At 71.2% G+C, this 115,343-nt stretch carries 91 protein-coding genes, 2 tRNA genes and 1 pseudogene (2 of these 94 running past the window's edge); 48 read left to right on the top strand and 46 right to left on the bottom strand.

All coding sequences use genetic code 11. The features are described from left to right. Positions 1 to 1,002, top strand: partial view of an alpha/beta fold hydrolase gene (locus QBL25_RS19175; RefSeq protein ID WP_409058259.1) — the 3' portion only. The gene continues 66 nt to the left of window position 1, outside the view; only the last 1,002 of its 1,068 coding nucleotides appear in the window; the start codon falls outside the window, past its left edge; it ends in the stop codon at positions 1,000 to 1,002. Positions 1,003 to 1,076: 74 nt separating this feature from the next. Here QBL25_RS19175 and QBL25_RS19170 read toward each other — a convergent pair whose 3' ends face one another. Both QBL25_RS19170 and QBL25_RS19165 read right to left on the bottom strand, forming a co-directional pair. Then, positions 1,077 to 1,685: a hypothetical protein gene (locus QBL25_RS19170; protein WP_409058258.1), complete on the bottom strand. Its 609-nt coding sequence runs from the start codon at positions 1,683 to 1,685 to the stop codon at positions 1,077 to 1,079. A gap of 196 nt (positions 1,686 to 1,881) precedes the next feature. After that, positions 1,882 to 2,508 (bottom strand): DJ-1/PfpI family protein, encoded by a 627-nt coding sequence (locus tag QBL25_RS19165; protein WP_409058257.1) that lies wholly within the window; start codon positions 2,506 to 2,508, stop codon positions 1,882 to 1,884. Between the two features lie 433 nt (positions 2,509 to 2,941). On the opposite strand from QBL25_RS19165, the gene QBL25_RS19160 reads away from it, so the two are divergent. Continuing rightward, positions 2,942 to 3,859, top strand: a complete 918-nt coding sequence (locus tag QBL25_RS19160) for an endonuclease domain-containing protein (protein WP_409058256.1) — start codon at positions 2,942 to 2,944, stop codon at positions 3,857 to 3,859. Positions 3,860 to 4,966: 1,107 nt separating this feature from the next. Here the strand turns inward: QBL25_RS19160 and QBL25_RS19155 are convergent. Both QBL25_RS19155 and QBL25_RS19150 read right to left on the bottom strand, forming a co-directional pair. After that, the gene (locus QBL25_RS19155; protein ID WP_409058255.1) at positions 4,967 to 5,149 is read right to left on the bottom strand and encodes a sigma-like protein; all 183 of its coding nucleotides are present in this window, start codon (positions 5,147 to 5,149) and stop codon (positions 4,967 to 4,969) included. 427 nt (positions 5,150 to 5,576) lie between these two features. After that, positions 5,577 to 8,525, bottom strand: coding sequence for an AfsR/SARP family transcriptional regulator (locus tag QBL25_RS19150; RefSeq protein ID WP_409058254.1), 2,949 nt, complete (start codon positions 8,523 to 8,525; stop codon positions 5,577 to 5,579). A 443-nt stretch (positions 8,526 to 8,968) separates the two neighbouring features. Between QBL25_RS19150 and QBL25_RS19145 the strand changes: the two genes are divergently transcribed. The 7 genes from QBL25_RS19145 to QBL25_RS19115 all read left to right on the top strand — a co-directional run bounded on the left by QBL25_RS19145 (position 8,969) and on the right by QBL25_RS19115 (position 18,883). After that, positions 8,969 to 10,195, top strand: coding sequence for an amidohydrolase family protein (locus tag QBL25_RS19145; RefSeq protein ID WP_409062707.1), 1,227 nt, complete (start codon positions 8,969 to 8,971; stop codon positions 10,193 to 10,195). 254 nt (positions 10,196 to 10,449) lie between these two features. Next, positions 10,450 to 11,409, top strand: coding sequence for an LLM class F420-dependent oxidoreductase (locus QBL25_RS19140; RefSeq protein ID WP_409058253.1), 960 nt, complete (start codon positions 10,450 to 10,452; stop codon positions 11,407 to 11,409). 224 nt (positions 11,410 to 11,633) lie between these two features. Beyond that, on the top strand, positions 11,634 to 12,416 hold the full coding sequence (locus tag QBL25_RS19135; RefSeq protein WP_409058252.1) for an SDR family NAD(P)-dependent oxidoreductase: 783 nt from the start codon (positions 11,634 to 11,636) through the stop codon (positions 12,414 to 12,416). Positions 12,417 to 12,573: 157 nt separating this feature from the next. Continuing rightward, the gene (locus tag QBL25_RS19130) at positions 12,574 to 13,701 is read left to right on the top strand and encodes an LLM class flavin-dependent oxidoreductase (RefSeq protein ID WP_409058251.1); all 1,128 of its coding nucleotides are present in this window, start codon (positions 12,574 to 12,576) and stop codon (positions 13,699 to 13,701) included. A gap of 121 nt (positions 13,702 to 13,822) precedes the next feature. Further along, on the top strand, positions 13,823 to 15,562 hold the full coding sequence (locus tag QBL25_RS19125; RefSeq protein WP_409058250.1) for an N-acyl-D-amino-acid deacylase family protein: 1,740 nt from the start codon (positions 13,823 to 13,825) through the stop codon (positions 15,560 to 15,562). Positions 15,563 to 15,624: 62 nt separating this feature from the next. Further along, a complete protein-coding gene (locus QBL25_RS19120; RefSeq protein ID WP_409062706.1) occupies positions 15,625 to 17,073 on the top strand; it encodes an aldehyde dehydrogenase family protein in 1,449 nt (482 codons plus the stop codon). Positions 17,074 to 17,323: 250 nt separating this feature from the next. Continuing rightward, positions 17,324 to 18,883 (top strand): APC family permease, encoded by a 1,560-nt coding sequence (locus tag QBL25_RS19115; protein WP_409058249.1) that lies wholly within the window; start codon positions 17,324 to 17,326, stop codon positions 18,881 to 18,883. Positions 18,884 to 18,901: 18 nt separating this feature from the next. On the opposite strand, the gene iscB is transcribed toward QBL25_RS19115, so the two are convergent. The 3 genes from iscB to QBL25_RS19100 all read right to left on the bottom strand — a co-directional run bounded on the left by iscB (position 18,902) and on the right by QBL25_RS19100 (position 22,223). Then, complete coding sequence (iscB, locus tag QBL25_RS19110; protein ID WP_409062705.1) at positions 18,902 to 20,242, bottom strand: RNA-guided endonuclease IscB; 1,341 nt, start codon at positions 20,240 to 20,242, stop codon at positions 18,902 to 18,904. Between the two features lie 509 nt (positions 20,243 to 20,751). Next, entirely contained in the window at positions 20,752 to 21,588 is an 837-nt protein-coding gene (locus QBL25_RS19105; RefSeq protein WP_409058248.1) for a hypothetical protein, read from the bottom strand. A 38-nt stretch (positions 21,589 to 21,626) separates the two neighbouring features. Continuing rightward, complete coding sequence (locus tag QBL25_RS19100) at positions 21,627 to 22,223, bottom strand: TetR family transcriptional regulator (protein WP_409058247.1); 597 nt, start codon at positions 22,221 to 22,223, stop codon at positions 21,627 to 21,629. A gap of 100 nt (positions 22,224 to 22,323) precedes the next feature. On the opposite strand from QBL25_RS19100, the gene QBL25_RS19095 reads away from it, so the two are divergent. Continuing rightward, the gene (locus tag QBL25_RS19095) at positions 22,324 to 22,905 is read left to right on the top strand and encodes a GNAT family N-acetyltransferase (protein ID WP_409058246.1); all 582 of its coding nucleotides are present in this window, start codon (positions 22,324 to 22,326) and stop codon (positions 22,903 to 22,905) included. Positions 22,906 to 22,959: 54 nt separating this feature from the next. Here QBL25_RS19095 and QBL25_RS19090 read toward each other — a convergent pair whose 3' ends face one another. The 3 genes from QBL25_RS19090 to QBL25_RS19080 all read right to left on the bottom strand — a co-directional run bounded on the left by QBL25_RS19090 (position 22,960) and on the right by QBL25_RS19080 (position 25,496). Further along, positions 22,960 to 24,501, bottom strand: coding sequence for a CehA/McbA family metallohydrolase (locus QBL25_RS19090; protein WP_409058245.1), 1,542 nt, complete (start codon positions 24,499 to 24,501; stop codon positions 22,960 to 22,962). Between the two features lie 188 nt (positions 24,502 to 24,689). Beyond that, on the bottom strand, positions 24,690 to 25,013 hold the full coding sequence (locus tag QBL25_RS19085; protein ID WP_409058244.1) for a hypothetical protein: 324 nt from the start codon (positions 25,011 to 25,013) through the stop codon (positions 24,690 to 24,692). A gap of 66 nt (positions 25,014 to 25,079) precedes the next feature. Beyond that, positions 25,080 to 25,496, bottom strand: a complete 417-nt coding sequence (locus QBL25_RS19080; protein WP_409058243.1) for an ankyrin repeat domain-containing protein — start codon at positions 25,494 to 25,496, stop codon at positions 25,080 to 25,082. A gap of 228 nt (positions 25,497 to 25,724) precedes the next feature. Here QBL25_RS19080 and QBL25_RS19075 point away from each other — a divergent pair, with 228 nt between their 5' ends. Together QBL25_RS19075 and QBL25_RS19070 are read left to right on the top strand one after the other, a co-directional pair. Beyond that, positions 25,725 to 26,609, top strand: coding sequence for an LLM class F420-dependent oxidoreductase (locus QBL25_RS19075; protein WP_409058242.1), 885 nt, complete (start codon positions 25,725 to 25,727; stop codon positions 26,607 to 26,609). A 118-nt stretch (positions 26,610 to 26,727) separates the two neighbouring features. After that, positions 26,728 to 29,286, top strand: coding sequence for a bifunctional FO biosynthesis protein CofGH (locus QBL25_RS19070; protein WP_409062704.1), 2,559 nt, complete (start codon positions 26,728 to 26,730; stop codon positions 29,284 to 29,286). Positions 29,287 to 29,341: 55 nt separating this feature from the next. On the opposite strand, the gene QBL25_RS19065 is transcribed toward QBL25_RS19070, so the two are convergent. Then, complete coding sequence (locus QBL25_RS19065) at positions 29,342 to 30,742, bottom strand: FG-GAP-like repeat-containing protein (protein WP_409058241.1); 1,401 nt, start codon at positions 30,740 to 30,742, stop codon at positions 29,342 to 29,344. Positions 30,743 to 31,090: 348 nt separating this feature from the next. On the opposite strand from QBL25_RS19065, the gene QBL25_RS19060 reads away from it, so the two are divergent. Then, positions 31,091 to 32,209 (top strand): ADP-ribosylglycohydrolase family protein, encoded by a 1,119-nt coding sequence (locus tag QBL25_RS19060; RefSeq protein ID WP_409058240.1) that lies wholly within the window; start codon positions 31,091 to 31,093, stop codon positions 32,207 to 32,209. 74 nt (positions 32,210 to 32,283) lie between these two features. Here QBL25_RS19060 and QBL25_RS19055 read toward each other — a convergent pair whose 3' ends face one another. Then, positions 32,284 to 33,855 carry a sodium:solute symporter family protein gene (locus QBL25_RS19055; RefSeq protein WP_409058239.1) on the bottom strand — a complete coding sequence of 524 codons (1,572 nt, stop codon included), beginning with the start codon at positions 33,853 to 33,855 and terminating at the stop codon, positions 32,284 to 32,286. A 323-nt stretch (positions 33,856 to 34,178) separates the two neighbouring features. Then, positions 34,179 to 34,967 (bottom strand): SDR family oxidoreductase, encoded by a 789-nt coding sequence (locus tag QBL25_RS19050; RefSeq protein WP_409058238.1) that lies wholly within the window; start codon positions 34,965 to 34,967, stop codon positions 34,179 to 34,181. A gap of 90 nt (positions 34,968 to 35,057) precedes the next feature. Between QBL25_RS19050 and QBL25_RS19045 the strand changes: the two genes are divergently transcribed. Continuing rightward, entirely contained in the window at positions 35,058 to 35,993 is a 936-nt protein-coding gene (locus QBL25_RS19045; RefSeq protein WP_409058237.1) for a hypothetical protein, read from the top strand. 119 nt (positions 35,994 to 36,112) lie between these two features. On the opposite strand, the gene QBL25_RS19040 is transcribed toward QBL25_RS19045, so the two are convergent. The 3 genes from QBL25_RS19040 to QBL25_RS19030 all read right to left on the bottom strand — a co-directional run bounded on the left by QBL25_RS19040 (position 36,113) and on the right by QBL25_RS19030 (position 38,637). After that, positions 36,113 to 36,322 (bottom strand): DUF397 domain-containing protein, encoded by a 210-nt coding sequence (locus QBL25_RS19040; RefSeq protein WP_409058236.1) that lies wholly within the window; start codon positions 36,320 to 36,322, stop codon positions 36,113 to 36,115. A 227-nt stretch (positions 36,323 to 36,549) separates the two neighbouring features. Continuing rightward, on the bottom strand, positions 36,550 to 37,407 hold the full coding sequence (locus QBL25_RS19035; protein ID WP_363211805.1) for a helix-turn-helix transcriptional regulator: 858 nt from the start codon (positions 37,405 to 37,407) through the stop codon (positions 36,550 to 36,552). 447 nt (positions 37,408 to 37,854) lie between these two features. Then, entirely contained in the window at positions 37,855 to 38,637 is a 783-nt protein-coding gene (locus QBL25_RS19030; RefSeq protein WP_160505604.1) for a GPP34 family phosphoprotein, read from the bottom strand. Between the two features lie 199 nt (positions 38,638 to 38,836). On the opposite strand from QBL25_RS19030, the gene QBL25_RS19025 reads away from it, so the two are divergent. Both QBL25_RS19025 and QBL25_RS19020 read left to right on the top strand, forming a co-directional pair. After that, a complete protein-coding gene (locus QBL25_RS19025; protein WP_409058235.1) occupies positions 38,837 to 41,680 on the top strand; it encodes a D-alanyl-D-alanine carboxypeptidase in 2,844 nt (947 codons plus the stop codon). Between the two features lie 249 nt (positions 41,681 to 41,929). Further along, positions 41,930 to 43,792 (top strand): MFS transporter, encoded by a 1,863-nt coding sequence (locus QBL25_RS19020; protein ID WP_409058234.1) that lies wholly within the window; start codon positions 41,930 to 41,932, stop codon positions 43,790 to 43,792. Positions 43,793 to 43,908: 116 nt separating this feature from the next. Here QBL25_RS19020 and QBL25_RS19015 read toward each other — a convergent pair whose 3' ends face one another. Beyond that, on the bottom strand, positions 43,909 to 44,547 hold the full coding sequence (locus QBL25_RS19015) for a hypothetical protein (protein WP_409058233.1): 639 nt from the start codon (positions 44,545 to 44,547) through the stop codon (positions 43,909 to 43,911). Between the two features lie 306 nt (positions 44,548 to 44,853). After that, entirely contained in the window at positions 44,854 to 46,935 is a 2,082-nt protein-coding gene (locus QBL25_RS19010; protein ID WP_409058232.1) for a transglycosylase domain-containing protein, read from the bottom strand. Between the two features lie 510 nt (positions 46,936 to 47,445). On the opposite strand from QBL25_RS19010, the gene QBL25_RS19005 reads away from it, so the two are divergent. After that, positions 47,446 to 48,645, top strand: coding sequence for a hypothetical protein (locus QBL25_RS19005; protein WP_409058231.1), 1,200 nt, complete (start codon positions 47,446 to 47,448; stop codon positions 48,643 to 48,645). A 90-nt stretch (positions 48,646 to 48,735) separates the two neighbouring features. Here QBL25_RS19005 and QBL25_RS19000 read toward each other — a convergent pair. From QBL25_RS19000 to QBL25_RS18980, 5 genes and pseudogenes are all read right to left on the bottom strand, one after another. After that, positions 48,736 to 48,811: transfer RNA gene (locus QBL25_RS19000), tRNA-Arg, on the bottom strand. Between the two features lie 98 nt (positions 48,812 to 48,909). Beyond that, positions 48,910 to 50,133 (bottom strand): glycosyltransferase family 2 protein, encoded by a 1,224-nt coding sequence (locus QBL25_RS18995; RefSeq protein WP_409058230.1) that lies wholly within the window; start codon positions 50,131 to 50,133, stop codon positions 48,910 to 48,912. Beyond that, positions 50,120 to 50,458, bottom strand: a complete 339-nt coding sequence (locus QBL25_RS18990) for a hypothetical protein (protein WP_409058229.1) — start codon at positions 50,456 to 50,458, stop codon at positions 50,120 to 50,122. Before QBL25_RS18990 ends, QBL25_RS18995 begins: the two co-directional genes overlap by 14 nt. A gap of 211 nt (positions 50,459 to 50,669) precedes the next feature. Beyond that, positions 50,670 to 51,641: pseudogene (locus QBL25_RS18985) on the bottom strand (pectinesterase family protein); the annotation flags it as partial. 475 nt (positions 51,642 to 52,116) lie between these two features. Next, entirely contained in the window at positions 52,117 to 52,548 is a 432-nt protein-coding gene (locus tag QBL25_RS18980) for a MarR family winged helix-turn-helix transcriptional regulator (RefSeq protein ID WP_409062703.1), read from the bottom strand. A 420-nt stretch (positions 52,549 to 52,968) separates the two neighbouring features. On the opposite strand from QBL25_RS18980, the gene QBL25_RS18975 reads away from it, so the two are divergent. Continuing rightward, the gene (locus tag QBL25_RS18975; RefSeq protein ID WP_409058228.1) at positions 52,969 to 54,600 is read left to right on the top strand and encodes a DHA2 family efflux MFS transporter permease subunit; all 1,632 of its coding nucleotides are present in this window, start codon (positions 52,969 to 52,971) and stop codon (positions 54,598 to 54,600) included. On the opposite strand, the gene QBL25_RS18970 is transcribed toward QBL25_RS18975, so the two are convergent. The 3 genes from QBL25_RS18970 to QBL25_RS18960 form a co-directional block, all read right to left on the bottom strand. Then, positions 54,582 to 56,519, bottom strand: a complete 1,938-nt coding sequence (locus QBL25_RS18970; RefSeq protein ID WP_409058227.1) for a helix-turn-helix domain-containing protein — start codon at positions 56,517 to 56,519, stop codon at positions 54,582 to 54,584. The genes QBL25_RS18975 and QBL25_RS18970 overlap by 19 nt on opposite strands. Before the next feature lie 60 nt (positions 56,520 to 56,579). Further along, positions 56,580 to 57,977, bottom strand: coding sequence for an MFS transporter (locus QBL25_RS18965; RefSeq protein WP_409058226.1), 1,398 nt, complete (start codon positions 57,975 to 57,977; stop codon positions 56,580 to 56,582). A 133-nt stretch (positions 57,978 to 58,110) separates the two neighbouring features. Beyond that, positions 58,111 to 58,905: a 3-hydroxybutyrate dehydrogenase gene (locus QBL25_RS18960; RefSeq protein ID WP_409058225.1), complete on the bottom strand. Its 795-nt coding sequence runs from the start codon at positions 58,903 to 58,905 to the stop codon at positions 58,111 to 58,113. A 368-nt stretch (positions 58,906 to 59,273) separates the two neighbouring features. Between QBL25_RS18960 and rho the strand changes: the two genes are divergently transcribed. Further along, positions 59,274 to 60,524 (top strand): transcription termination factor Rho, encoded by a 1,251-nt coding sequence (gene rho, locus QBL25_RS18955; RefSeq protein WP_409058224.1) that lies wholly within the window; start codon positions 59,274 to 59,276, stop codon positions 60,522 to 60,524. A 9-nt stretch (positions 60,525 to 60,533) separates the two neighbouring features. Here the strand turns inward: rho and QBL25_RS18950 are convergent, their stop codons facing one another. Continuing rightward, on the bottom strand, positions 60,534 to 61,817 hold the full coding sequence (locus tag QBL25_RS18950) for a M6 family metalloprotease domain-containing protein (RefSeq protein ID WP_409058223.1): 1,284 nt from the start codon (positions 61,815 to 61,817) through the stop codon (positions 60,534 to 60,536). Positions 61,818 to 62,102: 285 nt separating this feature from the next. Here QBL25_RS18950 and QBL25_RS18945 point away from each other — a divergent pair, with 285 nt between their 5' ends. Continuing rightward, positions 62,103 to 62,759 (top strand): TetR/AcrR family transcriptional regulator, encoded by a 657-nt coding sequence (locus QBL25_RS18945; protein ID WP_409058222.1) that lies wholly within the window; start codon positions 62,103 to 62,105, stop codon positions 62,757 to 62,759. 159 nt (positions 62,760 to 62,918) lie between these two features. Further along, entirely contained in the window at positions 62,919 to 64,427 is a 1,509-nt protein-coding gene (locus tag QBL25_RS18940) for an MFS transporter (protein WP_409058221.1), read from the top strand. A 31-nt stretch (positions 64,428 to 64,458) separates the two neighbouring features. On the opposite strand, the gene QBL25_RS18935 is transcribed toward QBL25_RS18940, so the two are convergent. Next, positions 64,459 to 64,974: a MarR family winged helix-turn-helix transcriptional regulator gene (locus tag QBL25_RS18935; RefSeq protein ID WP_409058220.1), complete on the bottom strand. Its 516-nt coding sequence runs from the start codon at positions 64,972 to 64,974 to the stop codon at positions 64,459 to 64,461. A gap of 143 nt (positions 64,975 to 65,117) precedes the next feature. Here QBL25_RS18935 and QBL25_RS18930 point away from each other — a divergent pair, with 143 nt between their 5' ends. Then, a complete protein-coding gene (locus tag QBL25_RS18930) occupies positions 65,118 to 65,900 on the top strand; it encodes a dioxygenase (RefSeq protein WP_409058219.1) in 783 nt (260 codons plus the stop codon). Between the two features lie 8 nt (positions 65,901 to 65,908). Here QBL25_RS18930 and QBL25_RS18925 read toward each other — a convergent pair whose 3' ends face one another. Both QBL25_RS18925 and QBL25_RS18920 read right to left on the bottom strand, forming a co-directional pair. Continuing rightward, a complete protein-coding gene (locus QBL25_RS18925) occupies positions 65,909 to 66,940 on the bottom strand; it encodes a questin oxidase family protein (RefSeq protein ID WP_409058218.1) in 1,032 nt (343 codons plus the stop codon). A gap of 115 nt (positions 66,941 to 67,055) precedes the next feature. After that, on the bottom strand, positions 67,056 to 67,598 hold the full coding sequence (locus QBL25_RS18920) for a GNAT family N-acetyltransferase (protein ID WP_409058217.1): 543 nt from the start codon (positions 67,596 to 67,598) through the stop codon (positions 67,056 to 67,058). A 184-nt stretch (positions 67,599 to 67,782) separates the two neighbouring features. Between QBL25_RS18920 and QBL25_RS18915 the strand changes: the two genes are divergently transcribed. Next, positions 67,783 to 68,790, top strand: a complete 1,008-nt coding sequence (locus QBL25_RS18915; RefSeq protein ID WP_409058216.1) for an RNA polymerase sigma factor RpoD/SigA — start codon at positions 67,783 to 67,785, stop codon at positions 68,788 to 68,790. A gap of 404 nt (positions 68,791 to 69,194) precedes the next feature. Here the strand turns inward: QBL25_RS18915 and QBL25_RS18910 are convergent, their stop codons facing one another. Further along, positions 69,195 to 70,202 (bottom strand): helix-turn-helix transcriptional regulator, encoded by a 1,008-nt coding sequence (locus tag QBL25_RS18910; protein ID WP_409058215.1) that lies wholly within the window; start codon positions 70,200 to 70,202, stop codon positions 69,195 to 69,197. 62 nt (positions 70,203 to 70,264) lie between these two features. Between QBL25_RS18910 and QBL25_RS18905 the strand changes: the two genes are divergently transcribed. Beyond that, positions 70,265 to 71,890, top strand: a complete 1,626-nt coding sequence (locus QBL25_RS18905) for an MFS transporter (protein WP_409058214.1) — start codon at positions 70,265 to 70,267, stop codon at positions 71,888 to 71,890. Positions 71,891 to 71,937: 47 nt separating this feature from the next. Here QBL25_RS18905 and QBL25_RS18900 read toward each other — a convergent pair whose 3' ends face one another. Beyond that, positions 71,938 to 73,197, bottom strand: coding sequence for an extracellular solute-binding protein (locus QBL25_RS18900; protein ID WP_409058213.1), 1,260 nt, complete (start codon positions 73,195 to 73,197; stop codon positions 71,938 to 71,940). A 137-nt stretch (positions 73,198 to 73,334) separates the two neighbouring features. On the opposite strand from QBL25_RS18900, the gene QBL25_RS18895 reads away from it, so the two are divergent. The 5 genes from QBL25_RS18895 (at position 73,335) to QBL25_RS18875 (ending at position 78,834) form a co-directional block, all read left to right on the top strand. Next, positions 73,335 to 74,063 carry a TetR/AcrR family transcriptional regulator gene (locus QBL25_RS18895; RefSeq protein WP_409058212.1) on the top strand — a complete coding sequence of 243 codons (729 nt, stop codon included), beginning with the start codon at positions 73,335 to 73,337 and terminating at the stop codon, positions 74,061 to 74,063. A gap of 266 nt (positions 74,064 to 74,329) precedes the next feature. Further along, entirely contained in the window at positions 74,330 to 75,091 is a 762-nt protein-coding gene (locus tag QBL25_RS18890) for a DeoR/GlpR family DNA-binding transcription regulator (protein WP_409058211.1), read from the top strand. Between the two features lie 95 nt (positions 75,092 to 75,186). Beyond that, the gene (pfkB, locus tag QBL25_RS18885) at positions 75,187 to 76,134 is read left to right on the top strand and encodes a 1-phosphofructokinase (RefSeq protein WP_409062702.1); all 948 of its coding nucleotides are present in this window, start codon (positions 75,187 to 75,189) and stop codon (positions 76,132 to 76,134) included. A gap of 187 nt (positions 76,135 to 76,321) precedes the next feature. After that, positions 76,322 to 78,403 (top strand): fructose-specific PTS transporter subunit EIIC, encoded by a 2,082-nt coding sequence (locus QBL25_RS18880; protein WP_409058210.1) that lies wholly within the window; start codon positions 76,322 to 76,324, stop codon positions 78,401 to 78,403. A 176-nt stretch (positions 78,404 to 78,579) separates the two neighbouring features. After that, positions 78,580 to 78,834 (top strand): hypothetical protein, encoded by a 255-nt coding sequence (locus tag QBL25_RS18875; RefSeq protein ID WP_409058209.1) that lies wholly within the window; start codon positions 78,580 to 78,582, stop codon positions 78,832 to 78,834. Positions 78,835 to 78,896: 62 nt separating this feature from the next. Here the strand turns inward: QBL25_RS18875 and QBL25_RS18870 are convergent, their stop codons facing one another. From QBL25_RS18870 to QBL25_RS18860, 3 genes are all read right to left on the bottom strand, one after another. Beyond that, positions 78,897 to 79,688, bottom strand: coding sequence for a DUF6227 family protein (locus QBL25_RS18870; protein WP_409058208.1), 792 nt, complete (start codon positions 79,686 to 79,688; stop codon positions 78,897 to 78,899). A 161-nt stretch (positions 79,689 to 79,849) separates the two neighbouring features. Next, on the bottom strand, positions 79,850 to 81,082 hold the full coding sequence (locus tag QBL25_RS18865; protein ID WP_409058207.1) for an Ig-like domain-containing protein: 1,233 nt from the start codon (positions 81,080 to 81,082) through the stop codon (positions 79,850 to 79,852). A gap of 169 nt (positions 81,083 to 81,251) precedes the next feature. Then, complete coding sequence (locus tag QBL25_RS18860; RefSeq protein ID WP_409058206.1) at positions 81,252 to 82,358, bottom strand: P1 family peptidase; 1,107 nt, start codon at positions 82,356 to 82,358, stop codon at positions 81,252 to 81,254. 183 nt (positions 82,359 to 82,541) lie between these two features. Here QBL25_RS18860 and QBL25_RS18855 point away from each other — a divergent pair, with 183 nt between their 5' ends. The 4 genes from QBL25_RS18855 to QBL25_RS18840 all read left to right on the top strand — a co-directional run bounded on the left by QBL25_RS18855 (position 82,542) and on the right by QBL25_RS18840 (position 87,804). Then, entirely contained in the window at positions 82,542 to 83,975 is a 1,434-nt protein-coding gene (locus QBL25_RS18855) for a NarK family nitrate/nitrite MFS transporter (RefSeq protein ID WP_409058205.1), read from the top strand. Between the two features lie 339 nt (positions 83,976 to 84,314). Beyond that, positions 84,315 to 86,573: a formate C-acetyltransferase gene (gene pflB / locus QBL25_RS18850; protein ID WP_409058204.1), complete on the top strand. Its 2,259-nt coding sequence runs from the start codon at positions 84,315 to 84,317 to the stop codon at positions 86,571 to 86,573. Between the two features lie 111 nt (positions 86,574 to 86,684). Further along, on the top strand, positions 86,685 to 87,476 hold the full coding sequence (gene pflA / locus QBL25_RS18845; RefSeq protein WP_409058203.1) for a pyruvate formate-lyase-activating protein: 792 nt from the start codon (positions 86,685 to 86,687) through the stop codon (positions 87,474 to 87,476). A 37-nt stretch (positions 87,477 to 87,513) separates the two neighbouring features. Then, a complete protein-coding gene (locus QBL25_RS18840; RefSeq protein WP_409058202.1) occupies positions 87,514 to 87,804 on the top strand; it encodes a hypothetical protein in 291 nt (96 codons plus the stop codon). Between the two features lie 7 nt (positions 87,805 to 87,811). Here QBL25_RS18840 and mscL read toward each other — a convergent pair whose 3' ends face one another. The 6 genes from mscL to QBL25_RS18810 all read right to left on the bottom strand — a co-directional run bounded on the left by mscL (position 87,812) and on the right by QBL25_RS18810 (position 93,669). Continuing rightward, positions 87,812 to 88,288 carry a large conductance mechanosensitive channel protein MscL gene (gene mscL / locus QBL25_RS18835; RefSeq protein WP_409058201.1) on the bottom strand — a complete coding sequence of 159 codons (477 nt, stop codon included), beginning with the start codon at positions 88,286 to 88,288 and terminating at the stop codon, positions 87,812 to 87,814. Between the two features lie 138 nt (positions 88,289 to 88,426). Continuing rightward, on the bottom strand, positions 88,427 to 88,987 hold the full coding sequence (locus QBL25_RS18830) for a hypothetical protein (protein ID WP_409058200.1): 561 nt from the start codon (positions 88,985 to 88,987) through the stop codon (positions 88,427 to 88,429). Positions 88,988 to 89,211: 224 nt separating this feature from the next. Continuing rightward, complete coding sequence (locus QBL25_RS18825; RefSeq protein ID WP_409058199.1) at positions 89,212 to 90,063, bottom strand: S-methyl-5'-thioadenosine phosphorylase; 852 nt, start codon at positions 90,061 to 90,063, stop codon at positions 89,212 to 89,214. A gap of 127 nt (positions 90,064 to 90,190) precedes the next feature. After that, the gene (locus tag QBL25_RS18820) at positions 90,191 to 90,559 is read right to left on the bottom strand and encodes an FmdB family zinc ribbon protein (protein WP_409058198.1); all 369 of its coding nucleotides are present in this window, start codon (positions 90,557 to 90,559) and stop codon (positions 90,191 to 90,193) included. 67 nt (positions 90,560 to 90,626) lie between these two features. Next, positions 90,627 to 91,892: an MFS transporter gene (locus QBL25_RS18815; protein WP_409058197.1), complete on the bottom strand. Its 1,266-nt coding sequence runs from the start codon at positions 91,890 to 91,892 to the stop codon at positions 90,627 to 90,629. Between the two features lie 247 nt (positions 91,893 to 92,139). Continuing rightward, entirely contained in the window at positions 92,140 to 93,669 is a 1,530-nt protein-coding gene (locus QBL25_RS18810; RefSeq protein ID WP_409062701.1) for a potassium/proton antiporter, read from the bottom strand. 213 nt (positions 93,670 to 93,882) lie between these two features. On the opposite strand from QBL25_RS18810, the gene QBL25_RS18805 reads away from it, so the two are divergent. Continuing rightward, a complete protein-coding gene (locus QBL25_RS18805) occupies positions 93,883 to 96,648 on the top strand; it encodes a penicillin acylase family protein (RefSeq protein WP_409058196.1) in 2,766 nt (921 codons plus the stop codon). 104 nt (positions 96,649 to 96,752) lie between these two features. Here QBL25_RS18805 and QBL25_RS18800 read toward each other — a convergent pair whose 3' ends face one another. After that, positions 96,753 to 97,364, bottom strand: a complete 612-nt coding sequence (locus tag QBL25_RS18800) for a 5-formyltetrahydrofolate cyclo-ligase (protein ID WP_409058195.1) — start codon at positions 97,362 to 97,364, stop codon at positions 96,753 to 96,755. 94 nt (positions 97,365 to 97,458) lie between these two features. Between QBL25_RS18800 and galU the strand changes: the two genes are divergently transcribed. The 7 genes from galU (at position 97,459) to QBL25_RS18765 (ending at position 103,018) form a co-directional block, all read left to right on the top strand. Next, positions 97,459 to 98,364: a UTP--glucose-1-phosphate uridylyltransferase GalU gene (gene galU / locus QBL25_RS18795; RefSeq protein ID WP_351162871.1), complete on the top strand. Its 906-nt coding sequence runs from the start codon at positions 97,459 to 97,461 to the stop codon at positions 98,362 to 98,364. Positions 98,365 to 98,368: 4 nt separating this feature from the next. Then, positions 98,369 to 99,709 (top strand): gephyrin-like molybdotransferase Glp, encoded by a 1,341-nt coding sequence (glp, locus tag QBL25_RS18790; RefSeq protein ID WP_409058194.1) that lies wholly within the window; start codon positions 98,369 to 98,371, stop codon positions 99,707 to 99,709. Between the two features lie 87 nt (positions 99,710 to 99,796). Next, positions 99,797 to 100,288: a cyclic pyranopterin monophosphate synthase MoaC gene (moaC, locus tag QBL25_RS18785; RefSeq protein WP_409058193.1), complete on the top strand. Its 492-nt coding sequence runs from the start codon at positions 99,797 to 99,799 to the stop codon at positions 100,286 to 100,288. Next, positions 100,285 to 100,785: a molybdenum cofactor biosynthesis protein B gene (locus tag QBL25_RS18780; RefSeq protein WP_409058192.1), complete on the top strand. Its 501-nt coding sequence runs from the start codon at positions 100,285 to 100,287 to the stop codon at positions 100,783 to 100,785. The genes moaC and QBL25_RS18780 overlap by 4 nt, the downstream gene beginning before the upstream one ends. Continuing rightward, positions 100,782 to 101,405 carry a GNAT family N-acetyltransferase gene (locus tag QBL25_RS18775; RefSeq protein ID WP_409062700.1) on the top strand — a complete coding sequence of 208 codons (624 nt, stop codon included), beginning with the start codon at positions 100,782 to 100,784 and terminating at the stop codon, positions 101,403 to 101,405. The genes QBL25_RS18780 and QBL25_RS18775 overlap by 4 nt, the downstream gene beginning before the upstream one ends. 197 nt (positions 101,406 to 101,602) lie before the next feature. Next, a complete protein-coding gene (gene glpR / locus QBL25_RS18770) occupies positions 101,603 to 102,877 on the top strand; it encodes a gephyrin-like molybdotransferase receptor GlpR (protein WP_409058191.1) in 1,275 nt (424 codons plus the stop codon). Between the two features lie 67 nt (positions 102,878 to 102,944). Beyond that, a tRNA-Ala gene (locus QBL25_RS18765) sits at positions 102,945 to 103,018 on the top strand. A gap of 88 nt (positions 103,019 to 103,106) precedes the next feature. On the opposite strand, the gene QBL25_RS18760 is transcribed toward QBL25_RS18765, so the two are convergent. Then, a complete protein-coding gene (locus QBL25_RS18760; RefSeq protein ID WP_409058190.1) occupies positions 103,107 to 103,619 on the bottom strand; it encodes a GNAT family N-acetyltransferase in 513 nt (170 codons plus the stop codon). Positions 103,620 to 103,699: 80 nt separating this feature from the next. Between QBL25_RS18760 and QBL25_RS18755 the strand changes: the two genes are divergently transcribed. Together QBL25_RS18755 and QBL25_RS18750 are read left to right on the top strand one after the other, a co-directional pair. Further along, on the top strand, positions 103,700 to 104,500 hold the full coding sequence (locus QBL25_RS18755; protein WP_409058189.1) for an exodeoxyribonuclease III: 801 nt from the start codon (positions 103,700 to 103,702) through the stop codon (positions 104,498 to 104,500). A gap of 118 nt (positions 104,501 to 104,618) precedes the next feature. Then, positions 104,619 to 105,656 (top strand): DUF6528 family protein, encoded by a 1,038-nt coding sequence (locus tag QBL25_RS18750; protein ID WP_409058188.1) that lies wholly within the window; start codon positions 104,619 to 104,621, stop codon positions 105,654 to 105,656. A 19-nt stretch (positions 105,657 to 105,675) separates the two neighbouring features. Here QBL25_RS18750 and QBL25_RS18745 read toward each other — a convergent pair whose 3' ends face one another. Beyond that, complete coding sequence (locus QBL25_RS18745; protein WP_409058187.1) at positions 105,676 to 106,344, bottom strand: MerR family transcriptional regulator; 669 nt, start codon at positions 106,342 to 106,344, stop codon at positions 105,676 to 105,678. A gap of 166 nt (positions 106,345 to 106,510) precedes the next feature. Here QBL25_RS18745 and QBL25_RS18740 point away from each other — a divergent pair, with 166 nt between their 5' ends. The 3 genes from QBL25_RS18740 to QBL25_RS18730 are packed head-to-tail and all read left to right on the top strand — an operon-like array spanning position 106,511 to position 109,934. After that, the gene (locus QBL25_RS18740; protein ID WP_409062699.1) at positions 106,511 to 108,109 is read left to right on the top strand and encodes a flavin-containing monooxygenase; all 1,599 of its coding nucleotides are present in this window, start codon (positions 106,511 to 106,513) and stop codon (positions 108,107 to 108,109) included. Beyond that, positions 108,106 to 109,059 (top strand): alpha/beta fold hydrolase, encoded by a 954-nt coding sequence (locus tag QBL25_RS18735; protein ID WP_409058186.1) that lies wholly within the window; start codon positions 108,106 to 108,108, stop codon positions 109,057 to 109,059. The genes QBL25_RS18740 and QBL25_RS18735 overlap by 4 nt, the downstream gene beginning before the upstream one ends. After that, complete coding sequence (locus tag QBL25_RS18730) at positions 109,056 to 109,934, top strand: SDR family oxidoreductase (protein ID WP_409058185.1); 879 nt, start codon at positions 109,056 to 109,058, stop codon at positions 109,932 to 109,934. Before QBL25_RS18735 ends, QBL25_RS18730 begins: the two co-directional genes overlap by 4 nt. Positions 109,935 to 110,019: 85 nt before the next feature. Here the strand turns inward: QBL25_RS18730 and QBL25_RS18725 are convergent, their stop codons facing one another. Both QBL25_RS18725 and QBL25_RS18720 read right to left on the bottom strand, forming a co-directional pair. Next, complete coding sequence (locus QBL25_RS18725; RefSeq protein ID WP_409058184.1) at positions 110,020 to 110,226, bottom strand: hypothetical protein; 207 nt, start codon at positions 110,224 to 110,226, stop codon at positions 110,020 to 110,022. 115 nt (positions 110,227 to 110,341) lie between these two features. Beyond that, entirely contained in the window at positions 110,342 to 113,620 is a 3,279-nt protein-coding gene (locus tag QBL25_RS18720; RefSeq protein ID WP_409058183.1) for a S41 family peptidase, read from the bottom strand. 206 nt (positions 113,621 to 113,826) lie between these two features. On the opposite strand from QBL25_RS18720, the gene QBL25_RS18715 reads away from it, so the two are divergent. Both QBL25_RS18715 and QBL25_RS18710 read left to right on the top strand, forming a co-directional pair. Beyond that, positions 113,827 to 114,417, top strand: coding sequence for a TetR/AcrR family transcriptional regulator (locus QBL25_RS18715; protein WP_409058182.1), 591 nt, complete (start codon positions 113,827 to 113,829; stop codon positions 114,415 to 114,417). Between the two features lie 109 nt (positions 114,418 to 114,526). After that, positions 114,527 to 115,343, top strand: the start of a protein-coding gene (locus QBL25_RS18710; protein ID WP_409058181.1) for an MMPL family transporter. It continues 1,427 nt past the right edge of the window; 817 of the gene's 2,244 nt are visible here — the first part of the coding sequence; its start codon is at positions 114,527 to 114,529; the stop codon falls past the right edge of the window.

Here is a 115,343-nt window from a genome sequence, read left to right as displayed (position 1 = left end):
GAGCAGGGAACGGGCCCCTTGGTCCTCCTGGTCCACGGCTTCCCCGAGTCCTGGTACTCCTGGCGCCACCAGCTCCCGGTCCTCGCCGAGGCCGGCTTCCGGGCCGTGGCGATCGACGTACGCGGCTACGGGCGCTCGTCCAAGCCGCGCGAGGTGGACGCGTACCGGATGCTGGCACACGTGGCCGACAACGTCGGAGTCGTCCGCGCGCTGGGCGCGGAGACCGCGACGGTCGTGGGCCACGACTGGGGCTCGCCCATCGCCGCCAACTCGGCGCTGCTCAGGCCGGATGTCTTCACCGCGGTGGGCTTGCTGAGCGTTCCCTACGCCCCGAGGAACGGCTTCCGGCCGACCGACGCTTTCGCGCGCATCGAGGGGGCGGGAGGGCGGGGAGGGCCTGGAGAGGCTGGAGGGTCCGGAGAAGCAGGAGGGGAGGGGGCGGGCGAGGAGTTCTACGTCAGCTACTTCCAGGAGGAAGGCAGGGCGGAGGCGGAGATCGAACCGGATGTGCGGGGCTGGCTCGCGGGGTTCTACGCGGGGCTTTCGGCCGACACGTCATGGCAGAAGGCGCGGTCATCGCTGGGGGCGGCGGAGGGCCGGAGCCTGCACTTCGTGACGAGAGGCGGAAGGATGTCGGACCGCTTCCCGAAGGGGGAGGCACTGCCGCCGTGGCTGACGGAAGCCGATCTCGACGTCTACGCCGCCGAGTTCGAGCGCACGGGACTCGCCGGCGCCCTCAACCGCTACCGCAACGTCGACCGCGACTGGGAGGACCTGGCGGCGTGGGACGGAATGCCGATCCCCCAGCCGTCACTGTTCATCGGCGGCGACCAGGACGCGTCGACGACATGGATGGCCGACGCGATCAAGGCGTACCCGCAGACCCTGCCCGGTCTGGTCTCCTCACACATCCTCGAGGGCTGCGGGCACTGGGTGCAGCAGGAGCGTGCGTACGAGGTGAACCGGATCCTGGTGGAGTGGCTGAGGGCGGTGAAGGGGTGACGCGGTGAAGGGGTGACGCGGTGAAGGGGCGAAGGGGCGAAGGGTTGGACGTGGTGACTCAGTGACTCCGTGACTCAGTGTCCGACGGGGGGCTCCATGCAGCCGGTTTCCATGAAGGGGCCGTTGGCCTTCGCTTCGTAGTTGGTCGGCTGGACGAAGGCGGTGACGCAGGCGTCGACGCGCACGCGCAGGCCGATCATGGTGCCCTCCGGGACGACGTACTCGCCGTTCTTGTAGCGGGAGCGCATGTTCTGGACGATGAGTTCACCGCCGAGGATCTTGCCCTTGCTGTCCGACTTCAGGATCTTGTAGTGGAGCTCGCCGGTGAGAGCCGCCCGAACGCTCTCCAAGTCCCACTTGCCCTTGCTGTGCAGCCGCTTGAGGACGGGTTGCATACGGGCGGCCTCGGCCTGGGCGGCTTCCTCGCTCGCCGGGGACATGTCGCCGGGGCGGCGGTAGGCGTTGTTCTCCCCGTTGTGGGGCGCACCGTCCACGACGCCGGGTTCCACGTAGGGGGAAGCCCCGGGACCCGACGGCGAAGCATCAGGACCCGACGGGGACGCGCCAGGGCTTGATGGGGACGCGGTCGGGGGCGAGGTGGTGGCGGAGCCGGCGGTGGCGCCGTGCCGCTGCTCGCCGCAGCCGGTGAGGGAGGCCATGGTGGCGGCCGTGGCGGTGGCCATGAGGAGAGCGGACACCGCGCGGAGGCGCCTCCGCCGAGTTGAGGTGCCCATGCAGACCGTGTGGACCATGCCGAAGACTCTGCCACGCCCGCGTGACGCGCACGGCCCGTACGGGACACGGCTAGGACACGTTCTGCCTGTACTGCCTGTCCTGGTCGCCCTGCATGTCGTAGGGGTTCTGAACGCTCTGAACGGCCTAAACAGTCTGGACGTTCTGTGCCTTGAACTTCTCCACCAGTGCGGCGGGAGCTTTTTCCGGGGAGCCGGCGTCGTACGGGGGCTGAGGGTCGTACTCGATGAGCAGTTGGACGGTCTGCGCGTGCTCGTCGCCCGCGATCTTGCCGGCGAGCGTGAGGCCCATGTCGATCCCGGCGGAGACGCCCGCGCCGGTGACGTACTTCCCGTCGAAGACGACGCGCTGGCCCGTCGAGTCGACACCGAACTGCTTGATCTGTTCGAGCGCCAGCCAGTGGGACGTGGCACGACGGCCCTTGAGGAGGCCCGCGGCCGCGAGGATGAGGGAGCCGGTGCAGACGGAGGTCGTCCAGGTGGTGGTGGCGTCGACGGCACGCAGCCACCCGAGGAGGGCCTCGCTCTTGAGGTCCGGCTCGGGGCTGCCGGGTACGACGACGATGTCCGGGCTGGTGACCTCGGCGAGGGACTTCGTGGCGACGAGGGAGAGGTTCCGGGCGTCGTCGAGGACGGGGCCCGCCTCCTCGGCGACGAAGACGACTTCGGCGCCGGGAAGCCCGGAGAGGGTCTGGTAGGGACCTATCGCGTCGAGGACGGTGAACTTGTCGTAGAGGACGATGGCGATCTGCATGGGGTGCCTTTCGGGGTGAGGTGCGATGGGGTGCCCTGCAGGGTCGTGCGGTGAGGTGTCGTTCCGACCCGGTCCGGTCCGTTCGGTTCCGCTCTGTTTGGGTCCGTGCTGTGGCTCAAGTCTTGTGAAGGCTGCGGGTGTCGGCAATGACGAGCACCCCTCCTTTCCTGCCATGTGCGTTGGGCCGGTGTCGGGTTGGGCCGGTGTCGGGTTGGAGTGGGAGGCCGGTTGGGGTGGAGGAAGAACCCGCGGTTATCCACAGAGGCGGGGATATCCACAGGCTGATTCGTCGTCGGCCGATGTGCGGCAGCCTTGAGTCATGGGTCGTTCGAGGGAGCGGAAGGGCAAGGGAGGTGGGGCTGGTGAAGGTGGAGGTGGACGGGCCGGACTGAGAGATCTGAGGGATCGCCGGGGCCTGCGGGGCCTGCGGGACGTGAGGGACCTGCGGGAGTTGGCCGTAGAGGGGGTGCTGCTCACGGGATGGGCCAAGGAGGCGGGTTGGGCGGCGAGCACGCTGTCCAGAAGCCTTGCCGCTGAGGGGTGGACGCGCATCCCGGGCGGCGGCTGGGCGGAGCCGGGGCGGGCGCTCGATCTGCCGGTGCGGCTCTGGGCCGGGCAGTTGACGACACCGGGCCTGGTCGCGAGCCACCGGTCGGCGGCGGTGCTGTGGCGTATCGAAGTACTGCGGGAGGAGCTGGAGTTCACGGACCCGCTGGGTACGCGCCGCAAGGTCGGTGCCCGCGTCCACCGGCTTCCGTTGCCGCCCGCCGAGATCACCGTGGTGGGGGACCTCAGGGTCACGACGGTCGTGCGTACGTTGGTGGACTTGCTGCGCGGCGGCCCCAGGGAAGACGCCCTGGTGGCCCTCGACTCCGCACTGAGCAGCCGCCGGTACGGCGGACGTCACTGGCGGGGCCCGCTGATCGGCGGCATCGAGGCCGTGGCCGAGGCGTTGGACACACCACCGGTGGCGGGAGCGCCGGGAGTGGCAAGGGCGCACCGGTGGCTGACGCTGGCCGACCCGGGGGCGGGTTCACCGGCGGAGACGGTCGCGCGGCTTCGGATGCGTGACGCGGGGCTGCGCCCAGAGACGCAGGCCGAGTTGCTGACCCCGTCGGGCCGGCTACTACGCCCTGACTTCCTCTTCCGGGGGGTGGGCGTGGTCGTGGAGATCGAGGGCTACGCGTATCACGGCACGCGCGAGGCCCACCGCCGGGACATGGCCCGCTACAACGACCTCGCCTCTTGCCCTGAGGTGCGGGTGGTACTGCGCTTCGGCGCCGACGAGGTCTTCGGCGCACCGGAGGCGTTCGTGAGGAGGGTCAGGGCAGCGGTGGCGGGGGGTGGGTGAGGGGGGAGGGAGGGGAGGGGGAGGGGCCCCCGAGGCTTTGGTTGGCCTGTGGGGGGTGGTGGCCGGGGCCGCCCGGTGCTCCGGAGTGTGGCGGTTCCGGCGGGTCAGTCAAGGGCGCTCCTGCGTCGCGTCGGCTGCGCCGATTCCGCTGCGCTCCACCCTTGACTGCCCCACCTCCACCGCAGGAGCTTCTGTTGACCGGGCGGCCGGGGAGGGGGCGTAGGGCTGGGGTGGAGGGGTGGTTCCGTTTTCCTGCCGGGTGCGGGCTGGTTCTTCTGGTGTGGGCGTCAGGGGGAGGGGTGCTGTCTGGGGGCGGGCTCGCTCCGGTGGGTGGGGAGGCGTCCTGCCGGGTGCGGATTTGTTCTTCTGGTGTGGGCGCTACGGGGGACGGTGGGCGGTTGGCTTTCGGTGGGTGGGGGATTGGGTTTGGGGCTTGGGTGGGGGTGGGGGTGGGGCTGTGGGAGCGGGGGAGGGGTGTGGCAGGGGGCGGGGTGCAAGAAAGTCCCGCGACGTGCCGTTGGTCGGGCGGGAGGTTGGGAGTTTCTTGCAGTTGGGGGTCGGGTGGTGCCTCATGTGGGTGATATGGGCGGTATGTGCGTCGCTTGGGTGGCCCGGGGAGACGCTTCAGTCGCGCTCGGCGCTTCAGTCACACGTGTCTCGGGCCAGCACCAGCCCACGTTCGTCAGCTCTCGCCGGGTGGGGGATTTCGTGCACCGGCGGTCTCGTTGGCCCCCGGCCCCCCGGGACCCCTCGCCCACGGCGCCTATCGACTTGGGTTGTTCCTGCGTCGGCCGGTTTGTGGTGATCCCTCGCCGCGCCTCTTGGCCCCGGGTCCGTTCCGGGGCCGGGCAGCGGGCCCTGGCGTTGGCTGAGCGTTGGTCGGTGCAGCCGCCCGGTCGGTCTCGATGCCGGTGGGTCGTCTGGTCCGTCTCAGACGGACCAGACGACCCCTGCCCCCGTACCGGTGGCCGCCTGAGCCGGCCACCGGCCCCCCCGTGCGGGGGTTTCGCCTGAGCCGAGCCCCCGCACGGCTCCAGGCATGCATCGGCCGCGGTGGCTTCCCCTCCGCGCCACCGCGGCCGATCCCCCCCGTCAGGATGGAAGTCTTCAGTCCTTCGCCGGCGGGGCGGGGCTGTGGTGGTCGCCCTGCGTGGTGACGGTGCCGTCGGCGGGAGGTGTGGGGCTGTGGTGGTCGCCGAGCGTCGTGATGGCGCCGTCGGCCGGCGGGGCGGGGCTGTGGTGGTCGCCCTGCGTGGTGATGGCGTCCTTCTTCTTCGCTGCGTCGCTCATTGCTGTCAACTCCTGAGATGTCGGCGGCGGGCAACTATATAGAACGCCCCTGTCCGGCGACTCCCCCGAGGACCGCCGGACAGGGGGCGGGTGGAACGCTCACCCGAGAGGTAAGGCTCCCGGCGACCCGTCTGCCCCCCGACGCGACGGATCGACTGCTTTCAGCATGCATGGTGGGCATAAACAATCGATGAACGCCGCCGATGCATCGGCTCGGGTCGGGGGGTGGGATGGCTCAGGCCGGCGAGTGGGATGGCTCAGGTCGGCGGGTGGGGCCGACGGGTGGGATGGCTCGGGCCGGTGGGCGGGCCGGCTTGGGCCGACGAGCAGGGTGGCTCGGGCCATGGGCGTGGGCGGCTCGGGCCCCGGGAGTGGGGTGGCTCGGGCCCCGGGGAGCTGGGTGGTTTCCGGCGTGGAGGGGCTTGGGTCAGGCTGCTGTGAGGGGGGTGAGCAGGCCGCGTACCGTGTCCGCTTCTGCTGCTCCGCACTGTTCGTACAGCGAGAGAGACTCCAGCCAGCATGCCCGGGCGCGGTCCGTCTGCCCGAGTCGGTCCAGTGCCTTGCCCAGGGTCGTCAGGACGTGGGCCCGTGTCCTGTCGCCGCCGATGCAGCCGATGGCCAGGGCCTGTTCCGCGTGCTGGGCTGCCTGGGTCGAACGCGCGGCTTCCAGGTGGGCCTGAGCGATGCGGAAGTGGGCCGTGCCCTCCCAGAGCCGCTGCCGGTTCGTCTCGAACTTGTGCAGGGCTTCGAAGAGTTGCCCCAGCGCCTCCGAGTGGCGGCCGGCCTGGGTCAGCGCGATGCCGAGGGCGTACTGGGCGTTGGCGAGGCGCAGAGTGTGCCCGATGCGGTCGTAGATATCGATGCCCTGCTGGGCGAGCTCTATGGCGCGTGAGGTGTGCCCCATGAAGAGGTGCATGCGGGAGAGGTTGCACAGGGCGCTGGCTTCGTTGGGACGGCTCTCGTCCGCCCGGGCGCCGTCGATCGCCCGCAGCAGGTGCTCTTCCGCGTCCGCGTAGCGCCCTTGGTTCAGGGCGATGATGCCGCGGTCGTTCGAGGCCCAGTAGACCGGCGTGCGGTCTCCGGCCGCCGATGCGAGCAGCGCGGCCAGGCGGGCCTCTTCGTCCGCGTCGTCGTAGCGGCCTGAGACGAGGTGGACGTTGGTGATCGTCGTCCGTGCCCGGCCTTCCGTACGGGCGTCGCCGGAGGCCTGGGCCGCGTCCCGTGCGGACAGGGCGACGGTCTCGTACTGCTTGGAGTTGGCGCCGGATTCCGCGAGGTCCTGTGAGGCCCACAGGAGGTCGACCGCCCGCTGGAGGCTGGCGCCCTTCGCGGCTTGTTGTGCGCAGGCCAGCAGGCAGTTCGCCTCGGTGTAGAGCCAGCCCAGAGCCTTGTGCCGGTCGTCGAACGACAGGCCCGCGTACTTGGTCGGGGCGAGGTGATCCACGAGTCGGTCGCCCGGGCGTTCCAGGGCGTAGACCCCTGCCGCCGTCGCCAAGTAGAAGTCCAAGAGGCGGGACATCGCTGTTTCTCGGTCTGTTGGCGGGAGTTCGCGTTCTGCGCAGGCACGCGCGTAGAGCCGGACGAGGTCGTGGTAGCGGTAGCGGCCCGGGGCCGCTGATTCGACCAGGGAGGTGTCGACCAGGGATTCCAGGAGGTCTTCTGTTTCCTCCGTGGGGCGGTCGAGGATCGCGGCGGCCGCGGCGAGGGAGAGGTCGGGGCCGTCGGCGAGGCCCAGGAGGCGGAACGCGCGTGCCTGGGCGGGTTCCAGTTGGCCGTAGCCCAGTTCGAAGGTGGCTTTGACCGCGAGGTCGCCCGCCTGGAGTTCGTCCAGGCGGCGCCGCTCGTCGGCGAGCTTCGCGGCGAGCGTGGAGACGGTCCAGGTACGGCGGGCCGCGAGGCGCGAGGCGGCGATGCGGATCGCCAGGGGGAGGAAGCCGCAGGCCGCGACCACGTCGAGGGCGGCTTCGCGTTCGGACGTCACCCTCTCTTCGCCGACGATCCGGGTGAAGAGGAGGAGGGCTTCCTCGGGGGACATGACGTCCAGGTCCACCAGGTGTGCCCCGGCCAGGTCGACCATCCGGATGCGGCTGGTGACGAGGGCGGCGCAGCCTTCCATGCCCGGCAGCAGCGGGCGTACTTGGGCGGCGTCGCGCGCGTTGTCCAGGACCACTAGGACCCGGCGGCCGTCGAGCACGGACCGGTAGAGCGCGGCGCGTTCCTCCAGGGAGTCCGGGATGGCGGAGTCGGCGGTGCCGAGGGCCCGCAGGAACGCGCCGAGCACGGTTTCGGGTTCGGCGGCGCGGGCGCCGGCGCCTTGGAGGTCCACGTACAGCTGGCCGTCGGGGAAGGATGCGCGTGCCACGTGGGCGACGTGGACGGCGAGGGTCGTCTTGCCGACGCCGCCGATGCCCGCGAGGGCGGAGACCGCCATGACGCGGCCTTCGGCGGCGGAGAGGATCTCGCTCAGTTCGGTGACGAAGGAGGCGCGGCCGGTGAAGTCGGGCACGGTGGCGGGGAGCTGTGCGGGGCGCACGACGGCGGCGGCGGGTTCGGGGGCGGCCGCGGAGGGTTCGGCGAGTGCCGGGTCGGCGCGCAGGATCCGCTGCTGGAGTTCTTTGAGGCCGGGGCGCGGGTCCACGCCGAGTTCGTCGGCCAGGAGGCGGCGGGTGTCCGCGTAGACGGCGAGGGCTTCGGCCTGCCGTCCGCTGCGGTAGAGCGCCAGCATGAGGAGTTCGCGGAGGCGTTCGCGCAGGGGGTGGGCGGCGGTGAGGGCGGTGAGTTCGGAGACGGCCTCGGCGTGGCAGCCGACTTCCAGGTCCATGTCGAGGCGGGATTCGAGGAGCTGGAGGCGCCATTCCTCCAGGCGCGTACGTTCCGTTTCGGCGTACGGCCCGGGGACGTTGGCCAGGGGTTCGCCGTCCCAGAGGCCGAGTGCTTTGTTGACCAGGGAACGGGCTTGGCAGAGGTCGGCGACGCCGCGTGCTTTCTCCGCTTCCGCCCAGAGGTCTTCGGCGAGTGCCAGGTCCAGTGCGCCGTCGGCGACCGCGATCGCGTAGCCGCCGGATTCGCTGACCAGGACTCCGGCGGGCAGGACCTTGCGCAGCCGTGAGGCGTAGGTGCGGACGGCGGCCAGTGCCTGGGAGGGCGGTTCGTCGCCCCAGAGGGCGTCGATCAGTTCGTGTGCGGTGGCGGTGCGGCCGTCGCGCAGGAGGAGCGCCGCGAGCAGCGCGCGCTGCTGCGGAGAGCCCATGGAGAGCTGTTCGGTGCCGTGCCATGCGCGTACGGGCCCGAGCACGCTGAAGTGCGGTCTCAGTTCCTCGGGGGCGTTCCCCGGGGCCGGACGTCGCTGGTCCGGTACTCGCGGTACACCGTCCATCGCTCCCCCTGCTGCCCTGACGTACCCGGCCGTCGCCGTGCCTGGTCGTGCGCCGCGGGTCTGCCCTGCCCGCGATTGTCGCTCTTTGTCTGGTTCCGTTTTTACCTGGTCCTTGTTCCCCGCCAGTTTGCCTTGTTCATGGCGGATGCGTCAGCTGTGCGAGACGGCTCTCACAGGGTCCACGCACTCGCCGTCCGGTGGGGGCCGGGCGGGTGGAGGGCGGGCGGAGGGCGGATGGGCGGCGGGGTGACGGCCGGGTGGTGGCCGGGTGGCGGTGGGGGGACGACCGGAGATCGGATGGCCGGCGGGCGGCCGACGGGCGGCAAGCGGGCGGCCGGCGGACGGCCTGAGATCGGATGCGCGGTGGCCGACGGATCCCCGACAGGGAGCTGACGGATCGTCAGATTAGCGCTACCGTCGAGCACATGGAGACTACTGAGACCTTGCCGACGTTCCCGAGGATCATCTCGGTGGACGACCACACCGTTGAGCCCGCCCACGTGTGGCGGGACCGGCTTCCGTCGAAGTACCAGGACAGCGGGCCGCGCGTCGTCCGTGCACCGCTGAAGGAAATGACCTTTATGGGCGGGAAGTTCGCTCCCGTCATGGGCGCGAAGGGGGATGACGGCCCGATCGGCGACTGGTGGGTCTACGAAGACCTGCACCGCCCCCTCACCCGCCTCGACACCGCCGTCGGGTACGACAGGGACGAGATCAAACTGGAGGTCATCACCTACGAGCAGATGCGCCCGGGCTCCTTCAGCGTGCCCGACCGCCTCGCCGACATGGACGTGAACCACGTCCAGTCCGCCCTCTGCTTCCCCACCTTCCCCCGCTTCTGCGGGCAGACGTTCACCGAGGCCAAGGACCGCGAGCTGGGCCTGCTCGGGGTGCGCGCTTACAACGACTGGATGGTGGAGGAGTGGTGCGGCCCGGACGCGCGGGGCCGGCTCATCCCGCTCACCCTCATTCCGCTCTGGGACGCCGAGCTCGCCGCCGCCGAGGTCCGCCGCAACGCCGCCCGCGGCGTGCGGGCCGTCGCCTTCTCCGAGATACCGCCCCACCTGGGCCTGCCCTCCATCCACACGGACGAGTGGGACCCCTTCCTGCGGGCCTGCGACGAGACCGGCACCGTCATCGCCATGCACATCGGGTCGAGCAGCAAGATGCCGAGCACGTCCGCGGACGCGCCGCCCGCCGTGGGGTCCACGATCACGTTCGCCAACTGCTGCTTCTCGATGGTCGACTGGCTGATGAGCGGCAAGTTCGAGCGCTTTCCGAACCTGCGGATCATGTACGCCGAGGGGCAGATCGGGTGGATCCCGTACATCCTGGAGCGCGCGGACGTGGTCTGGGAGGAGAACCGCGGCTGGGGCGGGGTCGCCGACAAGGTGCACCGGCCGCCGTCCGAGCTCTTCACCGAGCACGTCTACGGCTGCTTCTTCGACGACGCCTTCGGGCTGAAGAACCTCGACGCGATCGGTGTGGGGAACGTCTTGTACGAGACCGACTACCCGCACTCCGACTCGACGTGGCCGAAGTCCCGGGAGGTCGGCGAGTCCCAGATGGGGCACCTGGCGCCGGACGTCGTGGACCGCATCGTGCGGGGCAACGCGATCGACCTGCTGGGGCTCACGGACGACGGGCTGTGGGCGGGGCCCGGGGCGTAGGGACGCGTACCCGCAGGCGGGGCCCGGGGCGTACGGGCGCGTACCCGGGGCTCGCGGCGCCACACGTGCACCGCCACGCGGCGAAAGGGGCCGCAGCGGCGCACGTGCCCCGCCGGGTGGCGGAGAGGGTCCGCGTGCGCCCCGCGCCCAGTCCTTCCCCTCCCACCCCTTGCCTGACGGACCGTCAGCTACGACGATGAGTTCCGTCGCCGTATATGACAGACCGTCAGATCAAGGTGAGGGGTCGGGTTCCCATGGCTGCCAACGCGCTGGCGCACATTTTCCCGCAGGGGCGACTGGTCTACGGGATGCAGCTCCCGATCCAGTCGCAGAGCGTCATGTACGCCGAGGCGTGGGAGGCGGACGCCGGCGTCGGCGATCTCGCCGAGATCGCCCGCGCCGCCGACCGCGGCGGCTTCGCGTACATCGCGAGCTGTGACCACGTGGCCATTCCGCGGCGGCTCGCCGACGCCATGAGCACCGTCTGGTACGACCCGGTGGCCACGCTCTCCTTCCTCGCCGGGATCACCGAGAACGTACGGCTGATGAGCCACGTCGCCGTCGTCGGGCTGCGGCATCCGCTCGTCGGCGCCAAGCAGTACGCCACCGTGGACCGGCTCAGCGGCGGGCGGCTGATCCTCGGGGTGGGGGCCGGTCACGTGCGGGAGGAGTTCGACGCCGTCGGCGCGGACTTCGCGGGCCGCGGGCCCGTCCTCGACGAGAGCATCGACGCGCTGAGGGCCGCGCTGGGGCCCGAGGAGTACCCCGAACACCACGGCGAGCGCTTCGACTTCAGCGATCTGGGCCAGCAGCCGCGCCCCGCGCAGGAGCGCGTGCCCATCTGGGTGGGCGGCTCGTCGCCCGCCGCCGTCCGCCGGGCCGCCGTGCGCGGTGACGGCTGGCTGCCGCAGGGCGATCCGCGCGACGAGCTGCCCGCGCAGATCGCCCGGCTCAAGCGGCTGCGCGAGGAGGCGGGGGTCGCGGAGCCCATCGTCGTGGGCGCGATCGCCGAGCCCCTGTACGTGGGGGAGCCCGGCTGGTCCGTGGGCCGGCGCACCCTGAGCGGGAAGCCGGACGTCCTCGCGGAGTCGCTGCGCGCGTACGGGGCCATGGGGGTGCAGCAGATCCAGGTGCGGTTCCGCAGCCGTGGCCGCACCGAACTCACCGACCAGATGGCTGCCTTCGCCGCCGAGGTCGCCCCGCATCTCAACTGAGAAACCGGGCACGGAACCTCCGTTCACCGGAACCTCCGTGCCCGGAACCTCCGTGCCCGGAACCTCCGTGCCCGGAACCTCCCTGAGCGGAACCTCCGTGCCCGGCCGACCCCCACCCCGGGTGCCCGCCGCGCCCCGGGCACCCCTGACGCCATCACTGGCCAATCACTCGCCATCACTCGCCAATCACTCGCCATCACTCGCCATCATTCAAGGAGACTCGTATGGGCAAGCTGGACGGACGCGTCGTCATCGTCACCGGTGCGGCGCGCGGGCAGGGTGAGCAGGAGGCGCGGCTCTTCGCCGCCGAGGGGGCGCGGGTCGTCGTCGGTGACGTGCTCGACGAGCAGGGTGAGGCCCTCGCCAAGGAGCTCGGCGCGGACGTCGCCAAGTACGTGCACCTCGACGTCAGCCAGGAGGCCGACTGGATCGCGGCGGTCGGCGCGGCCAAGGATGCCTTCGGGAAGATCGACGGTCTGGTCAACAACGCCGGGATCCTGCGCTTCAACGAACTGGTCAACACTCCGCTGGAGGAGTTCCAGCAGATTGTCCAGGTCAACCAGGTCGGCTGTTTCCTCGGCATCCGCAACGTGGCGCCCGAGATCGCGGCCGCCGGCGGCGGGACCATCGTGAACACGGCCTCGTACACGGCGCTGACGGGGCTGGCGTACGTCGGCGCGTACGCCGCGAGCAAGCACGCGATCCTCGGCCTCACCCGGGTCGCCGCGCTGGAGCTTGCGGCCAAGAACATCCGCGTCAACGCCGTCTGCCCGGGGGCGGTGGACACCCCGATGACCAACCCGGCGCAGCTCGACCCGGCCGCCGGTCCCGCGGACTCCGGGGCCGTCGACGAGTTCTACAAGAAGCTCGTGCCGCTCGGCCGGATCGGCAGGCCCGAGGAGGTGGCCGCGCTCGCGCTCTTCCTGACCGGGGGCGACTCGGCGTACATCACCGGGCAGCCGTTCGTCATCGACGGGGGATGGCTCGCGGGGGTCAGCATCGGCTGACGGGCCCGAGGGCGGGTCCACGGGCGGGTCCAATGACAGGCCTGACGGTTCGTCAGTAAGCGTGGCCCCGGGTATTGACGGTCCCCGCGGCCGGTGGAACAGTCGACGCATCACAATCTGACGGTTCGTCAGATACTCACGAGGATGGTGAACCTCCTTGGAATTCGGTCTCTTTGTACAGGGATACGTGCCCGCCAAGCGGGCCAAGGTCGACCCCGAAGCAGAGCACAAGGCGCTCATCGAGGAGACCGAGTACGTCATCCAGGCGGACAAGTCCGGCTTCAAGTACGCCTGGGCCTCCGAACACCACTTCCTGGAGGAGTACTCGCACCTCTCCGCCAACGACGTCTTCCTCGGCTATCTCGCCCACGCGACCGACCGCATCCACCTCGGCTCCGGGATCTTCAACCCGCTCGCCCCGGTGAACCACCCGGTCAAGGTCGCCGAGAAGGTCGCCATGCTCGACCATCTCTCCGAAGGCCGCTTCGAGTTCGGGTCGGGCCGCGGCGCCGGGTCACACGAGATACTCGGCTTCATGCCGGGCATCACCGACATGAACCACACCAAGGAACTCTGGGAAGAGACCATCGCCGAGTTCCCCAAGATGTGGCTCCAGGACGAGTACGTCGGCTTCCAGGGCAAGCACTGGTCGCTGCCGCCCCGCAAGATCCTGCCCAAGCCGTACGGGAAGTCGCACCCGGCCATGTGGTACGCCGCCGGGTCCCCGCCCTCGTACGCGATGGCCGGGAAGAAGGGGCTCGGGGTCCTGGGCTTCAGCGTGCAGAAGGTCTCCGACATGGAGTGGGTCCTCGACTCGTACAAGACGGCCGTCAAACAGGCCGAACCCGTCGGTGACTTCGTCAACGACAACGTCATGGTCACCTCGACGGCCATCTGCGCCGAGACCCACAAGAAGGCCGTCGAGATCGCGGTCAGCGGCGGGCTGAACTACCTCCAGTCCCTGCTCTTCCGCTACCACGACACCTTCCCGCGCCCCGAGGGCATCCCCGAGTGGCCCGAGCTGCTCCCCGAGTACAGCGAGGAGATCATCGAGCTGCTCATCGCCGAGGAGCTGATGATCTGCGGCGACCCGGACGAGGTGCTCACCCAGTGCAAGCGGTGGGAGCAGGCCGGTGCCGACCAGCTCAGCTTCGGGCTTCCGATCGGGATCTCGCCCGAGGACACGAAGAACACGATCAAGCTGATCGGTGAGCACGTGATCCCGAAGATCGACACGGATCCCGTGCACCGGACCTCCCGCATGCGGGGTGCCTCCGGCGGTTGAGCCGCCGGCCCTGACCGCCCCGGCTTCCCCTTCCCGGACGGGAGCCGGGGCCCCCGCACGCCCTTCGGGCGTGTCCGCTCCCTCTCACCCACCCGTTCTCCGAAGGGGGACCTTCCCCGCCATGCTTGATCACCTCATCAAGGGCGCGACCGTAGTAGACGGGACCGGCGCCCCCGCGTACACCGCCGACGTCGGCATCCGCGACGGCCGCATCGCCGTCATCGCCGAGCCGGGGACCGTCGCCGAGGAGAGCCGGACCAGCGAGGACGCCCGCGGGCGCATCCTCGCGCCCGGATTCGTCGACCCGCACACGCACTACGACGCCCAGCTCTTCTGGGACCCCTACGCGACCCCCTCCCTGAACCACGGTGTCACCACCGTCGCCGGGGGCAACTGCGGCTTCACCCTCGCGCCCCTGAACCCCGCGCGCCCCGAGGACGCCGACTACACGCGGCGCATGATGTCCAAGGTCGAGGGCATGTCGCTGGTGGCCCTCGAAGAAGGCGCGCCCTGGACGTGGAGCTCCTTCGGCGAGTACCTCGACGCCCTGGAGGGCCGGGTCGCCGTCAACGCCGGTTTCATGGTGGGACACTGCGCGCTGCGCCGGTACGTCATGGGCGCGGACGCGGTCGGCGGGCAGCCCACCCCCGAGCAGCTGGACGAGATGCTGCGGCTCTTCCACGACGCCATGGACGCCGGAGCCTGGGGCCTGTCCACCACCCAGTCCTCCACGCACTCCGACGGCGACGGACGGCCCGTGGCCTCCCGGCACGCGAAGCCCGGCGAACTGCTCGCGCTCAGCCGGGCCGTCGGCGAACACGAGGGCACCCAGCTCGAAGCGATCGTCGCGGGCTGCCTCGACCAGTTCAGCGACGACGAGATCGACCTGTTCGTCGAGATGAGCGCCGCCGCGGGCCGGCCCCTCAACTGGAACGTCCTCACCATCGACGCCGCCGTCCCCGAACGCGTCCCGCGCCAGCTGATCCCCAGCGAGCGCGCCCGCGAGGCAGGCGGCCGGATCGTCGCCCTCACCATGCCGATCCTCACCCCCATGAACATGTCGCTCGGCACGTTCTGCGCCCTGAACCTCATCCCCGGCTGGGGCGACGTCCTCGGCCTGCCCGTCCCCGAGCGCATCGCCAAGCTGCGCGACCCGGACGTCAGGGGCGAGATGCTGCGCCGCGCCGACAGCAAGGAAGCCGGCGTCTTCCGGCGGCTCGCGCACTTCGACCGGTACGTCATCGGGGACACCTACTCCAAGGAGAACGAGGGCCTCACCGGCCGCGTCGTCGCCGACATCGCCGCCGAGCGCGGCCAGGAGGCCTTCCAGTGCCTCGTCGAGATCTGCGCCAACGACGACCTGCGTACGGTCCTGTGGCCCATGCCCTCCGACAACGACCCCGACTCGTGGGCCCTGCGCCAGGAGACCTGGCAGCACGAGGACGTCCTGCTGGGCGGCTCCGACGCGGGCGCGCACCTGGACCGCATGTGCGGCGCCCCGTACACGACCCGGTTCATCGGTGACTGTCTGCGCGGGCGCAAGCTCGTCGGTCTCGAAGCGGCGGTCAAGATGCTCACCGACGACCCCGCCCAGCTCTTCGGGCTGCGCGAGCGGGGCCGGATCGAGGAGGGCTTCCACGCCGACCTCGTCCTCTTCGACCCCGAGCGCATCGACGCGGGCAAGGCCACGCTCGTGCACGACCTGCCCGGCGACAGCCCGCGCCTGGACTCCAAGGCCCTCGGCGTCAACGCCGTCTGGGTCAACGGCGTCGAGGCGATCCGCGAGGACCGGGTGACCGGCGCGACGCCCGGCACGGTGCTGCGCTCGGGCCGGGACACCAGGACGGTGAGCACCAAGTGAGCGCCGGGCCGACGCAGGGCGCCGAACCGACGCAAGGCACCGAACCGACACAAGGCCGGCGGCTGTTCATCGGCGGCGAGTGGACCGAGCCCGACGGCGGGCACTACGAGGTGATCAACCCGGCGACGGAAGAGGTCGTGGGCCTGGCGCCCGAGGCGACCCGCGCGCAGGTGCACGAAGCCGCCCGCGCCGCCCGCGATGCCTTCGCCACCTGGTCGCGCACCACCCCCGAGGAGCGGGCCGCCGTCCTGGACCGCGCCGCAGCGATCATGCAGCGTGACCTCGCCGCGTACGCGGACCTCGCCCAGGCCGAGAGCGGCGCGACGACCGGCACGGCACGGGGCATGCAGGTGGCGGTGGCGGTGGCCCGCTTCAAGCGGTACGCGAAGGGCGCCCTGGAACCGGTCGAGGAGGGCCTGCCCCCGCAGATCAACGAGGCGGGGCCGATGGGCAAGGCGGGCGTCGTGGGGGCGCTCACCGTGCGCCAGCCGGTGGGTGTCGTCACCTGCATCACCTCGTACAACAACCCGTGGGCCAACCCGGCGGGCAAGGTGGCGCCCGCCCTGGCCATGGGCAACACCGTGGTCGTGAAGCCCGCCCCGCAGGACCCGCTGTCGGTGTACCGGATGGCGGCGGCCCTTCAGGAGGCCGGGGCGCCCCCGGGCGTGGTGAACGTGGTGAGCGGCGCGCGCCCCGGTGTGGGCGAGGCGGCCGTCGACGCACCGGACGTCGACATGGTCAGCTTCACCGGCTCGACGGCGGTGGGGCAGCGGATCGCCGAGGTGTGCGGCCGGGACATGAAACGCCAGCTGATGGAGCTGGGCGGCAAGGGCGCGGCGCTCGTCTTCGAGGACGCGGACCTGGACTCGGCGGTCGCGGGCATCGGGACGACGTTCTCCTTCTACAGCGGCCAGATCTGCACGGCCCCGACGCGGGTGATCGCCCACCGGTCCGTCTGCGACGCCCTGATCGAGAAGCTGACGGGCTACATCGCCTTCATGAAGGTCGGCGACCCCCGGGAGAAGGGGACGATCGTCGGCCCGGTGATCTCGGCGGCCCACCGCGACCGCATCGAGTCGTACGTGGAGCTGGGCCGCAAGGAGGGTGCGCGGCTGGTGGCGGGCGGCGAGCGCCCGGCGGGACCGGGCCTTGAGCGCGGCTTCTACGTCGCGCCGACGCTGCTCGCGGACTGCACGAACGACATGCGGGTGGTCCGGGAGGAGATCTTCGGGCCGGTCGTGGTGGTGGTCCCCTTCGACGACGAGGAGGAGGGCATCGCCCTGGCCAACGACAGCGACTACGGCCTCCTGGACTACGTCTGGTCCGGTGACGTGGCGCGCGCCTTCCGGGTCGCGCGGCGGCTGCGGGCGGGCGGGGTCGGCGTCAACACGATCGCCCGGAACATGGAGGCGCCGTTCGGCGGGTTCAAGAAGAGCGGGGTGGGCCGGGACGTGGGGTCGTACGCGCTGCACGCGTACAGCGAGCTCCAGTCGATCGTGTGGCCCGGCTGAGAGGCGGGGAGAAGTCCGGTATGTGAAATGCGGGGAGAGGCACGGGAAAATTTAGAAACGGGTCAAAACGGACAGTGCTGCGGTTCCCGCATACCGGACAGTCTGGCTTTTGCCTGGCAATGAATAAGGGTTTCCGGAGACAGCTCGGCCAATCAATGGCGACTGCCCCATTTTCTCCGTCGATTACAAGCCGAGAGATGCGGATGCTGTCCCTCCGCATGTGGAAACCGCAGGACTTAACGTCCTGTTCATGACCCAGCTGGACGTACGGCCCCAGGCCGGAGACACGGTAAGCGGCGCCCCCGACGGGGGCGTACGCGCCAAAGGCCTCGGCGGGAACTCCGTCGGCCTCATGGGTAGCGCCGTCATCGGTATCTCCACCGTCGCTCCCGTCTACTGCCTGACGTCGACCCTCGGCTCCACGGCCGGCGAGGTCGGCCTGGCCATGCCCGCGGTCTTCCTCGCGGGCTTCCTGCCGATGCTCCTGGTGGCCTTCGCCTACCGCGAGCTCAACAAGGCCATGCCGGACTGCGGCACGTCCTTCACCTGGACCGTCAAGGCCTTCGGCCCGCGGATCGGGTGGATGTGCGGCTGGGGCCTGGTCATCGCCACGATCATCGTCCTGTCCAACCTGGCGGGCGTGGCGACCTCGTACTTCTGGCTCCTGGCCGGCGAGATCACGGGCAGCGACTCGGTGGCGGCCCTCGACGACAACAAGGCCGTGCACATCCTGACGTGCCTGACCCTGATCGCCGCGGCGACGGCGATCAGCTATCGGGGGATGACGGCCACGAAGGGGGTGCAGTACGCGCTGGTGGGGCTTCAGCTGGTCGTGCTGGCGGTCTTCGTGGTGATGGCCTTCCAGAAGGCGGGCAGCGCCCAGTTCCCCCTCTCGCAGGACTTCTCCTGGTCGTGGCTGAACCCGTTCGCGGTGAAGTCGTTCTCCTCCTTCACCGCGGGTCTCTCGCTCGCGATCTTCATCTACTGGGGCTGGGACGCCTGCCTGGCCGCCAACGAGGAGACGACCGGCAGCGACAAGACCCCCGGCCGCGCCGCGCTCATCGCGATGGTGGTCCTCGTCGGCTCCTACCTCGCGACGGCCGTGGCCGCGCAGATGGTGGTGGGTGCGGGCACCAAGGGCCTCGGCCTCGCCAACCCCGACACCTCCGACAACGTCTTCGCCGTCCTCGCGGGTCCCGTGATGGGCCCGACCCTCGGCATCCTGCTCTTCGTCGCGGTTCTCGCCTCGGCGGCCGCGAGCCTCCAGACGACGTTCATCCCGGTGGCCCGCACGGTCCTCGCGATGTCCTCCTACGAGGCGCTTCCGCCGTCGTTCGCCCGCGTCCACCCGCGCTTCAAGACGCCGGGCCGCGCGACGGTCACGGCGGGCGTCGCGACCGCCGTCTTCTACACGGTCATGACGCTGGTCTCCGAGCACGTCCTGGTCGACACGATCTACGCGCTCGGCCTCATGATCTGCTTCTACTACGCGCTGACGGCCTTCGCCTGCACCTGGTACTTCCGCCGTGAGCTCTTCAACTCCGCGAGGGACTTCGTCTTCAAGGCCCTGCTCCCGGTCCTCGGAGGCATCCTCCTGACCGGCGTCTTCGCCAAGACCCTCATCGACATGTGGAACCCCGCCTACGGCAGCGGCTCCTCCGTCTTCGGTGTGGGCTCGGTCTTCGTGATCGGCGTGGGCCTGCTGCTGCTCGGCGTGGTGATCATGCTGGTGATGGGCCGCAAGAGCCCCGCGTTCTTCCGCGGCGAGATCCTGAAGAGGGACACCCCGGCCCTGGTGGTCGCGGACTGACCCGTCGCGCGGTCGAGATCAGGGCCGAGGGCGCGGCTCGGGTGCGCCCCGGACGTATCCGTATCCGTCGCCGCGCTGAAGCAGCCGGATGTGTCGGTGGTGGATGCCGTCGACCAGCTTGGCTTCGGTCCGGATGTTCATGTATCCATCGCTTCGGACGGCGAGTCTTCCTGTGTGGTGCCCGGCCTTCTTTCCCTTGGGGACACGGGCGGCGACGAGATCGCCGGTGCTGAACCCGAAGTGGCTCTTGGTGCGTGGGCGATGGAGCCGGGGAAAGCCGTATGCGTCCGTCAGTGTGCGCTGGTAAGTGCCACGGCCGTGACAGCTGACGACGAGCGGACGGACGGGGTGACGGACGATGTGGGTGGCGTCGTCCAGCTCACCCACACAGAGCGCGTCCAGGGTGTGGCTCTTCGGCAGACCTGCCCGGCTTCGGTTGAACTTGGTGCGGCCCCCGGACCAGCCGGTGACCGGAGGACCCAGCGCGGCGAGCCGCCCCCGCAGGAGCCATCGGGTGGCGTTCATGGCGGCGGCGTCCGTCAGAGGAGTGCGCGCCTGGCGTGCGATTGCGGCGGCGCGCTCCGGTCGATCCGCGAGGAAGTCGGCCACCGGGGTGGTGTTCTTGCGCCGGTTGCAAGGGCGGCAGGAAAGGGTGAGGTTGCTGATGCGGTCCGTCCCGCCTCGGGCGACGGCGCGGATGTGCTCGACCTCCAGGGGCACGCCGGTCGCGCCGCAGTATGCGCAGGAGCGCTGCCATTTCTCCAGGAGATACGCGCGGACCTCGTGTCCTGCCAGGGTCCCTCGTTGGTAGTCGGCTCCCTCCAGCGGTCCGTCCGCACTGAGGGCATGGACATCGAAGGCGGACTGCTCGACGTGGATCTCGGTGACCGGCGCGAGCCGCATCAGCCGGTTCGCCTGGGCCACGGTGGTGTCGATGCGATGGCCGAGCGAGGGTGGTAGCCAGCCAGGAGCCCGGCCTCGATGGCGAAATCGGGGCTTACGGTGGCGCAGGTTCGCTGTCCGCCGCCGATGCCGCAGGGTCGCACGCCTCTGCATCTTGGCCCTGATCTGTGCGCCGCGGTGCCGCAGTTCGACGGAGACCAGTCCGCGCCGCACTGAAGCGGAAGGACTCCCGGTCCCGACATCCTGCTTGTCGTCCGTCAGCGTGATTCCCGTGGCCTTGCTGCCGGGATCGATCCGGAGTTGTACCCCTTCCACCTCGCTCTTCGCCAGCTCGCGGTCGACCAGACGGATGGTGAAGGGGATGAGGCGAGCGACACGAGCGCGCCCGCGCCCCAGCAACTGCCGAGCTCTCGCCGGATGACACGGCATGAGTGGTCTGCCGTGCCGGTCGAGCACAAAGACGCGCTGCTCGCCCACACCGATGGTGACCCCCGCGTGAGCGGAGGCGGTGAGGACCTCACGGTCCTCGAACACTCCCTGACCGGATGTCCCGGTTGCAGGGTGACGCCTCCGGTGGCGGGTGCCGCCACCGGAGATCTCCCCTCGCCGTTGGACCGCACCAGTGCCTCGTGAGGACACGAGGAGTCCATGGCCCGTTTCGGCCTCTCCCGAAGGGGTGTCTGCTGCCACGGATTCCAGAGCCTGCTGCTGAGGAAGCACAGCGGGGTGGGTCTGCTCACTCGTACGGAACGGAGTCGTCAAGGGCACCTCCCTGGATGACGACTGGGCTGGCCACCCTCAAGGCGTGAACTGCTTGCCTGAAGCCTTCGGCGAGAGCCGGGGAGTGGGTGGCGTTCTGGGGCTGGGATGTGCCACTGACATTCCCAGACCGGGCGCGTGAACGAGTAAGGAAAGGCTTTATTGCCAATTTTTATTCGTATTCAACGCTTATGTAGCGAAATTTCTCAGTCCGCGAGCAGTCTGCGCAGCGACGTCTTCAGGTGGGTGATGAAGGCGTCGCGGTGGTGTTCGGGGGCGAGGGCCAGGGACAGGTAGGGGTTGAGGTCTTCCAGTTCGACCAGGAGCAGGTCTCCTGAGCGGGTGCGGCAGGCGTCGACGCGCTGGATGCCGTGGTCGATCGTGTTCCAGTCGATGAAGTGCTGGGCGAAGGTCAGGTCGGCGGGGGTCGGGGCGTAGGGCTCCAGGACCCAGCGGTGGTCGGGGTGAGGGGCGTGCAGGGCGTACTGGAAGGTGTCGTCGACGAAGTAGAACGACACCTCGTACGTGAAGTCGATGCGGGGCTGGATCAGGACCGTGCCGTCCGGTGTGGCGTGGTCCGCCAGTGCGGCGCGGGGCAGGAAGCGCAGGCCTATCGAGTCCGCGCCCTGCTTCGGCTTGACCACGTACTCGGGGGCGTCCGGGAGCTTCGCGAGGTCCGCCGGGCTGTCGACGGTCGGGATCACTGGGTGGCCCGCTGCCGTCAGGTCGACGAGGTACTGCTTGCCCGCCATGTCCGCGCTGCCGGTGAGCTGGTTGTGGACGCGGGTGCCCGAGGCCAGCGCGCGGGCGCGGAAGGCGTCGAACTCCGCCTGGTGGTGCAGGACCGGGCCGCTGTTGCGGATCAGGACGGCGTCGAAGGCGTCCATCAGCGCGGCCGCGTCCAGCGGGTGGCACAGCGCCGTGGCGAAGTCCTCGCGGAGGCGGGAGGCGAGCGCGATGTCCTCGTCGCCGTAGCGGCGGCCCCTGGCCTCGTAGGCGAGGTCGGTGACGAGCAGGAGGCGGGGCGTGGCGGACGACGGCATGGGGCGGCTCTCCCGGGGGTGCTGGTGGTCGCCCGAGCCTAGGTCCTGTCCGGCGCGGGGGCCCGCAGCAGGGTGAGCTGGTGGGTGACGGCCTCGGTGAGGCGTTGCTCGTCGTCCGTGGCGAGGAGGTCGAGCAGGGCGCCCCGCAGCACGGCCAGGGCCAGGGTGCGGCGGGTGGCGCCGTCCGCGCTGTCGCGTTCGGCCGGCGGCTGGAAGCCGGCCAGGACGCCGAGCCAGTCCTCCACCGTCGTCCGGGCGAACCCGGCCCAGGGTCCTTCGGGCTGGACGAGGGAGCGTGTGTACGCCTCGGCCCACAGGCGCAGCAGCGGTCGGTGTTCCCGCGCGGCGAGCCACGTCCAGACGTGTGCGACGGCCGGCGCGAGTCCGGTGGGGTGCTCGGGCTGCCGGGCCCGGTCCAGGAGCGCCAGCTCGTCGGCGCGGGCGCGCGCGAGGAGCGCCCGCAGCAGGCCGTCCTTGCTCTCGAAGAGGAAGAGCAGGACGCGCGGGCTGGAGCCGATGGCCTCGGCGAGCGGGCGCAGGGACAGGTCGGCCAGGCCGTGGGCGAGTGCGTACCGGTACGCGGCTTCCAGCAGCTCGTGCTGCCGGGCGGAGGGGGTTGGCGCTTCCTGGGGCATGCGGCTAGCCTAACTGAAACGACTGTTTCAGTGGCGTCGGCGGAGCGACGTGGGAACAGCGATGTGGACGGAACGATCACGGGGGCCAGGAGAGCAGCTCATGCCGCAGCAAGACCAGAAGCGACCCCGGACGCGACCGCAGGCGCAATCGCAGGCGCGACCGCAGGCGCAACCCCAGAAGCGCCCCCAGGAACAAGTCGTCGTACGCCGCGCCGACCGACCCGGTGACCTGGGCTGGGTCGTGATGGCCCACGGCGAGGAGTACGACCGGCAGTTCGGCTGGAACGCCGACTTCGAGGCGCTGGTCGCCACGATCGTCGCCGACTACGGAACCCGGCACGACCCGGCCCGCGAGAGGGGCTGGATCGCCGAGGTCGACGGCCGGCGCGTGGGGTGCGTCTTCCTCGTCGCGGGCGACCGGCCGACGGTGGCCAAGCTGCGGATCCTGCTCGTCACCCCGGAAGGCCGGGGCCTTCGCCTCGGGACGCGCCTGGTCGAGGAGTGCCTCGCCTTCGCCCGGGAGGCGGGCTACGAGCACGTGACGCTGTGGACCAACGACGTGCTGACGGCGGCCCGCAGGATCTATCGGGGCTTCGGCTTCGCACTCGTCGACGAGGAGCCCCACCACAGCTACGGCCACGATCTGGTCGGCCAGAACTGGACGCTCGACCTGCGCGCCTGAACCGGCGCCCGCCCCCCCACCACGAGAGGAGGGGAACGGGCGCCCGGTGGAGCGTCAGCTGCGGCCCAGGAAGATGGGGTTCGTGAAGGCCGTCAGCGGGCCCGGCAGCCCCGGCACCGTCGGCGCGTGGCGGACCTCGGCCCGTACGTAGGCCGCGTACGAGGGCGTGGTGCGCCACTCGGCCGTGCCGGTCCCGGAGGCCGGGATCGCGGGGCCGGTGAACAGGACGCCCTGGTCGGTCACGAAGCGGATCGTGGAGCCGGGGGCGCCCTTGACGTCGAGGCGGACCGTCACCGGTGCGTCCTGCTCGACGTAGAGGCGCTCGCCGATGCCCGCCTGCTTGCCCCGGCCGCCGGTGGCGGTGAACGTGAGCGCGACGTCCTTGGACTCGGCGACGTAGCTGTGGCCCGCGCGCAGGCCCGCCTGGATGGCGTCCCGCGTCAGGTCGTCGGCGAGGACCACCGTCTGCGGGCTGCCGACGGGGTCGGGGTCGCGGTGGGCGTCGCTGTTGCCCATCGCGGGGATCCAGGGCCTGCGGCCGCGCACGGAGGCGACCAGCATGCTGTCCCAGTCGGCCAGGGCGACCTCGTCGTCCGGGGTGTACGGGCCGTTCCACGCCTCGATGACGTCGGCCTCGCCGAAGCCGAACTTCCAGTTGCAGCCGACGCAGGTGGCGTGCGGATGGGCGGGCACGACGAGGCCGCCCGCGTCGCGGACCTCCCGGGCGTACTTGCCGAAGCGGTTGTCGCGGGCGCGGTAGCGCCAGTCGATGAACGTGCCGGGGTCCGTGCCCAGGGCGACCACGTGGCCGTTGCGGGTGGTGACCTCCTCGCCCAGCATGATCAGCAGGTCGTCGCCCGCGAGGCCGGCCCAGTGGGCGTGCGCGGAGTGCGTGTTGTGCTCGGAGCTGTTGATGAAGTCGAGCCCCGCGGCGCGCGCGGCGGCGGCGATCTCGGCCAGGGTGCGCCTGCCGTCGGAGTACACGGAGTGCAGATGGCAGTCCCCGCGGTACCAGGCGCGGCCCCGCCCCTTGGCCCGCTCCGGCGGGTAGACGGGCCGGGGCGTCGTGCCGGGCGCCCCGTACTTGAGGGTGATCGTGACCTCGTAGGGCAGGCCCTGGGGTGCGACGGTGTAGGGGCCGAGCGCGATGTTCCAGGTGCCCGCCTTGACGGGGCCGGGGAGGTAGCCGGGGGTCGCGTCGTCGGCGCGGATGAAGAACTCGGTGCGCGCGCCGCCCGACCAGCCGCGGAATCCCCTGCCGCCGAGCGCGGTGCCGCGCTGGTCGAAGATGCCGATGTCGAGGGCGTTGCCGGGGGTGCCCGCCGGGACGGTGACCTTCTCGTAGGTGTACGCGACGTGGATCTCGCGCACGCCGTCGGGGACTTCGACCGGCAGGTACACGAAGTCGGGTGACCCGGTGGGCAGCGTGCCGCGCACCACCTTGGTCTCGTCGCCACTTGCGGAGTCACGCCCTGCGGCGCTCGCGAAGCTCACGCTGTTCAACGTAAGCGCGGCGGCGGCTCCCGTCACGAGCAGACCGCGCCGGTTCAGGGGTGTGGTGGCGGGTCTGGTCCGGTGGTGTTCGTCCTCGCACATGTGTCGGCTCCCCAGGGTGTCGGAAGGGACTGCAGGGCAACCCTGGTATTGAGCCGTGAACTCCCCGCCAAGGGAAGGAAATTGACAGACTTACGGGCGGTGTCCGGTGCGGGGTCCGACCGCCGTCGGCCGCGCTCAGCAGCTGCCAAGCAGCCGCCAAGCAGCCGCCAAGCAGCCGCCAAGCTCCGTCAGCCGCCGTGGCGGCCCTTGCGCGCGCGCCGCACGACGATCATCACGATGAGGATGACCGCGATGACGGCGATGATCCCGATGATCAGGCCGATGCCGCCCTTGGACTTCTTCTTTTTCTTCTTGGGCTTGGCCTGGGCCTCGTCCGCCACCTTGGCGGGAGCCTTGACGGCCGCGGCCCCCGTCACCGGCGCCGTCGAGGTGACCGGGGTCAGGGTGGACGTCGCCGCGGTGCGCGCGGGGGCCGCGTACGCGCCCGCCGACGCCGCACCCCCCAGCAGCGCGCCGAGCAGCAGCAGTACGGTCGCGAGACGTCGTCGCATGAAGGCTCCCGAATTCCGCCGGTTTCCCCGGATCTGCCGGAGCCTAGGGCATGGGCCGCCCCGCGCCTAGGTGTGCGCGCCCGCGGCCCGGAGCACGGCGGCCGTCTCCTCGTGGGAGCACTGCGTCGCCCACCGCAGCGGGGAGTTGCCCGTGCCGTGGTCCTCGCGGAGGTTCGGATCGGCCCCGTGGGCGAGGAGCAGGCGTACGGCGTCGGTGTGGCCCCAGCACGCCGCCCCGCACAGGGGCGTGCCCTGGTCGCCGTGGCCGCTCTCCGCGTCGGGGTCGGCGCCCCCTTCCAGGAGCAGCCCGACGACGGCCGCGACGCCGTGGACGGAGGCGCCGTACAGCGGGGTCGTGCCGTCGGTGTCGGGGGTGCGCGCGTCGGCGCCCGCGCGCAGCAGTGCCTTCACCTCGGTGGCGCGGCCCAGCTGCGCCGCCGCGACCAGTCTCGCCGACTGCTTCTTGCGGCGTCGTCTGCTCATGGGGGGCAGGCTAGTTCGGCGGGCGCGCGAGGTCGCATGATTTTTCCCTCCCCCGTGGTGGGCGCCGCTGCTCGTCGCGGTGACGGCCGCCTCAACCGGCGGCGGACGGCGGGCGTTCGGCATGGACTCCTGCGCCGCTGACGGCTAGGAAGTGATCCCCGCTCGCGTACGACGGCCGTCGACGACCGGCCACGGGAGCGGTACGCCGAAGGAACAGGAGGCCGTTCCATGCGAGTTGCCGCCACCCTCTATCTCACCGACCGGACGATCACGCCGGTGCGCCTGGCCCGGGAGCTGGAGCAGCGGGGCTTCGCGGCGCTGTATCTCCCGGAGCACTCGCACATCCCCGTCTCGCGCACGACCCCCTACCCCGGCGGTGAGCTGCCGCCGGAGTGCGCGCGCATGCTCAACCCGTTCGTGGCCCTCGCGCAGGCCGCCGCCGTCACGCGGACGCTGGGGCTCGGCACGAACATCACGCTCGTCGGGCAGCACGACCCCATCGACCTGGCCAAGCAGATCGCGACCCTCGACCATCTCTCCGGCGGCCGGTTCACGCTCGGTGTCGGCTACGGCTGGAACAAGGAGGAGGCCGCCGACCACGGCGTCCAGTGGCGCACGCGGCGGGCGCTCGTGCGGGACCGGATGGCGGTCATGCGGGCCCTGTGGGCCGAGCAGCCGACGGCGTACGAGGGGGAGTTCGCGCGGGTCGCCGCGAGTGAAGCGCACCCCAAGCCGCTGCGGGCGCCGCGCTTTCGCCCGCAGGGCGCCCTGTACGGTCCGCGCACGCTGATCGGCGGGGCGGCGGGCCCCACGCTGTTCGCGCACGTGGCGGAGTTCGCCGACGGCTGGCTGCCCGTCGGGGGCGGCGGGCTGCGCGACTCGCTGCCCGCGCTGCGCGCCGCCTGGGCCGACGCGGGCCGTGACCCCGCCGGCCCGTATGTGGCGCTGTCCGCCGTGGAGCCGACCGAGGGCAAGCTGGCCCACTACGCGGAACTGGGCGTGGACGAGGTGGTCGTGCAGCTCCCGGCGCGCGGGGAAGCGGAGGTGCTGAAGGTCCTGGACGGGTTCCAGCGGTACGTGCATCTCACACCCGCCTCCGGTGACCGCCACTGACCTGTAGCTGTTTCTCCGGGAGGTCGCTCGTATGCTCGGACGCATGACCAACAGCGCGCCGCAGGACTCAGCACCCCAGGGGCCGACCCCAGCGCCGGCACGGCCCACCGCGAACGCCATGCGCCGCGCGCTCAAACGCGCCAGGGACGGCGTCGCGCTCGACACCGCCGAAGCCGCCGTGCTGCTGCAGGCGCGCGGTGAGGACCTGACGGACCTGTCCGCGTCCGCGGCACGGGTGCGTGACGCGGGGCTCGCGGCGGTGGGCAGGCCCGGCGTCATCACGTACTCGAAGAAGGTCTTCATCCCGCTGACGCGGCTGTGCCGCGACAAGTGCCACTACTGCACGTTCGTCACCGTGCCGGGCAAGCTGCGCCGGGCGGGGCACGGCATGTTCCTCTCGCCGGACGAGGTCCTCGACATCGCCCGGCGGGGCGCGGAAATGGGCTGCAAGGAAGCCCTCTTCACGCTCGGCGACCGGCCCGAGGACCGCTGGCCCGAGGCGCGCGCGTGGCTGGAGGCGGAGGGCTACGACGACACTCTCGCCTACGTCCGCGCGATGGCGATCCGCGTCCTGGAGGAGACCGGCCTGCTCCCGCACCTCAACCCGGGGGTCATGACCTGGACCGACCTCCAGCGGCTCAAGCCCGTCGCGCCGTCGATGGGCATGATGCTGGAGACGACGGCGACGCGGCTGTGGAGCGAGCCGGGCGGCCCGCACCACGGCTCGCCCGACAAGGAGCCCGCGGTCCGGCTGCGGGTCCTGGAGGACGCGGGCCGCTCGAACGTCCCCTTCACCACCGGCGTCCTGATCGGGATCGGCGAGTCGTACGAGGAGCGGGCGGACGCGCTGTTCCGGCTGCGCGCGACGCAGCGCTCGTACCACGGCATCCAGGAAGTCATCGTCCAGAACTTCCGCGCCAAGCCGGACACGGCGATGCGCGGGATGCCGGACGCGGAGCTGGAGGAGCTCGCCGCGTGCATCGCGGTGGCCCGGCACATCCTGGGCCCCAGCGCCCGCATCCAGGCGCCGCCGAACCTGGTGGACGCGGAGTACGCGCTGCTGATCGGCGCGGGCATCGACGACTGGGGCGGGGTGTCCCCGCTGACGCCCGACCACGTGAACCCCGAGCGGCCCTGGCCGCACATCGAGGAGCTGGCCGGGAAGACGGCCGCCGCGGGCTTCACGCTGCGCGAACGGCTCACGATCTACCCGGAGTTCATCGAGCGCGGCGAGCCCTGGCTCGACCCGCGTCTGCTGCCGCACGTGCGGGCCCTGGTCGACCCCGAGACGGGCCTGGCCAACGAGGACGCCCGGCCGGCCGGGCTGCCCTGGCAGGAGCCCGACGAGGGGTTCGTGGCTTCTTCGGGCCGCACGGACCTGCACCGCACGATCGACACGACGGGCCGCACGTCCGACCGGCGCGACGACTTCGACGAGGTGTACGGCGACTGGGAGGCGCTGCGCGAGCAGGCGGCGCCCGGCATGGTCCCCTCGCGCATCGACGGTGACGTGCGGGCCGCCCTGAAGACGGCCGCCGACGACCCGACGCGCCTGACCGACGAGCAGGCGCTCGCCCTGCTGCACGCGGACGGGCCCGCGCTCGACGCGCTCTGCGGTGTCGCGGACGACCTGCGCAAGTCCGTGGTCGGCGACGACGTCACGTACATCGTCACGCGGAACATCAACTTCACGAACGTCTGCTACACCGGCTGCCGTTTCTGCGCCTTCGCGCAGCGCCGCACGGACGCCGACGCGTACACCCTCTCCCTGGACCAGGTCGCCGACCGGGCGGCGCAGGCCTGGGAGGTCGGTGCGACCGAGGTGTGCATGCAGGGCGGCATCCACCCGGATCTGCCGGGCTCGGCGTACTTCGACATCGCGCGGGCGGTCAAGGAGCGTGTCCCGGGCATGCACGTGCACGCGTTCTCGCCGATGGAGGTCGTGAACGGCGCGACGCGCACGGGCCTTTCGATACGTGACTGGCTCAGCGCCGCGAAGGAGGCGGGCCTTGACTCGATCCCCGGCACGGCCGCCGAGATCCTCGACGACGAGGTGCGCTGGGTCCTGACCAAGGGCAAGCTGCCGACGGCCACCTGGATCGAGGTCGTGGGGACGGCCCACGAGCTGGGCATCCGCTCTTCCTCCACGATGATGTACGGGCACGTGGACCAGCCCCGGCACTGGCTCGGGCACTTCCGCACGCTCGCCGGGATGCAGCGGGACGCGCTGGCCAAGGGGGTGGAGGGGTTCACGGAGTTCGTGACGCTGCCCTTCATCCACACGAACGCGCCGGTGTATCTGGCGGGCATCGCGCGTCCGGGTCCGACGACCCGCGACAACCGCGCGGTGGTGGCGATGGCGCGGCTGCTGCTCCATCCGTACATCCCGAACATCCAGACCAGCTGGGTGAAGCTGGGCACGGAGGGGGCGGCCGAGATGCTGCGCTCGGGCGCGAACGATCTGGGCGGCACGCTGATGGAGGAGACCATCTCCCGGATGGCGGGCTCCAGTTACGGCTCGTACCGCTCGGTCAAGGATCTCGTCGCGATCGCCGAGGAGGCGGGGCGTCCGGCGAAGCCGCGCACGACGCTGTACGGAGAGGTGCCGGTGGAGCGGCAGGAGGCGGCCGCCGCGTCGGACGGCCACCTCCCGGAGCTGCTTCCCGTACTGGACTGATGCCGGACTGATGCCGGACTGACGCGGGGGAGCGGTCAGCCCTGCGGGGGCGGGGTCAGGAGAGCTCGCCTCCGAAGCGGGCGCCCGCCTCCGGGGTGCCGAGCGAGGACGGGCTGAACGACGTGATGCCGGTCGTCGTCAGGCCCGTCTTGGCGCCGCGGAACAGCCAGGCGGCGCCCGAGTCCTTGGTCGTGCCGTCCTCCAGCGGGACGCCCACGGTCAGGTCGGCGAGGCCGTCCTTGTTCACGTCGGCCAGCTTGACCTCGGTGCCGAAGTTGTCGCCGGACTCCGAGACGCCGGGGACGTTCGCCGTGGTCTGGTTGAAGGCCTGGGCGCCGGTGCCGGTCAGGCCGCTCGCGCCGCCCTTGAGGAGGACGACGGCGCCGGTGTCCCCGGCGGTGTCGACGTCCTCGCCGGGCACGCCCACCGCGATGTCCGGGTAGCCGTCGCCGGTGACGTCGCCCGCGGTGAGGGAGTAGCCGAACTGGTCGCCCCTGTCGTTCAGGTCGGGGTCGCCGGGCTCGCCCACGCCGGGTACGCCCGCGGTGTCCTGGTCGATCTTCGCGGTGCGGGTGGAGAAGCCGGCCGCGGAGCCGTAGACGACCCGGACGGCGCCCGCGTCGTAGACCTGCATCTCGGAGACCTCGTCGACCTCGCGGGCCACCAGGTCGCCGTACCCGTCCTTGTTCACGTCGGCGATGACGCCGTTCGTCGTGAACTTCTTGGTGGGCGTCGACGTCGTGGCGAGGCCGTCCTTGCCGCCCTTCCACAGGCGCGAGGAGTGCTGCATCTCCTCGAAGCTGTGGCTGGTGACGAGGTCGTCGGCGCCGTCGCCGGTGACGTCGCCGACCATCAGCTCGTCGGGGCCGTCGTCGTCGTTCTCGACGGAGGAGGTGGAGGCGGGCTTCCCGTCGCGGGTGAAGGGGCCGTAGCGCACCTCCAGGGTGGACGTGGAGTTGGCGGCGAGGTCGGTCTTGCCGTCGCCGTTGAAGTCGCCGGCCTTCAGCTCCTTCACGTACTCGCCCGGCAGCTCGCTGCCCTGCGTCAGGCCGGTGGCGGAGCCCCAGAGCACGACGTGCTTGGAGCCGTTGTTCACGGTCAGGTCGGTGTATCCGTCGCCGTCCAGGTCGGCAGCCTCGGTGCTCGCGCCGAAGCTGCCGCCCTCCTCGGGGTCACCGGGTACGCCGGCGGTGGTGCGGTCGATCTGCTGGGCGTGCGCGGTGTCGGCGCCGGACGGCGACCCGTACACGATCGAGACGTAGCCCGCGCCCGCCTTGCCGCTGACGGCACCGCGGTAGGCGGAGACGGCGAGGTCGGCGTACCCGTCATGGTTGAAGTCGGTCACGGGCTTGCTCGCCGCGGCAGGCGCCGCGATGGCGGAACCCGCCGTGGCCACGACGGCGAACGGGGTCGCGAGCGCGGTCACCGCGAGGGCGGCTATGAGTGAGCGACGCACTGGTCCTCCTGTGGGGAAACTTCTGTGACGTAAGGGAAGACAGGCGCCCCGGGGGAGTGGTTGTACACCGCAGGTTCTTGTTACCGGCCCCGGACATTCACCGCCGAAAGCCCTGGATTCCGGCCGCGTCTTTTCGGCCCCGGCGCTCCGGGGTGGTGAAAGGCCGTGCGTGGAGCCCGACTTGGGGTCTGGTGGAGGGCTGCGGAGATCCGTGAAAGCCCAGGTGAAGGCCGGTCAAAAGTGATCTGAAGGGCGTCTCCTTAGAAATCGCATCGACCCAGAACCGACGGTTCCCGGTCGATTACAGTGCTGCGCAGAAGTGCGGGGGCGAGCAGGGGAGGAGGTGCCGTGAGCACCGCAGCAGCCACCGGAGTCTGGGGCAGGGCCGAGCAGCAGGACTTCCGCAGCCGGGTGCGCGGGACCCTGCTCGGAGCCGCCGTCGGGGACGCCCTGGGGGCTCCCGTCGACGCGCTGAGCCTCGAAGAGATACGTGCGGCGCACGGAGCCGAAGGCCTCACCGAGCCCGCCGCCGCCCACGGCAGGCGCGGCGCGGTCACCGCCGCCACCCAGCTCACCCTGTTCACCGTCGACGGACTCATACGCGCCCAGGTCCGGCGCGACACCGGAGCCTGGCACCCGCCGACCGACCTGCACCGCGCCTACCGTCGGTGGGCCGCCACCCAGAGCGACTGGGGCCCCGACGAACGGCGCAAGGAAGACGGATGGCTGGCCCGCGAGGAGTGGCTCTACTCCCGGCGTTCGCCCGCCCGCGCCTGCCTGCTCGGGTTCGGCGACGACACGATGGGCACGCTGGAGGCCCCCAAGAACCCGGACGAGCAGGGCGCCGAGGCCGCCACGCGCTCCGCGCCCTTCGGCCTCCTGGTCGGCTGGGAGCCGCAGCTGGTGCTGCAACTGGCCGTGGAGTGCGCCGTCCAGTCGCACGGGCACCCCACCGCCTACCTCACCGCCGGGGCGCACACCGTCCTGGTGCACGGGCTGGCCCGGGGCGAGTCCCTGGACGGAGCCATCCAGCGGGCCCTCGCGCTGCTCGCCTCCCGGCCCGGCCACCAGCCCGTCACCGATGCGCTGAAGCACGCCCTGGGGGCCGTACGGCAGGGGATGCCCACGCCCTCGCGGGTGGAGGAGCTGATGGGGGACGGCGGCGCGGAGGGCGCGCTCGCGGCGGCCGTCTACTGCGCCCTGGTGGGCGAGGACATCCGGCACGGGCTGCGCCTCGCCGTGAACCACGGCGGCGCGTCCGCCGCGGCGGGCGGTCTGTGCGGGGCGCTGCTCGGCGCGCTGCACGGCGAGACCGCGCTGCCGCCCGGATGGCTCACCGAGCTGGAGGGACGGGCGACGATCCTGGAACTCGCGGACGACTTCGCCATGGAGATGACACAGGGCCCGGCGCTGCACGGCCCGGCGGTCTCGTCCCCGGGATGGCTTGCGCGGTATCCGCGTGCGTGAGGCGAGCACGCACGCCGGACAGGCGGACATCAGCCTGTCCGGCGCTTGAGGACGCACTCGGCGAGGCCGGTGATCTACGGCAACCGGCTCTGCGGGGCGAGTGCTTCGTCGGCATCCTCGGCCGGGGGCGGAACCGCCGCCGAACCGGCGGAGCCGTCCGTGTTGATCTTCTCGATGATCGCGTCCCGCTCCGGGGTGTCCTCCGGCTTCAGCTGCCCGACCAGGACGTACAGGATCAGCGAGACCGCCAGCGGTATCGAGACCTGGTACTCCAGGGGCACCCCGCCCTCGACGTTCCAGTTGATCGGGTAGTTGACCAGCCAGAAGGCGAAGAGACCCATCGACCAGCTGGTGAGCGCCGCGGTCGGCCCGGACTTGCGGAAGGTGCGCAGCAGGCCCAGCATCATCGGGATCGCGATCGGCCCCATCAGGCCGGCCACCCACTTGATGACGACCGTGATGATGTCCTTGAACGTCGGCGAGGTGACCTGCGTGGCCACTGCCATGGACAGGCCGAGGAAGACGACGGTCGTCAGCCGTGCCGCGAGCAGCCCCGAGCGTTCGTTCCAGCGCCGGGCCTGCTTGGAGATCACCGGTGCCACGTCCCGGGTGAAGACCGCGGCGATCGCGTTCGCGTCCGAGGAGCACATGGCCATCGTGTGCGAGAAGAACCCGACGATGACCAGGCCCAGCAGACCGTGCGGCAGGAGCTGTTCGGTCATCAGGGCGTACGAGTCGGAGCCGTCGGGCTTCTGCGCGTCCACCAGGAGCGGCGACATCCACATCGGGAAGAAGAGGATGACCGGCCACACCAGCCACAGGACCGCCGAGAGCCGGGCCGAGCGCGCGGCCTCCTTGGGGCTGGCGGTCGCCATGTAGCGCTGGGCCTGGTTGAGCATGCCGCCGTTGTACTCGAAGAGCTTGATGAAGAGGAACGCCAGCAGGAAGATCGTTCCGTACGGCCCGACCAGCGGCTTCGCGTGACCGGCGAGCTCCGGCTCGTCCCAGACGCCGAAGAAGCCGCCGTGCGGGCCGAGCTTGGACACCACGGCGACGAACATCGCGATGCCGGCCAGGAGCTGGATGATGAACTGGCCGAGCTCGGTGAGCGCGTCGGCCCACAGCCCGCCGATGGTGCAGTAGATCGCCGTGATCACACCGGTGATCAGGATGCCCTGGTTGATCGAGATGCCGGTGAACACCGAGAGGAGGGTGGCGATGGCGGCCCACTTGGCGGCCACGTCCACGATCTTCAGGAGCATTCCGGACCAGGCGAGCGCCTGCTGCGTCCGGAGGTTGTAGCGATTCTTCAGGTACTCCAGGGGCGAGGCCACGTGCAGCCGTGAGCGCAGCCGGTTGATGCGGGGTGCGAAGAGCTTCGAGCCGATCGCGATGCCGAGCGCGATCGGGAACGACCAGGTGATGAAGGACGTGACGCCGTAGGTGTACGCGATGCCCGCGTATCCGGTGAACATCACGGCGCTGTAGCCGGACATGTGGTGCGAGATGCCGGACAGCCACCAGGGCATCTTGCCGCCCGCGGTGAAGAAGTCGCTCACGTTGTCCACGCGCTTGTGGGACCAGACGCCGATCGCGACCATGATGCCGAAGTAGCCGATGAGCACGGCCCAGTCGAGACTGTTCATGTGCCCCCTCCAGGGGTCCGCCTTGTGAACTGCGCTGTTATGCCGTGCACTTCGCCAGTTTCGTGACATACGGACCTGGGCGGCCTGAAGTGCCCGCTCATCGTGGGTTCGGGCGTGTGCCCCCGACAACCGGCCGTGAGGTCAAGAGCGAGTAAAATCGTTCTGTTTGCTGATTCACGTTCACATGCTTGATTGAGAGTGGGCGTCGGTGGGGTGTGGCGGAAGAGTCACGAACCCATAGAAAACGGCTGTACGGGACCGAAGTCCCGTACAGCCGTCGCCTGTTCCGTCGCGCTGCGCTCGCCGAGAGGCGGGCGCGGCGGTCACCGCATCAGCTCTCCCGCGTTCACCAGGAGCGACTGGCCCGTGATGGCTCGCGCCCTGTCCGACGCCAGGAACACCGCCGCGTCCGCCACGTCCCCGTCCGTCGCCAGCTCGGGCAGCGCCATCCGCGACGCGAGGCGAGCGCGGACCTCGTCCTCCGGCACCCCCTCGGTGTGCGCGGTGAACTGGACGTACGCCTCGACCGGCGGGCCCCACATCCAGCCGGGCAGCACCGTGTTCACCCGGATCCGGTCGGGCCCGACCTCGTGCGCCAGGGAGTACATCGCCGACGTCAGCGCCCCCTTGGAGGCCGCGTACGCCGCTTGGCGCACCTGGGAGGGCGCCGCGACGGCCGACTGGGTGCCGATGAACACCACCGAGCCGCCGCGCTCCTTGAGCGCGGGCAGGCAGGCCCGCGTCATCCGCAGCGTGCCGAGCAGATTGACGTCGATGACCTGCTGCCAGGTGGCGAAGTCCGCGTCCTGGACGCCGCCGAAGTAGCTGTCCCAGGCGGCCACGTGCACCACGGCGTCGATCCCGCCGAAGCGCTCGCGCGCCAGGGCCGCCAGAGCCTCGCACTGGGCCTCGTCGGTGATGTCGGTCGGCAGATGGGCGGTGCGCGTGCCCTCGGGGTCGATCTCCCCGGCCGACTTCGCGAGGTTCGCCGCCGTGCGCGCCCCGAGCACCGCGCGGCCCCCGTCCCGTACGACGGCGGCGGCCACCTGATGGCCGAGGCCGGCGCCGACCCCGGAGACGACGACGGTCTTTCCTTCGAGGAGCGACGGCATGGAGCGCCTCCCGGCTCTGGCAGTTTTGCTGACGGGGCGTCAGAGTATGGGCGCACACCGGAGGAAGGAAGAGGGAGGAAGGGGAGAGGCATGAGCGAGGACACCCGCGAGAGCGCAGGCGAGGACACCCGCGAACCGTCGCACCGGGACACCCGTGAGCCGTCGCGCCGGGACACCCGTGAGCCGTCGCGCGAGGACACCCGCAGCGCGGTCTACGGCGAGCTGGCCGGGGTCGGCCCCTACGGCGTGCACCCGGGCCACGCCCTGATCACCATGGTCGAACCGCACCCGGGCCACGAGTACGCGTACAACCGCTGGTACGAGGACGACCACTACTACGCCGGCGCGATGGCGATGCCCTGGATGTTCGCGGGCCGCCGCTGGGTCGCTCCCCGGGAGTTCCAGCTCCTGCGCGTCCCCGAGAAGTCGGCGGTCGCCCAGCCGGTCACCGCGGGCTGCTACCTCTCCACGTACTGGGTCACCGAGGGCCGCTACGACGAGCACATGAAGTGGACCGTCGGCATCAACAAGCGCCTCAACCGCGACGGGCGGGTCTACCAGGACCGCACGCACGTCTTCACGGCGTTCCAGGACCACGAGGCCACCGTCTACCGGGACGGGGCGGCCGGACCCCGCGACTTTCACGCCCTCGACCACCCCTACCAGGGGCTCGTGCTGGAGGTCGTCGACGCCGATTCGGCCGCCGACCGCGCGGGGCTGCTGGAGTGGCTGCGGGCCAAGCAGCTGCCGCGTGCCCTCGCCGGATCGCCCGCCGCGATGGTGACGATCTTCCGGCCGACGCCGCTGCCGGGCGACCGGATGACGTACGTGAAGCAGGTCGAGGGAGTCGACACCCGGCTGACGCTGCTGTGGTTCCTCCAGGCCGATCCGCGCGAGTGCTGGCAGGAGCTCTTCGCCGGGCGTGCGGACGCGGTGGCGGAGTCCGGGCTGGGGAGGGTGGAGCTGGTGGCGCCGTTCATTCCGACGGTGCCGGGCACGGACCTGTACGTCGACCAGCTGCGATGAAGAAGGCCGAGCCCCCTCGGCCGGGACGGCGGGCCAGTCGAGAGGGCTCAATCGGTTCTGCTTATGCGGTTGTTGGTCTCTCGCTGGTCCTGTGGTGCTGATGCGCGACGGGAGTCGTGTCAGTCGAGGTGTGACGTCTCCCGGCCGACCTCGGCGACGAAGGCGCGCCACGAGTCGGAGGGAAAGGCGAGGACGGGGCCCTCGGTGACCTTCGAGTCCCGGACCGAGATCGCCGCTGCGATCGGGGACTTGACCTCGACACATGCGCCGTTTCCCGTGGAATACGAGGACTTGACCCACGTATTCGTAGCGCCCTGATGAATTGCCATGGTTACTCCGGTTTGCCCAGTGATTGAGTTGCGGGTCACCGCCAAGAGCGGCTTCGCCAACAGATGTTGCTTGATGGCGTGAATGACGCTACTCGCCAACATCGCTGAGTGAAGGGAGCGTTCACTCGACCGGATGGCATATTCCAGTGGGGTCTTCCGCCTCGCCGAGGAAGAGGTGTACCGTGCGGCGCTTCCCGCACGGATACGTCACATACGCGGTTTACGCCTCAGCGTGCGTACTCTTTCGCGATGTCTGCGATGAGTTGGCGTGATTGGTCCACGTTCAGGGCCTGTGCCCGCAGATGTTCGTACATCACGCTGTACTGCTGGACGTCGTTCGCCTTTTCCAGATAGAGGTCGCTGGTCACGCCCTCGATGTAGACGACGCTGGAATCCGCGGCATCGGGGAACTCAAGGATCGCGTACTGGCCATTCAGGCCGGGGTGCGCGCCCATCTCGAAGGGAATCACCTGCACGGTCACGTGCGGCAGTTGCGACTGTTCCACGAGGTGTTCCAGCTGGTCGCGCATCAGGTGCCGGGAGCCGACCACGCGGCGCAGGGCGGACTCGTCCAGGACGGTCCACAAGCGCAAAGGATTCTCCGGGGCGTTGATGCGCTCCTGGCGGCGGACGCGGACCTGGACGCGCTTCTCGATGTCCGTCGGCGTGGTCTCCGGCAGCGCGCCGGTGATCAGCGCCTCCGCGTACGCCCGGGTCTGGAGGAGACCGGGGACGACCTGCGGGTCGTACACGCGCAGGGACGCGGCGTCCGTCTCCAGACCGATGTAGACGCTGTACGGAATGTCGCCGAAGGAGTGCCACCAGCCTTGCTGGCGGGAGTCCTTGGCCATTTGCATGAGTGAGTCGACGATGCGGTGGTCTTCGACCTCATAAACACCGCAGAGATCGCGCACATCGCGCTGACTGATGGAACGGCGGCCGTTCTCGAGGCGGCTGATCTTCGACTGCGAGACCAGCAGGCGCTCGGCGACCTCCTCGGCCGTCATGCCCTTGAGCTCGCGGAGCCTGCGGAGCTCCTGGCCCAACCGGCGTCGCCTGACGGTGGGATTGACATTGGACGCCACGGGACGTGCACCTCCGACTACATGCCTCTACTTTGCGTATCTGCTGTTCAGCAGAGTGCCACCATCGCGTCGCGCACCGCTGGGAAACAGCCGATGTGAAGGGCGAAGCGCAATGCGAAAGGCAATGCGGATCGCATTGAGGTCGCATTGAGGATCGCCGTGCGACGTGAGGGCGGACGTGAGGAACGGTGTGAGGGTGCGGCCCGGCCGCGCGGTGCCACGACATGCGGCCGCGCGGGGCGGTGGTACCGGTGTCGTCGTCCGGACGTCCCGGTGCCGTTGCCCCGCGCGGCCCAGCGGCTCCCGAACCGGGTCTGGGGGACTGCGGTGCGGCGTTGCTGTTGCCGATGGTGCGCATGATGCGTGTACTGCGGGTGTTTCTGATGCGTGTACTGCGTGTACTGCGGGTGCTTCGGTGAGGGGGTTCTTACCTCTCTCCGACCGGGCTCAGTGGGCCACGGCACGTGCCATGGATCCGCGGCGCGGCTGCATCGGAACCCCGCCGGGTTCCGGCGCGGTCCTGGCCGGCTGTCGGCCACCGCCTGGTCCACCTGGTCCGCCCGGCCCGCCCGGTCCCGCTGGGGCCGGGCTGCGGCGTGGCTGAGCGGCCACACCGTTCTGGACGTCCATCACGGCGTGTGCCACGAGGCCGCCCATCGGGTCGTGCCTGATCAGGTCCCGGAGACGGGAGCGCGATGAACGCCCCTCGTTGCCGGGGTAGAGGTGCTTGCCGAGTCCCACTGCGTGAGCGAGCGCGGCGAGCGCCGCGGTCCGCGGGTCCGGGGGTACGCCGGTGCGGATCGCGCTGTCCAGTCGGGACCTGATGTCCCGGCTGATTGCCGTGTCCGTCGCTTGGTAGCGAGTCGTCGGCAGTACTCCGCACATCTGGCCCGACACGGCATGCACCATGCCGCACCGCTCCAGGTGCGCGAGGTAGATCTGGCGCAGCCCCAGTCGGGGCCCGCCAATCCAGTGGACCGCCCGAACCGGGCTGCCGCGCCTGCGCAGCAGTTCCAGTGCGGAGTCCAGAGTCGGATCTCCGGTCGGCCGTGGCATCACCACGGCGATACGATCCCCGTCTGGGGCTATCCGTCCGGCCAGCGCCAGCTCCACTAGCTGTGCTCCGGCCAGACCGAGGTCGAGCGACTGCGGCTGCGCTGTGGTACCCGTGGCCGGGTCCAAAGCGAGCAGCAGAAGCTCCTCCGGAATTGTTCTGCGGCTCCTGCCCATCCATGCCTCCCCGCGTGGATGAATGACAGGGTGACCCCTCTCACATTGGTCTGTCGAGAGTGCGTGACCGGTAAGTACGGGAACCAGTAGGTATGTCGTTCTCGTCTACCACGGGGGTTAAGCCCCCACACAGGACACTGGTACATGGTTCGGACAGCGGGTCCGGCCGTGTTTTTGGCGCAACGGCAACGCGAGCGGCATGGCGTACGAGGAGGCATCGGTGGCGGGCGAGACCCCCGACAGGTCGAAGCAGCGGAAGTCGTCGGGGAACCCGACTGGGGCAGAACCGTCCGTGCCGGCGCCGTCGCCGGAGGAACGCGACCCGCGCCTGGCGGTGGCCCGCGAGGTCCCCGCGGCGCGCGAGGATCGGGCCACGGCGGTCTTCTCGACGAAGGCGGTCACGGACTCGATGGCGGCGGACTCCGCCGAATCCGCGGACGCCGCCGGGAAGTCGGGCTCCGGGGACGACGCGAAGGATCCTGCGGGCGTCAAGGGCGCCAAGGGGTCCGAGGGCTCCGAGGGCTCCGAGGGTGGCGAGGCGGAGCCCCAGGGCGGCAAGGGCGAGGGCGGCGAGTCCGGCAAGGGCGAGGAGAAGGGCGACGCGCGGCTGCGGGCCGCTGTGGCCGCGTGGGTGGCTTCGGCGGACGACGAGGCCCCCGGGTCCCCGGACGCCGGGAAGCCCGCGGAGGCGGCGGCTCCGGGCGCCGGGAAGGCGGCTTCGGGCGACGACGCGACCTCCGCAGCCGAGGGCGACGTGCCCTCCGCCGACGAGGAGAGCGCCCCGGAGGAACCTTCCGCCGGTCCGGCTGCGAAGACCGCTCCGGCCGCCGAGGCTTCGGCTGACGACGCCGCATCGGACGGGGACGAGCCGGGCGAAACCGCGGATGCGGCCGGTTCCACGGCTGCCGCGGACGCCGGGAGCGAGCCCCGCGACGCGGACGAGGCCGCTGCGGCGGACGCCACGGACGCCACGGACGCCACGGACGCCACGGACGACTCCCGTGACGCTGCCGTTGCCGCCGAGATCGGCGAGACTGCCGAGTCCGCAGACGCGGACGCCTCGGAGCCGGCCGACGCCACGGAGGACCCGGCCGACACCGAGGACGACCCCAAGGCCGCGACCGACGCCGGCGACGACGCGTCGGGCGAGCCCTCGGACAAGACCCCCGAGGCTCCCAAGACCGCCGAGACCCCCGAACCCCCCTCCCGCGGCGTCGACCAGGCCACCGCCGTCTTCAAGGCGCTCCCGCCGAAGTCCGTCGACCAGCCGACCACCATGCTCAAGCTGGGCGACCACAAGCCGGTCGCCAAGAAGCCCGAGGGCAAGTCGCCCGAGGACCAGAAGCCCGAGGACCAGAAGCCCGGAAGCGCGAACTCGAAGGCCGGGAACACGGCCGACGCGAAGCCCTCCGCAGCCTCCGCCGCCTCCGCGACCCCCGCGGCGGCCTCCCCGGCCACCCCCACTGCAAAGCCGTCCGCAAAGCCGTCCGCAAAGCCCGCCGCAGAGCCCGCCGCGAAGCCCGAGGGTGCCGCCGAGCGCACCAGCAAGTTCGTCGCGCTCAAGCCCCTGGACGGCCCCGCGCCGAGCGGCCCCGTGCCCCCGGCCAAGCAGGCCCCCGGAGCCAAGGGGGCCACGTCCGCAGCCGCGTCCGCGCCCGCAGCCGCGCCGGAGAACGCCTCCACCGCCGAGAACGCCGCAGGCAGCGTAGGCCCCGAGCGCACCACCCAGCAGCCTCTTCCCCCCAGGCCGCCGCTCGACCTGCTCGCCGAGCTGACCAACACTCCGCCGCCCCCGGAGACCCCGGTCCGCACCGCTGTGCGGCGCGTCAAGATCTGGACGCCGCTGGTGCTCCTCATGGTGGTCGTCTTTGCGGTCGTACAGGCCGTGCGCCCGCTGCCGACCCCGACCCTCGCGCTCACCGCCAAGGAGACCGTCACCTTCGAGGGGGACAAGCCGTCGATCCCGTGGCCGAGCCAGGGCCAGGCGGCCATGGACGTCAACGGCATCGGCACGTTCGGCTCGTCCGGCAGCCAGAAGCCGGTGCCGATCGCGAGCATCGCCAAGGTCATGACGGTCTACCTCGTCCTGCGTGACCACCCGCTGAAGAAGGGCGGCGACCCGGGCCCGAAGATCCCGGTCGACGCCGCCGCGGAGAAGCACTACGAGACGGGCAAGGCCGAGAACGAGTCGGTGGTCCGGGTCGCCGAGGGCCAGAAGATCACCGAGTACGAGGCGCTCCAGGCGGTCATGCTGCCGTCCGCGAACAACATCGCCAAGCTGCTCGCGCGCTGGGACACCAAGAGCGATTCCGAGGACGAGTTCGTCGCGAAGATGAACAAGACCGCCAAGGAACTCGGCATGAAGAACACCCACTACACGGACCCCAGCGGCCTCGACAAGACCACCGTCTCCACCGCCGCGGACCTGGTGAAGCTGGGCCGGGCCGCGATGGAGGACCCGGTCTTCAACGAGATCTCCCGCCAGCCCAACTACAAGGACCTCAACGGCGACAAGCAGAACAACTTCTTCGGGCTCGTTCCGACGGTCGCCATCGGCATCAAGACCGGCACCACCACCGCCGCGGGCGGCAACATCCTCTTCGCCGCCGAGCAGAAGGTCGGCGGCGAGACCCGCACGATCATCGGTGCCGCACTCGGCCAGTACGGAAAGCCGGGCGTCGCCAACATCGACGAGGTCACCGGGGTCACCCGGAAGCTCATCGAGGCCGGTCAGGGCGCGCTCACGTCCAAGAAGATCGTGAAGAAGGGCGACGTCGTCGGCGAGGTCGACGACGGTCTGGGGGGCACGACCCCGGTCGTCGCCACCAAGGACGTCGCCGCGGCGGGCTGGTCGGGCCTGACGGTCAAGCTGAAGCTGGACGAGAAGGCCGGCGACTCGATCCCGCACACGGCGAAGGCCGGTACGAAGGTGGGCGTGCTGAGCGTCGGCGACGGCAAGGAGGGCGCCGTGGAGGTGCCCGTCGCGCTCCAGAAGGACCTCGCGGAGCCGGGCTTCGGCGCCAAGCTCACCCGCGTCGGCTGACCTGACGCACCGGGCCCTCGTACGCGCTGACGTACGAGGGCCCGTGCCTGCGCCCGGAGCCTGCGTCCGGAGGTGGCGCCCAAGGCCTGTGCCCGGAGCTTGGGCCGCCCCAGGCTCCGACGGCGCCGTGCGTGCTAGCGTCACAAGTTCGGGGAGAGCAGTAGACCGGGGCTGAGCGACGGGGTGTTCCGGGACGGACCCCCTGGCGCGGCCCCCTGGACGGACAGAACGACACGGGGAGTGCCGTAAGTGGCCACAGCGGAGCCGACGCGAGCCGACGACGCCGATCCTGAGCCCGGCTCCGGAGGCGGTACCCGCACCGGGGCGCGAATACGGCTGCCCGCGCAGCGCAGCGCCGAACCCGCCCCCGCGGCACAGGACTCCCGGTGGAGCAGGTTCCTGCGCCACCCCGTGACCATCACGACCGTCAGCGCGGCGGTCCTGCACATCCTGTGGTTCTTCACCTTCGCCAACAGCGGCGGTGACCTGGCCGCGCAGGACGCCTGGGCCGAGTTCGTCGGACGGCACCCCGACTCCGCGTACAACCTCGCCTGGTACGGCGGGATGCACCCGGTGTCGTACAGCGTCGTCTCGCCGTATCTGATGTCGGTGCTCGGCGTCCGTACGACGATGATGATCGCCGGGACGGTCTCCGCCGCGCTGCTCACGATGATCCTGGTCCGCAGCCGTGCGGTGAAGCAGCCGCTGTGGCCCGCGTTCGCGGGTGTCTTCGCGCTGTTCTGCAACGCGGTGTCGGGCCGCGTGACGTACGGCCTCGGTCAGATGTTCGCGCTCATGGCCGTCGCGGCCGTCTTCTGCTGGCCCTACCGCTGGCGCTACAAGCGCTGGGCGAAGGCGCTGGTCGCGGCGCCCTTCGCCGCGCTCGCGACCATGGGAAGCCCGGTGGCCGGGCTCTTCGTGGGGCTGGTCGCCGTGGCGCTGTTCCTGAGCAAGCGCTACCCCGGTGCGTACGCGCTCGGGCTCGCGCCCGCCGTCGTCGTCGGCATCTCCGCGTGGCTCTTCCCGTTTTCCGGGACGCAGCCGATGTCGTTCGGGTCGGCCTCGCTGCCGCTGATCTGCTCCGGTCTCGTCTACTTCCTCGTGCCGAGGGAGTGGAAGACCGTGCGGATCACCACCGCCGTGTACGCGGCCTTCGTCCTCGGCGTCTGGCTGATCAGCTCGCAGATCGGCTCGAACATCTCCCGTCTGGCGATGTCCTTCGCGGGCGTCGCGCTCCTGGCGGCGCTGCCGTTCGCGGTGCCGAAGTCCCGCAAGTGGTATGCGATCGTCCTGGCCCTGGTCGGCTTCACCGGCTGGGTCGGGTTCAAGGCGATCGACGACATAGTGCACACGACGCCGCAGGCCTCCTGGACGCGCGAGCTGGCGCCGCTGGTCAACGAACTTCAGGAGGTCGGCGCCGAGAAGGGCCGCGTCGAGGTCGTGCCGGCGCGCAGCCACCGCGAGGCGTCGGCCCTCTCGCCGTACGTGAACCTCGCGCGCGGCTGGAACCGCCAGGCGGACATGGAGCGCAACCCCCTCTTCTACGACGACACCCTCAACTCCGCGAACTACCACGAGTGGCTCCAGCGCTGGTCCGTGCATTACGTCGTGCTGCCCAAGGGTGAGCCCGACGGTGACGGCGGCAAGCGCGAGGCGGCACTGGTGGAGCGGGGCCTGCCGTATCTGAAGCAGGTGTGGGTGGACTCGAACTGGCAGCTGTACGAGGTCACCGACCCGACCCCGCTCGCCGATCCGCCCGCGGTCGTCGACCGCGCCGAGGCGGGCGGCATGACGATCGAGGTGAAGGAGGCGGGCCGCGTCCTGATCCGCGTCCCGTACTCGCCGTGGCTCAGCCTCGTCGACGCCGAGGGCAAGGGCGTCGAGCGGCCGAAGGAGACCGACGAGTCCAAGCGGCTGCGGGAGGACGACGAGGACCGCCCCAAGCAGTTCGACAACGTCAACGGCTGCCTGATGGAGGCCGAGGAGGACGCCGAGGGCGACAAGTGGACCGAGCTGCTCGCTCCCGGCCCCGGCGTCTACCGCCTGGGCGCGCCCTACCAGCTGCCGCGCGGCACCGCCTGCCCGGATGAGCTGCGGGAGAGCGTGCGCTAGGCGGTAAGTGCTAGGCGCTAGGCGCTAGGCGCAAGGGGTTAGGCGTTAGGCGGTGGGTGCGGCGGGGTGCGTCAGCAGCCGGCCCGCTTCAGGCGGCCCGCTTCAGGCGGCCCGCTTCAGGCGGGCGGTGGGGGCCGGTGGCCGGGCTGGTGGCCGTAGTAGGCCTGGGCCTCCAGCCAGCGGCGGTGCCTGCCGCGGCGTACGCCGACGATGATCGCGATGCCGGAGCCCGCGAGGAGGCCGAGGACCGGCACGACGACGGTCACGACGATCCCGCCGACGAAGGACGCGAGGTCGGCGTCGTCACCGGGCGCGAAGGTGAGGACGCCGCGGGGGTCGTCGCACCGTACGCGGTAGTCCGCGTCCGTGTCCGTCTTCAGCACGAACGCCCGCTGCCACTCGCTGCTGCCCTTGGTGACGGTGAAGGTGCTGCCGGGGACGGTCACCCGCGGCTCCGAGCCGGCCGGAGCGGAGACCACCTCGCAGTGGGCGCGGGCGACGAAGGGGCTGCGCACGTAGATCGCGGCGTCGTCGTCGGGCCCGATCCGCAGCGTCACGGACCGCCCGCTCGGGAACGCCTTGTCGTCGTCGACGGAGTCCACGGTCGAGGTCAGCGTCAGCAGGAAGCTCGCGACGCCGATGCCCACGCAGACCGCCGCGATCACCCCCGCGAGAACGAACCACCGCCGCCGGGGCCGTAGTTGCCCCGCGTCGATGCGGGGCGGCGGCCCGGGCGGTGGCCCATAGGGATACATGCCGGAACGATGACAGCCGCCGGGAGGCGGGGGAAGGGCGCCGGGCTCCGAGCGCGGGCGGCTTCGGGGCCCGGATGTGAGGGTCCGGCTCTGGGGCGCTCGGTCGCGGAGCGCCCCGGAGCCGGTCCGCTCGGTGCGGAACGCCGTGGTCGCGGAGACCGGCGGCGCGGACGGTTCCGCACGTGCGCACGCCCTCACGCACGCCCGCCCGCCCGCGCCGGTCGAGGCGCCCCGCTCCTCACGCCCTGCTCCTCACGCCCCGCTCCTCACGCCCTGCTCCGCACCCCTTGCCGCTCACGTTTCCGCTCACTTTCCGCTCACGTAGTCCCGCCAGATCTGGACGGGAAAGACGTTCCCGTGCCGCGAATCCGCGCCGCCCACGCCGGACATGGGCAGGAGCTGCGGCTCGTCCGGGCTGGTGCGGAACATCGTCACCGCCGTCGACAGATCCTCGGTGGTCGCGGTGAACCAGGCCGACCTGAGGCGGTCCTGATCGCCGGTGCGCCCGGCGACGACCGGGCGGCGGACGGCCGAGACGCCGACGCCCTGCATCGCTTCGGCGGTCGCGTCGGCCACGTCCGGGTCCAGCGCGCGGCGCGCACCGGGCCGCGCGAGCCCGGCGACGTTCTCGTCGTCCTTGACGACCTTCGTCACCGAGTACGGATCGTGCCGCAGGCCATGGCCCGCGAAGGTGCTGTAGGCGCCGGCCATGCGGATCGCGCTGGGGGTCGACGTACCGATGGGGAAGGTCCGTTCCAGGCGGGCCATGCTGCCGTCGAGCAGCCCGGCCGCGAGGGCGGTGCGCCGCACCCGCTCCCAGCCGACGTCCTTGCCGAGGCGTACGTAGGTGGCGTTGCCGCCTTGCGCGAGGGCGCGGCGGAGGGTGGGCCGGGTGCTGCTGCCGGAAGCGTCGGAAGCGTCGGAAGCGTCGGGCGCGTCGGGAACGGGGTTGGTCTTGGTGGCAGTTCCCCCTCCGCTTGCTCCACCTCCTCCACTTGCTCCACTTGCTCCGCCCGCGAGGGCGGGTGCGACGGTCCCCCGCAGGAGGCCCCCGTCGTCGTAGAAGCTGCCGGTCGAGACGGCCTGCCAGCGGTTGCCGCGGTCACCCGATGACCCGCTGGGCGTACGGACGCCGTTCTCCAAGGCGGAGGCGAGGACGAAGGGCTTGAAGGCGGAGCCGACGGGGACGCCGGTGGTGTCGGCGTTGTTGGTGAAGTGCCGGGTGGCGTCGGCGCCTCCGTACAGGGCGAGGATGGCGCCGTCGGCGGGGCGCACGGACGCGGCGCCGACCTGCACGCCCCGGTCGGCGGCGCGCTTCTTTGGGTCGATGTGCCGGTCGAGGACGCGCTCGACGGCGCCCTTCAGACGCCGCACCTTCTGCCGGTCGAAGGTGGTGTGGATCTTGTAGCCGCCGCGGGCGAGGTCCTTGTCGGTGAGGGGGGTGTGCTGACGGATGTACTTGTTCGCGACGTCGACGAGATAGCCGGTCTGCCCGCCGAGGCTGGTGCTGCGGGACTCCTTGTGCGGCTCGGGGTAGTCGGTGATCTCCGCGCGCACCTCGGGCTTCATGAGCCCCGCCGTGACCTGGCGGTCGAGGATCCACTGCCAACGGGACTCGGAGCGATGGTGGTTGACCGCGTTCACGGAGGGGTCGTACTGCTTGGCGCCCTTCAGGAGGGCGGCGAGCGCGGCCCCTTGGCTCGGGTCGAGCCGGCGGGCGGGGATGCCGTAGTAGGCCTGGGCCGCGGCCTCGATCCCGTAGGCACCGCGCCCGAACCAGCTGGTGTTGAGATACCCCTGGAGGATCTCGCTCTTGCTCTTCTTCCGGTCCACCTTCAGCGCGATGACGAACTCCTTGACCTTCCGCGTGAGCGTCTGGTCCTGGGAGAGGTACGTGTTCTTCACGTACTGCTGGGTGATGGTGGAGCCGCCCTGGGTCTCCTGGCCGCGGACCATGTTGACGGCGGCGCGGACCAGGCCTTTGGGGGAGACGCCGGAGTCGCTGTAGAAGGTGTCGTTCTCGGCGGCGATGACGGCGTTCTCGACGGCGTCGGGAATCTCCGAGAGGCGTACGTTCTGCCGGTTCACCTCGCCGGTGCTCACCATCTGCGTGCCGTCGGCCCAGTAGTAGACGTTGGCCTCGCGGCGGGCGGCCGCGTTCTCGTCGGGGATGTCGACGGAGGCGTACACCACGGCGAAGAGGCAGCCGAGGCAGGCGACGAGGAACGTGAGCGCGCCGAGCCACTGCCGCCAGGAGGGAAGCCACCGCCGGAGGCCGCGTCTGCCGTGCCGGGGGTAGTCGACGAGGCGGCGGCGTCGCCGTCGTGGCCTGCGGGCGCGGGGGTTCTTGGGCGTGCGCACCGGCTTCCCCTGAGTGTGTGTCCCCATGCTGGGGGAGAGGGGGGCGCGGGGGCGGGGGTTGGCCGCGGAGGTATTAGGGGGACGTAACAGGATGAAGGGTGTCAGGGCCTTGTAACAGTGCTGGGCAGCTGGGGGGTTGGGCGGCTGCGGGGGTGGCGGCCGGTGGCTCGCGGCGGGCGAGGGGACGGGGCGCCGAGCTGGCCGAGGGGTGGCAGGGCCCGGCCGCGGCGGCTCCCCATGGCCGCGGCCGGCCCGCCTCAACCATGAGGGTCGGCGACGCGGGAGTGCGCCGACCTCATGGGAGTACGGGAGCGGCGACGGCGTGCCCCACCGTTGCCGGTGTTCTCGGCCCGAAGCCACCGCTCTTGGGGACGGGTTCCCGAGGCGGGGCGATCAACACAAGTTGAAACCACGAAGGCCCCAGGAGGACGCAGGGGTGCCGGGGCGGGGCGCGGCGGCGCGGTGATCGGTACCGGGCCGCCCGGGAAGTCCGCATTGCGTGCGCAATCGGCGGCGCGGCCTGCGAGGCTGTGTCCTGTGACGTACGCAGTGAGTGTGGACATCCGGATAGCCGGTGGAACCGCGGAGCTGGATGAGCTGCAGCGGGTCGGCGCCGCGGCGCTTCTCGAGAACGGCTTCGAGACCGTGGAGGAGATCGCGGGACCCGACGGGATGGAGATCAAACTCCTCGACACGTTTGTGGGCGTGTATCCCGGCGGTGCGCTGCTGAAGGTCTTCGTGGACGCTCCGGCGCTGGAGTTCGCCGAGGAGGCGGTCCAGGAACTGGTGGAGGACCTCTTGGAGCGTACGGATCTGCTGGAGGACTGGACCGTCGCACGATGCCAGGTGGAGCTGCATCCGGACCTGGCGAAGGAGAGCCTGGACGCGGCGGACGGCCCGGACGCGCCACCGAACGACGTCGAGTCCCGACGCGCGCGCCTGATGGGCCTGGCGGCGGGGGCGGCCTCCACGGACGACGCGACGGGTACGACGGCGGAGGCGGACGCGATCCGCGCCAAGATCCGCACGATGGCCCCGAGACTGACGGCGTTCGGCGCGGGCGGCGCGGGCTTCGCGGGCGTCGAAGGAGGCGAGGACGTCGAGGGCGGTGAGGGAGGCGAGGGCGAGGGCGGCGCGAGGGGAGCGGCGTCCGAGTCGGCGGAGCTGGCGGCGGGGGCGCTGATCTGGGGGACGGACGTCCTCCTGGACGAACTGTTCCAGGACACGCACGCGCTGGACCGGGAGAGCACGAACGTCGCCGAGGCCGAGGGCCCCCTGTGGCTCCTGGACGAGCTGCCGCCGCGGTACGCCTTGCAGTACGACGCGCGTTTCGCCCGGCGGTTCCTGGTGACGGCGATCGCCCTGACCACGCGGCTGACGGACGGAAGTTTCCTGCGGCTGAGCTGCGTGGCGGAGGAACTGGCGCTGCGGCTGCTGCTGCACGAGGCCGAGGTCACGCTCGACACGTTCGGCCTCCTGGACGAGGACGTCTCGTCGGCGCTGGAGTCCTTCGCCGAACTCGTCTACGAGGACATGGACCACGAGTGGCTCTACGACGACGCGATGGACGGCATCGACGAGAGCGAACTGGGCGAGGCCCTGGGCGTCACCCCCATGAACATCACCAACTGGTTCACCCCCTTCAACAAAGACCGCTACGTCCACCCCTACGCAACAGACCCCCAAGACCCCACCCCACCCCCACCCCAAAACCCAGACGACGCCCCCACCCCGTAGACAACGAGGGGCGCGCCGCCGGCGTATGGCGGCCTGCATCGACGGCATGGCAAAAGGCCCCGGACCATGATCGGTCCGGGGCCTTTCGGCTGGTGCCCCCGGCAGGATTCGAACCTGCGACACCCGCTTTAGGAGAGCGGTGCTCTATCCCCTGAGCTACGAAGGCGGGCCTTGTACGTGGTGCAAGGTCCTGGGCTGCTGCTGTGAGCGGCCCAGCACAGACTAGCGGATGACCCGGGTGCGGTGGGATGTGGCCGTCGGGGGTCACGTGGAGCTTCGGGGTAGGTCCCAGATGACTCTTCTGGTGCGGGGGCCTTGGAGGAGGCCCTTCGTCTGGGTCGTGATGGCTGCCAGAGCGTTGATCGTCCAGTAGGCCAGGGGGTAGATCGGCAGGAGCAGGCAGGCGTACAGGAGTTTGGGGTCCAGGCGGCGTTCCACGACGACGGCCACGGCGATCTGGAGCACCGCGACCACCGCGATGCCCACGCCCCAGGCGATCATCCAGCGGAACTTGGCGTCGCCGGGGTGGGTGATCCAGTGGACGACGCCCCACACGGTGGCGACGAGCATGGTGAGCACCCAGACGTACGAGAGCAGGGCCTCCAGGGCGATCGGCCACAGGGCCCAGTGGCGGGGGCGGAAGACCGTGCGGGCGTGGGTGCGCAGGACCTCGCCCTGGCCTCGCGCCCAGCGGGTGCGCTGGGCCCAGATCCCCCGTACGTTCTCCGGGACCTGCATGCCCACCAGGGCGTGGGGTTCGAAGCCCGTCAGGTGGCCGGCTTCGAGGAGGCGCCAGGTCAGTTCGATGTCCTCGGTGGCCATCCTCGGGTCGTAGCCGCCCACGGCGAGCACGGCGTCGCGGCGGAAGAGGCCGAGGACGCCCGCCACCGTGCCGACCCGGCCGGCCAGGGCGTGCGTGCGGCGCATGAGGCCGATCAGCGACGCCGACTCCAGCATCTGCATCACGGTGATCACCTCGCGCCGGTTGGTGACGCGCGGGCTGCCCGCGACGGCCGCGTAGCGCGGGGAGCGCTCGATCCGGGCGACGAGGTACCGCACGGCGTCGGCGTGCAGGTGCGTGTCCGCGTCCGTGACCAGGACCAGGTCGTGGCGGGCGCGGCGCATGCCGTCGTTGAGGCGGTCGGCCTTGCCGACGTTCACGCCGTCGTCGATGACGTGGACACGGGGGTCGCCGCTCGCCGCCGCGCGGGCCGCGGCCACCGTGGCGTCCCGGGAGCCGTCGTTGAGGACGAGGATCTCCAGCTCGGGATAGTCCACGCGCCTCAGCGCCTCGACGCAGCGGGCGATGACCTGTTCCTCGTTGTAGGCCGGGACCAGGATGGTCACCCCGGGCCAGCCGCCCGGCGGTTCGGTGAGGTCCGCGCGCTCCTCGAGCACCCGGAAGAGGACCCCGCCCACCATCCACGCGGCGCCCGTCACCACCGGGTAGAACGCGAGGAAGGCGAGCAGGACGTCAAGGAAGCTCACGGCGCTCCTCCCGGTGGCGCATCGCGACGCAGCAGGCCAGCACGGCGCCGAAGACGATCCACGAGATCAGTACGGCGAGCAGCAGGTGGCGCAGGATGTAGCTGTGGCCCAGCAGGACCACCGCCAGGGCGCCCGCCGCGATCCAGACGAGGGTGCCGAGCAGGAGCGCGGTCACCTTGCGGGCGTGCGACGCGGGGCGGGTGGGCGAGAAACTGACGCCGTGGCCTGGTCGGTGGCCCGAGCGATCGCCGTGACCTCGCTGGTCGCCCGGGTGGTCGCCGTGACCTCGCCGGTCGCCAGGGCGGTCCTGCCGGCTCGGGTCCATGGGGCGCTCCTCCGTCACGGCGGCCCCCTCGCCGCACGGCCGCGCCGCGCTCGGGCGCGCTGTTCCCAGGGGATCGTCCCCGGGGCCCTGCGGCGAGGCGGGGCGTCCGTTCAGGTGACCCTCTGAGTGCCCCCGGAGTGGCAGCCGGGGGGACTCGGGGGGACTGGGGGCTGGGGGACTTGGGGTGGCGGCCGTCCTCCGGTGGTGGCCCTCAGGAACCCGGCGTCCAGTTGCCCAGCCAGTCCGCGGTCTCCTGCCCCGCGGCCTGCGCGTCCGTCAGGTGCGGGCGGTCGCTGCCGGCGGGACCCGCGCCCGCGCCCGAGTTCCGGTACTCGGCGAAACGGTCGTCCTTCCAGGAGAAGCCGCCCATGTCCGTCCACGGAGTCGTCCTGATCGCCGCGCCGAGGGTGGAGTCACGCACCGTCGCCTGCGGGTCCAGGTTCGCGTCGCCGCCCGCGTGCCAGTTGCGGCCCAGGTGGAAGCTGCGCGCGGAGACGTCACCGCTGATCGTGCTGTCGGTGATCAGGAAGCCCTTGCGGTCGGGCGCGGTGCTCGGGGCGGTGACATAGCCCTGCGAGGTGCCGTCCCAGCGCTTCTTGAGGGTGATCACCGAGCGGTCCACCACGGCCGTCGCCCGGCCGAAGATGAAGTCGGTGTTGCCCACGACGTACGAGTTCCTGACGTACACCCGGCCCAGCCTGTCCTTGGCGGCCGTGTCCAGGAGCAGCGTGTCCTGGTCGCCCTCGACGATCACGCCGTCGAGGAACATCTTGTCGGCGGCCGTGCGCAGGGCCACCGCCTGGTGTCCGGAGAGATCCTGGTGCGCCTTCTCGTCGAAGTCGTTCGCGATGGTGAGGTTGCGGGCCTGGAAGTCGTCCGCCTCCGCGGCGACGGTGGCGCTGCCCGAGGTGCCGTAGGTCCCCGAGCCGTCCGGCTTGGGCGTACCGGCCGCGTTGTCGTACACGAGGACCGTGTCCTTGCGGCTGCCGCCCGTGCCCTGGAGGGTGACGTGCGGCTTGTTCGACGGGATCCTGACCGTCTCGCGGTACGTGCCCGGCGCGATGGAGACGACGACCCGCGACGGATTGTTCGCGGGCACGGCGTCGACCGCGGCCTGGACCGTACGGAACCGGCCGCTGCCGTCCTTCGCCACGGTGAGGGCGGTGGCCGCGGCGGCGGTCGAACCCGCCGAAGCCGCCGTGCCGCGAGCTGCCGAAGCCGCCGTGCCTTGCGCTGTCGAGGCCGCCCTGCCGTGAGCTGCCGAAACCGCCGTGCCCGCCGTGCCCTCAGCCGCCGAAGCCCGCGCCTGCGCGCCCTCCCCGAAGACTCCGAAAACTCCGAAGACCGAGCCGTACGCGAGTCCCGCCGCGGCCGCCGACGCCACCGGAAGGCCGAACCTCAGTCCTGTCCGCCGTCTGCGGTGCCGTGCCCGTGCCCGCGCCCGGTGCTCGTCCCTGATCGCTTTCATGGCCTCAACCGCCCTGGTGATGGTGGGTGTGCGTGCGTCTGCGCCGCGCACAGCAGTCGCCACCAGGGGCAGGAATGGTTGCCGGGCCAGCCGGAACCGCCTGATCAGGTGCGGTCAGGCTCGATCAGGCCCAGTAGTCACGGTCAGGCCCGGTAGTCACGGTCAGGCCCTGTAGTCACGCCAGGCCCGGTCAGTCCCGCTCCGCGAGGTCCTCGTCCATCGCCGTCCGCAGATCGGCCAGCAACTCCTCGAAGCGCGAGAGGAGTTCGGGCGGGTACGTGGCCATCCTCGCGTCCATGCGGACGGCGAGCGGCGCGAAGAACTCGTCCGCGCGCTCGCGGATGTGCGGGCGGCTGTGCAGGGTGACCACGCGGCGGTCGGTGTGCTCGCGGGTGCGCACGATGTGGTCCGCGCCTTCGAGGCGGTTCAGGAGTGCGGTCGTGGCGCCCGAGGAGAGCTGGATGCGTTCGCTGAGGCGGGCCGGGGAGAGCGGGGTGCCGCGTTCCTCGGCGGCGACGATCTCCAGGAGGGCCTCCGCGTCCGTGGAGTGCAGGCCGAGCCAGAGGGAGAACCGGCGTCCGAGCTCCTTGTAGCGCTCGCCGTACCCCCTGAGCCCTTCCATCAGACGCTCACGCTGCGCCGCGATCTCGGCTGGTGCGGGGTCCGGGTCCCGCGCCGCGACCTCCCCGGCCGCCTGATCCTGCGCCGCGACCTCCCCGGCCGCCCGGTCCTGCGCCGCGACGTCGCCCGGTGTGAGGTCCTGCGCCGCGGCCTCCCCGGCCGCCCGGTCTCGCGCCGCGACCTCGCCAGGTGCCTGGTCCTGCGTCGCCACCCTGCCGCCCTCTCTCCCTGCTCGCCCTGCCCGCACTGCCTGCCCTGCCCGCCCGTACGCGCGTGCCGTGACAACTTACCGGCCCCGCTTCACCGGTCCCGCTTCATCGCGCCCGTCTTGCCGATCCCGCCCTCCCGGCCCGCTTTGACAACCCGAGCGATCCCAAATTACCTTCACCATGGAATTACTTTGCCGTGTAATTATTTCACCATGGAGGTACTTGGAATGCATGACCGGCCCTCCGTCCGCCGCTGGCTAGGTCTCCTCGCCATCGCTCTCGGCGTCGCCCTGGTCGTGGTGGACACCACGATCGTCAACGTGATCGTCCCGTCGGTCATCCAGGACCTCGACGCCAGCTCCGGCCAGGCGCAGTGGATCCAGGAGTCGTACGCGATCGTCTTCGCGGCGCTGCTCCTGCTGACCGGGCGCCTGGCGGACATCTTCGGCGCCCGCCGGATCTTCGTCGCGGGCGTCGTGATCTTCGCCGTCACGAGCGTGCTCGCCGGGCTCGCGCCCGGCAGCGGGCTGCTGATCCTGGCCCGCTTTCTCCAGGGCGCGGGCGCGGCGATGATCCTGCCGACCTCGCTCTCCCTGCTGAACGCGACGTTCACCGGCAAGGCGCGCGGCCAGGCCTTCGCCGTCTGGGGCTCGACCATCGGCGCCGCCGCCGCGCTGGGCCCGCTGCTCGGCGGCTGGCTCGCCGAACACGTCTCGTGGCGCTGGGCGTTCGGCATCAACGTGCCGCTGTCCGTCCTGGTCGCCGTCGGCGTGCTGCTCTACATGGCTCCCTCGCCCCGGACCAAGGGCCGGGTGGACGTGGCCGGTGCGGTGCTCTCCGTCGTCGGGCTCGGGCTGCTCGCCTTCGGGCTCGTCGAAGGGCGTACGTACGGCTGGTTCGTCGTCATCGAGCCGCTGGAAGTGCTCGGGATCCGCTGGGGGAGCGGGCCCTCGCCCGTCCTGGTCGCCCTCGTGCTCTCCGCCGTCACGCTGGCCGCGTTCGTCCGGCGGCAGACCGCGCTCAGCCGGGGCGGAGACTCCGCACGGGTCCTGATGGACGTCCGGCTGTTCTCGATCGCCTCCTTCCGCAACGGCAACATCGCGACGCTGATCATCGGCCTCGGCGAGTTCGGCATCGTCGCGGTGCTCCCGCTCTGGCTTCAGTTCACCCTCGGCTACAGCGCCCTGGAAGCCGGGCTCGCGCTGGTGCCCATCGCCGTCGGCAGCTTCGTCGCGACCGGTGTCAGCTTTCCGCTGGCCGCCCGGGTTCCCGCGCTCGGGCAGGTGCGCATCGGCCTCGCCCTGGAAGCCGTGGGACTGGCCGGGGTCGGCCTCATCGCCGCCCCGGACAGCTCCTGGTGGGCCGTCGCGCTGATGCTCTTCGTGTACGGGATCGGCGTCGGCTTCGCCACGGCCCAGGTCACCAACGTGGTGCTCGCCGAGGTGCCGCCCGAGAGCGCGGGGCAGGGCTCCGGCATCCAGAGCGCCTTCCGCCAACTCGGCTCCGCGCTCGGGATCGCCGCCCTGACGACCGTCTACTTCACCACCCTCAGCACGAACCTGCGCGACCGCCTTGTCGATGCCGGGCTGCCGGGCGGGCAGGCCGACCGGCTCACCGGGGCCGTCACCGACAGCGCGGGGGCCGCCATCCGGCCCCTCGCCGAGCGGCCCGAGACCGCGTCCGTCGCCGACGCGGCACGCGCGGCGATGACCGACGGGGTCGCCCTCGGCGGCTATGTCGCCGCCGGATTCGTCGTCCTCGGGCTGATCGCCACCTTCCTCGTGCCGTCCGCCGCCCCCGCCAAGGACGCGGAAGCCGCACGGGATCAGGCCGCCCCCGTGTAGGCGTGCAGGCGCAGCGCCAGCTGGATCTCCAGGGAGCGTTCCGGGGACTGCCAGTCGGGACCGAGCAAGTGGCCGATGCGGTCCAGGCGTTGGACCACGGTGTTCACGTGGACGTGCAGGGACTCCTTCGCCTTGGACTGGCTCATCCCGCAGGCGAAGTAGGCCCGCAGGGTGTGGACCAGTTCGGTGCCGCGCTTGGTGTCGTAGTCGAGGACCGGTCCCAGCGTGCGGCGTACGTACGAGTCGAGGTTCGTGTCCTCGCCGAGCAGTACGCCGAGGAAGCCCAGGTCGGGCAGGTCCGCGCCCCGCCCCGTGTGGCCGAGCGCGCGCAGGGCGGACAGACAGCGCAGGGCTTCGGCGTGGGCCCGGGAGAGGGCCTCGGGGCCGGTCGCGGGGCCCGCCGCGCCCACCGTGACCGGGGCCCCGGCGGCCTGGGTGAGTTCGGCGGCGAGCGCGCGGGCCGCGGCGCCGGTGTCGTCGGCCGGGAGCACCAGGACCACGTGGTCGTGGTGCAGGCCGGACAGGCCGTGGCGGGTGCGGGCGGCGCGCGCGGCCGAGGAGAGCAGGAGCTGGCGGGCCGCGGTGTCGCCGTGCGCGACGAACACCGAGTGGGGGAGCGCCAGATCGACCTCCAGGCGGCGGGCCCGCGCGGTGAGGCGGCCCGGGGTGCCGGAGAGGGAGAGCAGGTCGCCGAGGAGTTCGCCGCGTACGCGGTCCTCCGCCTCGGCGGCCGAGCGGCGCAGCAGCAGGAGCAGCGCCGTGACGACCCCGGCGCGTTCGAAGAGGCGCCGGTCGGCCTCGCCCAGGTCGGCGCGGCCGGTGAGGGCGATGCTGCCCAGGAGCTCGGGTCCCGCGAGGACCGCGCACACCCACGTCCCGTCCAGGGGGACCGCCCGGCCGCTGGCGCGCGAGGCGGCGACGGCCCTGGCCGGGGGCGTGCGCGGGTCGGCGTCGACGCGGGCGAGTTCGGTGCCGTCGGCGTCGTGGATGAGGGTGCCGCCGCGCAGCAGGGCGCCGATGGCGGTGGCGACCTCGGTGAAGTCGCCGCCGCGCAGCACGAGATCGGTCAGGCGGTCGTGGGCGTCCTCGGCCCGGACCATGGCCTCGCTGTGCGCGCGGATGGTCTGCGAGGCCGCGTTCAGGTCGACGAGCGCGGCCCGGGTCTCCTCCATCCGGCGGGCGCTGTCGATGGCGATCGCCGCGTGGTCGGCGAGGGAGGACAGCAGCGCGCCCTCGTCGGGGGTGAAGGCGCGCGGGGTGCGGTCGGCGGCGTACAGGACGCCGATGACGTGGGTGCCCTGCCGCAGCGGCACGCCGAGGATGGCGTGCAGGCCCTCCTCCAGGACGGCGCTGTCGATGGAGTGGGTGTGCTTGAACCGGGTGTCGATCTCGTAGTCGACGGTGGCGTACGGGCGGGCGGTCTGCGCGACCAGGCCGCCGAGTCCCTCGCCCATGCCCAGGCGCACGTTCTGGAACGCGGCGGAGACCGAGCCGTCCGTCACGCGCATGTAGGTGTCGCCCGCCTCCGGGTCGTTCAGGGAGAGGTAGGCGACGTCCGTACGCAGCAGCAGTTTGGCCCGGTGCACGATGGCGCGCAGCACCGCGTCCAGGTCGCGCAGCGCCGCGAGGTCGCCCGCCGTGTCGAACAGGGCGGTGAGTTCGGCCTCCCTGCGCTGGTGCTGGTTCAGGGTGCTGCGCACGCGCAGGGCGGTCTGCGTGGCCTCGTCGATGGCGGTGAGTTCGGCCCCGCTCGCCCCGGCCGCGCGGGCCGCGGCGGCCGGCCGGGCGAACTGCTCGGCCGGTGCGTCCTGGGCCAGCAGGTCGAGCAGCTCGCGCAGGGCGGTGCAGGCCTGCTCCCGGTGGCCGGTGCACGCCTGCTCCCGGTGGGCGGCGTCTGGGGAGATGGAGTCGTGGGCCATACGACGGTCGCCTCCGGGAGCGGGGTGCGCGTGGTGCCGTGCGCGTGGTGCTGGTGGGGTTCAGGTTCCGATTGTCGCCGAGGCCGCGGTGGTCGCACCCTCGGCCGACGGCCCCTTTTCGGCGAGGGAGCGGCCCCGGGTCTCCTTGGCCACGAGCACGGTCAGTGTCGTGATCACCACCGTCACGCAGACGTAGAGGGCCACCGGCGTCGCGGACCCGAAGTCCTTGAGGAGCTCCACGGCGATGATCGGCGCGAGGGCGCCGCCGATGATGGACGCGAGCTGCGAGCCCATCGAGGCCCCGGAGTAGCGGACCTTCGTGTCGAACATCTCCGAGATGAACGCGGCCTGCGGCCCGTACATCGCCCCGTGGAAGAGCAGCCCGACGGTGACCGCAAGGGTGATCACGGCGAAGGACTCGCTGTCGACGAGCGCGAAGAACGCGAACGCCCACATCGCCATGCCGATGGAGCCGATGAGGGTGACGGGCCTGCGGCCGATGCGGTCGGAGAGGGCGCCCCACAGCGGGATCGTCACGAAGTGCACGGCGGAGCCGATGAGTACGGCGTTCAGGGCGGTGCTCTTGGGCAGTTCCAGGTGCACGGTGACGTAGACGAGGACGAAGGCCGTGAGGATGTAGTACGAGACGTTCTCGCCGAGCCGGGTGCCGATGGCGGTCAGGACGCCGCGCCAGTTGTGCCGGAAGACCTCGACGACGGGGGCGTCCTGCTTGACGGCGGCCGCACCGGCCGCGGCGGCCTCGGCCTCCGCGCGGGCCTGCGCCTCCAGGAAGAGCGGGGACTCCGAGACCGAGACCCGTATCCACAGGCCGATGATCACGAGCACCCCGGAGAGCAGGAAGGGGATGCGCCAGCCCCAGGCGAGGAACGCCTCGTCGGACTGGACGGCGGCAAGGAGCGCGAGGACACCGGTGGCCAGGAGGTTGCCGCCGGGGGCGCCGGCCTGCGGCCAGGAGGCCCAGAAGCCGCGGTTCTTGTCGTCGCCGTGCTCGGAGACGATCAGGACGGCGCCGCCCCACTCGCCGCCGAGCGCGAAGCCCTGGATCAGACGCAGCACCGTGAGCAGGATCGGGGCGCCGACGCCGAGGGTCGCGTGGGTGGGCAGCAGGCCCATCGCGAAGGTGGCGCCGCCCATCATCATCAGGCTGAGCACGAGCAGCTTCTTGCGGCCGATCTTGTCGCCGAAGTGGCCGAAGACGACGCCGCCCAGCGGGCGGGCCGCGAAGCCGACCGCGTAGGTGAGGAAGGAGAGGAGGGTGCCCACCAGCGGGTCGCTGTCCGGGAAGAAGAGGGTGTTGAAGACGAGGGCGGCGGCGGAGCCGTAGAGGAAGAAGTCGTACCACTCGATGGTGGTGCCGATGAGGCTGGCGCTGATGATGCGGGCGATACCTGGCGTGCCCGGGGTCTTGCCCTGGGCACGCGGCGTTGCGGCTGCCATGGCGTGATCCGTTTCTCGATGGGGACGTTTCTCGGTGGGGATGTGTCGCGACGGGGGACGTTCTCGGTGCGGCCGTGTCGCTGCGGGGACGTGTCGCGACGGGAACTGGGGCCGGTCGGCGGGGGAGCGGGGGTCAGGCGGCGGTCCAGCCGCCGTCCAGGGGGAGCGAGGCGCCGGTCATGAAGCCGGTGTGCGGACCGCAGAGCCAGAGCGCGGCGGCGGCGACCTCCTCGGGCTCGATCAGCCGCTTGGCCGCGGAACGCCGCAGCAGTACGTCGCTGATGACCTGCTCGGGGGCGATGCCGTGGGCGGCGGCCTGCGCGCTGATCTGGTCCTCGACGAGGGGCGTGCGGGTGTAGCCGGGGCAGAGGCAGTTGCTGGTGACGCCGTGCTCCGCGCCCTCCAGGGCGGTGACCTTGCTCAGGCCCTCCAGGGCGTGCTTGGCGGCGACGTACGCGGACTTGAAGGGGCTGGCGCGCAGCCCGTGCACGCTGGAGATGTTCACGACGCGGCCCCACCCGGCGGCGTACATGTGGGGCAGGGTCCGGCGCAGCAGGAGGAACGGCGCGGTGACCATGACGCGCTGGATCAGGTCGAACCGCTCCGGGGGGAACTCCTCGATGGCGGCCACGTGTTGGAGCCCGGCGCTGTTGACGAGGACGTCGACGCGGGCGGGCAGGGCGTCGAGCGCGGCGGGATCGGCGAGGTCAACGGCGTGCGCCTCGCCGTCGATCTCGTCGGCCACGTCCTTGGCCGCGTCGGCGTGCCGGTCCACGACGTGGACGAAGGCACCGGCGCCGGCCAGGGCCACGGCGCAGGCCCGGCCGATGCCGCTCGCGCCGCCGGTGACCAGGGCGGTGCGTCCGGTGAGGTCGGGTCCTGCGGAGGGGACGGCGGGGGCGACACCGCGCGGAGTGGGGCTCGTCATGGCCGGAAACGTAAGGGTGCGCCGTACGGGGTTCCCATGTGTGCGGCCCACATAACCGCGGGGCGCTTCATGTGGATGGGTGCGCCCGTCCGGGTACGATCAGGGTGACCCACGTCACGACGGGCCGCCGGAAAGCTGTGCTACGGTGCGGACAGCACGTGTGTACGCCGCCTTCTCGCGGCGCCGGTGCCGATCTTCTCTTCTTCCGCCTCGTCGAGGCCCCCGCAGCTTCCGAAGCTTCGCCGTCCGGCTTTCCGGATGTCTCCGAAGCCCTTGCGCTGCACTTCTTCACTCCGCCCGACGTACGGGACGTGAACACACCGTCCCGCCGGGCCCCTTCATTCGCATGCTCGCGAAAGGACCCCATCATGAGTACCGCAACCATCACCCGCGACAAGACCACCACCCAGGCCACCACCCGGACCGCGGACCGGGCCACGGCCCGGTCCGCCACCGGGACCACCACCTCCGGCACCGAGAACCCCGTCGTCGCCGTCTCCGGCATCCTCGACGTGAGCCACAACGCCAACGGCCATCTGCGCACCGGCGACTGCCTGCCCACCCCGAACGACGTGCAGGTCCCCTCCGCGCTCATCCGCCGGCTCGGCCTGCGCGCCGGTGACCTGGTCGAAGGCGTCTCAGGCAAAACCCGCGCCCTCACCGACGTCCACCGGGTCAACGGCCACTCCGCCGAAGCCCTGCGCGGGCGCGCCCGGTTCGGCGACCTCACCCCGCTGCACCCCCGCGAGCGGCTCCGTCTGGAGACGCCGGGCGGGGGCGGCGGCAGTGTCGCGACCCGGCTCATCGACCTGGTCGCCCCCGTCGGCAAGGGCCAGCGCGGCCTCATCGTCGCGCCGCCCCGCACCGGCAAGACCGTCCTGCTCCAGCAGATCGCCGCGGCCGTGAGCGCCAACCACCCCGAGGCGCACCTCATGGTGGTCCTGCTCGACGAACGCCCCGAAGAGGTCACGGACATGAAGCGTTCGGTACGGGGCGAAGTGCTCGCCTCGACCTTCGACCGGCCCGCCAAGCAGCACATCGCCCTGGCCGAACTCGCCGTCGAGCGCGCCAAGCGGCTCACCGAGGAGGGCAAGGACGTCGTCATGCTCTTCGACTCCCTCACCCGGCTCTGCCGCGCTTACAACAACGCGGCCTCCAGCGGTGGCCGCACCCTCTCCGGAGGTGTCGACGCCGCCGCCATCCAGGGCCCCAAGCGCCTCTTCGGCGCGGCCCGGCTCGCGGAGGAGGGCGGGTCCCTGACCATGCTCGCCACCGTGCTCGTGGAGACCGGTTCGCGCGCCGACGACTACTACTTCGAGGAGCTCAAGGGCACCGGCAACATGGAGCTGCGCCTGGACCGCGGGATGGCCGAGCGGCGGGTCTTCCCCGCCGTCGACGTCACCCCTTCCGGCACCCGCCGCGACGAACTCCTGGTGCCCGCCGACGAGTTGACGGCCGTGCGCGGCTTGCGGCGCGCCCTGCACGGCAGGGACCCGCAGAGCAACCTGGAGGCGATCATCGAACGCCTGCGCAAGACCCCGGACAACGCGGCCTTCCTGCGCCAGGTGCAGCAGACCGTGCCGGGCGCCGGCTCGGCCGCCAAGCTCAACGGCGCCTGAGCCGTGGGCTCACGGGCGCGTGACGTGCACCCGGTAGCGGCCCTCGGCGTCGATGTCCGTCACCGTGATGCGCACGCCCGTCCGCTTGTCCGTGAACGTCTGGCCGGGCTCGTAGGTCGCGTCGGAGAGTTCCGCGTGGACGTTCGGCTGGCGTGTGCAGCCGCCGCTGTCCTTCGTGGAGTCGGAGACGGTGACCGGGCCCTGTCCCGTGTCGACGTCCGCGTCCACCCGGTAGACGAGCACGCCCGGCTTGCAGACCGCCTCGTCGTTCCCGCCGCGGGTGCGCACCTCGACGGCGTAACCGGACCGGGTGCCCAGCGGCACGAAGGCGAGCTTGGTGCCGCCCTCCGTGGGCAGCGGGCTCAGCGTGTGCTCGGTGGTACCGGAGTTCGACGCGCAGCTGACCTGGTCGTCGCCGAGCCAGCCCAGCTTCCACTTGTGCCAGGCCAGCAGGTCGTTGTTGGCCCCCCAGTCCTCGCTCATGATGTCCCAGTGGCCGACCGCGCCGCCGCCCTCCTGCGTGTACAGGTCGGGCAGGCCGAAGACGTGGCCGTTCTCGTGGGGGAGCACGCGGAAGCCGGTCTCGCGGTAGCTGCCCGAGCCGTCGTCCTGCCTGCTGTAGACGAAGGACGCGTTGGAGACCGGGACGCCGTCCGCGACGGGCGCCTCGGTGTTGCCCGCGAAGGTCACCGACAGGACCGTGTCGAGCGCGGAAGGCCCCGCGTTCGGTGTGACGAGGATGTTCACCAGGTCGTACTCCCGGAAGTCCACGTCCGGGTCGGCCGCCGCCACGATGTCCTGGACCAGCTCGCGGTAGCCGGGGTCGAAGGGGGCGCCGCGTTCTATCCCGTACTGCTTGAAGCTCTTGGGCATCCGCAGCCAGTCGGTGATCGGCGACTCGGGGCGGTAGTCGAGCCGTCCGTAGGAGCTGGTGCGGAACCAGTCGGACGTCTGCGGGAAGAACTCCGCGAGCCGGTCGAGTGCCGTGCCCTCGCCGGGGGCGTCGGAGAAGTCGACCATGAGGTTCAGGGCCCGGACGGTGCCCGTGGAGCGGGAGTAGCCGACGGGCGTGGGCATGCCCTCCGACATCTGGACGCCCATCGCGCCGTTGATCATGCAAGGGCTGAGCGTCGTCGCGCGGGCCAGGGACACGGAGCCCGCCGCCGTGGGGGACTCCTCCATCAGACGGCCGGTGCTCGCCGATGTGGTGACCGTGAGGGCAAGGGCGGCGCACGTGGCCAGTGCCGCGCCACGTCGCGCTCCGCGTATCTGCCGCCAGGTCGGCTGCTGCATGCGTGGGCCTTCCCCTTGCGGCAGCCGCCGGTCCTGGCTGCACCCTTTCGCTCACCCTGTGCCGGTGGGTGCGCGGGCGCTCGCTGGGTGCGACCGATCGTGGGTTTCTTTTCCAGTTAGGTGTGACGCGGGTCACAGAAAGAAAGTCCGGGGACGGGAAATATCCGGGGACTGTCTCCCCGTTTAGACCTGTGTCCGAGCGAAACGGGGAATCACTCCCCGCATCGCCCACCCGAGGCTCCGGACCCGTCCGGAACCCCGCCACCAGCTTTGAGGAGAGCCGTCGTGGAGACCGCCACCGCTGCACGGCGCCGCACGCCCCGCCCGCGGGCCGACGCCCTGCGCAACCGGGAGCGGATCGTCGCCGCCGCACGCGAGATGTTCGTCGAGTACGGCGCCGACGTGCCGCTCGACGAGGTCGCGCGCCGGGCCGGCGTCGGCAACGCCACGGTCTACCGGCACTTCTCCGACCGGTCCGAACTGGTCAACGAGGTCGTCCTGCTGGTCACCGACCGCGTCACGGCCCACGCCGAGGCGGCCATCGCGGCCGCCGACGCCGACCCGGGCGTCGCCTTCGACGCCCTGCGCCGGTTCGTGCACGCTTCCGCCGACGAGCGGATCGGCGCCCTGTGCCCGATGCTCCAGGCGGCCTTCGACCCCGATCATCCGGATCTGGTCGACGCCCGTGAGCGGCTCGAAGCCGTCACCGACGGGCTCATGCACAGGGCGCGCGCGGCCGGGCAGCTGCGCACCGACATCGCCGTCGGGGACCTGATGGTCGCCCTCTCCCAGCTCACCAGGCCGCTGCCCGGCACCGCGTGCCCGAACATGGACCGCTTCGTCCACCGCCATCTGCAACTGTTCCTGGACGGCCTGATGGCGCCGGCCCGCTCCGAGCTGCCCGGTGAGGCGGCGACTTTGGAGGACCTCCGTCAGTCCTGAGTCCCGCCGGACTCCGGCCCGACTCTTCTGAACCCCGCCTGACCCCGACCGACTTCGCCGTACGCGGCACGCGCCTCGGCCGTGCCCGCCACGCGTCTTTTCACGTTTTTACGATTTCACGTCACTTTTCACCACACGTACCGCTAGGTGGCTACTCCCATGTCAGAAACAGATCCCAGGCGCTGGAAAGCGCTGATCTTCATCGCGCTCGCGCAGCTGATGGTCGTCCTCGACGCGACCATCGTGAACATCGCGCTGCCCTCCGCCCAGCAGGACCTGGGCATCTCGGACGGTAACCGCCAGTGGGTCATCACGGCCTACGCCCTGGCCTTCGGCGGTCTGCTCCTCTTCGGCGGCCGCATAGCCGACCTCTGGGGCCGCAAGCGCACCTTCGTGACCGGCCTGATCGGTTTCGCCGCGGCCTCCGCGCTCGGCGGCGCCGCGACCGGCGAGGCCATGATGCTGGGCGCCCGCGCGCTTCAGGGCGTGTTCGGCGCGCTGCTCGCGCCCGCCGCCCTCTCGCTGCTGGCCGTGATGTTCACCGACGCCAAGGAGCGCGCCAAGGCGTTCGGCATCTACGGGGCGATCGCCGGTGGCGGTGGCGCCGTGGGCCTGATCCTCGGCGGCTTCCTCACCGAGTACCTGAATTGGCGCTGGACGTTCTTCGTGAACATCCCCTTCGCCGCCGTCGCCGCGATCGGCGCCTACTTCGTCATCCGTGAGCCGGCCGGTTCCCGCAACCGCTCGCCGCTCGACATCCCGGGCGTGGTCCTGTCCACCCTCGGACTGGTCTCCCTGGTCTACGGCTTCACGCGCGCCGAGTCGGCTGGCTGGTCGGACTCCCTGACGATCGGCATGTTCGTCGGCTCCGCCGTCCTGCTCGCCGCGTTCGTCCTCGTCGAGGCCAAGGTCAAGTCGCCGCTGCTCCCGCTGCGCGTCCTGACCGAGCGCAACCGCGGTGGCGTCTACCTCTCGCTCGGCCTCGCGATCATCGCGATGTTCGGCCTGTTCCTCTTCCTCACGTACTACCTCCAGATCGTCAAGGGCTTCTCGCCGGTCAAGACCGGCTTCGCGTTCCTGCCGATGATCGTCGGCATGATCACGGGCTCCACGCAGATCGGTGCCCGTCTGATGACCCGCGTCGCGCCGCGGCTGCTCATGGGTCCCGGCTTCGTGGTCGCGGCCATCGGCATGCTGCTCCTGACACAGTTGGAGATCGGTACTTCGTACGCCGGTCTGATCCTGCCCGCGCAGCTGCTGCTCGGTCTCGGCATGGGTACGGCGTTCATGCCCGCCATGTCGCTGGCCACGCACGGCGTCGAGCCGCGTGACTCCGGTGTCGCCTCCGCGATGGTCAACACCTCGCAGCAGGTCGGCGGCGCCATCGGCACCGCGCTCCTGAACACCATCGCCGCCTCCGCCACGACCGCGTACATCGCGGACCACGCGGCGGGTGCGACGACTCCCGCGGCCCAGAAGCTGGTCCAGGCGCAGGCCATGGTCGAGGGGTACACCAGCGCGATCTGGTGGGCCGTCGGCATCCTGGCCGCCGCCGCCGCGATCGCCTTCGCCCTCATCAACACCGGCGCCCAGAGCGGGGCTCCGGCCGCGTCCGGCGACGGCGAGGGCGTGGCGGACGAGGTGCGGATCCCGGTGGTCGCGCACTGACCCCGGGCACCCCGCACACCCTGAAGGGGGCCTAGCGGAGCCAGGGCAGGTCCGCCCCCGCCTCCTTCGGCTGAAGTCCCTCGGCGACGATCACCATGATCTCGCCGAGGGACTTCTGCTGTTCCGGGGTGAGCCGGTCGAAGAGGGCCTGGCGCACGGCGGTGACATGGCCGGGCGCGGTCCGCCGGAGCACCTCGTACCCGGCGCCGGTGAGGATCGCGAACTGGCCGCGCTTGTCGGAGGGGCAGTCCTCGCGGCGCACCCAGCCGTTCTTCTCCAGGCGCGCGACGGCGTGCGAGAGGCGGGACCGGGTGATCTTGGTGTTTCTGGCCAGCTCCGTCATGCGCATGCGCCGCCGCGGGGCGACGGAGAGCTGGACCAGGAGGCCGTAGTAGATGTGCGGCATGCCGGCGTCGCGCTGCAACTGGCGGTCGAGGTGGTCTTCCAGGAGCGTGGTGGCCTGCAGATACGCGAGCCAGGTGCGCTGTTCCTCGTCGTCGAGCCAGCGCGGTTCCCCGTCGGGGGGAGAAGTGGGTGCCGTGTCCATGTACTCCACTGTACGCAGCCCTTCCTTGAATCTTAAACAAAGCGGGAGTAGGGTCGTCCCCAGATAGAAGCTTGAGAGTTAAAGTAAACCGCTGATTCGCCGATTCGTTGATCCGTTCCCCGCACGTACCCGGAGGTGCCGTCATGACCGCGACCCAGGAGCGCATGCCCGCCCTGTACCTCAGCCACGGCGCACCACCGCTGGCCGACGACGCGCTCTGGCCCGGCCAGCTCCGCGCCTGGTCGGCCGGGCTGCCGCGCCCCAAGGCCATCCTCATGGTTTCCGCCCACTGGGAAGAGGCCCCGCTCGCGCTCGGTGCGACGGAAACGGTGCCGCTGGTCTACGACTTCTGGGGCTTCCCCGAGCACTACTACCAGGTCACGTACGCCGCACCGGGCGCCCCCCGACTCGCCGATTCCGTACGGAAACTGCTGCGCGGGGCGGGCACGCCGGTACAGGACGTCCAGGACCGCGGGCTCGACCACGGAGCGTACGTCCCGCTCGTCGAGATGTACCCCGACGCGGACATCCCCGTTCTCCAGATCTCCCTGCCGACCCTCGACCCCGCCCGGCTGATGGACATCGGCCGCAAGCTGGCGCCGCTGCGGGACGAGGGCGTGCTGATCGTCGGCAGCGGCTTCTTCACGCACAACCTCGCGGCACTGCGCCAGGGCGGTACGCCGTCGTGGTCGGCGGAGTTCGACGCGTGGGGGCACGAGGCGCTCGACGCGGGCGACGTGGACGCACTGCTCGACTTCCGGCACAAGTCCCCGGCGGGCGAGCTGGCCCATCCGCGGACGGAACACTTCGCGCCGCTGTTCGTGACGCTGGGAGCCGCGGAGGCCGCCGGGGACCTCGGCGGGCAGCGCAGTGTGATCGACGGGTTCTGGATGGGGCTCGCCAAGCGGTCGGTGCAGTTCGGCTGAAGCGCCCCTTACGCCGCCGGCGGCTCGCTGATCTCGATCGCGCGCAGGGCCGCCGCCAGGGCCCGCCCGTCGCCCACGTCCAGCGCCGTGTCGGCGAACTTGATCACGTGCTCGTCGCCGTGCGCCAGGGCCCGCTCGAAGACCTCCTCGGGGGCGAAGGCGCCGGGAGCGGTGTACGCGACCGGGGCGTCCGGGGCGTACATCGAGGTCACGGCGGCCGAAGCCGTCCAGGCCGCGTGCAGGCTCGGCGCCCACAGGGTGCGGGGCAGGGCGGGCAGGGCGCGCAGCACCGCGTTGGGCGCGGTCGAGGCGTGCACCAGCATCGTCGCCTCGCCGTGGCCGTGCGTGGCGTACCGGTGGGTGGCCGCGCGCACCAGCTCCGTCAGCTCGCGGCGCGCCTCGTCGGGGTCGCGCACGCCGGCCGCCCACGCGGGCAGGGCCGTGACCCGCTCCAGCCGGGCGGGGAAGCCGCCGCTGTCCCGGTCCGGGATCGGCTCGACGGCGTCCAGGGCTGCGGTCGCCGTCCGGGCGTCCACGGGCAGGAGCGCGACCCCGGGGACGGGGCGGTGGCGGGCGGCCCAGTAGCCCAGGCCGTGGGCGAGTTCGGCGACGCGGGGAGCGGTCGCCTCACCCGCCAGGAGCGTGCGGACCGCGTGGCCCACGCGGATCACCGGGTGCGTGGAGCCGCCGTACAGGCCGGGCAGCAGGAGCGGCCACCACGCGGCGAGGACCTCGCGCCACGGCCGTCCGTCGAGCTCCCTGCCGAAGTACGCGATCCAGTCCGCCGCCCGGCGCGGATCGCCGAGGGCCTCGCGCCGGTTGGCGGCGGTGATTGGCTCGACCGCGCCCGGGTACTCCTCCAGCTTCGGCGCGTACAGGTCTAGCCAGCGGTGGACCGCGTCGGCCCGGCCGTGCGCGGCGAGCGCCTCGACGGCCATCGGCGCGTGATTGGTGAGCCGGCCGAGCCGTTCGGGGCCCGAGGCGTGCAGGCGCTGGAGGGCCTCGTCGAGGGTGCCGGTCGTGTCGGCCGTCGTGTCCATGGCGGCACGCTAGGCGGGGTGCGCGCGGGGGCGTAACGGCCATGCGCCCTAGGTCGGGACGTACGCCGGACGTACGCCGGACGGACTCGGGACCTACACCGGACCCCGGGGGGACCTAGGACCCGCTTGCGGCCGCGGGGCCCAGGGGACGCTCGTACCAGGCGACGTCCCAGTAGCGGCCGAACTTGCGGCCGACCTCGCGGTAGGTGCCGACGTGCCGGAAGCCGAAACGCTCGTGGAGGCGCCCGGAGGCCTCGTTCGGCTGGGCGATCCCGGCGTAGGCGCGGTGCAGGTCCTCGCCTTCGAGGGCCTCGAAGAGCGCCTTGTAGAGCAGGGTGCCGATGCCGCGGCCCGCGGCGTCCGGCGCGCAGTAGACGCTCACTTCGACCGAGGTGGCGTAGGCGGGTTTGATCCGGAAAGGAGAACTGGTGACGTACCCGAGGATCAGGCCGGAATCCCGCTCCTGGGCAACCAACAGGCGGTGGGGGCCGTCTTCAGGGTGGGAGAGCAGCCAAGGGCGGCGCTCTTCCGGCAGGAAGACGGCCGTGTCAAATGTGATCGCCGTCTCACGTACGTAGTGGTTGTAGATGTCGGTCAGGGCCGCGAGATCAGCCTCCGTGCCCGGCCTGACCTGCACCTCTGTACGTTCCGACGGCATCCGGCCTCCCTTTGTGGCGGCACAGGGTACTGCAACGTCAGGAAAATAGATGCGCGGCTTGGGAATTCTGTCCGGATTCCAGTCGTTGTTTCCATCGGAAGCAGGGCACCCGCAAGGGTGTGGTTTCCACCACAGAGGCCCGTGAAAAGGGCCGACCAGGACCTCCACACGCAAGGGAGCACGCATGGCAACCCGTGCCGTCGCCCGTCGTAAGTCCGCCTCCTCCGGCGAGACCGACGCGGCACGCAGTGTTCGCGCCGTAGGCGGGGAGATCGCCGACCGCGACCTGGTCGGCATGTACCTCGACGAGATCGCGCGTACGCCGCTGCTCGACGCCGCCAAGGAAGTCGAGCTGTCCCAGATCATCGAAGCCGGTGTGTACGCCCGGAAGATACTGGACGGCGAGATAGAGGACTCCGTCTCCGGTGCCGCCGCGTCCCGCGAGGAGCTGGAGGCGCTGGTCGCCGACGGTGAGCGGGCCAAGGACGTCTTCATCCGGTCCAACCTCCGCCTCGTCGTCGCCGTGGCCCGCCGTTACCCCCGCAGTGGCCTGCCGCTCCTGGACCTCATCCAGGAGGGGAACGCCGGCCTGGTCCGCGCGGTCGAGAAGTTCGACTACGCCAAGGGCTTCAAGTTCTCCACGTACGCCACGTGGTGGATCCGTCAGGCCATCACCCGCTCCATAGCCGACCAGTCGCGCACCATCCGGCTCCCCGTCCACCTGGTGGAGGAGCTCGGCCGGATCCGCCGGGTCATGCGCGAGTTCAACCGCAAGAACGGCCGCGACCCCGAGCCCGAAGAGGTCGCCGCGGAGCTCGACACCACGCCCGCGCGGGTCACGGACGTCCTGGACTGGGCGCGTGACCCGGTCTCGCTGAACATGGGCGTGGACGACAACGGCGACACGCAGTTCGGTGACCTCCTGGAGGACACCTCGGCGGTCTCCCCCGAGCAGTCCGTCCTGAGCCTGCTGCGCAGCGAGGAGCTGGACGACCTGATCGGCCGCCTCGACCAGCGCACGGCCTCCATCATCAAGATGCGGTACGGCATCGACGACGGCCGCGAGCGGACCCTCACGGAGGTCGGCAAGCAGCATGGGCTGACGCGGGAGCGGATCCGGCAGATCGAGAAGCACGCGCTGCTCGAACTGAAGAAGTTGGCTCGGGACACGGGCTTCGACGCGGCGGCCTAGGCGGCCGGCCTCGAACGCCCCCACCAGCTGAGCCCCGGCGCCATCCCCCCCCGGCACCGGGGCTCATTCCTTTCCCTGACCTGGGGCGGCTGCCGGGCGACTTTGCCTCTGGGGCGGGGCTGCCCGGCTTCTTGCGGCTGCCGGGCGGGTGGGCCTTTACCGCGCTTCGCGCGGATGTCTCCCACCCACCCACCCATTACTCCGGGGTAATCGGGTGGGTGGGCGGGAAAGATCCGCGCGAAGCGCGGGACAGGGGCGGGCCCCACGGCGGGACAGGGGCGCCCCCACGGCACAGTGGCAAAGATCCGCGCGAAGCGCCGGGCAGGGGCGGCCCCCGCGGCGGACAGGGGCGCCCCCACGGCGCGGTGGGAGAGATCCGCGGCCCCCCGGCGGGGCAGCCAGGCCTACGCCGAGGTGGACGCGTGGGTTAGGCGGGAGGCCAGGGACCGCAGAGCAGAAACCAGCTCCGGCGGCCCGTGGGCGACGAAATCATGGCCCGTCATGGCGAGCCGCACCGCCAGCCACTCCACCGCATCCGACACCTCAGCCCGCAGCCGGCAGGTAGTGGCGCCCAGAGGCTCCGGCACCCCCAGCGCCGAGGGGAACGCCGCCGCGACCGCCTCCGCGGACGCCTCGAACGTCACGTCGATCTCGTACGCACGCTGCTGCCCCCGCCACATCGACTGCCGGATGAACTCCGCCGCGTCCCCCGTCGGCAGCTCCCGCGGCACGAAGCGGGCCCCGGTCGCGAACGGCGAGGAGACCCGGTCCACCCGGAACGTGCGCCAGTCGTCCCGGTCGATGTCGTACGCCACCAGATACCAGCGCCGCCCCGTCGACACGAGCCGATGCGGCTCCGTCAGGCGGCGCGTCTCCGTCCCGTCCCCCGAGCGGTACGCGAAGCGCAGCCGCTCCTGGCCCGCCGCCGCGGACGCCATCACCGTAAGCGTCTCGGGAGCGATGCTCGCCCCGTCCCCGGCGGTCAGCGGGATCGTCGCGACCTGCAAGGTCTGCACCCGGTGCCGCAGGCGCGAGGGCAGCACCTGCTCCAGCTTCGCCAGCGCCCGCACCGACGCCTCCTCCACCCCCTCCACCGCATGGCCCGCCCCGGCCCGCAGCCCCACCGCGATCGCCACCGCCTCCTCGTCGTCCAGGACGAGCGGCGGCATCGCCTTGCCCGCGACCAGGCGATACCCCCCGGCCGCCCCCTGGCTCGCCTGCACCGGATAGCCGAGGTCCCGCAGCCGGTCGATGTCGCGCCGCACCGTGCGGCGGCTGACGCCAAGGCGCTCCGACAGCTCCCCGCCGGGCCACTCGCGCGGGGTCTGGAGCAGGGAGAGGAGTTGCAGCAGCCGGGCCGGGGTGTCCGTACCGCCGGACCGTTCCGAGGTCGTGCCGGAAGTCGAAGTCATGTCTCCAAGGATGCCGTCCATCTAGGTCATGACCTGACCTATATGGCTCCTAGTCTTCTCTCATGACTTTCAGCAGCCCCGCCACAGCACCCACCGGAGCGGCCGCCGCGGCCGCCGACCGGCGCCGCTGGTTCGCCCTCGCCATCGTGATGACCGCGGCCTTCATGGACCTGGTCGACGTCACCATCGTCAACATCGCGATCCCGTCCATCCGGCAGGACGCGGGCGCCTCGTTCAGCCAGATCCAGTGGATCACCGCGGGGTACGCGCTCGCGTTCGCGGCCGGGCTCATCACCGGCGGGCGGCTCGGCGACATCCACGGGCGCAAGCGGATGTTCCTCATCGGCATCGGCGGCTTCACGCTCGCCTCCGCGCTCTGCGGCTTCGCCGCCAACCCGGAGATGCTGGTCGCGTCCCGGATCCTCCAGGGCGGCATGGCCGCGATGATGGTGCCGCAGGTCCTGTCGATCGTGCACGCCACCTTCCCCGCGCACGAGCGCGGCAAGGTCTTCGGGCTCTTCGGGATGATCGTGGGCCTCGGGGCCGTCTCGGGACCGCTGCTCGGCGCGCTCCTGACGCAGTGGAACCTCTTCGGGCTCGAATGGCGCCCGATCTTCCTCATCAACCTGCCCGTCGGCATCGCGGGACTGATCCTGGGCAGCAAGTTCATCAGCGAGTCCAAGGCGCCCAAGGCCCTCAAGCTCGACCTCGTCGGCGTCGTCCTGGTCACGCTCGGCCTGCTGATGGTGCTCTACCCCCTCACCCGCGGCGAGGAGCTGGACTGGCCGCTGTGGGGGTTCGCCATGATGGCCGGCGGCCTTGTCGTCTTCGGGGCGCTCGTCGCGTACGAGAAGGCGAAGGCGGCCAAGGACGGTTCGCCGCTCGTGGAGCTGTCCCTGTTCAAGGTGAAGAGCTTCGCGGCGGGCATCGCGGTGCAGACCGTGTTCGGTGTCGCGATGGGCATCTTCTTCCTGGTCTGGACGCTCTACATGCAGACGGGGCTTGGCTGGAGCGCGCTGCGGGCCGGCACGACCGGCATCCCGTTCTCGATCGCCGTCTCGGTGGCGGCCGGCATGTCCGTGCAGAAGCTGGTGCCGCGCTTCGGGCGCAAGGTGCTCCAGGGCGGCGCGCTCGTCATGGCCACCGGGGTGCTGCTCTACATCTGGGAGGCGGACCGGTACGGCGCGGGCATCGCGTCCTGGCAGATGGCGCTGCCGCTGGTCGTGATGGGCGCGGGCATGGGCCTGATCGTCGCGCCGCTGACCGACGCGATCCTGTCGGACGTGCCGCGCGAGCACTCCGGGTCCGCGTCCGGCCTGCTCAACACCGTCCAGCAGATGGGCACGGCGCTCGGACTCGGCCTGGTCTCCGTGGTGTTCTTCGGCATGATCGACGAGACGGCGGCACGGAGCGAGGTGCCGATGGAGATCGTGGGCGCGTTCCAGAACTCGCTGTGGTGGGTCGTCGGTGTGCTCGTCGCCATCTTCCTGCTGATGTTCGCCCTGCCGGCCAAGCCGCGCCAGCACGTTGAAGGCGGCGGCGCGGACTCCGAGAACTCCGGGGGCTCCGAGAACTCCCAGAACTCCCAGAACTCCACGGAAGAGGGTTTCACGGAGGAGGACTCCGCGGACGCCGGTGCCGTGGCGGCCGGTGAATCCTCCGGGCGGGAGCCCGTGTTGACCCCCTGAGAGGTGCCCCTCCGCGGGAGGGGCGGGCGCGGCGGCCCAGGTGGAGCCTAGAGCTCCGCCTGGGTCGCCGTCGCGTCCAGGGACTCCAGTACGGCGCCGGGGTCGCCGCCCTTCGTGACGGCGGCCCCGATCTCCTTGCGGATGGCCGCCCTCACCGTCGGCCAGGAGCGCAGGTTGACCGGCTGGAACTCCGCCTGCGGCATCTGGTCGATGAACTTCCACAGCGGGCGCTGGGCCGGGTCCGCGCGCAGGTCCGCCGAGGCGGAGCCGGTCACCGGAAGCGCGGTCTGCCCGCCGCCGTACGTCTTCGCCGACTTGCGGCCGTAGAGGTAGCCGAGGAACATGCCGCACGCCTCGCCGTGGCCGTTCTGCTTGAACGCCATCAGCCAGTCGCTCAGGCCTACCGGCGCCGCCGCCCCGCCCTGCCGCGTGGGGAACGCGGCATGCGCGTACGGGAACTTGACCTTGTCGGCGGCGCCCATGAGCACCGGGTGCGCGATCAGCATCCCGATGCCCCCGCGCAGGAACTGCTCGTACGCGGCCGTCCTGTTGAGCCCCGCCGGGTCCGCGCCCGCGAGCCCCTTGGCCACCAGCTCGTCCCGGAGCCAGGTCAGCGTCCGGACGTTGGACGCGGTGCGGAAGTCGTAGCCGGCCGCCAGGCCCGCGTAACCGCCCTCGTCCGCGAGCAGCCAGGCCAGGGTCTCGTCCTCGGCGGCCTCGGGGCCCAACTGAAGCCCGTAGGGCGTCTTCACGCCGATTCCCTTGAGGGCGACGGCCGCCGACCGCAGCTCGTCCCAGGAGGTGGGGGCGCCGGTGATGCCGGCCTGCTTGAAGAGCGCCTTGTTGTAGAAGAGGCGCGGGGTGCTGGCGAGGAACGGGATGCCGTACTGGATGTGCCTGACCGAGCCCGCCTCGGCGAACGAGCGGGTGAAGTCGGCCTCGGTGCGGATGTCGAAGAGCTCGGAGGCGCCGTAGAGCTGCTCGTCCTCGGCGTAGGGGGCGAAGACGTTCGACTGGGCGATGTCGGGGGCCTCCCCGTCCTTCACGCGGCGGGCCAGCGTCCGGTCCAGCTTGACGAAGGGGACGCGTTCCAGGGCGATCTTGACGGTGGGGTGCTTCTTCTCGAAGGCGGTGACCAGGCCGTCCCACTGGTCGCCGATGGAGGAGCCGACGCTCTTGTCGTAGCTCGCGACCAGGACTTTGAGGGTGGTGGTGTCGCTGCCGGACGAGCAGGCGCCCAGACCGAGGCCGAGGGCGGACGCGCCGGTGAGACCGGCGGACTTGGTCAGGAACTGTCGACGACGCACCGGGCTTGCCACCTTCTTGAACGCGCTGGATCTTGCGGGCCGATTGCAGGCCGGTGGCAGATTCTGTCATAGAGGCATGTTGTGCCTTGGGTCGTCCTCGGCAGGTGGTCCTCGGCCGCTGGCATAACCTGCCTCGCATGCCCGCAAGTTCGCTCAACCCGCCCGATTCGCTGACGGAGCGCCGCAAGGCGGAGACGCGCCTGGACATCGCCCGCACCGCGGCGGCGCTCTTCGTCGAGAACGGCCTGCGGGCCACCCGCGCCGAGGACATCGCCCGCGCGGCGGGCGTCGCGCCGCGCACCTTCTACCGCTACTTCGCGACGAAGGAGGAGGCCGTGGCGCCGCTGTTCGCCGCGGGCGCGCGACAGTGGGCGGAAGCCGTACGGGACGCGCCCCCGCGGCTCGCGGTGCGGGACGCGCTGCGGCACGCGGCGGCCAGGGCGCTGGTCCCGGACGGCGACGCGGCCCCGGGGCTCGCGATCGGCGACGCGGAGGCCCTGGAGTGGGTGCGGGCGCTGCTGCGGATGGCGGGGGAGAGCGCGGCCCTGCGAGCGGTGTGGTCGGAGGCCTGTCACGACGCGGAACAGACGCTGCTCGCGGTCCTGGCCGAACGGCAGGGCCACGGGGAAGGCGGGAAGCGCACCGGCACCGGGGCGGCAGGGGCGGGGGCGGGGGCGGGGGTGGCGGGTGAGGCCGGGGTGCCGCCCTCGCTGGAGCTGCGGCTCGTGGCGGCCGTGGCCAGCGCGGCGGTGCGGGTGGCCGTGGAGACCTGGGCCTCCGGTGACGATCCCGCCGGGGGAGAGGCGGGCCCCGCCGCCCTGGCGGACCGCTGCGTCGAAGCCTTGGAGGGCTTCCGCTGGCCGTGAGGCTCGGAAAGCTTCCGCTGGCCGTGAGGCGCGGGGCGGCGGGTGTGAGGCGCGGGGCGAGGCCCAAGCCCAAGGTCCAGGGGCGCGAGGTTGAGTGCCGTACGGCACGGTCCGGTGCGGGCCGCAGGGCCCGGCAGACGCGCTCCCCGGCGGGACGAAAGTCCGTTTGTGTCTGCTTGAGGCCCGAGCTTGTTTACTTTGCCGGAACCTGACCGTATTCTGCGAGTGAAACCACAGGTTCGGGCATCACTCGGAGGCGAACGGACATGTACGCACCGGAGCGGCAGCAGGAGATCCTGCGGCTCGCGCGGGACGGCGGACGGGTCGACGTGCTGTCGCTCGCCGAGGAGTTCAAGGTCACCGCGGAGACCATCCGGCGCGACCTGAAGGCCCTCGACCGGGCCGGTCTCGTCCGCCGCGTGCACGGCGGTGCCATACCGGCCGGGCGCCTGGACTTCGAGCCCGACCTCGCCGAGCGCGAGGGGACGTCGGCCGACGAGAAGGACCGCATCGCCCACGCCGCCCTCGCCGAACTCCCGGCCGAGGGCAGCGTGATCCTGGACGCGGGCTCGACCGTGGCCCGCCTCGCGGCCTCGCTCCCGCTGGAGGCGACGTTCACCGTCGTCACGCACGGCCTGCCCACCGCCGCACGCCTCGCCGACCACCCCGGCATCCAGCTCCACCTCATCGGAGGCCGCGTCCGCAGCCGTACGCGCGCGGCCGTCGACGCCTGGGCGCTGCGGGCGTACGGAGAGATCCGCGCCGACGTCGTCTTCGTCGCCGCGAACGGCTTCTCCGCCGAAGGCGGCCTGACCACCCCCGACCTCGCCGAAGCGGCCGTCAAGCGCGCGGCGATCGGCGCGGCCCGCCGCGTGGTGCTCCTCGCGGACTCCACCAAGCACGGCCAGGAGCACTTCGCGCGCTTCGGCGACCTCTCAGACGTGGACCTGCTGATCACCGACGCGGGCCTCGGCGCCGAGGACGCCGCGGCCATCGAGAGCGGCGGCACGGAGGTGATCCGCACATGAGCGGCGGCGAGAGCACCCCGGGCGCGGGCCACGGCGCCGGCAAGAACGCGAGCAGCGACCCCACACGGGTCGGCAACGGAACGGTACGTACGCGCATGATCCTCACCCTCACCCCCAACCCCTCCCTCGACCGCACCTACGAGGTCCCTTCGCTGGACCGCGGCGAGGTCATCCGGGCCACCGGCGACCGGATGGACCCGGGCGGCAAGGGCGTCAACGTGTCCCGGGCGGTCGCGGCCGCGGGCGGGGCGACCCTCGCCGTCCTGCCGCTCGGCGGTGCGCCCGGCGCGCTCGTGGCCCAACTCCTGGACGAGCAGGGCATCGAGGTCGCGCCGGTCCCGGTCGCGGGCCAGACCCGCTCGAACATCGCGGTGGCCGAACCGGACGGCACCCTCACCAAGATCAACGCAACCGGGCCCGAACTGACCGCGGCGGAGGCCGAGTCGCTGCTCTCCGCCGTGCGCGAGCGGTCCGGCGGCGCCGACTGGATCGCCTGCTGCGGCAGCCTGCCGCGCGGCCTCGCCCCTTCCTGGTACGCCGACCTGGTGGCCCGCGCGCATGCCGCGGGGGCCCGCATCGCCCTCGACACCTCGGGCCCGGCCCTGCTCGCCGCCCTCGCCGAGCGCCCGGACGTCGTCAAGCCGAACGCGGAGGAGCTCGCCGAAGCGGTGGGGCGCCCGCTGACCACGGTCGGCGACGCGGTCAAGGCCGCCGAAGAACTGCGGCAGTCGGGCGCGCGTGCGGTGCTGGCCAGCCTCGGCGCGGACGGCCAGCTCCTGGTGGACGACTCGGGCACGTACTTCGGCAGCGCTCCGGTCGACGCCGTCCGCAGCAACGTCGGCGCCGGTGACGCCTCCCTGGCCGGTTTCCTCGTCGCGGGCGGTTCCGGAGCCACCGCCCTCGCCTCGGCCGTGGCGCACGGCGCGGCGGCGGTCCAGCTGCCGGGCAGCGCGATGCCGACCCCGGCGGACCTCGCGCCCGCCGCGGTCACCGTCACGACACGGATCCCGCTGGACCGCGTACTGACCGAGCCCGCGTCATGACCCCCCTCGGGCGGCCTCCCCACGGCCCGGCGCGTCACCGGTCGGCTCTTCATCGGTCGGCGCCTCGTCGGTCGGCGCCTCGTCGGTCACACGAGCCCTATCAGCCCCACGAGCCCCACACTCCCGTCCCCACCCCCGTCCCCACCCCCGCCCTCCCCCGGGCGATACGCGTGCGAAGGAGCCCGCGATGAGCGAGATGATCACCGCGGAACTGGTCGACCTCGAACTCGACCGGTCCGCAGGAACCAAGGAAGCGGCGGCCCGTGCCCTCGCCGAGCGCATGGTGGCCCTGGGGCGGGTGACCGATCTCGACGGCTTCCTCGCCGACGTGGCGGCCCGCGAGGCGCAGATGCCGACCGGCCTGGACGGCGGCATCGGCATCCCGCACTGCCGCAGCGCCCATGTCACCGAGCCGACCCTGGCCTTCGGCCGCTCGGCCCGGGGCATCGACTTCGGGGCGCCGGACGGGCCGGCCGACCTCATCTTCCTGATCGCGGCACCGGCGGGCGCGGACGACGCGCATTTGACGATCCTGTCGTCGCTGGCACGGCAGCTGATGGACCAGGAGTTCACGGGCGCCCTGCGGGCAGCCGGAGACGCGCGGACGGCAGCGGCCCTGATCAGCGGGGAGTCCACCGCTTCCGGCGCTTCCGGTGCGGCGGAAGAGTCCACCGTTTCCACCGTTTCCACCGCTCCCGGCACTTCCGGTGCTGCGGAGGAGCCCACCGCTCCCGCCGAGGCGCAGGAGCCCGCCGAGCCGCGGCCGGAAGGCGGCCCCGCCCCGGCGGAACCGTTCCGCATCGTGGCGGTCACGTCCTGCCCCACGGGCATCGCCCACACGTACATGGCGGCGGAGTCCCTGGAGAACGCGGCCCGCGAGGCGGGCGTGGAACTGACGGTGGAGACCCAGGGCTCGGCGGGCTTCACCCGCCTCGACCCGGTGGTCGTCGCCGCCGCCGACGCCGTCATCTTCGCCCACGACGTCCCCGTACGGGACAAGGACCGCTTCGGCGGGAAGCCCACGGTCGACGTCGGCGTGAAGGCGGGCATCAGCAGGCCCGCCGCGCTCATCGCGGAGGTGCGGGAGAAGGCCGCCCGCGGCGAGACCACCGCGGACGTCGGGCCGAGCCCCGTCGACAACGCCGGTGACAGCGGCGACGGCTACGGCACCAAGCTGCGCAAGTGGCTGATGTCCGGCGTCAGTTACATGGTCCCGTTCGTCGCCGCCGGCGGCCTCCTCATCGCCCTGGGCTTCGCCATCGGCGGCTGGAAGATCGACAAGGCGCCGTCCGTCGCCGAGCACTTCGTGTGGACGGACACCACCAGCTGGGCCGCGCTCCTCTTCCAGATCGGCGGACTCGCCTTCGCCTTCCTGGTGCCGGTCCTCGCGGGCTACATCGCGTACGGGATGGCCGACCGGCCGGGACTCGTGCCCGGATTCGTCGGCGGCTCCGTCGCCGTCACGATCAACGCGGGCTTCCTGGGCGGTCTCGCCGCGGGTCTGATCGCGGGCGCGGTCGTCATGGGCATCCAGCGGGTACGGATCCCGGCCGTCCTGCGCGGGATCATGCCCGTGGTCGTGATCCCGCTGATCTCGTCCGCGGTCGTGGGCTTCTTGATGTTCCTCGTCATCGGCAAGCCCATCGCCGAGCTCCAGAGCGCGCTGACGGACTGGCTGGAGGGCCTGTCCGGTGCCAACGCCGTCATCCTCGGCGTCATCCTCGGCCTGATGATGTGCTTCGACCTCGGCGGCCCGCTCAACAAGGTCGCGTACGCCTTCGCCGTCGGCGGCCTCGCCAGCCCGACCGAGGGCAGCCTCAAGGTCATGGCCGCGGTGATGGCGGCCGGCATGGTCCCGCCGCTCGCCATGGCCCTGGCCACCACGGTCCGCGGCCGGCTCTTCACCAAGACCGAACGCGAGAACGGCAAGGCGGCCTGGTTCCTGGGCGCCTCGTTCATCACGGAGGGCGCGATCCCGTTCGCCGCGGCCGACCCGCTGCGGGTGATCCCCGCGTCGATGGCGGGCGGCGCGGTCACCGGCGCCCTGTCGATGGCCTTCGGCTGTACGCTGCGGGCCCCGCACGGCGGCATCTTCGTGGTGCCGCTCATCGGGCAGCCGCTGCTGTACCTGGTGGCGATCCTCGCCGGGGTCGGCGTCTCGACCGTGACGGTCATCCTGCTCAAGGGCGCCCGGAAGACCACCCCTTCGGAGGGTGCCGCCGCGGCCGGGGAGACCGCCGGGGAGAAGCGGATGCCGGCGGCGGTCTGAGCTGGTTCGGTCCCGTCTGGGCCGATCTGGGCCGGTAGGGGCAGGTCTGGGACTCAGACGTCTGACTCCGGCCCTTCAGCCCCTATGAGGGGGGTTGTGCGACATGCGTCACTTCAGGACGTAAGTCCCACAACCCCCCTGTCGTAAGCCCCGGATCGTGTTGTCTACTGTGCGGCATGCTCCAGAATGTCTCGATCCTCCAGCAGGCAGGCGTGGCCGTGCTGGCCGCGGCGACCGTCGTCTGGGCCGTGGGCCTGGTGCGGGTGATGCGGCGCGATCAGAACGACGTGGACGCGTGGCGCCGCTCCCAGGCGCTGCGCTCACTGCCCGCGCAGGCGGGACCGCCGCGTGCGGAGACGGTCGAACTGACGCCGGACGAGCGGGCCGCCTTCGCGGGCCTGGTACGCCAGTTCGGCGACGGCCGCTCCTGAGGCAGCTGCTGGGCGGTTGCTGCCTGTTGCTGCCGGTTGGTTCCGGTTGGTTCCGTCTGGTTTTACTTCGTCCGCTGCTGCGGGACGCTCCTCGCGCGCTGCTCCATCGCCGCGCGGGCCGCTTCCTCGGTGACGTACACCTCGCAGCGGTGCCGCTTGTCGGGTGTGACCGTGTGCTCGACCTCCCAGAGGCTGAGTTCGCTGCCGTCGAAGAGCAGGAACGCGTGCTCGTAGAGCGAGAAGCAGAGGCGCGCCTCGCCCGCCAGGCAGGGGCGGCCGAAGGCCTGGGTGATCTGGTGCGCGAACGCCGAGCGCAGTAACCGCTCCAGTTCCTCGCCGGGGCGCCCCTCCGCCACCGAGTTCTCCGCGCGGCGCAGCAGTCGGCGGCCGTGGTCCGCGGAGTCGTCCGGCGCGTACGTGTGGCGGGGCTCGTCGGCTACCGGGAGATGGAGCACGACGGGCTGCTCGCAGGCGCTGGCGAGGGTGTCGGGCGGCAGCGGCAGGCGCGAGGTGGCGACCCCGGCCTCTTCCTCGTCCGCGTACACCTCGTACTGGGGGTGGCTGCCGGGGCCGGTGTTGTGCACGAGCTCCCAGAGCGTGAGCGCGCCGGCGTCGGCGAGCAGCCACGTGTGGCGGTAGGTCTCGCGGTGCATGCCCGCGCTGTGGTGCGCGGAGTGCAGCGAACTGTCGTACGCCAGGGCCGTGTCCAGCAGTGCCGTCGTCTCGTCCGGCAGGTCGAAGGAGTTCATGGCGCGGCGCAGGAGCCGCTCGAGATGCTCCTGCGGAGAGTGCGCGGGCCCCTGCTCGGCAGCCTGTGGCTCGTACGCCGTCTCGTACTCGTACGGAACGCTCAAGGTCTCTCCCGGCGTTGCTGCATGTCACCTTGTGAGTGCATACCGTAGCCCCTGGGTCGGACATCATGCCCCGGAACGGGAAAACGTGCGAGCCGCACGGCAAGTTCCCGTGCGGCTCGTGGTGTTGGGCCTGGTCAGAGGGTCAGAAGTGGCGGCCGGAATCAGCCTTCGCTGCCCGCGGTCCACTGGCTCCAGGACATGTTCCAGCCGTTGAGGCCGTTGTCCGGGGCGATGGTCTCGTCCGGGGAGCCCTTGACCGTCACGACGTCGCCGATGAGGGAGTTGTCGTAGAACCACGCGCCCGGCGTGCTGGAGTCGCCCGCGCCCTGCGCGTCCCGCAGCCCGACGCAGCCGTGGCTGGTGTTGGCGCTGCCGAAGATCGAGGGCGAGCCCCAGTAGTTGCCGTGGATGAAGGTGCCGGAGGACGACAGGCGCATCGCGTGCGGGACGTCCTTGATGTCGTACTCCCCGCCGAAGCCGACCGTGTCGCCGTTCATCCGGGTCTGGGTGAACTTCTCGGAGATCACCATCTTGCCGTTGTACGTGGGGTTCGACGGGCTGCCCGCGGAGATCGGGATGGTCTTGACGACCTTCCCGTCCCGCTCGACCGTCATCGTCTTGGCCTTCACGTCGACGGTGGAGACCTGCGCGCGGCCGACGGTGAAGGTGACCGTCTTGTTCTGCACGCCGGTGGCGCCGTCGGCGCCCTTCACGCCCTCCAGGTCGATCTTCATCGTGACCTTGGAGCCGGCCTTCCAGTACTCCTGGGGCCTGAAGTCCAGGCGCTGGTTGCCGAACCAGTGGCCCACGACCTTCTGGCCGCTGTCCGAGGTGACCTTGATGTGCGACTGGACGGACTGCTTCTCGGTGATCGCCTTGTCGAAGGTGAAGGAGACCGGCATGCCGACGCCGACCTTCGTGCCGCCGTCGGGGGTGTAACTCCCGATGAAGCTGTTGGCCTTGGAGACCGTGGTGAAGATCGCGTTCTCGGTCGCCTCCTTGCCCTTGGCGTCCTTCGCGTCGGCCGTGATCTTGTACTTCATGCCGCGCTCCAGCTGGGCCTTGGGCTTCCAGCTGGTGCCGTCGGCGGAGAGCGTGCCGTCGACCGCTGCGCCGGTGGAGACCAGGGTCATCTTCACCTCGGTCAGCTTGCCGCCCTTGACCTTGACGCCGGTGGCGTTGATGGAGGCGCCGGTCGAGCCATCCTTCGCGGAGATGGTGATGTCGGCGCCCTGCGCCTTGGGCGTGCCGTCCTTGCCGTCCTTGCCGTCGCTTCCGCCGTCCCCGCCGCAGGCCGTGAGGGCGAGCGCGCCAACGGCGGCGAGCGCGGTGGCCGCCAGAAGGGTGCGCCGCCGGGGGGTGGCTATGTGCGACGTTGTCACGGGCTGCTCCATCTTTGTGCGAAGTGCGCGTTCTGATCCAGTGCGAGATAAGAGCGGCCCGCGGGCGGAAAGGTTCCGTCCGCTTAATGTGAGCGCGGGCACACGGACATGGCCCGCCGGCCACCCAACAGGCGTCGCCATGCCGCTATTTGTCGTTGTCGTTCATGCGACCTGCCTTGGCTCAGAACTCGCCGTAGAGGTCGCTGTACGAGGGGAAGCTGCCGGCCGGTGTTTCCACGGACTCCGCGGCCAGGAGCGCCCGGACGATCGCCGCCGTCACCATGTCCGCGCCCGCCGCGAGGATCTCGTTCAGGGCGAGCGGGTTCTGCCCGGCCCCCGGCAGCGGATGCTCGCCGGTGGCGAGGGCGAAGACGGTATCCCCGTCGTTGAGGAGATGGACGGGGCGCACGGCGCGCGCCATGCCGTCGTGCGACGTGCCGGCGAGCTTCTGCGCCTGGGCCTTGGTGAGTTCGGCGTCCGTGGCGACCACGGCGAGCGTGGTGTTCAGCGGCGGCGGCCCACCCTTGGCGGCGGCTTCGGCGAGGCGCCGCGTGGCCTCCGCGTGGACCTCGGAGGCGGGGTAGGCCACCCGCCGCCCTTCGAAGTACCGCCCGTACAGCGCGCCCGTCCCCGCGTCGACCCCCGAGCCCGCCGCGTTCGCCACGACCAGGGCGGCCACCGTGATGCCCGAGTCCAGCCGGACGCTCGCGCTGCCGATGCCGCCCTTGACCTTCCCCACCAGGGCGCCGGCGCCCGCGCCCACGTTCCCCTCCTCGACGGGCGCGCCCGCCTCCGTGCCCGCGGCTGCCTCCACCGCCGCGCGCCCCGTCGAGGCGTCGGGGCGCGCCGTGAAGTCGCCGCCGCGGCCGAGGTCGAAGACGCAGGCGGCCGGGACCACGGGCACGACGTGGGACGGATCGGGGCCCACCCGCACGCCGCGGCCCTGCTCCTCCAGCCACGCCATGACGCCGGCCGCGGAGTCGAGGCCGTACGCGCTGCCGCCGGTCAGGACGACGGCCTCGACCCGCTGCACCAGATTGCGCGGGTCCAGGGCGTCCGTCTCGCGGGTGCCGGGCCCGCCGCCGCGCACGTCCACCGCCGCGACGGCGCCGCCCTCCGGGGCGAGCACGACCGTGGTGCCGGTGAGGTGGCCCGGGTGGGCGGGCGCGACGCGGGTGGCATGACCCACGCGAAGCCCGGCGACATCGGTGAGGGAGTTGGTGGGGCCGGTCGAGGGGGCGGCCGAGGTCTCGCTCGCGTGGTCGGCCGAGGGGTTTGAGGAAGCCATGCCGACCTGCGTATCACGCGCGGCGGGCCCGGCGGCCCGAACGTCTAAAGGCCCTCTGATCTTCGTGTCTTTGGGCCGGTCGACGCGTGCCCTACGACTCTGCTCGTGAAGAGCCGCACCAGGGAGCGTGGAAGTGTCAGGCCCCGGAGCAAGGTCGGGACCCGTAGCGAACTGGGATCCAACATGACATCGCCTGCCGCCCAAGAAACGCGGACCGCGCCATCGGGTAGTACGTACGACCCCGCGCAGTACCGCCCCGGCAAGACCATCACCGACTGGGAGCCGGAGAACGAACTCTTCTGGAAGTCCGTCGGCAAGAAGGTCGCCTCCCGCAACCTGTGGATCGCCGTCCCGGCGCTCCTGGTCGCGTTCGTCGTCTGGCAGGTCTGGTCGGTCACGGCGACCAACCTCAAGGACGTCGGCTTCGGCTTCTCCACCTCGCAGCTGTTCTGGCTGACGGCCATCCCCGGCATCACCGGCGGCACGGCGCGCGTCTTCTACACCTTCCTCGGCCCGATGATCGGCCAGCGCCGCTTCACCGCGCTCTCCACGGTCGTCCTGGTCATCCCGCTGATCTGGCTCGGCATCGCGGTGCAGGACCCGAACACCTCGTACGGCGTGATGGTCGCGATCGCGGCCCTCTGCGGTGTCGGCGGCGCGAACTTCGCCTCGTCCCTGGCCAACATCGGCTTCTTCTTCCCCAAGCGCGACAAGGGCAACGCCACCGGCATCAACGGAGGCCTCGGCAACCTCGGTGTCTCCGTCGTCCAGCTGGTCACCCCGATCGTCATCACCAGCTCGGTCCTCGCGGTCGGCTCGGCCCAGCACAAGGCGGACGGCACGCCCGTGTGGCTCCAGAACGCCGCGTTCCTGTGGGTGCCCGTCCTGGTGATCCTGGCCGCCGTCGCGTGGTTCGGACAGAACGACCTGAAGGTCGCGTCGACCCCCTTCAGCCAGCAGAAGATCATCTTCAAGCGCAAGCACAACTGGCTGATGACCTGGCTCTACGTCGGCACGTTCGGTTCCTTCATCGGCTTCGCGGCAGCCCTGCCGATGCTCATCAAGACCACGTTCACGCCCATCGACGCGGCCTACTCCGCGGCCACCTACGCCTGGATGGGCCCGGCCGTGGGCGCACTCGCCCGCTGGGCCGGCGGCTGGATCGCCGACAAGATCGGCGGCGCCAGGGTCACCATCATCTCGTTCGTCGGCATGGCGGTCTCGATCATCGGCGTCATCAACTTCCTCCCCTCCGGCGGCGACAACGGCAACTTCTACGGCTTCTTCGCCTGCTTCCTGTGCGCGTTCTTCTTCTCCGGCATCGGCAACGGCTCGACGTTCCGGCAGATCCCGGTGATCTTCCGCTCGCAGCACCTGAAGGGCCTCACGGAGGGCACCCCCGTCTACGCGAAGGCGCTGAAGCAGTCCGAGATGGAGGCGGGTGCCGTCACCGGCTTCACCTCCGCCATCGCGGCCTACGGCTTCTTCTTCATCCCGGCGATGTTCGCCAACTTCGCGGTCACCAGCGCGATGTGGGGCTTCGTGGCCTTCTACGTCAGCTGTATCGCGGTCTGCTGGTGGTTCTACGCCCGCAAGGGCGCGGAATCCCCGAGCTGACGCCCCGAGCGGTGTCGGCACGGTGGGCCGGGTGTGGGAGCACCCGGCCCACCGGCATGCCCGGACGCCGTACGGCCGTGCTCCGAGCCGCCGACCGGGCCGCCGCGCTCCGACGACCCCATACCACGAGATGTCGCGGAAATTCTTGTGAATGTATTCACAAGCGAACTTAGGTCCAAAGTCCCGGGAGAAGGGGCAGGTCAGAGGGGGTTCTGCCGGTGGCGGGGGTGGCGAGTAAGGACCTCGGGCCCTGAAGTGGGGACCATTGCGGGGCCCCTGAGCGGCCGCACCGGAGTGCAATGGACGTGTAGCGAAAAGGCGACTCGGAAGGTGCCGGCGATGACTGCCACTCCCGCGGAAACGACAGTGCACGGCGAGGCATGGGACGGCTTCAAGGGCGGTCTGTGGCGCGACGCCATCGACGTCCGCGACTTCGTGCAGCAGAACTACACCCCGTACGAGGGCGACGGCTCCTTCCTGGCCGGGCCGACCGAGCGCACCACCCAGGTCTGGCAGAAGCTCCTGGCGATGTTCCCCGCCGAGATCGAGCGCGGCATCCACGACGTGGACGTGAGCACCCCGTCCCGCATCGACGCCTTCAAGCCCGGCTACGTCGACGCCGACCGCGACCTGATCGTCGGCCTCCAGACCGACGCCCCGCTCAAGCGCGCCATCATGCCCAACGGCGGCTGGCGGATGGTCGAAAGCGCCCTCAACGCCTACGGTTACGACGCCGACCCCGAGGTCAAAGCGGTCTACACGCACCTGCGCAAGACCCACAACGAAGGCGTCTTCGACGCTTACACGCCCGAGATCCGCGCCTGCCGCTCGTCCGGCATCATCACCGGCCTGCCCGACGCCTACGGCCGCGGCCGCATCATCGGCGACTACCGCCGCGTCGCCCTCTACGGAGTCGACCGCCTCATCGCCGCCAAGGAGGCCGACAAGGCCCGCCTGGGCGAGGAGTGGGCCACCGAGGACGTCATCCGGGCCCGCGAGGAGGTCTCCGAGCAGATCAAGGCCCTGGGCGAACTGAAGGCCATGGCGATGTCGTACGGATACGACATCTCCGCCCCCGCCACCACCGGCCGCGAGGCCATCCAGTGGCTGTACTTCGCCTACCTGGCCGCCGTGAAGGAGCAGAACGGCGCCGCCATGTCGATCGGCCGCATCGACTGCTTCCTCGACATCTACCTCCAGCGCGACATCGAAGCCGGCCGCATCACCGAGGCCGAGGCCCAGGAGTTCGTCGACGACTTCGTCGTCAAGCTCCGCATCGTCCGCTTCCTGCGCACCCCCGAGTACAACGAGGGCTTCTCCGGCGACCCGACCTGGGTCACCTGGTCCATGGCCGGCATCGGCGAGGACGGCCGCCCGCTGGTCTCCCGCACCACGTTCCGTGCCCTTCAGACCCTCTACAACCTGGGCCCGGCCCCCGAGCCGAACCTCACGGTCTTCTGGGCGCGGGAACTGCCCCAGGGCTTCAAGGACTTCGCCTCCCAGGTCGCCATCGACACCTCGGCCATCCAGTTCGAGTCCGACGACCTGATGCGCCCCAAGTACGGCGACGACACCGCGATCGCCTGCTGCGTGTCGGCGATGGCCGTCGGCAAGCAGATGCAGTTCTTCGGAGCCCGCGTCAACGTCGCCAAGGCCCTGCTCTACGCGATCAACGGCGGCCGCGACGAGAAGACCGGCAAGCGGGTCGTCGAGGGCTTCGAGCCCATCGAGGGCGACTACCTCGACTACGACACCGTCGCCGAGCGCTACGACGCGATGCTCGGCTGGCTCGGCAAGACGTACGTCCACGCGCTGAACGTCATCCACTACATGCACGACAAGTACGCCTACGAGCGCATCGAGATGGCGCTGCACGACCAGGAGATCCTGCGCACGATGGCGTGCGGCATCGCGGGCCTCTCCGTCGCCGCCGACTCGCTCTCCGCCATCAAGCACGCCAAGGTCAAGGTCATCCGTGACGAGACGGGCCTCGCCGTGGACTACGAGATCGAGGGCGACTACCCCGCCTACGGCAACAACGACGAGCGGGCCGACCACATCGCCCGGCGCATCGTCTCGGACTTCATGGGCAAGATCCGGCAGCACCCGACCTACCGGAACGCGGTGCACACCCAGTCCGTCCTGACGATCACCTCGAACGTCGTCTACGGCAAGAAGACCGGCAACACCCCCGACGGGCGCCGCGCCGGAGAGCCGTTCGCCCCCGGCGCCAACCCGATGAACGGCCGGGACGAGCACGGCTACATCGCCTCCGCGCTGTCGGTCGCCAAGCTCGACTACGACGACGCCGAGGACGGCATCTCGCTCACCAACACCATCACGCCGGACGCCCTGGGCCGCACGCCCGGGGAGCGGATCCAGAACCTCTCCGGAGTCCTCGACGGCTTCATGGCGAGCGACGGCTTCCACATGAACGTCAACGTGCTCGACAAGGCCACCCTGGAGGACGCCATGGAGCACCCGGAGAACTACCCGCAGCTGACCATCCGGGTCTCCGGATACGCGGTCAACTTCATCCGCCTGACCCGCGACCAGCAGCTCGACGTCATCAACCGCACCTTCCACGGCTCGCTCTGAGCCACGGGCTCCCCGCGAGCCCGCCCCGATCCGCGGCCCCGGAGCCGGACCCTCACTCCGGCTCCGGGCGCCGCGCACACCACGTCCTGCCAGTAGTTCGGGAGTTCTGCCATGGCTGTCCTGCTCGACACGGCGACACCGGAGACCCCGGCGGCCGCGGTCACCCGGCGCCCCGTCACCGGGTCCCTCCACTCCTGGGACCTGTCCACGGGAGTCGACGGCCCCGGCACCCGCTTCGTCACGTTCCTCTCGGGCTGCCCGCTTACCTGTCTGTACTGCCACAACCCCGACACCTGGCGGATGCGCGACGGTAAGCGGACCACCGCCGACGACGTGATCAGGGAAGCCGCCAAATACACCACGTTCATCGCGGCGGCCGGCGGGGGAGCCACCGTCAGCGGCGGCGAACCCCTCCTGCAACCCGTCTTCACCGGCGAGCTGCTGCACCGCCTCAAGCACGAGCTGGGCCTGCACACCGCCCTCGACACCTCGGGCTTCCTCGGCGTACGGGCCACCGACGCGCTGCTGCGTGACGTCGACCTCGTGCTCCTGGACATCAAGTCCTGGGACCGCGAGACGTACAAGAAGGTCACCGGGCGCCCCCTGGGACCGACCCTGGACTTCGCCCGGCGCCTCGCCGCTCTCGGCAAGGACGTCTGGGTGCGCTTCGTGCTCGTCCCCGGTCTGACCGACGACCCGCGGAACATCGAGGGCGTCGCGCGCTTCGCCGCCTCGCTCGGCAACGTCTCGCGCGTCGACGTGCTGCCCTTCCACAAGCTGGGAGAGGCGAAGTGGGACGCCCTCGGCAAGGATTTCACCTTGCGCGACACCCCCTCGCCCACTCCCGCCCAGGTGGCCGCCGCCCGGGAGATCTTCGCGGCCCAGGGCCTCACGGCCGTCTGACGGCCGCCGCCCCGCCCCGCGGACGTACCCTGGACGCATGAGCACCGCCCCCGCCCCCGAACCGCGCGACCCGAAGGACTCCGAGTCTGCTGAGAGCCCGGAGAGCCCGGAGAGCCCGGAGAGCCCGGAGGCTCCGGAGACCTCGGCGGGCTCCGAGGCGCCGAAGAAGCCGCGGAAGCCGAAGAGCGCCCTGGTCTTCGACGACCCCCTGTCGCAGCAGTCCTCGGACGACACCGACCGCGGGTGGGGCGAGCGGCCTCCGGCCGGCGGCGACAGCGCCGCCGACCTGGCGCGCTTCCTCGACGAGAAGCCGCCCCACCACCTCTGAGCGCGCGCTAGCGCTCGTCGTGCCCCGAGCCGCGCTGCGCCACCAGGGCGTCGCGGATCTCCTTGAGGACCTCCAGCTCCGAGATCTCGATGACCTCCTGCGTGCCCTCCTTCTCGGCCTTCCGCGCGGCCTGCCTCGCCAGGTACTTGGCCATGGGCAGCACCATCAGGAAGTAGACGACGGCCGCGGTGATCACGAAGCTGAGGGTGGCGCTGAGCACCGTGCCCCACATGATCGGGATGCCGCTCTCGACCGTGCCGTCGGCCTTCATGACGCACGGAGCCTTCAGGCACGAGCTGTAGTGGTCGAGATCCTTCGTCCCGAAGGCACCGACCAGCGGGTTGATGACACCCTTCACCACGGAGTTCACGATGTTCGTGAACGCCGCTCCGATGACCACCGCGACCGCCAGGTCGACGACATTGCCGCGCATCAGGAAGGCCTTGAAGCCCTCCCAGAGACCCGGTTCGTTCTTCTCGCTCACCACGAGGCCTTTCGTTGCACATGCAGTTCAGGAAACAGACAGCTTCGCAAACTACGGCAGGGCCTGGTAGGACTGTCCAATTGGGTACCCCGAACGAGCGACTTGACAGAAAGTCGATGCAGTTGCACACGGCGTGAGTCAGCACAGCGTCACCGCCAGCCGCATGCCCGCGCCGGCTCCCGCGAGGCGGGCCGCCGTCGCCCTCGGCACGGCGAGCACCACCAACGCCCCCATTTCCGCCGCGCTTTCGGCCACGCCTTCCTCAGGCCCGGGCACCTCCGTCACCCTCGCCCCGGCGGCCACCACCCGCGACGTCGAGCCGTCCGAGGCGATGACGTCGACCCGGTCGCCCCGGTGCAGCAGACGCACCGTCTGCGCGTCCGCGATCCGCACCGGCGCCGTCACCATGGCCGCACCCCGCGGCTTCTCGGCCCGCGAAGGCGCGGCGGCGGCCACCGGCGGCCCCTGCGCCCGCACCTGCCCGGCATCCCGCGGCCCGGCGTCCCGCGGCCCGGCGGCCACGAGCGCCGCCGCGGTCACCGCGAGCCCCGCGGCCATGGCCCGCCGCCTGTGCCGCAGCAGCCTGCGCAGGCCACGGTGGCCGCCGCTCACCCGCACCGGGGCGAAGTGCGGCACCGGGCACGGCGGGGGAGGGGAAGAGGACGAGATGTCCGGGGGAGTCGAGCGAACGTGCGTCACGGCGGCCACCACCTGCGATGTCGAGAGAGCTGCGGATCTTGCCTTCCGCTCCCACGATGCGGGCTCCCGCCGGATCCCGCTGAGCCCCGTGGACTACTCGCCGGTTGTGGACAACTCCCTCACCCGAAGGGGAAGTTCCGCCACCCTCCCGGCCACCCGGCTCACGGCTCACCTCACGGCTCCACCTCGCGGCTCCACCTCGCGGCTCCACCTCGCGGCTCACCTCACGGCAGCCGAATCCCCGGATCCATCCCGCCCAGCGCCCCCGCACACGCACAGTCCCGCTCGCCCTCCGCAGGCAGCCCCGCCACCGCGTCGAACAGCACGGTCCGCAGTCGGTCCACGTTCGCCGCGAAGACCTGGAGCACCTCCTCGTGCGAGACGCCCTCGCCGCTCTCCGCACCCGCGTCCAAGTCCGTGACCAGCGTCAACGACGTGTAGCAGAGCTCCAGTTCCCGCGCGAGCACGGCCTCGGGATGCCCGGTCATGCCCACCACGGACCAGCCCTGCGCCGCGTGCCAGACGGATTCGGCCCGGGTCGAGAACCGCGGGCCCTCGATCACCACGAGCGTCCCGCCGTCCACCGGCTCCCACTCCCGTCCGCGCGCCGCCTTCAGGGCGGCGTTGCGGCCTGCGGGGCAGTACGGATCGGCCAGCGACACGTGCACGACGTTCGGAATGCTCCCGTCCGGCAGCGGCACCCCGTCGAAGTACGTCTGCGTACGGGTCTTCGTGCGGTCCACGAGCTGATCGGGCACCAGCAGCGTCCCCGGCCCGAACTCGGGCCGCAGTCCGCCCACCGCACACGGACCGAGCACCTGCCGCACGCCCACCGAGCGCAGCGCCCACAGGTTGGCGCGGTAGTTGATGCGGTGCGGCGGCAGATGGTGCCCGCGGCCGTGCCGGGGCAGGAACGCGACCCGCTGCCCGGCGACGTCGCCGATGAACAGGGAGTCGCTGGGCGCCCCGTAAGGAGTGTCGACCTGGAGCTCGGTCACGTCGTCGAGGAAGGAGTAGAAGCCGGAGCCGCCGATGACACCGATGTCGGCCCGCGCCGCGTTCGCCGTATTCACCATGCCGAGCACAGTAGCCGCGTGGGGGAACGCCGAGGTCCCCGCCGTCACAGGACGGCGGGGACCCGGAAGAAAGGCGTGCGCGGAGCCGTCCGTCCGAGGTGGAGCCGGACGGCTTCGGGTGCGAGGACTAGGCGGCCGAAGAGCTCGACGAGCTGGACGAGCCGGCCGAGGAGCTCGACGAGGAGCCGGACGACTTCGAGTCCGAGGACGACGAAGACGAAGAGGACGACGAAGAGCTCGCGGCGGACTTCGAGTCCGACGGCTTCGTGTCCGACGACTTCGACGCGTTCGCCGTGGACGGCGTGCTGCTCGACGACGAGCCGCGGCTGTCGTTGCGGTAGAAACCGGAGCCCTTGAAGACGATGCCGACGGCCGAGAACACCTTCTTGAGGCGTCCGTCGCAGCTGGGGCACACGGTCAAGGCGTCATCCGTGAACTTCTGCACCGCCTCGAGGCCCTCGCCGCATTCGGTGCACTGGTACTGGTACGTCGGCACTTGCTTCCTCCTGGCACTCTCACTCGATGAGTGCTAACGACGGTCCATAGTGACGTATTCCGCTGGATCAGTCCACCGCGACCGGCTCGCGGTGACCCACGCCACGTGCGACCGTGCGTCCGACGGACTTCGGGACGAGCCGCGAACGCAGGCTCACGAGCACCGCGAGGGCCAGCGCCGTACCGCCCAGCGGCACCAGGAATCCGGCGCCGTCCCAGAGGTGGTCCTCCAGCTGCCCGGCGACCGTGACGGCGGCGGCCTGGCCCAGCGCGACGGCGCCGGTGAGCCAGGTGAAGGCCTCGGTCCGGCCGGAGGGGTCCACCAGGCGGTCGACCAGCGTGTAGCCGGTGATCAGCGCGGGCGCGATGCACACGCCCACCAGGAGGCCGAGTCCGGCCAGCAGCAGCACGGAGTGCGCGGCCCACAGCCCGGAAGCCATCAGGGTCAGCGCCGCGTACCCGACGAGGAGCCGGCGCTGCGGGGAGATCTTCCAGGCGATGGCGCCGCAGACGAGCCCCGAGAGCATGTTGCCCGCCGCGAACGTGCCGTACAGGACGCCGTTCATGCCGGGTTCGCCGATGGACTCGGTGAAGGCGGCGAGCGAGACCTGCATGCCGCCGAAGACGGCGCCGATGCCCAGGAAGGTGGCGATCAGGACGCGCACACCCGGGATCCGCAGCGCGGAGACGTGCTGCACGCGCGCGTGCTCCTCGCGGGAGGCGGGCTTGGGCTGGGTGCTCTTCTGTGCGGCGAAGAGCAGACCGCCCACCAGCGTGAGTCCGGCCTCCGTGAAGAGTCCGGCCGCCGGGTCGATGGTCGTGCACAGCGCGGTCGCGAACAGCGGGCCCAGGACGAACGTCAGCTCGTCGGTGACCGACTCGAAGGCGGCCGCCGTGCCCGCCAGCGGGGAGTCCTGGAGCTTGACGCCCCAGCGGGCCCGCACCATGGGGCTGATCTGCGGCTGTGAGGCGCCGGTGGGCACCGCGGCGGCGAAGAGCGCCCACAAGGGGGCGTCCGAGAGCGCGAGCACCGTCAGGGAGAGCACCGACGCGGTGTGGATGAGCACGCCGGGCACCAGGACGGCCCGCTGGCCGAACCGGTCGGCGAGCTTGCCGCCGAAGGGGGCGAACACCGCCATGGAGACGCCGGTGACGGCCGAGACCGCGCCGGCGGCGCCGTACGAGCCGGTGGTGTGCTGCACGAGCAGCACGATGGAGATGGTCAGCATCGCGAAGGGCTGGCGCGCCGCGAAGCCGGGCAGGAGAAACGTCCAGGCGCCGCGGGTGCGCAGCAGCTGTCCGTATCCGGGGCGGGAGGTGACCGTGGATGCCACGGCCCGTGCCTTTCTGCTGCCTGGTAGCGCGGCCCCCGTGTCGGGGGCGAGGGCGCCGAGAGCTGTCCTCTAGCGCGGAACTGCGGTAGATGCCGTCGCCCACTGCGAGGACGAACGGCCGCCATACGGTCGGCGCCAGCTCTGCTTCAGACAGAGTTGGTTCGATCAGTTGGTACAGATGAAGTGTGCCTTCATCGTACAGGGAACGGGTGCATCAGACCTGTGAATACGGAGATTGAGGCACCCGTCACCTGCGATTGGCCCGTCGTTCAGGCGTTTGACCGTCCTGACCAGCGGTTCCCAGCCATCCGGCGAGCTTTCCGCCCTGGCCGACCGACCGCAGCCGCCGCTCCGCCGCGTCGCGCACGGGGTCGGTCGCGACCACCAGGAGCTCGTCCCCGCGCTGGAGGACGGTCGTGGGCTGCGGCACGAAGGATTCGCCGTTGCGAACGACGAGCGTGACCGCCGCCCCGGCCGGCATCCGCAGCTCGCCCACCTCGACGCCGTGCATCCGCGACCCCTTGGGGATCGCCACCGAGAGCAGGTGCCCGCGAAGGCGCTCCAGGGGCGCGGACTCGATGCCCAGGTCGGCGGCGCCCGAGGAGTCGCCGAGACGCAGCTTCCTGGCCAGCCACGGCAGCGTGGGGCCCTGGATGAGGGTGTAGACGACGACCAGCACGAAGACGATGTTGAAGATCCGCTGGCTGTCGTCGACGCCGTTCACCATCGGGATCGTTGCCAGGATGATGGGCACGGCTCCGCGCAGGCCCGCCCAGGACATCAGGGCCTTCTCCTGCCAGGGCAGGCGGAACGGCAGCAGGCTGAGGACGACCCCCAGCGGTCTGGCCACCATGGTCAGGATCAAGCCGATGATGATCGCGGGCCAGGTGTCGTCCAGGAGGTCGTGCGGCGTGACCAGGAGGCCGAGCAGCACGAACATGCCGATCTGCGCGATCCAGCCGAGCCCTTCGGCGAAGCCCCGGGTGGCGGGCCAGTGCGGCAGTTTCGCGTTGCCCAGGACCATCGCGGCGAGGTAGACGGCGAGGAATCCACTGCCGTGCGCCATGGCGCCTGCCGCGTAGGCGGCGACCGCGATGGCCATCACGGCGATGGGGTAGAGGCCCGAAGCGGGCAGGGCCACGTGCCGCAGGCCGAAGGCGCCGAGCCAGCCCACCGCGAGGCCGATCGCGGCGCCGATCGCCAGCTCCAGGGCGATCTCGCCGACCAGGACGTACCAGTGCTCCACGGGTCCCGCGGTGGAGAAGGCCACGACCAGGATCACCACGGGGGCGTCGTTGAACCCCGACTCCGCTTCCAGGATGCCCGTCACGCGTGAGGGCAGCGGCACCTTCCGCAGCACGGAGAAGACCGCCGCCGCGTCGGTCGAGGAGACCACCGCGCCGATGATGAGCGCCTGGCGCCACTCCAGGCCGACCAGGTAGTGGGCGCCTGCGGCCGTCACGCCGACGCTCACGGCGATGCCGGCGAGCGAGAGGACGGCGGCCGCGGGCAACGCGGGTTTGATCTCTTTCCACTTCGTGCCGAGACCGCCCTCGGCGAGGATCACGACGAGTGCCGCGTAGCCGATGACCTGCGTCAGCTCGGCATTGTTGAACGTGACGTTGCCGATGCCGTCCTGGCCCATGGCAATGCCGATGCCCAGGTAGAGAAGCAGGCTGGGCAGCCCACTGCGCGACGAGATCCGCACCGCCGCCACCGCGACGAGCAGGACGAGCGAGCAGATGAGCAGAAGCTGGTTGAGGTCGTGGACAGTCAGGGGCCGTTCCTTCCTCCGCGCGTGCCAAGTACTTCGTTACCTTACCTAATTGTTAACGCTTCCTTGACGCCTTCGAATGCCTGTGCGATGCGTTGCCATGTAGGTTCCTGACTCCGCGTCCGAGGCCGCTGTGCCCTGCGCCTACAGTTGCTCCAGCGCTCCCACCACCGCCCAGCCAGCCCTGCCGCTCGCGTAAGGACAGCAAGGACAGCGATGCCCTCGAATACCACCGCCTCTTCCGGTCATAAGTCCGGCAAGAAGAAGGGGCGCCGAGCCCGCCTCCTCGTGATCGTCTTGGTCCTGGCCATCGTGGCGGGCATCGGCTACGGGGCGTACTGGAGCGTCAGTACGGTGCGTGCCTCCTTCCCGCAGACCAAGGGGACGATCAAGCTCGACGGCCTCGCCGGACCCGTCGACGTGAAGCGCGACGGCTACGGCATCCCGCAGATCTACGCCGAGTCCGACGCCGATCTCTTCATGGCGCAGGGCTTCGTCCAGGCGCAGGACCGCTTCTGGGAGATGGACGTCCGCCGCCACACGACCTCCGGTCGCCTCTCCGAGATGTTCGGAAAGAGTCAGGTAAAGACCGACGAATTCCTGCGGACGCTCGGTTGGCACCGTGTGGCGCAGAAGGAGTACGACACCAAGCTCTCGCCCTCCACGAAGAAGTACCTCCAGGCGTACTCCAAGGGAGTCAACGCCTACCTGAAGGACAAGAGCGGCAAGGACATCTCCCTGGAGTACGCCGCCCTCGGCTTCACCAACGACTACGAGCCCCAGGAGTGGACCCCCGTCGACTCCGTGGCGTGGCTCAAGGCCATGGCCTGGGACCTGCGCGGCAACATGCAGGACGAGATCGACCGCTCCTTGATGACCAGCCGCCTGGGCCCGTCCCAGATCGAGGACCTGTACCCGAAGTACCCGTACGCCCGGAACAAGCCCATCGTCCAGGAGGGCGCCTACAACGGCGTCACCAAGGAGTACGACGGCAAGGGCAGCGCGAGCGGCCAGTCGCAGTCGCAGACCGGCGGCGCGGCGGGCACGGGCCTCGCGGGCAACGCGCAGGCCCCGGACGGCCTCCAGTCCCAGCTGTCGGGCCTCTCCGACGTCCTGGACGGCGTCCCGGACGCGGGCCTCGGCCCGAACGGCAACGGCATCGGGTCGAACTCCTGGGTGGTCTCCGGTGACCACACGATCTCCGGAAAGCCCCTGCTGGCCAACGACCCGCACCTGTCGCCGCAGCTGCCCTCCACCTGGTACCAGATGGGGCTGCACTGCCGGTCGGTCTCCAAGGACTGCCAGTACGACGTCTCCGGCTACACCTTCGCCGGCATGCCGGGCGTGGTCATCGGCCACAACCAGGACATCGCCTGGGGCATGACGAACCTCGGCGCCGACGTCACCGACCTCTACCTCGAGAAGTTCGAGGGCGACGGCTACGCGTACGACGACAAGGTGCTGCCCTTCAAGACGCGCGTGGAGACCATCAAGGTCGCCGGCGGCAAGGCCAAGAAGATCACCGTCCGGGAGACCGGCAACGGCCCGCTGCTCTCCGACCGCAACGACGAGCTGGTGAAGGTCGGCAAGAAGGCCACCGTCGACAGCGCCGCCCCCGACCGGGGCGACGGCTACGGGGTCTCGCTGCGCTGGACCGCGCTGAAGCCGGGCCGGTCGATGGACGCCGTCTTCGAGCTCAACAAGGCGACGGACTTCACCGGCTTCCGCAAGGCGGCCGCCTCCTTCGAGGTCCCCTCACAGAACCTGATCTACGCCGACACCAAGGGCCACATCGGCTACCAGGCGCCGGGCAAGATCCCGGTCCGCGGCAAGGGCGACGGCGCGCTGCCCGCGCCGGGCTGGGACTCCGACTACCGCTGGACCGGCTACATCCCGCAGTCCGCGCTGCCCTACGAGTACGACCCGAAGCGCGGCTACATCGTGACCGCCAACCAGGCCGTCATCGACCCCGACAAGACCGACTACCCGTACGACCTCACGGCGGACTGGGGCTACGGGGCACGCAGCCAGCGCATCACCGACCTGATCCAGTCGAAGATCAAGAACGGTGGGAAGGTCTCCACCGAGGACATGCGCACGATGCAGATGGACAACAGCAGCGAGATCGCCAAGCTGCTGGTGCCCAAGCTGCTCAAGATCGACGTCAAGGACGGCTCCGTCCGTGAGGCGCAGAAGCTCCTCGAGGGCTGGGACTACACCCAGGACCCCGACTCGGCGGCGGCCGCGTACTTCAACTCGGTCTGGCGCAACATCCTCAAGCTCTCCATCGGCAACAAGCTGCCTAAGGAGCTGCGGGTCAAGGGCCAGTGCCTGAACGTCGAGCCGGCCGGGAACACCGGTCCCGCCGACGAGGCCGAGCCGGTGCGCGAGTGCGGCCAGCGGGACGCGGAGACCGCGCAGCCCGACGGCGGCGACCGCTACTACGAGGTCATCCGGTCGATCATCGACGACGAGAAGAACGACTGGTGGAAGTCGCCCAAGACCCGCACGGACACCGCGACCACGACCCGTGACCAGCTCTTCGGGCGGGCCATGGAGGACGCGCGCTGGGACCTGACGGCCAAGCTCGGCAAGGACGTCGACACCTGGAGCTGGGGCCGCCTGCACCGGCTGACCCTGAAGAACCAGACCCTGGGCGTCGAAGGCCCCGGCTGGCTCCAGTTCATGCTCAACCGCGGCCCGTTCAAGCTGGGCGGCGGCGAGGCGGCGGTCAACGCGACCGGCTGGAACGCCGCGGGCGGCTACGGCGTGCAGTGGGTGCCGTCGATGCGCATGGTGGTGAACCTCGACGACCTCGACAAGTCGAAGTGGATCAACCTCACCGGCGCCTCGGGACACGCCTACAGCGCGCACTACACCGACCAGACCGGCAAGTGGGTCAAGGGCGAGCTGCTGCCGTGGTCCTACACGGAGGACGCCGTCAAGAAGAGCACGAACGACACCCTGGTACTGCGGCCCTGACCCGCCGCACGCCCCGCTGAAAGGGCGTCACCGCAAGAGCGTCACCGGAAGGGCCCTCCACGCACGCGTGGAGGGCCCTTCCGCATGCAGCGGGGTCAGCGGGGTCAGCGGAAGCGGCGTACTCCCGACGGCGTGACGACGGCGTGCACCGGCTCGTCGTGCGGCTCCCGGGGGACGTGGGCGACGACTTCGGTGTCGTACAGGAGCACCACCAGGGCCGGGTCGGCGCCGGCCCGCGCGAGCCGGGCGAGCACCCGGTCGTACGACCCGCCGCCGCGCCCGAGCCGCGTCCCGTGCGCGTCCACGGCCAGACCCGGCAGCAGCACGGCGTCCGCCTCCGTCACGGCCTCGGGCCCCAGGCGCGGCCCCGAAGGCTCCAAGAGCGCCATCTTCCCGGGGTGTTGCACGCGGGTCAGCGAGCCCTCGCCCGCGTAGGCCGCCCAGTCCAGGTCGTTGTCCTCCAGGAGCACCGGCAGCAGGACCCGGGTCCCGCGCGCATGGAGCGCGTCGATGAGGGCGCGGGTACCAGGTTCCCTCCCCACGGAGACGTACGCCGCGACCGTGCGCGCCCCGGAGAGCTCCGGCAGCTCGCGTGCGCGGTCGGCGAGAACCGCGGCGGCCTTCTGCGCGTCATCCCTAGTCAACCCGCTTCTCACCGCGAGGAATTCTCCGCGCAAGGTGCGCTTGGTTGGCTGCCCCGAGCCGGTTTCTTGCATGGCGTGTTCACAAACCCTTCCAGGTGCGCTCATATGAGAACAAATAGTCCGGACGCACAGATTCCGCACATACGCACCGGTTATGGTTACGGACATGACTGAGTCTCACCCCCCAAGGATCAGCAAGGCTGTCATTCCCGCAGCCGGTCTGGGCACCCGGTTCCTGCCGGCCACCAAGGCCACTCCCAAGGAGATGCTGCCGGTCGTCGACAAGCCGGCGATCCAGTACGTGGTCGAGGAGGCCGCCTCCGCAGGCCTCGACGACGTCCTCATGATCACGGGCCGCAACAAGCGCCCCCTGGAGGACCACTTCGACCGCAACTACGAGCTGGAGTCGGCCCTTCTGAAGAAGGGCGACGAGGCGAGACTCGCGAAGGTCCAGGAGTCCAGCGACCTCGCGACCATGCACTACGTACGCCAGGGCGACCCCAAGGGGCTCGGTCACGCCGTCCTGTGCGCCGCGCCGCACGTCGGCAACGAACCGTTCGCCGTGCTCCTCGGCGACGACCTGATCGACCCGCGCGACCCGCTGCTCGCCCGCATGGTCGAGGTGCAGGAGCGGCACGGCGGCAGCGTCATCGCCCTCATGGAGGTGGCCCCCGAGCAGATCCATCTCTACGGCTGCGCGGCCGTGGACGCCACGGACGAGGGCGACGTCGTCAAGGTGACCGGCCTGGTCGAGAAGCCGGACGCGGCGGACGCCCCCAGCAACTACGCCATCATCGGGCGGTACGTCCTCGATCCCCACGTCTTCGACATACTGCGCAAGACCGAGCCGGGCCGCGGCGGCGAGATCCAGCTCACCGACGCGCTCCAGCAGCTCGCCGTGGACGAGAAGGTCGGCGGCCCCGTGCACGGCGTCGTCTTCAAGGGCCGGCGCTATGACACCGGCGACCGGGGCGACTATCTGCGTGCCATTGTCAGACTCGCGTGCGAACGTGAAGACCTGGGCCCGGACTTCCAGGCCTGGCTCCGCAGTTACGTGTCCGAGGAGATGTAGCACTTTGAGCAGCAGCGCGACGACCGAGATCACCGGCCAGGAACACGTCTGGTCGGTGAGCGAGCACCTGGACGACATCCTCGGGTGCGTCCGCCCCCTGGAGCCCATCGAGCTCCAACTCCTCGACGCGCAGGGCTGCGTCCTCGTCGAGGACGTCACGGTGCCCGTCTCGCTGCCGCCCTTCGACAACAGCTCCATGGACGGGTACGCGGTGCGGGTCGCCGACATCGCGGGCGCGAGCGAGGAGTTCCCCGCCGTCCTGACCGTCGTCGGTGACGTGGCCGCGGGCCAGGGCGAGCAGCCGGCCGTCGGCGCGGGCCAGGCGGTCCGCATCATGACCGGCGCCCCCCTGCCGCCCGGTGCCGAGGCCGTCGTCCCCGTGGAGTGGACCGACGGAGGCCTCGGCGAAGGCCCCGTCTCCGGGATGCGCGCGCACAGCGCCGCCCCCGAGGGCGCCTCCGGCGAGGTCCGCGTGCACCGCCCCGCCGAGGCACGCGCGCACGTGCGGGCCCGGGGCAGCGACGTCCGGGCCGGCGACCGGGCCCTGACCGCGGGCACGGTCCTCGGCGCCCCGCAGATCGCCCTGCTCGCCGCGATCGGCCGCAGCACGGTCACGGTCCGCCCGCGCCCCCGCGTGGTCGTCATGTCCACCGGCAGCGAACTGATCCAGCCGGGCGAAGAGTTGGCCAAGGGCCAGATCTACGACTCCAACAGCTTCGCCCTGACCGCCGCGGCCCGGGACGCCGGAGCCATCGCCTACCGCGTGGGCGCGGTCGCCGACGACGCCGAGACGCTGCGCTCCACCATCGAGGACCAGCTGATCCGGGCCGACCTCATCGTCACCACGGGCGGCGTCAGCGTCGGCGCGTACGACGTCGTGAAGGAAGCCCTCTCCTCCGTGGGCGAGACCGAGGACGGCGTCGGGACGGGCGGCGGCGTCGAGTTCCGCAAGCTCGCCATGCAGCCGGGCAAGCCGCAGGGCTTCGGCTCCATCGGCCCCGACCACACCCCGCTGCTCGCCCTGCCGGGCAACCCCGTGTCGTCGTACGTCTCCTTCGAGATCTTCGTGCGTCCCGCCGTGCGCGCCCTGATGGGCCTGCCGGACGTCCACCGGACCACGGCGCGCGCGACGCTCACCGCCGACAAGGCGCTCACCTCCCCGGCGGGCAAGCGCCAGTTCCTGCGCGGGCAGTACGACGCCGAGGCCGGCGGCGTGCGCCCCGTGGGCGGCGCGGGCTCCCATCTCGTCGCGGCCCTCGCGCACGCGAACGCGCTGATCGTCGTCCCGGAGGACACCACGTCGGTGGAGCCCGGCGCCGACGTCGAAGTGGTCCTGCTCGGCTGAAAGGCGGTCGCGCGCGGTACGGTGTCGCGCACACAAACCCCCTCGCACCGCACCGCGGGAGGGCCCGGACCGGGAGCGCCACAGCACATGAGCACGCAAGCGAGACTGACGCACATCGATGAAGCGGGCGCCGCCCGGATGGTCGACGTATCCGCCAAGGACGTGACCGCGCGCACCGCCCGCGCCAGTGGCCGCGTCCTGGTCTCGCCCCGTGTGATCGAGCTGCTGCGGGGCGAGGGCGTGCCCAAGGGGGACGCCCTGGCCACCGCGCGGATCGCGGGGATCATGGGGGCCAAGCGCACGCCCGACCTGATCCCGCTCTGCCATCCGCTGGCCGTCTCCGGGGTGAAACTGGACCTCTCCGTGGCGGACGACGCCGTCGAGATCCTGGCCACGGTGAAGACGACGGACCGTACGGGCGTGGAGATGGAGGCGCTCACCGCGGTGAGCGTCGCCGCGCTCACGGTGATCGACATGGTCAAGGCCGTCGACAAGGGCGCGGTCATCACGGACGTGCGGGTCGAGGAGAAGACCGGCGGCAAGTCCGGGGACTGGAACCGCGAAGGGACCGGGGCATGACCGCCTACCGCGCGCTCGTCGTCACCGCCTCCAACCGCGCGGCCGCCGGGGTCTACGCCGACCGGGGCGGGCCGGTCATCGCCGAGGCGCTGGCCGCGCTCGGCTTCGAGGTCGAAGGCCCCCGGGTCGTCCCCGACGGCGATCCGGTCGAGCAGGAGCTGCGGGCCGGAGCCGAGGCCGGGTTCGACGTGATCCTCACCACAGGCGGCACCGGCATCTCGCCCACCGACCGCACCCCCGAGGCCACCCGCGCGGTCATCGACCACGAGGTGCCCGGCATCCCGGAGGCGATCCGCGCCCACGGCAGGGAGAAGATCCCCACGGCCGCGCTCTCCCGCGGCCTCGCGGGAGTGGCCGGGCGCACGCTCATCGTGAACCTGCCGGGCTCCACCGGCGGTGTGCGGGACGGCATCGCCGTCCTCGAACCCCTGCTGGTGCACGCCGTCGAGCAGCTGCGGGGCGGCGACCACCCGAGACCCCCGGGCGGTGCGAGCTGAACAGCCCTTCCTGGCCCGTCGAGCTGACGGACGGCGACGTCGCCCTCCGTCCGATAAAGATGCGCGACCAGCGGCCCTGGCGTGAGGTCAACCGGCGCAACCGGGACTGGCTGCGCCCCTGGGAGGCGACCATTCCGCCGCCCACGCCCAGCGGCCCGATCGTGCACCGCCCGACGTACCGTCAGATGGTGCGGCACCTGCGCGCCGAGGCGCACGCCGGGCGCATGCTGCCCTTCGTGATCGAGTACCAGGGGCGGCTCGTCGGGCAGCTGACGGTCGCCGGGATCACCTGGGGATCGATGTGCTCGGGCCATGTCGGCTACTGGGTCGACCAGTCGGTCGCGGGCCGCGGCGTGATGCCCACCGCCGTCGCCCTCGCCGTCGATCACTGCTTCCGGGCGGTCGGGCTGCACCGTATCGAGGTCTGTATTCGCCCGGAGAACGGGCCGAGCCGCCGGGTCGTGGAGAAACTCGGATTCCGCGAGGAGGGGCTTCGTCCACGATATCTCCACATCGACGGCGCCTGGCGCGATCATCTTGTCTTCGCGCTGACCGCGGAAGAGGTACCGGAAGGGTTGCTCCGACGCTGGCACCAGGCACGACCCCGGAACACCGCGTAAATAGAATAAGTGTTTGAAATAAAGCGGTGATCGACCGTCTGGGGCCCGACTTGGTCCCCCTGAGGCATTAATTTCACGGTCGTGGCGACCTGTTGATCGCATCAGTCACAAAAAAAGTTCGAGATATCAGCCAGATCGTGCGACACACCGGCGCAATTGGCAGATGGCCTCAAGCAAACCCCTCTACCGTGTGAGGCGTGAGCAGCAGCGGCCTCATCTACGCAGTCATCGTCGGGGCCTGGGCCGCCTACTTGGTGCCGATGTGGCTCCGTAGGCAGGACGAGCTCAATGAAGCCCGTCCGACGGAACGCTTCAGCACCGCCATCCGGCTCCTGTCCGGACGTGCGGGGATGGAGCGCCGGTACGCCAAGGACCTGCAAGCGCGCTCGCCCGAAGAGGAGGAGTCGCGCGAACCGGACAACGCCACCGGCTCGGTGGACGTCCGGGCCTTCGTCGCGCCTCCGCACCGGCAGGGCGGCCAGGACCGGCTGAGCGGTCAGGAGGAGCGGCCCGAGCCGCAGGCCAAGGTGCCGGTGAAACCCGCGCCGGCCGCCAAGCCCGCGCCGGTCAAGCCGCAGGCCCAGGCCCAGCAGCCCGCGCCGGCCAAGCCCCAGCCGCAGCAGCCTGCGCCGCGCTCGCAGGCGCGCCCCCAGCAGTCGCCCGGCCAGCGCGCCGCGTCGGCCGAAGCCGCCGCGCGCGCCCGGCGCACGAAGGTGCTCGCGCGCCGACGGCGTACGACGGTGATGCTGTTCGTCGCCTTCACCATCGGCACGATCGTCGCCGCCGTCGGGGGCCTCGCGTTCCTCTGGGCGCCCGCGGCGCCGGCCGCGCTGTTGAGCGCGTACATCGTCTATCTGCGCGCCCAGGAGCGGCGCCGCTTCACCTACACCATGGACCGGCGCAGGGCCGAGGTCGCCGCCCAGCGGCTGCGCGAGCGTCAGCCGCGCCGGCGCGCGCCGGGCGGTGCGGACGCGATGCTCGACGACGCGGAGGAAGGACCGGCCCCCGACACGGAGACCGGACTCTCCGCGCTCGCCGCCGACCGCCGCGCGCTGGTCGAGCAGACCGACCACGCGGAGTGGGTGGACCAGCAGCGTGAGCGGCAGCGCCGCCCGGGCCACGGCGACAGCTGGGACCCGGTGCCGGTGCCCCTGCCGACCTACGTGACCGCGCCGGTCGCCCCGCGGGCCACCGGTGACGTCGACTTGGGCGCCCCCGACGCCTGGAGCTCGGCCCGGTCGAGCTCCGTCGAGCCCACCGCCGAGGAGGCGCGGGGCGAGGCGGAGATGAGCCGGTACGCCGATGCCGCCGACGAGGCGGAGGGCGCCGAGGCCGCCGAGGCCGCGGACGGCGGCGGTGGCCGCAGCGACGCACGGCGGGCCGCGTCCGCGCGCAGGGCCCGGGAACGCGGACGCACGCCCCTCTTCGACCAGTACGAGGAAGGCGAGCGGCCGCGGGCCGCCAACGAGTGAGTCCTGACCAGCCAGGAACGGATTTCCGAGCACCCGGATCGGGATGCTAGAGTTTCACTCGTTGCAAGGGCCTGTGGCGCAGTCTGGTAGCGCACCTCGTTCGCATCGAGGGGGTCTGGGGTTCAAATCCCCACAGGTCCACTGCACATGAGATCCCGTCCAGTTCATCGAACTGGGCGGGATCTTTGCGTGTGCCGCGAGAGGCGCAGGGCCCCGCAGGGCCCGGGGGCTACAGCGCCTTCACGTAGCAGCGGCTCAGATTCTCGAAGCGGTAGTGGCCGAACTTCGCGGGAGCCGGGGTGTAACCGGTCGAGGTGTAGAGGGCTATGGCCTCCGGCTGCTTCGTGCCCGTCTCCAGGACCATGCGCGTACGCCCCGCCGCCCGCGCGTGGTCCTCCAGGGCCGCCAGGATGCGGCGGGCCAGCCCGAGGCCGCGCGCCTCCGGGGTCACGTACATGCGCTTGATCTCGGCGTCGCCGTCCGCGTACCCCTCGTCGTTCTGCTCGTGGCCGCGCCAGCCGCCGGTGGCCACCGGGGTGCCGGCCGCGTCGTACGCGACGAGGTACAGACCCCGGGGCGCCGCGAACATGGCCGGGTCGAGGGGTGTGACGTCGCCCTCGTCGCCGTACCGCTCGGCGTATTCGAGCTGGACGCGGTCGTTGAGCCGGACCGCGTCGGGGTGGTCGAAGGGGGTGGGGCGCAGCTCGACGGCGGCACGCTGCGACGATGACTGGATACTCATGCGAACCATCGTACTTCTATGCGGTGGCGGGCGGGGGTGCATTAAACGGGCTCCGTCCAGTGTGCCGGTATCGTTCCCGGATGCTCACTGTGACCTCTGTGAATGTGAACGGGCTGCGCGCCGCCGCCAAGAAGGGCTTCGTCGAGTGGCTGGCCGAGACCTCGGCCGACGTGCTCTGCCTCCAGGAGGTGCGGGCCGAGCCGCAGCAGCTGCCGGACGGCGTGCGGGAGCCCGAGGGCTGGCACGTCGTGCACGCGCCGGCCGCCGCCAAGGGGCGCGCGGGCGTCTCCCTCTACACGCGCCGCGAGCCGGACCGGGTGCGGATCGGATTCGGGTCGCAGGAGTTCGACGGCAGCGGGCGCTATGTCGAGGCGGATCTGCCCGGCGTGACGGTCGCGAGCCTTTATCTGCCCTCGGGCGAGGTCGGCACGGAGCGGCAGGACGAGAAGATCCGGTTCATGGGGGAGTTCCTCACGTATCTGAAGGGGCTCAGGCAGCGGGCCGCCGCCGAGGGGCGCCAGGTCGTGGTCTGCGGTGACTGGAACATCGCGCACCAGGAGGCCGACCTCAAGAACTGGAAGGGCAACAAGAAGAACTCGGGCTTCCTGCCCGAGGAGCGCGCCTGGCTCGGCGAGGTCTTCGAGGAGGAGGCCGGATACGTCGACGTGATGCGCGCGCTGCACCCCGACGTCGAGGGCCCCTACTCCTGGTGGTCCTACCGCGGCCGCGCCTTCGACAACGACACGGGCTGGCGCATCGACTACCACGTGGCGACGCGGGGGCTCGCGGAGCGCGCGGTCAAGGGCTTCGTGGAGCGGGCGGCCACGCACGAGCAGCGGTGGTCGGACCATGCACCCGTCACGGTGGTCTACGACATGTGATGCCGCGCGGCGCCATGGCATGTTGCGAGCGCGTACCTGACAATGTCTCAACTGCCAGCCGTGTGGGGGAGACTTCATGTCCGGTAAGTCGAGTGCGTCGAGACCGTCTCGTCGGGGTGTGCTGCTCGGAGCGCTGGGTGCGGGAATCGGCGCCGGACTGCCGCCGGCCGCCGCGGCGCCCGCGAGTGCCGCCGGTGCCGCGAGTGCCGCCGGTGCCGCTGGTGGCGGCGGAGACGTGCCGCGGGGCACGCCTCCCGTGCTCCTCACCGACCAGGCGACCCAGAAGATCCTCGTGCTCGACCCGCGCCGCCGGGTCTGGGACCCGCAGAACGACGCGTCCGTCGTGCGCTGGGAGTTCTCGCCGCTGCGGCAGCCGGGATACCGCGACCTGCGGCCGGAGGACAGCTGGGTGTATCCGAGCGAGTCGAAGGTGCGCCGGCACAAGGGGCGTACGTACGTCCTGACGACCGCGTCCTTCGGCTTCGTCGCGGTCGTCCACCACCCCTCCGGCCAGCGCTACTGGGGTACGGCGATCGGTCCGGGCGACGATCTCTTCAACCCCCACAGCGCGGAGATCCTGCCGGACGGCAACGTCGCGGTGGCGTGCAGCACGGGTGCGCAGGTCAGGCTGTATGCGGCCTCGCAGGGCCCGCGCGCCTCGCGGTACGCGGAGGCGGAGCTGAAGGGCGCGCACGGACTGCACTGGGACGGCGCCCGCGAGGTGCTGTGGGCCATCGGCGACGACGAGCTGGTCACGTACGAGGTGGGCGGCACCCGGGCCAGGCCCACGCTGACACGCCGGTCCTCGCTGGGGCTCCCGGTCGGGACGCCGGGCAAGACCCCCGGCGGGCACGACCTGTTCCCGGTGGCCGCGCGCCCCGGGCGGCTGTGGGTGACGACCAACGCCTCCGTCTTCCAGTACGACATCCGCGCCGAGTCCTTCGAGCGGGACTTCGCGGGGCACGAGGAGATCTCCCGCAAGTCGGTGAAGGCCGTGGGCGACGATCCGCGCACCGGCCAGGTCGTCTCCACCGTGCCGGAGGCCGGTCTGGAGGAGACCTGGTGGACGACCAGGGTGAGCGTGCACCGGCCCGCGGGGGAGTACGAGCTCGTCGACGGCGGGATCTACAAGGCCCGTTGGTTCCTGCCGCGCTGAGAGCGGCCGTCGGGTCCGGTCAGTCCTCGTCCGGCTTCTCGGCGGCCAGGCGGCGGTCCAGGGCCATCGACAGTTCCGCCTCCACCACGCTCTTCGCCAGGGGGCGCAGGCGCGCGACGTTGACGTCGCCCGACCCCGCCGGTGTGTGGGTGCGGATCATCGTGATGAACAACTCGGCCAGGACGTCCGCGTGTTCGCGCACGCGCTGGCCCGCCTCCAGGACCGCGGCCAGCGGGACGCCCTCGCGGACCAGGGCCGAGGAGACGTCCAGGAGGCGGCGGCTCACGTGGACGATGTCCTCGCCGTCCGTGCCGAGATAGCCGAGGTCCAGGGCCGCGGCGAGGTTCTCGGGGGTGACCTCGCCGGCGAAGCGGTCGGCCAGTTCCTCGGGGGTGAGGCGGACCGGGGTCTCCTCGGTGGGTTCGCCGATGCCGAGGAGTTCGCCGACGTCGCGGCCGTTCTCGAAGGCCTCCGCGAGTTCCGCGATGCCGCTCAGGGTGTGGCCGCGGTCCAGGAGCGCGGCGATCGTCCGGAGTCTGGCCAGGTGGTGGTCGTCGTACCAGGCGATGCGGCCCTCGCGCCTTGGCGGCGGGATCAGTCCGCGCTCCCGGTAGAAGCGCACGGTGCGCACCGTGATGCCGGCCGCCTCGGCCAGCTCCTCCATGCGGTACTCGCGTGTCTCTGCCACGGCAGCAGCCTATGTGCTGCCGGATCGCGCTGGTGTTCTAACGGTGGGGCCCTACCGGCGGTAACTCGATGCGCCAGACCCCTACCCATCAGTACGCGGCTGCTCTACTCTCCCAATTGCGCCAGTGGTCACTGGCAGAGTCGTGAGCAGTTCGGGAGGCGTCGGCATGGCCGAGGACGAGCGCCAGCGGGAGCGCGAGCAGGGGCGCGACCCGGGTCGCGCACACGAACACGTACGGGTGGCGGTGGTCGGGTCCGGCTTCGGCGGGCTCGGGGCCGCGGTCCGGCTGCGCCGCGAAGGCATCACGGACTTCGTCGTCCTGGAGCGGGCGAGCGCCGTGGGCGGCACCTGGCGGGACAACAGCTATCCGGGCTGCGCGTGCGACGTGCCCTCGCACCTGTACTCGTTCTCCTTCGCGCCCAACCCCGACTGGCCCCGCACCTTCTCGGGCCAGGAGAAGATCCAGGAGTACCTGGAGCAGCTCGCCGACACCTTCCGGCTGCGCCCGCACATCCGCCTCGACACCGAGGTGAAGCAGATGCGCTGGGACGCCGAGCAGCTGTGGTGGGAGGTCGAGACCAGCAACGGCACCCTCACCGCCGACGTCGTGGTCTCCGCCACCGGGCCGCTCTCCGACCCCAAGCTCCCGGACATCCCCGGCCTCGACACCTTCGATGGCAAGGTCTTCCACTCCGCGCGCTGGGACCACGACTACGACCTGCGCGGCAAGCGCGTCGCGATGATCGGCACCGGCGCCTCCGCCATCCAGATCGTGCCCGCGATCCAGCGCGAGGTCGGCAAGCTGACCCTCTTCCAGCGCACCCCGCCCTGGGTGATGCCGCGCATGGACCGCGCCATCAGCAGGGCCGAACGCTGGCTGCACCGCCGGCTGCCGTTCACCACCCAGGCGCGGCGCGGAATCCTGTGGGGCATCCGGGAGTTGCAGGTCCAGGCGTTCACCAAGCGGCCGAACGAACTCGGCCTGGTCGAGCAGCTCGCCAAGGGCAACATCGCCCGCGCCGTCAAGGACCGGGACCTGCGGGCCAAGCTGACGCCCTCGTACCGCATCGGGTGCAAGCGCATCCTGCTCTCCAACACCTACTATCCGGCGCTCGCGCAGCCGAACGTCGACGTCGTGGCCAGTGGGCTCAGCGAGGTGCGCGGGAACACCGTGGTCGCCGCCGACGGCACCGAGACCGAGGTCGACGCGATCATCTTCGGCACGGGATTCCACGTGACGGACATGCCGATCGCCCACCGCGTCGTCGGGCCCGACGGGGTGACGATGATGGAGACCTGGAAGGACGGCATGAAGTCGCTGCGCGGCGCGACCGCCGCCGGCTTCCCCAACTTCATGACGGTCATCGGCCCGAACACCGGACTCGGCAACTCCTCGATGATCCTGATGATCGAGTCCCAGCTGAACTACCTCGCCGACTACATGCGCCAGCTGGACGTCCTCGGCGGCCGGGCCGCGCTCGCCGTGCGCACCAACGCCGTGAACGCCTGGAACGACAAGGTGCAGGAGCGCATGAAGCGCACGGTGTGGAACACCGGCGGCTGCAACAGCTGGTACCTCGACGAGAACGGCGTGAACACCACGATCTGGCCGGGCACCACGAGCGAGTTCCGCGCCGCCACGCGCCACGTGGACCTCGCCGAGTACGAGGTGCTGCGGCTTCCCGGGCGGAAGGCCGCGGCGGCCGAGGCGGGCAAGGGCGCGTCGCGCCGGACGAAGACGAAGAAGGCCGAGGCAGCGGCATGAGCAGGCTGACGCATGTGACGACCGGACCGTTCGCGCCGCCCGCCGCCGGGCGGGAGCTGACCGTCGTGTCGGCGGACGGCGCGCGGCTGCACGCCGAGGTGCACGGCCCGCAGGGCGCGCCCGCGGTGGTGCTCGCCCACGGGTGGACGTGCTCGACCGCCTTCTGGGCTGCGCAGATACGCGACCTCGCGGCCGACCACCGGGTGATCGCGTACGACCAGCGGGGCCACGGGCGCAGTGCCGCGCCGGACGGCGTCGAGGGGTACAGCACGACCGCCCTCGCCGACGACCTCGAAGCGGTGCTCGCGGCGACGCTGGAGCCGGGGGAGCAGGCCGTGATCGCCGGGCACTCCATGGGCGGCATGACCATCATGGCGGCGAGTACGCGACCGGGGTTCCGGGAGCACGCGGCCGCCGCCCTGCTGTGCAGCACCGGGAGCGCGGGGCTCGTCGCCGCGTCGACCGTGGTGCCGCTGCGGGCCGGGCGGATCCGGACGCGGCTGACGCGCTCGGTGCTCGGGGCGAAGGCGCCGCTGGGTCCCGTCACGCCCATGGCCCGCCGGGTCCTCAAGTACGCCACGATGGGCCCGGGTTCGGCCCCGGAGCGGGTCGAGGTGTGCGCGCGGATCGTGCACGGCTGCCCGAGGGTGGTGCGCCACCGCTGGTCGCACGTCCTGGACGAGCTGGCGCTGGACGCGGGCGTCCTGGAGCTGACCGTGCCGACCGCGATCATCGCGGGCACCGCGGACCGGATGACACCCGTCCCGCTCGCGCGGCGCCTGGCCCAGATGCTGCCGGACTCGCTCGGCCTCACCGAGCTGCCCGGCATCGGCCACATGACGCCGGTCGAGGCGCCGGAGACGGTCACCGAGGGGATCAGGACCCTCGCGAAGAAGTACGTACGGGCCGGCGAACAGCGGGTTCAGGGGCTTGAGGGGAGCAGCGCATGAGCAAGGTCAGCCTTGAGGGTCAGGTCGCGGTCGTCACCGGGGCGGCGCGGGGCGTGGGGGAGTTGCTCGCGCGCAAGCTGTCGGCGCGGGGCGCGAAGATCGCGCTGGTCGGCCTGGAGCCGGACGAGCTGAAGCAGGTGGCCGGGCGGCTGCACACCGAGGCCGAGGCCTGGCACGCGGACGTCACGGACCATGTCGCGATGGCGCGGGTGGCCCAGGAGGTCAAGGCGCGGTTCGGCAAGGTCGACGTCGTCGTCGCCAACGCGGGCGTCGCCAACGGCGGCCCCTTCGTGGAGTCCGACCCCGAGGCGTGGCGCCGGGTGATCGAGGTCAACCTCATCGGCAGCGCGGTGACGGGCCGGGCGTTCCTGCCCGTCCTCATGGAGAGCCGGGGCTATCTCCTCCAGATCGCCTCGCTGGCGGCGATCACGCCGGCGCCGATGATGACGGCGTACTGCGCCTCGAAGTCGGGCGTCGAGGCGTACGCGCACTGCCTGCGGGCCGAGGTCGGCTACAAGGGCGTGAAGGTGGGCGTCGGATACCTGTCCTGGACGGACACGGACATGGTGCGGGGCGCTGACCAGGACGACGTGATGCGGGAGCTGCGGCAGCGGCTGCCGTGGCCGGCCGGCAAGACGTACCCGCTGGGTCCCGCCGTCGACCGGATCGTCGCCGGGATCGAGCGGCGCTCCAGCCACGTGTACGCGCAGTGGTGGCTGCGGGGGATGCAGGGCATCCGGGGGTACCTGCCGGGGATCATCGGCTCGGTCGGCCAGCGCGAGATGCGGCGGTTCGAACCCCGCTTGGGTTCGGTCTCCACCGGCCTCGTCGGAGCGGGCGGCTCCGCCGACGAACAGGCCCGGACGGGACGGTAGTTGCCTGCGGGCCGAAAAGGCGGCAGGCAAGCGCAGGGCCCACCCGGCGTCCGGGTGGGCCCTGCGGTCACAGCTCGGCGCAGCGTCAGGCGTCGTAGTCCTGGTTGAACTTGTCCTGCTGCTCCTGCGCCGCCTCCCGGGCCTGGTCCTGGCCCTGCGAGCCGCGCTCGCCCGCCTCGTCCCGCGCCTGCGAGGCACGCTCGCTCGCCTCGTCCTTCTCGCCGCCCATCGCGCCCTTCGCCTTGTCGGCGAGGTCGTTGGCCTTGTCCTGGAACTGGTCCTTGATGCCCATGCGGGTTCACTCCTAGAGGGTGAGGTTGGAGGGGCCTCGACCAGACTTACATGAGGGAAGAATCCCCGCATTTCGATCAATTACGGGCGGTGAGGGACCGCGCGGACCAGGCCCGTCACCCCCGTGGCGGCAGCTTCGGACGCCGCCGGTCGGGGACCTCGTCGAGCCCCGGCGGGACCGCCGCCGGCTGCCGTTCCAGGAGTTCGAGCGCCACCCCCACCGCGTCGTCGAGCTGGGCGTGCCGCCCCTCCGCCCAGTCCAGGGGCGTGCGCAGGACCTCCAGGTCCGGGGCCACGCCGTGGTTCTCCACGGACCAGCCGTACGCGTCGAACCAGGCCGCGTTCATCGGCACCGTGATGACCGTCCCGTCACCGAGCACGTGCCGCCCGGTCATCCCCACCACGCCGCCCCAGGTGCGCAGGCCCACCACGGGCCCGAGGCCGAGCAGCTTGAAGGCCGCCGTGATCATGTCGCCGTCCGACGACGTCGCCTCGTCGGCCAGGGCCACCACGGGCCCCCGGGGCGCGTTCGACGCGTACGACACCGGCTGGGCGTTCCGTGTCAGGTCCCAGCCGAGGATCTTCCGGGTCAGCTTCTCGACCACCAGCTCGCTGATGTGGCCGCCCGCGTTGCCGCGCACGTCCACGATCAGGGCGGGCCGCGAGACCTCAAGGCGCAGGTCCCGGTTGAACTGCGCCCACCCGGAGCCGCCCATGTCGGGGATGTGCAGGTAGCCGCACTTGCCGCCGCTCAACTCCCGTACGACGTCGCGTCGTTTCGCCACCCAGTCCTGGTAGCGCAGGGGGCGCTCGTTGACCAGGGGGACGATCGCCACCCGCCGCGCCCTGCCCTCGCCCTCCGCCGGCTGGAACGTCAGCTCCACCGTCGTGCCGCCGGCCGCCGCCAGCAGCGGGAAGGGGCCGGCCACCGGGTCCACCGGGCGGCCGTCGATGTGGGTGAGGACCGCCCCCTCGCGGATGCCCGCGCCCGCGAGCGGCGAGCGCGCCTTGGAGTCGGAGGAGTCACCGGGCAGGATCCGCTTGATCGTCCAACTGCCGTCCCGGCAGACCAGGTTCGCGCCGAGCAGCCCCATGGCCCGCTGGTAGTGCGGCGGCCCTTCGTTGCGGCGGGCGGCGGTCACATAGGCGTGGGAGGTGCCCAGTTCGCCCAGGACCTCGCGGAGCAGGTCGGCGAACTCGTCCGGGGAGGCCACCCGCTCCACCAGCGGCCGGTACTGGTCCAGGATCGCGGGCCAGTCGATGCCGCACATGTGCGGCTCCCAGAAGTAGGCCCGGATGAGGCGGCCCGCCTCGTCGTAGGACTGGCGCCACTCGGCCGCCGGGTCGACCTCGTGCAGGATGCGGCGCAGGTCGATCCAGACGGTCGTGTCGCCGTCGCCGGTCTCCGTCGACGGCACCGCGCGCAGCTCGCCCTCGTCGACCACCACGAGCCGCGAGCCGTCGCCGCTGAGCGCGAACCAGTCGAGGTGGTCGACCAGTTCGGACTTCTTGCCCTTGGCGATGTTGAAGTACTCCAGGGTGGGGCGCCCCGAGGTGTCCGCCGGGTTGGCGAACGTCTCGCCGAGCGCGCCCGAGATCGGCCACCGCATCCAGACCAGGCCGCCGCCGCTGACGGGGTGGAGGGCGGAGTACTTGGACGCCGAGACCGGGAACGGCGTCACCCGGCTCTCCAGGCCCTCCACCTCCACGGTGACGGAACCGTCCTGGGGCCCGGTGTCGGCCGGTTCGAGCCCGCCCGCCGCCGGGCGCCCGTCGGGGGAGAGGGCGAAGGGGGACGGGGTCGCCGACGACAGGGGCACCAGATAGGGGCGGCAGCCCAGCGGGAACGACAGGTCGCCGGTGTGCACGTCGTAGACGGGGTCGAAGCCGCGCCAGGACAGGAAGGCCAGATAGCGGCCGTCGCGGGTGAAGACCGGGTTCTCGTCCTCGAAGCGGCCGTTGGTGACGTCGACGATGATGCGGCGGCCGGGCCCCTCGATGCGGGCCATCTTGATCTGCCGCAGGGAGCGCCCGATGCCCGGGTGCGACCAGGTCAGCCACGCCCCGTCCGGGGAGAACGCCAGGTCCCGCACCGGCCCGTTGACGGACCGGATCAGCTCGGTCACCTCGCCGTCGGACTCCTCGGTCGCGTCGATGAGCAGCAGCCGCCCGTCGTTGGACGCGATCGCGAGCCGTTCGCCCTCGGGGTCGGAGAGCAGTTCGAGGACCCGGCCCAGCTGCCCCTGCGCCAGCCTGCGCGGCGCGCGGTCGCCGCTGGCACGCGGCAGATAGGCGATCTCGACGGCGTCCTCGCCCTCCGCGTCGGTGACGTAGGCGACCTGCCCGCCCTTGCCGAGCATCTCCGGGAGCCGCACGCGCACGCCCGGGGTGTCCGAGAGGGTGCGGGCGGGCCCGTCCCGGTGCGTGAGCCAGTACAGGCTGCCGCGTACGACGACGGCGCTGGCCCGGCCCGTCGTGTCCACGGAGAGCGAGTCGACGTGCTGCGCGGCCGGCACCTGGTAGATCCGCCGCCCGGCGCGCGGCCCGCCCAGGCGCACGTCGAGCCGGCGCGGCACGGCATCGGCGGACAGGTCGTCGACCAGCCAGACGTCGCCCGCGCACTGGTAGACGACGCGGGTGCCGTCGCTGGAGGCGTGCCGGGCGTAGAAGGCGTCGTGGTCGGTGTGCCGGCGCAGGTCGGAGCCGTCCGGCAGGCAGGAGTAGAGGTTGCCGACGCCTTCGTGGTCGGAGAGGAAGGCGATGCGGCCGTCCACGAACATCGGGGCGTCCAGATGGCCGTCGAGGCCGGGCAGGAGCTGCTCGCCGTGCAGCCACAGGCGGCCCGTGGCCCCGCCCCGGTAGCGCTTCCAGGCGGCGGGCTCGTGCGGCGGCTTCCCGGTCAGCAGGAGCGTCTTGCGCTCGCCGTCGATGTCGTTGACCGCGATGTCGTAGACCGGCCCCCAGGGCAGCTTGCCGCCGGGTGATCCGTCGGTCGGCACGCTGTAGGCCCAGCAGAAGTACGAGAAGGGCTGGCCGTGCGAGGAGACGGCCAGGATGTCGCCGTCGGGGGACCAGCCGCAGACCCGGGTGTCCGTGCTCCCCCAGTAGGTGAGGCGCCGGGCGGGACCGCCGTCGACCGGGGCGAGATGGATCTCCGGGTCGAGGCTGCGCCAGGTCGTGTACGCGATCTGCCGGCCGTCCGGCGAGAAGCGCGGATGGCTCACCTTGGTCCGGTCGACGGTCACCCGCCAGGCGCGGCCCGCCGGGGCGCCGTCCGGGCTCAGCGGTGCCACCCAGAGATCGTCCTCGGCCGCGAAACAGAGACGGTCGCCGCTGAGGTGCGGAAATCGCAGGTAGGCGTGGTCAGCATGGGCTTCATCGCGCGCGTCGGTCACTTCACCATGCTTTTCCGGTGCGCAGGGCCCGGCAACTCGTACAAGGACCCGGAAACGTACGCGGAGGGGCGGACGGGGGTGCGCGGGCGCCGGGGTGACCGGTCCGCACGCGCGTGATGCAGCACACGTACGAAACGGTTTCGTTTCGTTAAGCGCGCGGGTACAGTCATGGCGTACGGAACACTCGACGAGGGAGCGGAGGGATCATGGCTGAGGCGGCAACGGCGCGGCGCAGCCGGATCACGCCCGAGCGTGAGGCCGAGCTCTACGCGGCCGTGCTCGACCTGCTCCGCGAGGTCGGGTACGAGGCGCTCACGATGGACGCCATCGCGTCCCGCACGAAATCCAGCAAGGCCACCCTCTACCGCCAGTGGGGGAGCAAGCCCGAGCTGATCGCCAGGGCGCTGCGGCACAACAAGCCGGGGTCCATCGAGGACATCGACACCGGATCCCTGCGCGGCGACCTTCTGGCGAGCGCCGACCGTTCGGACGACTGTCAGATGGAGCGGGACGCCGCGCTGATGCGGAGCCTGTTCCACGTCATCCACGAGAACCCCGAACTCCACCAGGCGCTGCGGCAGCTGCTCATCGAGCCGGAGATCACCGGCCTGAACGCCCTGTTGCGCAGGGCCGTGGAGCGGGGCGAAGTGGCCCCGGACAACCCCGCCCTCGGGTACGTCATCCACATGATGGTCGGCGGCTTCGTCGCCCGTGACCTGATCGAGGACCGCACGGTCGACCGCGCGTTCCTCCGTTCCTACATCGACGCCGTGATCCTCCCCGCTCTCGGCGTCTGACCACCCCGCACGAAAACCCACCCTTTTCCACCTGACGCGAACCGCTCACGTCGTCGGGCTGATCCCCCCTGCCCCGTAGACACCACGACCTGACCGGGAGTACGCCCTCGTGGCCACTTTCCTCTACAAACTAGGCCGACTCGCCTTCAGGCGGCGGCACTTCGTCGCCCTCATCTGGGTCGCCCTCCTGACCCTCGCCGGAGTCGGTGCCGCGTCCGCGCCCACCGCCGCCTCCAGCTCCTTCTCCATACCGGGGACGGAGGCCCAGAAGGCCTTCGACCTGCTCGAAGAGCGGGTGCCCGAGGCCAGCGCCGACGGCGCGACCGCCCGGGTCGTCTTCAAGGCGCCGGACGGCGAGAAGGTCACGGACGCCGGCAACAAGGCCGAGATCGAGAAGACCGTCTCCGCCCTCAAGTCCGGTTCGGACGAGGTGGCGCGGGCGGACAGCCCCTTCCGCTCCAAGACGGTCAGCAAGGACGGCTCCACGGCGTACGCGTCGGTCTCGTACAAGGTCACCTCGATGGAGCTGACCGAGGAGAGCCGGGACGCGCTGGAGAAGACGACCGAAGAGGCGCGGGATTCCGGGCTCACGGTCGAGGTGGGCGGTGACGCGCTCCAGGCGATGCCCGAGACCGGGGCGACCGAGGTCATCGGCATCGCGGTCGCGGCCGTCGTCCTCGTCATCACCTTCGGCTCGCTGATCGCGGCGGGGCTTCCGCTGCTCACCGCGCTGATCGGCGTCGGCATCGGCGTCTCCACGATCACCGCGCTCGCCAGCGCGCTCGACCTGGGCACGACGACCTCCACGCTGGCCATGATGATCGGCCTCGCGGTCGGCATCGACTACGCGCTGTTCATCGTCTCCCGCTACCGCGGCGAACTCGCCGACGGACGGGACCGCGAGGAGGCGGCGGGCCGTGCCGTGG

The organism is Streptomyces sp. SYP-A7185 (genome assembly GCF_046103685.1).
Taxonomy (GTDB): Bacteria; Actinomycetota; Actinomycetes; order Streptomycetales; family Streptomycetaceae; genus Streptomyces.
Note: the sequence above shows the minus strand (reverse complement) of the source record. Positions and strands in the feature narration are given on the sequence as shown.

Bases quoted from the DNA above. Each gene is read 5' to 3' on its own strand.
- QBL25_RS19170 (WP_409058258.1), bottom strand. From the start codon at position 1,685: ATGGCCACCGCCACGGCCGCCACCATGGCCTCCCTCACCGGCTGCGGC.
- QBL25_RS19165 (WP_409058257.1), bottom strand. From the start codon at position 2,508: ATGCAGATCGCCATCGTCCTCTACGACAAGTTCACCGTCCTCGACGCG.
- QBL25_RS19155 (WP_409058255.1), bottom strand. From the start codon at position 5,149: ATGAGCGACGCAGCGAAGAAGAAGGACGCCATCACCACGCAGGGCGAC.
- QBL25_RS19150 (WP_409058254.1), bottom strand. From the start codon at position 8,525: ATGGACGGTGTACCGCGAGTACCGGACCAGCGACGTCCGGCCCCGGGG.
- QBL25_RS19140 (WP_409058253.1), top strand. From the start codon at position 10,450: ATGGCTGCCAACGCGCTGGCGCACATTTTCCCGCAGGGGCGACTGGTC.
- QBL25_RS19135 (WP_409058252.1), top strand. From the start codon at position 11,634: ATGGGCAAGCTGGACGGACGCGTCGTCATCGTCACCGGTGCGGCGCGC.
- QBL25_RS19125 (WP_409058250.1), top strand. From the start codon at position 13,823: ATGCTTGATCACCTCATCAAGGGCGCGACCGTAGTAGACGGGACCGGC.
- QBL25_RS19115 (WP_409058249.1), top strand. From the start codon at position 17,324: ATGACCCAGCTGGACGTACGGCCCCAGGCCGGAGACACGGTAAGCGGC.
- QBL25_RS19105 (WP_409058248.1), bottom strand. From the start codon at position 21,588: ATGCCGTCGTCCGCCACGCCCCGCCTCCTGCTCGTCACCGACCTCGCC.
- QBL25_RS19100 (WP_409058247.1), bottom strand. From the start codon at position 22,223: ATGCCCCAGGAAGCGCCAACCCCCTCCGCCCGGCAGCACGAGCTGCTG.
- QBL25_RS19095 (WP_409058246.1), top strand. From the start codon at position 22,324: ATGCCGCAGCAAGACCAGAAGCGACCCCGGACGCGACCGCAGGCGCAA.
- QBL25_RS19090 (WP_409058245.1), bottom strand. From the start codon at position 24,501: ATGTGCGAGGACGAACACCACCGGACCAGACCCGCCACCACACCCCTG.
- QBL25_RS19085 (WP_409058244.1), bottom strand. From the start codon at position 25,013: ATGCGACGACGTCTCGCGACCGTACTGCTGCTGCTCGGCGCGCTGCTG.
- QBL25_RS19080 (WP_409058243.1), bottom strand. From the start codon at position 25,496: ATGAGCAGACGACGCCGCAAGAAGCAGTCGGCGAGACTGGTCGCGGCG.
- QBL25_RS19075 (WP_409058242.1), top strand. From the start codon at position 25,725: ATGCGAGTTGCCGCCACCCTCTATCTCACCGACCGGACGATCACGCCG.
- QBL25_RS19070 (WP_409062704.1), top strand. From the start codon at position 26,728: ATGCGCCGCGCGCTCAAACGCGCCAGGGACGGCGTCGCGCTCGACACC.
- QBL25_RS19055 (WP_409058239.1), bottom strand. From the start codon at position 33,855: ATGAACAGTCTCGACTGGGCCGTGCTCATCGGCTACTTCGGCATCATG.
- QBL25_RS19050 (WP_409058238.1), bottom strand. From the start codon at position 34,967: ATGCCGTCGCTCCTCGAAGGAAAGACCGTCGTCGTCTCCGGGGTCGGC.
- QBL25_RS19045 (WP_409058237.1), top strand. From the start codon at position 35,058: ATGAGCGAGGACACCCGCGAGAGCGCAGGCGAGGACACCCGCGAACCG.
- QBL25_RS19040 (WP_409058236.1), bottom strand. From the start codon at position 36,322: ATGGCAATTCATCAGGGCGCTACGAATACGTGGGTCAAGTCCTCGTAT.
- QBL25_RS19030 (WP_160505604.1), bottom strand. From the start codon at position 38,637: ATGGGCAGGAGCCGCAGAACAATTCCGGAGGAGCTTCTGCTGCTCGCT.
- QBL25_RS19025 (WP_409058235.1), top strand. From the start codon at position 38,837: ATGGCGTACGAGGAGGCATCGGTGGCGGGCGAGACCCCCGACAGGTCG.
- QBL25_RS19015 (WP_409058233.1), bottom strand. From the start codon at position 44,547: ATGTATCCCTATGGGCCACCGCCCGGGCCGCCGCCCCGCATCGACGCG.
- QBL25_RS19010 (WP_409058232.1), bottom strand. From the start codon at position 46,935: ATGGGGACACACACTCAGGGGAAGCCGGTGCGCACGCCCAAGAACCCC.
- QBL25_RS18990 (WP_409058229.1), bottom strand. From the start codon at position 50,458: ATGGACCCGAGCCGGCAGGACCGCCCTGGCGACCGGCGAGGTCACGGC.
- QBL25_RS18980 (WP_409062703.1), bottom strand. From the start codon at position 52,548: ATGGAAGGGCTCAGGGGGTACGGCGAGCGCTACAAGGAGCTCGGACGC.
- QBL25_RS18975 (WP_409058228.1), top strand. From the start codon at position 52,969: ATGGAGGTACTTGGAATGCATGACCGGCCCTCCGTCCGCCGCTGGCTA.
- QBL25_RS18970 (WP_409058227.1), bottom strand. From the start codon at position 56,519: ATGGCCCACGACTCCATCTCCCCAGACGCCGCCCACCGGGAGCAGGCG.
- QBL25_RS18965 (WP_409058226.1), bottom strand. From the start codon at position 57,977: ATGGCAGCCGCAACGCCGCGTGCCCAGGGCAAGACCCCGGGCACGCCA.
- QBL25_RS18960 (WP_409058225.1), bottom strand. From the start codon at position 58,905: ATGACGAGCCCCACTCCGCGCGGTGTCGCCCCCGCCGTCCCCTCCGCA.
- rho (WP_409058224.1), top strand. From the start codon at position 59,274: ATGAGTACCGCAACCATCACCCGCGACAAGACCACCACCCAGGCCACC.
- QBL25_RS18950 (WP_409058223.1), bottom strand. From the start codon at position 61,817: ATGCAGCAGCCGACCTGGCGGCAGATACGCGGAGCGCGACGTGGCGCG.
- QBL25_RS18940 (WP_409058221.1), top strand. From the start codon at position 62,919: ATGTCAGAAACAGATCCCAGGCGCTGGAAAGCGCTGATCTTCATCGCG.
- QBL25_RS18935 (WP_409058220.1), bottom strand. From the start codon at position 64,974: ATGGACACGGCACCCACTTCTCCCCCCGACGGGGAACCGCGCTGGCTC.
- QBL25_RS18930 (WP_409058219.1), top strand. From the start codon at position 65,118: ATGACCGCGACCCAGGAGCGCATGCCCGCCCTGTACCTCAGCCACGGC.
- QBL25_RS18925 (WP_409058218.1), bottom strand. From the start codon at position 66,940: ATGGACACGACGGCCGACACGACCGGCACCCTCGACGAGGCCCTCCAG.
- QBL25_RS18920 (WP_409058217.1), bottom strand. From the start codon at position 67,598: ATGCCGTCGGAACGTACAGAGGTGCAGGTCAGGCCGGGCACGGAGGCT.
- QBL25_RS18915 (WP_409058216.1), top strand. From the start codon at position 67,783: ATGGCAACCCGTGCCGTCGCCCGTCGTAAGTCCGCCTCCTCCGGCGAG.
- QBL25_RS18910 (WP_409058215.1), bottom strand. From the start codon at position 70,202: ATGACTTCGACTTCCGGCACGACCTCGGAACGGTCCGGCGGTACGGAC.
- QBL25_RS18905 (WP_409058214.1), top strand. From the start codon at position 70,265: ATGACTTTCAGCAGCCCCGCCACAGCACCCACCGGAGCGGCCGCCGCG.
- QBL25_RS18895 (WP_409058212.1), top strand. From the start codon at position 73,335: ATGCCCGCAAGTTCGCTCAACCCGCCCGATTCGCTGACGGAGCGCCGC.
- QBL25_RS18890 (WP_409058211.1), top strand. From the start codon at position 74,330: ATGTACGCACCGGAGCGGCAGCAGGAGATCCTGCGGCTCGCGCGGGAC.
- pfkB (WP_409062702.1), top strand. From the start codon at position 75,187: ATGATCCTCACCCTCACCCCCAACCCCTCCCTCGACCGCACCTACGAG.
- QBL25_RS18880 (WP_409058210.1), top strand. From the start codon at position 76,322: ATGAGCGAGATGATCACCGCGGAACTGGTCGACCTCGAACTCGACCGG.
- QBL25_RS18875 (WP_409058209.1), top strand. From the start codon at position 78,580: ATGCTCCAGAATGTCTCGATCCTCCAGCAGGCAGGCGTGGCCGTGCTG.
- QBL25_RS18865 (WP_409058207.1), bottom strand. From the start codon at position 81,082: ATGGAGCAGCCCGTGACAACGTCGCACATAGCCACCCCCCGGCGGCGC.
- QBL25_RS18860 (WP_409058206.1), bottom strand. From the start codon at position 82,358: ATGGCTTCCTCAAACCCCTCGGCCGACCACGCGAGCGAGACCTCGGCC.
- QBL25_RS18855 (WP_409058205.1), top strand. From the start codon at position 82,542: ATGACATCGCCTGCCGCCCAAGAAACGCGGACCGCGCCATCGGGTAGT.
- pflB (WP_409058204.1), top strand. From the start codon at position 84,315: ATGACTGCCACTCCCGCGGAAACGACAGTGCACGGCGAGGCATGGGAC.
- pflA (WP_409058203.1), top strand. From the start codon at position 86,685: ATGGCTGTCCTGCTCGACACGGCGACACCGGAGACCCCGGCGGCCGCG.
- QBL25_RS18840 (WP_409058202.1), top strand. From the start codon at position 87,514: ATGAGCACCGCCCCCGCCCCCGAACCGCGCGACCCGAAGGACTCCGAG.
- QBL25_RS18825 (WP_409058199.1), bottom strand. From the start codon at position 90,063: ATGGTGAATACGGCGAACGCGGCGCGGGCCGACATCGGTGTCATCGGC.
- QBL25_RS18805 (WP_409058196.1), top strand. From the start codon at position 93,883: ATGCCCTCGAATACCACCGCCTCTTCCGGTCATAAGTCCGGCAAGAAG.
- QBL25_RS18800 (WP_409058195.1), bottom strand. From the start codon at position 97,364: ATGCAAGAAACCGGCTCGGGGCAGCCAACCAAGCGCACCTTGCGCGGA.
- galU (WP_351162871.1), top strand. From the start codon at position 97,459: ATGACTGAGTCTCACCCCCCAAGGATCAGCAAGGCTGTCATTCCCGCA.
- moaC (WP_409058193.1), top strand. From the start codon at position 99,797: ATGAGCACGCAAGCGAGACTGACGCACATCGATGAAGCGGGCGCCGCC.
- QBL25_RS18780 (WP_409058192.1), top strand. From the start codon at position 100,285: ATGACCGCCTACCGCGCGCTCGTCGTCACCGCCTCCAACCGCGCGGCC.
- QBL25_RS18760 (WP_409058190.1), bottom strand. From the start codon at position 103,619: ATGAGTATCCAGTCATCGTCGCAGCGTGCCGCCGTCGAGCTGCGCCCC.
- QBL25_RS18755 (WP_409058189.1), top strand. From the start codon at position 103,700: ATGCTCACTGTGACCTCTGTGAATGTGAACGGGCTGCGCGCCGCCGCC.
- QBL25_RS18740 (WP_409062699.1), top strand. From the start codon at position 106,511: ATGGCCGAGGACGAGCGCCAGCGGGAGCGCGAGCAGGGGCGCGACCCG.
- QBL25_RS18735 (WP_409058186.1), top strand. From the start codon at position 108,106: ATGAGCAGGCTGACGCATGTGACGACCGGACCGTTCGCGCCGCCCGCC.
- QBL25_RS18730 (WP_409058185.1), top strand. From the start codon at position 109,056: ATGAGCAAGGTCAGCCTTGAGGGTCAGGTCGCGGTCGTCACCGGGGCG.
- QBL25_RS18725 (WP_409058184.1), bottom strand. From the start codon at position 110,226: ATGGGCATCAAGGACCAGTTCCAGGACAAGGCCAACGACCTCGCCGAC.
- QBL25_RS18715 (WP_409058182.1), top strand. From the start codon at position 113,827: ATGGCTGAGGCGGCAACGGCGCGGCGCAGCCGGATCACGCCCGAGCGT.